A 115,343-nucleotide genomic window follows, 5' to 3' on the forward strand; every position below is an offset into this window, starting at 1 on the left:
TATTCGTAACATAGTGGCGCTGCGAGGCGATCTGCCGGAAGGCAGCCCCAAGCCGACACGTTTTGCCTCTGATCTGGTGCGTTTGCTGCGCTCGGTCGCCGACTTTGATATTTCGGTGGCCGCCTATCCAGAGGTGCATCCGGATGCGGCCAATGCCCAGGCCGACCTTATCAACCTGAAGCGCAAGATTGAGGCCGGTGCCAGCCGTGCCATCACCCAGTTTTTCTTCGATGTGGAGTCTTATCTCAGGTTCCGCGACCGTTGTGTGGCCGCCGGCATTGATGTGGAAATTGTTCCCGGAATATTGCCTGTGGGCAACTTCAACCAGCTTAAGCGTTTCGCCGCCATGACCAATGTGTCTTTACCGGGATGGTTGCATAGCCAGTTTGAAGGCTTGGATAACGACCCCGCAACCCGGGCGCTGGTGGGGGCCAACGTGGCCATCGACATGGTCAAGGTACTTTCCCGTGAAGGGGTGAAAGACTTCCACTTCTATACCCTGAACCGTGCCGAGCTCACCTATGCCATCTGTCATACGCTGGGAGTACGCCCCGGCAAGTGAAGGCCTTTGATAACGGCTAAGCGGATAAAAGCGAAGCCCACCATTTTGGTGGGCTTGTCTTTAGTGTGTTTTTAGTGAAAGGGTTAGACCTTGAATTGGCCAATCAGCTGTTTGAGGCGTACCGACAGCTGCGCCAGCTCTTCACCGGCAACGGCTATCTGGGCTGCACTTTCACTGCCCTGAGCCACACCATCATTGATATTGGTAAGGTTACGATTTATCTCGGCCGAGACGGCGCACTGCTCATTGGCGGCGCTGGCTATCTGGATATTCATCTGGGTAATGGCAGAAACGGCATCTCTGATCTGATCCAATGCCGTTCCGGCGCCCCGGACCTCGGTCATGCAATCCGCAGTGGTATTGTTGCTTTGTTGCATGACGACAACGGCGGATTTGGCTCCCTGTTGCAAGGTTTCGATCATCTGCTGAATCTCGGTTGTCGATGTCTGTGTGCGGCTGGCTAGAGTGCGCACTTCATCGGCGACAACGGCAAAACCTCGTCCCTGCTCTCCGGCTCTAGCCGCTTCAATGGCGGCATTGAGAGCCAGTAAGTTGGTCTGATCGGCTATGTTGCGGATGACCTCCAATACAGAATCGATGGACTGAGTATCCCGCTCTAATTGATCTATCGCTTCGGTTGCTCTCTGCGTTTCTGCAACCAAGCCTTCCATCATATTGATCACTCTTTCTACCAAGCGATTGCCTGCATCTGTGGCTTCATCTGCAGATTCTGCAGAGTCGGCGGCAACGGTAGCATTTTGGGCGACTTCCTGAACCGTGGCAGCCATTTCATTCATGGCAGTGGCCACTTGTTCGGTTTCTCTTTGTTGTTGCTCGGCGCTGTGACGGCTGTTATTGGTAATACCAGACATCTCTTCGGCCGAGGTCGCCAATGAGTCTGTAGCGTCAGCGACTTGCTGCATTGTTTGATGAATTTTACCGACAAACAGGTTGAATGCCCGTGCCAGATCGGCGATCTCATCTTTGCTGTTGATCTCAATGCGCTTGGTGAGGTCACCTTCTCCTTGAGCAATATCCTCCATGGCGCGGGCAGTTTGCGCTATGGGGCGGGTGATGCTGCGGGCGATAAAGAAGGCGATGATCACTCCTACGAATAGCGCTATGCCCCCCAGAGTCATCAGGGTGACTTTGATTTGCCATAGCTTGGCTTCTGAGTGAGTCCGGTCCATGGCGAGAGCCAAGACACCAATCGCTTGGCCTGAGAAATCTTTTACGGAATGGAGATAGAGTACGTTACTGACTCCACCCAGTTCGATATTGGATTTATTTGTGGTCCCCTGCAGGACTTGATTCATTAAGTTGGCGTTGTTGAAGACTTCTGTATTGAAGGTTCCACCAAATTGTTTGTAGCCGCTTCCATCCGGAATTAACAAGGCGATGTCGGCTTGATAGTTCTTTTTGAAAGTGTCGAAGAAGGGTTGACCAAAGGACATACCGAATTCAACTGAGCCTATATGCTGCCCCTGAAAACTCATGGGGGACAGGCCGCGGATCCCCAATCCGGCCACACCTTTTTCTAGACCCTTCATGGCTTGTTTGCGCTGATTGGTTGCTACTACGGTTTGGCGGAAGCTTGAGAGGTCATCGCCAAACTTTTCCGGTTTGTGAACCCTTAAAAATGAGGTCGCACTAGGCTTGTGGAACTGAAATTGTTGTACGGAATAGTTTTCTTTGAGTGGCTTAAAGACTTGTTGGCTGCGGTTATTCAGCGCCTCACGATCACCATAAGCAAAATCTTGCTGCATCTCAGGTGTATGAGCGACCTGGGTTGCCAGCGCTTCGGCCAGTTTCCCAGAGGAATCTATCTCTGCATTGGCTATTTGGTAGAGATCATGTAGCTCTTTTTGTTCGGAATCGTTTATCAGTTGACTGAATTCCGATTGTACCAAGGGCATGATGAAGCTCATCATGGCGATCAAGAGTAACGAGATCCCCAGTATGATTCGAGTTCCTATTTTCAGTTGTGAAAACACTTCGGCCTCCAGGCTAAGTCACAGGGTTCGAGAAGAAATTATATGGCCGCCATTATTAAGCAGTTGCGACACATAACAAACTTTTGTCGTTAACTAACTATTTTTCCCCGGCTTTCTCTGAACGAATTTATCCGACTCTCACTCAGGTGTTTACTTGATTTTTTGAACTGCTAAAATACTTAGCCTGCTAACCAATAAGCCAATCAAGATGAACAGATATATAGAACAGCTGACCGAGACTTCTCTGGGAGAGCGCTTGGGGCGTTTACACCGCCTATGGCGCATGGTCGCCGACAATGAATTGGCGCCTTTGGGGCTGACCCATCCTCGCTGGACCGCGCTGTGGAAGCTGAGACGAATGGGCGATCACATCAGTCAAAAACAGTTGGCCGAGTCGCTGGAAATTGAATTGCCTTCGTTGATGCGGACCCTGGGTCAACTGGAGCAGCAAGGGCTAATCTCCCGTCACAGCTGCGAGCATGACAAAAGGGCGCGCATCGTGTCCATGACCGCTGAAGGTGAAGAAGTCATTCGCTCCATGGAAGCCAGGATCATCCAGGTACGGGCCAAGTTGTTGGCAGGCATAGATCCGGATGAACTGGCTCATTTTGAAGCCGTGATCACCAGGATTTGCGATAACGCCCAACATCAGCTGCAGCAAGAGCAAGCGAAATAAGAGAGACTTTATGACGCCAGATCAACAATTTGCCAGACTCGTTAAAATTTCCATGGCAGGCTTTGTGCTGGTCTTCGCCTATTTTATGTTGGCGGATTTGGAGATGCCGCTGACGCCGCAAGCGATGGCGACCCGCACTGTAGTCAAGGTAGCGCCCCAAGTGAGCGGCCCGGTGCAATTTGTCGCCGTGGCCAATAATCAACATGTAGAGGCCGGGCAGTTACTCTTCGCCATCGACCCGGCTCCTTTTGAGCTCGCACTGGAGCAAGCCAAACTGGCGCTGGAGCAGGCGGTGCAGGATAACGCCGAGCTGGATGCCGCCATTGAGGCCGCCGCCGCAGATGTCAGCGCCAATGAGGCCATGTTGCAACAGAAACTACGTGAGGCCAAGCGCCTGGATGCCCTCTATGCCAGCAATGGAGTGTCACGCCAGCTCAAGGATCAGGCTGATACCGATGCCAGCTCGGCGCTAGCCAAGTTGGCCGCTTCTAAGGCGCAGTTGGCTAAACTCAAGGTTTCCCGCGGAACAGCCGGGACAGAGAACCTCAAGTTGCGCCAGGCCCGCAGCCGTTTGGCTCAAGCAGAATTGGATCTGAGTTACACCAAGGTGCTGGCAGAGAACGAAGGCATAGTGACCAATCTGCAACTGGCCGGTGGCAGCATGGCCAACAAGGGCCAACCCGTATTGGCCTTGGTGTCCGAACCATTGGATATCATCGCCGATTTTCGTGAGAAAACTCTCAGGGGCGTGGAGCAGGGCACTGAGGCCTGGGTAGCGTTCGATGCCGAGCCAGGCAGACTCTACCCTGCCAGGGTAAGCAGCCGTGATGCCGGGGTTAGCGCCGGACAATTCGATGCCAACGGCATGTTGGCGACGCCGACCGAGTCGGATCGTTGGGTGCGGGATGCCCAGCGTCTGCGGCTGCATCTTGAACTCCTGGGAGAAGAGCACCCCATGCTGGCAGCCGGTTCCCGAGCCACAGTTCAGTTGCTGCCAGACAATAGTTTCTATCGTTTCATGGCTAAGCTGCAGATCAAGGCCGTTAGTTTGCTGCACTACATCTATTGAGGTGGCCGATGATCCTGCGTCACCACCCCTTGACTCAGAATGAGTTGCGCCAGTGCCTGCGCATAGCCACCGGCGCCAGCATCGGCTTTCTGATCTGTAAGCTGATGAATTGGAACTATGGGGTGTTTTATACCGTCACCCCCATGCTGTTGCTGGGATTGGTACCAGTGATGAACGGCCATGCGGCGCGGCAGTTATTGGCCGCGGCAGTTGTCTGTGGGGTTGAGGTGGGCATCATAGGCGGTTTGTTTGGCAGCCATCCGGCACTGATGACCTTGATTGTCTTCGTGCTGTTTCTATATCGCTTTGCCTGCATGTCCCGCGGCGCCCTGTTTCTGTTTGGTGCCAACGGGGTGATCAGCCTCAGCATCATGCTGCATTTTGCCAGTTATCCGGATACCGATCTTAACGATCTCATCTTCGGTAATTTTTGGGCCAGTGTACTGTCAGTGCTGATTGCTTATCTGATGACAGTGCTGATCCCGGATGTTGAACTTCGCGGCGCCTATGTGCCCGGACCCAAACAGCCCCACAGAATGCGCCATGAAGCGCTGATGGGGGCCAGCGTTGCCACTCTTTCCTTCTTGATATTCCAGGCCTTCGATCTGCGCGATTCCATGTCGGCGCAGGCTACCACTCTGCTGTTGCTGTTTCCCATGCATTGGAACGGTGCCCTCGACTATGCCCGTAAACGGGCGATGGGCACAGTGCTCGGGGTGGCATATGGTATGGCGGTGCAGCTGTTGCTGTATGACTGGTCCGGTGTGCTCTTGTTGGTCGTGCCTATGCTCTGGCTCGGGACTCTGCTGTTTGCCCAGGCCCATGTCAAAGAGGCCAGTGGCTCGGCGGTGGGCTTTGGTGCCATGACCACCCTAGGGATACTGTTCGGTCAGTATTTGGCACCGGGTAATGATTTGATCTTCAGCGCTCTCTACCGCGTGAGCAGTATTCTGGTGGCCATAGTTGGCACCTTGTTGGCCTGTTATCTGTTGCACCATTTACTCAACAGTTTTAAGGCGACGCATTTTGGTGAATAGCGATTTGTAAACGATAATCGTTATCCAATATATTGTTAGCAAAGGGTTTTTTATAAAATCAAAATCGTAAGCAAATATTTCAAAGTTGGACTCATGTCGATGCTGTAAACCTTATGGCATAGGGATTGTGCCAAGGCGCCATGATTTTTTGATATTTATCGCAAACTTCTCATATATGTGATTTGGATCTATGCTGTTCGCCATTACTCATAATGGGGGATAACAGATGAAATCAATCACGCTCGCCGCTGGTGGCCTGCTGCTGTTGGCTCAGTCCATAGGGACAGCCATGGCAACAGAACCGACTATGCCACCACAGGCCGCGCTTTGTGGCAGTTGCCACGGCCCTCAGGGACAGGGCATTGAGCCACTGGGCCCGAGACTCGCCGGACTCTCAAGCCAGTATATTCAACAACAGATCAAGCTGTTCCAGGCCGGAACCCGCCAAAACGCCACCATGATGCCTATGGCCATGACCCTGCAGGGAGATGAGGTTATCGGTCAGGTAGCGGATTACTTCGCGGCCCAGAGCGTCGCTGAAGTTAAACCTCAGCTCAGAGGTGAGCAGGTGGTATTTGCCGATCCGACTGAAAAACTGGTGTACCAGGGTGACTGGACCCGGAACCTACCCGCTTGTGTAACATGTCATGGCCCGTCAGGCCTGGGGGGCGGCACTTTCCCAAGGCTTGCCGGTCAGCAAGCCAGTTACATCAAGACTCAACTGCACGCCTGGCAGGATGGCAGCCGTAAAGGCGATGTCGATGGCATGATGGAGCATGTTGCCAAACAGCTCAACAGCGCCGAAATCGACGCCATCGCCAGTTATTTTGCCAATCTCAAGTAAGGACGCAGCATGAAAAAATCTACTCTGTTTATCATGGGTGCTGTGGCCGCAATGACAGCTCAGGCCCAGGCCGAGAATCTGCCCGATCGCCAGGCGCAACTGCCATCATCACCCAAGGTGCAAGGGCAGGAATATCTGATCCCCAGACCACTGGATGCGATTCCGGCCGGCGCCTTTGGTGATAAGGTGCGTCAGGGCTATCAGTTGTTCGTCAATACTCAGCAACTGCGCGATAAATACGTCGGCAATGAGCTGAACTGTGTCAACTGCCATATGGATGCCGGCCGTAAGCCCAACGCTTCTCCTATCTGGGGCGCTTATTTTGCTTATCCTGCCTATCGGAAGAAGAACGACAAGGTCAACAGCTTCGAAGAGCGTATTCAGGGCTGTTTCACCTACTCAATGAACGGCAAGGCGCCAGAGAGCGGCAGCCCTGAGTTGGTGGCCTTGTCTGCCTATGCCTATTGGCTTGGGGTTGGTGGCTTGATGGATCAATACGGTGTCAAAGGCGAAGTGCCTGAACTGGCCGATGCCGAGCTTATCAAGGGCGGCAAACGGGAAGACTTCCCCATCCCTGAAGCCATTAAGCAGCAGTTGACGGTAGAGCAACGCGCCAATCTGCCGGGCCGGGGTTACCCTTCAATACCCAAACCTGAATTGGCTTATGATCCGGCCCGCGGTGAGCAGGTTTATCAGGCTCATTGCCAGGCATGTCATGGCGCCGATGGCCAAGGTCAGGCGATAGCCGGTGTGTATGCCTTGCCACCGCTTTGGGGGCCGCAGAGTTTTAACTGGGGCGCCGGAATGCACAGGGTCAACACGGCGGCCTTCTTTATCCACGAGAATATGCCACTGGGCAAGAGTATGCAGCTGACCACTCAACAAGCCTGGGATGTAGCCGCCTATATCAACTCCCATGAACGTCCTCAGGATCCCCGCTTCAAAGGAAAGCTCGAGGAAACCCAAGGCAAGTATCACAAGCATGCCGGTTACTACGGTAAAGAGGTAAAGGGTACCTTGCTGGGCAAAGAGGCTTATCCCATCTTCCCCAAGAAGTCGTAAGGCAAGAGCCTTAATCTATTCGGCGCGCCACTAGGCGCGCTTTTTTTGTTTGGCAGTACAGGGTTGGGAACTTGACTCTGTGGCTTTAGCCCGAGGGCTGGTAATTGACTGACTGAAGCCATGAAAAAGTAAAAGGCCGGTCTCAGGGGGAGGACCGGCCTTGGATACTGATGAGCTCAAACGGAGATGAGCCTAAGCATCACGCTCTGCTCAGATGATCAGAGGTTGTTTTCCAGGTATTGACGGATAGCCGTGTCGTTAAAGACACAGGCGTGGTTGCCGCCGAAACCGACTTCGAGAGCGAAAACGCCATCACCGATACGCATGTTCTTGGCTTCTTCGGCATTGTCGTTGATGTTCTTGATATGCAGAGTCTTGATCTGCGCAACAATCTCTTCCTTGGCGTCCTGGTCGTTGGCGAGTTCTTTGAACGCGGATTTGACACGATCCAGTGCATAGGTGGGCACGTACATGATCTCTTTGGCGCTGTCGAAGCTGTCCCAGTCAAAGGTTACGTCCAGGTCGGCATCCAGAATGCTCTTTATGTCCTGTTTGAACTCAACCACATACTGCTCTTCGATAGAGCGCTTCCATTGCTTTTCTTGTAAACCCATTATTTCCTTCTCTATAAGTTGAGGAGAGCGCGTACTGGCCACTCAAGCAACCGATTTACGCCCCCAAATCATATCCCTTGGTTTGTTTCCAAGGAGGTAAACCGGGGCCAGTCTACCTACTTTGTGGCATGGGATCCATAGGGTTATAACCGAAAAATGCTTCCTTAAAATTAAGTTAAAAACTCAGCTAATCAATGAGATTGGTTATTTCTGTCCGGGGAACGGCTATTTGTTCGCGATCGAAAACACTCGTTAGCAACTCTCTAGCGCTGATGGCAAATCCTCGCTGCGCTAGGGACGGAAAGGCGTTTGGCCATTATGTTTAGCGTCAGACTGAGGCGGTGGTCGCCCGCGCCTTATCACCGACTCTTGGGGTTGAAATTTGGCATTGGCTTGAGCAGGGGCGCAGCAGATGTGACCGCAGTTTGCTCCATTATGATGGGGAGTCTTGGCTATTGGCTGCAGCAATATCGGGAGAAATGCTTACTCTTTGTTGGGAAGATTACTTTCTTTAGCTTGGCAGTTCAGCTGCTGTCTATTGGCAAGCTGTGTACCCTGGGGCAAGATGAAACAGGCCGTATGTCGTTTTGCTCGAACTTTCAGTATAAGCTTGCCCATTCAATCAGGATCACAGGGATTGTCATGACTCAGACTCACTATATTGCCCGTTGCCATTGTGGCGGGATTCAGTTGGCGCTCACGTTTCCCGAAGGAGTGAACAATGTTCGTCGGTGTGATTGCTCCATGTGTCGCCGCCGCGGTGCGCCGGTAGCCTCTGTGTCCTTGACCAATCTCAAGCTGGTGAGCGGTGCAGAGCTGCTCAGCTGTTATCAGTTCAATACCCATACCGCTAAACATTATTTCTGTAGTCGCTGCGGTATCTATACTCACCATCAACGGCGCTCGAATCCACAGGAGTATGGCGTTAATCTGGGGTGCATCGACGAGTTGGATCCTTTTGTCTTCAAGGATGCTCCCGTGATGGATGGCATCAATCATCCCGCTGACAGGGAGGTCTTATGACCGATAAGTCCGTCGCTCGCTGCCCTGTATGTCAACAAGCCAACCAATGCGCCATGGCGGCCGGGACAGATCCTGCGCTTTGCTGGTGCATGAAGGCTGACTTCAGTTACCTGGAGTTGGCGCTGCGAGAGATTCCCAAACACAGTTGTATCTGCCGACACTGTTTAATCAATATAAAGAAAAATGCCGCTCACCATGAGTGAGCGGCATTTTTACCGAGTCAATTTAATCCGCTGGCTCAGCCGCGGTCGTCACGACGACGGGGCTTACGATCCGGACGGCGCTCTCCAGAGTGCTTGCGAGGGCGACGAGCAGGGCGCTGTTCACCTTCGAAGCTCTGGCTACCGGCTTCACGGATATTGATAGGCTTGCCACATACCCGAACTTTCTTCAGGTGCGCCAGTACGTCTTTAGGCATACCTGCGGGCAGATCGACTGTAGTCAGAGAGTCAAACAGTTGGATCTGGCCAATGTAACGACTGTCTATGCTGGCTTCGTTGGCGATGGCACCCACGATATTGCCCACACCCACACCGTGCTCACGACCCACATCCAGTACATAACGGCACATCTGCAGATCCGGGTTATCCTTCAGGGATTCGGCCTTGCCGAGATCGCCGGGAACCGGACGAGAGTCACGACGACGCGAACCGCGATCTTCCCGTGAGCCACGATCGTCGCGTGAGCTGCGATCATCACGGCTGTCACGCTGACGTTCCTGGATCGGAGGCAACTGCAGCGGACGCTCCTGCTGTACCTGTTGCAGCAGTGCGGCCGCCAGAATATCTGTGTCCACTTCCAACTGCTGACACAGCTGAGCCACGGCGCCCTTCATAAAGTCCAGCTCTTCGTTGGCTATGATGGCAGCAACCTGCTCGCCCAGGCGTGACAGACGGCGCTCGGCCACAGTTTCAGGGCTTGGGATCTTCATCGGTGAAATACGGCTGTTGGTGGCACGCTCAATGGTGCGCAGCATGCGCATCTCTCTGTGAGTCACAAACAGAATCGCCATTCCGGTACGACCGGCGCGGCCGGTACGACCGATACGGTGTACATAGGCTTCGGTATCGTAAGGGATGTCATAGTTGACCACGTGACCGATACGTTCAACGTCCAGACCACGGGCGGCAACATCGGTGGCAATCAAAATGTCCAGCTTACCGGACTTGAGTTGATCCACGGCGCGCTCACGGGCCTGTTGGTTCATATCACCGTGCAGTGGCGATGAGGCGTAACCGCGGGCCTCCAGCTTCTCGGCCAGTTCCACACAAGAGTTACGGGTACGCACAAAGATGATGATACCTTCGGTGTTTTCCACTTCGAGTACACGCACCAGGGCTTCCAGCTTGTTGTGCTGAGATACCTGCACAAAGCGCTGCTCGATGGAGTCAACCGTGGTGTGGCTGGCGGCAATGCTGATGGTGGCAGGGTTGTTCAGGTGCTTGTTGGCAACCCGCTTGATCTGCTCAGGCATGGTGGCAGAGAACAGTGCCAGCTGACGCTCGGCCGGAGTATGATCCAAGATCCACTCGATATCGTCGATAAAGCCCATTTTCAGCATTTCATCGGCTTCATCCAGCACCAGAGCCTTGAGGCTGTCGAGCTTGAGGGTGCCACGGCGCATATGGTCCATGACCCGGCCTGGTGTACCAACTACGACCTGAGGACCACGACGCAGCGCCTGCAGTTGTTGGTGCATGCTTTGACCGCCATAGATAGGCAGTACATGGAAACCTTTCATGAATTTGGCATAGCTGGAGAAAGCTTCTGCTACCTGTACCGCCAGTTCGCGGGTCGGTGCCAGCACCAGGATTTGCGGTGCGTTGAGGTTATGATCTGTTGCATTAAGCAGAGGCAGAGCAAAGGCGCCGGTCTTACCCGTACCTGTCTGTGCCTGGCCGAGAATATCCTGGCCCGCCATCAGGGGGGCGATACTCGCGGCTTGAATTGGGGTCGGATTCTCATAGCCGAGCTCATCTAGAGCACGCAGCAATGCCTCGGAGAGGCCGAGTTCCCGGAAAGTTTTTTCATTGGATGACATGGGTTGTAGCCTTGTGGACGCGTCTGGATGACGCAGAAAGTTTCACAGACAGAAAATCAACCCCGTGTCGATTTCCCGCACCGAAAACGCCAGATTATAACAGCGAAATCTGCTATTTTCCACGGCTAAAGGTGTTTTTATGGCAAATTTAAAGCAAATAGTAGGCCAACTATCGGTTTTGTAACTGTTTCGATGGCAGTCGCAGCAGCAGATCGGCCGCTTCGGCCACGGCGCCGATGAATGGATAATCCAGTCTGTCGGGCGTGTCGTCACGGGTGTGGTACTGGGCGTGGGCGGGTACGCCGAAATAGAGCCAGGGGATCTCGGCTCGGTGGAAGGGGTAATGATCCGAGGCCCTGAGCCAGTCGCTGCGCTGCACGCTGCGGCCAATGGGGCGCGGATGACTGGGGCGAATGCACAGGCCTGTGCCCGCCATCAGATAGGCGCTGAAGTCATCATAGTGGTGGAAATAGCGGCTGCCTTCGAGGTAGATGGCATAGGGAAGCCCGGGCCTGCCTATCATGTCCAGATTGACCGCCAGCGAGATGTGCTCGGCAAAACCGCTTTGCTGCAAAGCGCTCACCAAGGCTTTGCTGCCATAGAGTCCGGGTTCTTCGGCGTCACTGGTAATAAACAGCAGGTTGTAGCGACTGGGCTCTTGCTTGACTCTCTGGGCGATGGCCAGCAATGCCGCCACGCCAGAGGCGTTGTCATCGGCCCCCGGATAAAAGCCCGGACCGCGATCGCCTAGGTGATCATAGTGGGCAATTAGCAGGCGCCACTCAGTGGTCGGTCTAGCTGCCGGTAGCCAGCCCAAAAGGTTGATGCCCTGAACTTGAGTAAAGCCATCGACATAGTTGAATGAGTGTTGAAAGCCGCTCAAGGCCTGGGTCAGGGGCGGAAATACCGAAGTGAGCGGCTGCAGGCCGATTAGTTCAAAGCGCTCTGTGAGGTACTCACGGCTGAGCGCAGCGCCTTGGGTGCCGCTGCGCCGACCTTGCAATCTGGGCGAGGCCAACACTTCGACATCCTGTTGCAGCTGCGTCGTCTCGGCCCAGCTCAGTTGAATCTCAGCGCCGCAGCGTTCGGGCGAGCTGCTGCAGCCGGCAGCAAGCATCGGCAATATCAATAGGAGTGCCCACAGCGGCAGGCGGATAGAGAGTGCCCACAGCGGGGGAGGGATAGATAGTCCCCACAGCGGCGGGCGGATAAAGAGTGTCATCGGCATCCTGCCTCCGGCAACGGCAATCAACTCAAGCTATGTTGCAGTTTATACCATTCCCCGAGACGGGGTTGCCCGCTTATTTAACGAGTTGTGCCGCGCCGCCCTGCGGAGCGTTGTGGTTACGGCTGGCCGAAGGTGTTTCGGTTTCCGCTCGACCCTTGAGCCTGAACGCTTCAATACCCGACACCAAATGACGCTTGGCGCCTATGGTGACCAGCGTCGCCGGCGGCAGGGCACTGGGTTCAACCAGCGCCCTACGGCCATCGGGCAGGGCGACGGTAGTCCCGTCCGGGCCGGAATGCACCACTTCACCCAAATAGCGTTTGCAGTTGCCCACCAAGGGGTCAAAAGCCGCCAGCAATAAACCCGCCATACAGGGAGCCAGGGCCAATAACAGTAGTCTGTTGCCTGTCACCGTCACCTCACAGCATAGGCTTCAGGAAGCGGGCGGTATGGGACTCTGGATGCTCGGCTACCTGCTCCGGGGTACCGGCCACCAAAATCGTACCGCCACCCGAGCCGCCTTCCGGCCCCAGATCCACTATCCAGTCGGCTGTCTTGATCACATCCAGATTGTGTTCAATCACCACTATGGTGTTGCCCTGGGACTTGAGTCTGTGCAGTACATCCAGCAGCAGCTGGATATCGGCAAAGTGCAGCCCTGTAGTGGGTTCATCCAGAATATAGAGGGTCTTACCGGTATCCCGCTTTGACAGCTCTTTAGCCAGTTTGACCCGCTGAGCCTCGCCGCCGGAAAGAGTCGTGGCGCTCTGGCCCAAACGTATATAAGACAGACCGACATCCATCAGGGTTTGTAGTTTACGGGCAATGGCCGGCACCGCATCGAAGAACACTCGGGCTTCCTCGACCGTCATCTGCAGCACTTCGTGAATGTTTTTGCCCTTGTACTTCACTTCCAGCGTTTCACGGTTGTAACGCTTGCCCTTACAGACATCGCAAGGTACGTACACATCCGGCAGGAAGTGCATCTCTACTTTGATAAGGCCGTCACCCTGACAGGCCTCACAGCGGCCGCCCTTGACGTTGAAGGAGAAACGCCCCGGCTGATAGCCGCGGGTACGGGATTCCTGAGTCGCCGAAAACAGTTCGCGGATCGGGGTAAATATGCCGGTATAGGTGGCCGGGTTGGAGCGCGGCGTACGGCCTATGGGGCTCTGATCTATATCCACCACCTTGTCGCACAGCTCCATGCCCTCGATACGTTCATAGGGCGCCGGCTCTTCGGCGGTGGCGCCGTTGAGCATGCGATGGGCAATCTTGAAGAAGGTGTCGTTGATCAGGGTGGACTTACCCGAGCCCGACACCCCGGTGACACAGGTCAGCAGCCCGACCGGGATCTCCAGATCTACCTGTTTGAGGTTGTTGCCGCTGGCACCGAATAGCTTGATCATCTTGTCGGGATCGCAGGGCACCCGACCTCCGGCCACGGTGATCTTTTTCTTGCCGGACATATATTGGCCGGTGACAGAGGCTTCACAGGCCATGATGGCGTTGATGTCACCGTCACAGATCACTTCACCGCCATGCACCCCGGCGCCGGGGCCGATATCGATAATATGATCCGCCATGCGGATGGCATCTTCATCGTGTTCGACCACTATCACTGTGTTGCCCAAGTCCCGCAGGTGAGTGAGGGTGTTGAGCAGGCGCTCGTTGTCGCGCTGATGCAAACCAATCGAAGGCTCATCGAGTACATACATCACCCCGACCAGACCGGCGCCGATTTGGCTGGCCAGGCGGATCCGCTGCGCCTCGCCACCAGAGAGGGTTTCTGCCGAACGAGATAAACTCAGGTAGTTGAGGCCGACATTGACTAAGAAACCCAGGCGATCGCCCACTTCTTTGAGGATCTTCTCGGCTATCTGCGCCTTTTGCCCCTCAAAGCTCAGGGTGGCGAAGTAGTCGCTGGCCTCACCAATGGACCAGGTGGTCAATTCCGGCAGGTTGATATTGCCGATAAACACGTTGCGGGCCTCTTCGCGCAGGCGCGAGCCGCCGCAGCTGGAACAGGCCTGATTGCTAATGTACTTGGCCAGCTCTTCACGCACCGAGTTGGACTCTGTCTCCCGGTAGCGTCTGTCCATGTTGTTGAGGATCCCCTCGAACGGATGGTTGCGAACCACCACATCGCCGCGATCATTGATATAACGGAAGGCGACATTCTCTTTGCCTGAGCCGTAGAGCACTATTTGCTTCACTTTGGCGGGGAGATCGCCAAAGGGGGTTTCCACATCGAAGCCGTAGTGCTCGGCCAGCGAGGTGAGCATCTGGAAATAGTAGAAGTTGCGTCTGTCCCAGCCGCGAATGGCACCGCCTGCCAGCGACAGCTCGTCGTTGGTGATCACCCGATCGGGATCGAAAAACTGCTGTACCCCGAGGCCGTCACAGGTCGGGCAGGCTCCGGCGGGGTTGTTGAAGGAAAACAGCCTGGGTTCCAACTCGGCCATGGAGTAACCACAGTGAGGGCAGGCGAAGTTGGCGGAGAACAGCAACTCTTCATTGCTGCCTTCCTCCATGCTGGCCACAGTGGCCACGCCGCCGGACAGCTCCAGTGCGGTTTCGAAAGATTCCGCCAGCCGCTGCTGCAGATCCTCGCGCACCTTGAAGCGGTCAACCACCACATCGATATTGTGTTTTACATGCAGATCCAGCGCCGGTGGATCGGAAAGATCGCACACCTCGCCATCGATCCGGGCGCGAAGATAGCCCTGGGCCGCCAGGTTCTCCAGTAATTTGACATGCTCACCCTTGCGGCCCTGCACTACGGGGGCCAACAGCATCAGGCGCTCGCCTTCGGGGCGCTCCAGCACCTTGTCTACCATCTGGCTAACGGTTTGTGCCGCCAGCGGCTGGCCGTGAACCGGGCAGCGGGGCTCGCCCACGCGGGCAAACAGCAATCTGAGATAGTCGTAGATTTCGGTAATGGTTCCCACGGTAGAGCGAGGGTTGTGGGAAGTGGACTTCTGTTCAATCGAGATCGCCGGGCTCAGACCTTCGATATGATCTACATCCGGTTTTTCCATCAGACTCAAAAATTGACGGGCATAGGCCGACAGGGATTCCACATAGCGCCGCTGACCTTCGGCGTAGAGGGTATCGAAGGCGAGAGAAGATTTGCCCGAGCCAGATAAGCCTGTAATAACAATGAGTTTGTCTCGGGGAATGGTCAGATTGATGTTCTTGAGATTGTGGGTTCTGGCACCGCGAATGTCTATCTTGTCCATCACTCTCTACTTTGGCTAATCACTGGAGAAAAAGAGCACAAGTATCACATATTTTGCGCTGTGCCGATAGCGGCTGTGCATCCGTCCTACTGACACCAGCTGTCAGTAGTCCCCCCCGGATTGCAGGCGGAGGAGGACTTGGTTTTTCTCTTTGAGCTGTTTAAAACCTTCGTGGTAACATGCGCTCCCTTAAAAAATTCTTAATCCAGGGCAAAACTATGGCCAACGGTGGACTTTCCGGCACAGAAAGAAAAGTCGCGTTCTCATTAGCCAGTGTATTTGGGCTGCGCATGATGGGCTTATTCATGATCATGCCTGTCTTTGCGCTCTATGGACAAGATCTCAAAGGCTTCTCACCTCTGTGGGTGGGGATTGCCATCGGCGCCTATGGTCTGACTCAAGCGATACTGCAGATCCCCATGGGGATACTGTCAGACAGAATTGGCCGCAAGCCGGTGATCCTCGGTGGTTTGTTGGTGTTTGCCCTCGGCAGCGTGTTGGCCGCCATGTCCGACAGCATCTACGGCGTTGTTGCCGGCCGTGCCTTGCAGGGAATGGGCGCCATAGCCGCCGCGGTACTGGCGTTGGCGGCGGATCTCACCCGGGATGAGCAACGCACCAAGGTGATGGCCATTATGGGGATGTGTATCGGCTTTTCCTTTGCCTTATCGCTGCTGGTGGGGCCTGTGGTGGCGCAGCATCTGGGGCTATCCGGCCTGTTTGCCCTGACGGCGGGTCTGGCGCTGCTGGGCATGTTGATAGTGCAGCTGTTGGTGCCTAACCCTGTTTCCCATGCGCCCAAGGGCGATACGCTGGCGGAGCCGGGCAAGCTGACAAATATGCTTAAAGATCCGCAGCTGTTTCGCCTCGATGCCGGTATTTTTATTTTGCATTTGGTGCTGACGGCGGTATTTGTGGCGCTGCCACTGGATTTGGTCGATGCGGGGCTTGCCAAAGAAAAGCACTGGATGCTGTACTTTCCGGCCTTTGTTGGCGCCTTCTTTCTGATGGTGCCGCTGATCATCATCGGGGTGAAGCGTAACAATACCAAGGGGATGTTTCAGTTTGCTTTGTTGATCATGCTGGCATCCTTGCTGGCGATGGCGCTGTTTTCCCATAGCCTTTGGGTATTGGCGTTGGCCATAGTGGCCTTCTTTACCGGCTTTAACTATTTGGAAGCCTCGCTGCCTAGCCTGATCGCCAAGTTTTGTCCCGTGGGAGCAAAAGGTTCTGCCATGGGGGTGTATTCGACCAGTCAGTTTCTCGGTGCCTTCTGTGGCGGTTTACTCGGTGGTGGCGCTTATCAAATCATGGGCGCCGCCGGGGTGTTTAGCGTGGCAGTGGTGCTGCTGATTATCTGGCTGGTATTGACCCTGGGAATGAAAAATCCTGTGCTGCTCAAGAGTTACACTCTGGAGGCCCAGGTGGACGGCCGAGAGCAGGCGCAGAAGATGGCCGCCGAGCTTTCTCAATTGCCGGGGGTTGCCGAAGCCATAGTGGTTTTGGAAGAAAGAGTCGCTTACCTCAAGGTGAACGATCAATTCGATTTAAGACAAGCCAGAGCTGTGTTAGGCTCTGTCAATTAAGCTAAGTTTAAGTGAAAATCGCAGGAGATTTCGATGGCCAGTCGTGGTGTTAATAAGGTAATTCTGGTGGGCAATCTGGGGCAGGACCCAGAGGTGCGCTACATGCCAAACGGCAACGCCGTAGCGAATATCACAGTGGCCACCAGTGAGTCATGGAAAGACCAGCAGGGCCAACAGCAAGAGCGTACCGAATGGCATCGGGTTGTCATGTTCGGCAAGCTGGCTGAAATTGCCGGTGAGTACCTGCGCAAAGGCTCGCAAGTGTATTTGGAAGGCAAGCTGCAGACGCGCAAGTGGAAAGATCAGAGCGGTCAGGACAAGTACACCACTGAAGTGGTTGTCGATATGGGCGGCACCATGCAGATGCTGGGTGGCCGTAACCAAAACCAAGGCGGTATGAGCCAAGGCGGCAATCAGGGCGGTATGAACCAAGGTGGTATGAACCAAAACCAAGGTGGTTACGGCGGTGGTCAGGCACAGTCTCAGTACAATGCGCCGCAGCAGTCTGGTGGCTATCAGCCCAAGCCTGCTCAACAACCGCAGCAGCAGTACAACGCGCCGCAGCAGCAAAGCTATGGTCAGCCGCAGAATTCAGGTTATGCGCCTAAGCCACAGCAGCCAGCGCCACAACAGGCTGCTCCACAGCAGCGTCCGGCACCACAGCCTCAACCACAACCACAACAGCAGAACTACACGCCGGATCTGGATGACGGCTGGGATGATGATATCCCGTTCTGAGGTATGCTGGAGATAGGCACTCGTGCTTGATACCCACAAAAGCCACTGCAATTGCAGTGGCTTTTTAGTTGGCGCCTATCGGGCGATAGGCGTTGCCATTTCTGCAAAAATTGTTTGAGGCTCGAAAGCGAGTTATCGCTTGTTTGGCAGGGTCTCTTCGGGGAGGCCTGGCGAGGAGGGGCTTGCGATAAAATATTTCTTTGGGAGTGTTTACCTTACCCAACAATGCTCATCCGATAGAGTCCTTAGAGCGTTTCCTTAGCAGAGGCCAGAGTCGTATATGTTAAAAGTGCTCATAAGACTGAGTGATTTTTAGATAAAACTGACAATCTTTACGTTTGTAAGCTCTTTGTGCCGGGAGACCAGGCATAGGGTAATAACGGCAGGTGGGTCAATTTGACTTGTTGGTGTTCATTCTGTATCTGGGGGGCTTTGTCGTGGCCAAGGTAAAAGTGTGATTAAATTAATGCATTGTTTTATATGACATATTTCCTGAGCCCACGTTGTATTCTGCTATTTTTGACTCACTTTTTTACCGGATTCTTCTCTTACTATCTCCCGATCTTGTCTTTGTTGACAGTAATTGCACTGCAATTTTTGCGGTTGGGACAAAATTTACCTATGCGTTTGGACAAAATGTCTTTGTGGGTAAATATTGTTCTATTTGGTGTTTTTATCTGTTTTTGGTGTTTTTGTTGGATTTTTATTCCTGATAACGTGTGTTTTATTGCGTTGAAAATCTATAGCCATTCCTTTGTGATCTCTATCTCGTGTCATTATTTGTTATCCTTTGTCTCTTTAGGGATAATCTTACTCGGAGTGTGGTCTTTGATTTTACTGCACTCGGTAGGTCGTAACTTAGGGTTGCGACCCCCATCAAAACTCATAACGACAAGAGTGTGAGGACGCTATGAACAGACGTCAGTTTTTCAAACTGTGCGCTGCCGGGGCGGCAACTTCAGCCATATCTGCGCTGGGGTTGTTGTCCGAGAAGGCTTATGCCGCAGTTCGGGAATTTAAACTACTCAGAGCCAAAGAGACCCGCAACAACTGCCCGTATTGCTCGGTGGGTTGTGGCCTGCTGATGTACAGCCAAGGCAGCGGTGGCAAAAACTCTGAGCATGCCATTTTTCATATTGAAGGTGATGCCGACCATCCGGTAAACCGCGGGGCACTCTGTCCTAAAGGCGCAGGCTTGGTGGACTATGTTAACAGTCCGCACCGTCTGCAGTACCCTGAGTATCGTGCTCCGGGCAGCAATGAATGGAAGCGCATCAGCTGGGGTGAAGCTTACAAGCGTATCGCCCGTTTGATGAAAGATGACCGTGATGCCAACCTGATTGAGAAAAACGCCGATGGCGTTACCGTCAACCGCTGGTTGACTACTGGGATGATGACCTCATCTGGTATGGCGAACGAGAGTGGTTTTGCTACTCAAAAGTTTGCTCGTTCTCTCGGCTTAGTTGCCATCGATACCATTGCACGTAACTGACACTCCCCAACGGTAGCAAGTCTTGCTCCAACATTTGGGCGCGGTGCCATGACCAACCATTGGATCGACATCAAGAACTCTAATGTAGTGATCATTATGGGCGGTAATGCTGCAGAAGCGCACCCTGTCGGTTTCGGCTGGGTCACGGAAGCTATGCAACATAACAATGCCAAATTGATCGTGGTTGACCCTCGTTTCAACCGCAGTGCAGCTTTGGCCGATCACTATGCTCCTATCCGCTCAGGCACAGACATTGCGTTCTTGCTGGGTGTGATCCGCTATCTGATCTCCACCAACCAGGTTAACTTCGACTATGTGAAGGCCTATACCAACGCCAGCTATCTGGTGCGGGAAGACTTCGAATTCCACGAAGGGCTGTTCTCAGGTTTCGATGAAGAGAAGGGCGACTACGATAAAGAATCCTGGTTCTATCAACTCGACGAAAATGGCTATGCCAAGGTAGATGAATCCCTTGAGCACCCACGTTGCGTATGGAACTTGCTGAAACAGCACGTCGAGCGTTACGACTTTGCCACCGTCAGCAATATTACAGGGACGCCGGTAGACGACTATCAGGTGGTTTGTGATGCCATTGGCAGCACTTACACCAAAGACAGGGCCGCAACCTTTATGTATGCCCTGGGCTGGACTCACCACAGTAAGGGTGCGCAGAACATTCGCACCATGGCCATGGTGCAGTTACTGCTGGGTAACATAGGCCAGTTGGGTGGTGGGGTTAACGCCTTGCGTGGTCACGCCAACGTTCAGGGGTCAACCGATATGGGTCTGCTGTGTCAGAGCCTGCCGGGTTACCTTAAGCTGCCCAATGATAAAGACGTCAATCTGCAGGCTTATTTGGAGCACTATACGCCTAAGCCGTTGCGTCCGGGTCAGACCAACTATTGGCAAAACTATCCCAAGTTCTTTATCTCGCAAATGAAGAGTTTCTGGGGCGAGCATGCTACCCCTGAAAACGACTTTGGTTATGACTGGTTGCCTAAGTGGGATCAGATGTACGACTTTGGCCGCTGTCTCGACATGATGTATCACGGTCAGATCAACGGTTGTATCGTACAAGGGGTTAACGCGATTAACTCCATGCCGAACCGCAACAAGAACCTCAAGGCACTGAGCAAGCTCAAGTACCTGGTCGTACTGGATAACTTGGCATCTGAAACCGCGACCTTCTGGCAAAATGAGCCGGATTACAACGAAGTCGATACCGCCAGTATCCAAACGGAAGTGTTCCGTCTGCCGACAACCTGTTTTGCCGAGGAAGAAGGTTCCATCGTCAACTCGGGTCGCTGGATGCAGTGGCACTACAAGGGCGCTAATGCCCCCGGTGAAGCCATGGCCGACTCTGAGATTGTGGCCGGTATTCTGCTGGAGCTGAAAAAGCTGTATCGCGAAGAGGGCGGTAAACTGCCTGAACCTGTGGAAGCCATCAAGTGGGACTATGCCGATCCGCATAACCCAAGTTCGGTGGAGATGACCAAAGAGTTGAACGGATACGATGTTCACACCGGCCGTCAACTGAGCAGCTTTACTGAACTCAAGGACGATGGCAGCACCGCCTGTGCCTGTTGGGTATATTCAGGTTCCTGGACCGAACAAGGCAACCAGATGGCGCGTCGTGACAACCACGATCCATCCGGCAAGGGGATTACCCCGGGATGGGCATTTGCTTGGCCTGCCAACCGCCGAGTGCTCTACAACCGCGCCTCTTGTGATGTCAACGGTAAGCCTTGGGATCCAAACCGCACCATAGTCGAGTGGAAAGATGGCAAGTGGGAAGGCATAGACGTGCCTGACTTTAACGCCAAGCTCAATCCACAGGACAGCGCGCACCCATTCATCATGCAGGCAGAAGGTGTGGGCCGTTTGTTCGCCCTGAAGCTGCTGAAAGAAGGGCCGTTCCCTGAGCACTATGAGCCGGTGGAATCACCAATCGGGACCAACCCATTGCATCCTAAAGTGGTGCACAGCCCAGTGCTGCGTTGGTTTGAAGGTGTGAAAGAAACCATAGGCACCAAAGAGGAGTTCCCTTACGCCTGTACCACATACTCGCTCACTGAACACTTTAACTTCTGGACGACTCACTGCCGTTTGGCGGCGATCTCCATGCCAGAGACCTTTGTGGAAATGAACGAGCAGTTGGCAGCAGAAAAAGGCATCAAGAATGGTGATTTGGTGAAGGTGAGCTCCAAGCGTGGCCACATCTTTACCAAGGCTCTGGTGACCAAGCGTTTGCAGCCACTGCAAGTCAATGGTCAAACGGTACACACCCTGGGTATTCCACGTCACGGTAGTCATAACGCCCTCACTAAGAAGGCATATACCTGTAACGTGCTGACCACCGAGATGGGTGATGCCAACACGGGTGTTCCTGAGTACAAAGCGTTCCTGGTGAACGTTGAGAAGGCGGAGGTCTGATAATGGCAACACAAGATATTATTCGACGCTCAGGCACCTCAGCGGCAACGCCGGCATCGCAAACTCGGATTGGTGATATCAAGCAGGTAGCAAAACTGTTTGATGCGACCAAGTGTAACGGCTGTAAGGCCTGTCAGGTGGCGTGTTCCGAATGGAACGATCTGCGTGAAGAAGTGGGCAGTTTCGAGGGCAGTTATCAAAACCCGATGAAACTCTCCGGCCAGGTCTGGACTTTGATGGAGTACAACGAGGTGATGGACGAGCGCAACAAGTTGCGCTGGCAGTTCACTCACTCGGCTTGTATGCACTGCGCCGATCCCGCCTGTCTCAAGGCGTGTTCGACCGCAGGCGCCATTATACAGCACGCCAACGGGGTAGTAGATTTCGATTCAGACAAGTGTGTTGGTTGCGGTTACTGCGCCAGTGCCTGTCCGTTCGATATCCCCAAAATCGACCCTAAGGACAACAAGGCCTACAAGTGCACCATGTGTTCCGACCGTTTGGCGGTCGGGCTGGAGCCTTCCTGCGTCAAGACCTGTACCACAGGCGCACTGCGCTTCGGTACTCGTGAAGACATGTTGTTCTATGCCGACAAGCGGGTGGCCGAGCTCAAAGAGCGTGGCTTTGCCAAGGCCGGGTTGTACAACCCGGAAGGTGTGGGTGGCACAGCGATGATGATGATATTGCACGATGTCACTCAGCCTGAAAGCTACAACATGCCGGAAGATCCACAGATCCCACTGTCTGTCACTCTGTGGCAGGACTGGGTCAAGCCTTTGGGTACTGTGGGGATCCTGGCAACCGCCGCCGTGGCTTGTCTGCACAAGATCACCGTTGGCCGCAACATAGTCGAAGAGGATCAACCCGGTTATCAGCCGCCTGAGGAAGATCAGCAAGCGGCTCAGAAAGAGGAGGACGGCAAATGAGCAAGCATCACAAGCAAGAGATGATAGTGCGTCATAAGCTGTTCGACCGCATCTGTCACTGGTTCATTGTGGCGGCAGGTTTGGTCACCTTTCTGACCGGGTTTTCGTTCTTTTATCCTTCCTTCCAGTGGATGGGGGCTATTGCGGGCACGCCTCAATTGGCGCGCTTCGTTCACCCCATTGCCGGGTTGTTTATGTGTCTGCCGCTGATGTTGATGCTGGTGCGTTACTACCATCACAACAAGTGGGAGAAGAACGACCTGAAATGGATGCTGTCCATCAAGGATGTGATGTTTGAGAACGAGGACAAGATCCCGCCTATCGGCCATTACAACCCTGGGCAAAAGGTGCTGTTCCGTGCTTTCGTGGTGACCTCCATCGGACTGACGGTGACCGGCTTCATCATGTGGCAGCCCTATTTTGCACCTTACTTTTCAGCCACTACCATTGGCTGGGCGATTCTGGTGCACGCCATCTGTGCTCTCATCATGCTGATTTTCGTGATGGTGCACTTCTGGATGGCGACTTGGGTAGAAGGTTCAGTTGCGGGCATGCTCTACGGCAAGGTCTCCAAGGCCTGGTGCCGTAAGCACCACCCCAGAATGCTGGAAGAAGATTCGGAAACGGAGAAACACTAAATGAGTCAAACAGCCGAGATACCCCTGGCCCCCGGTAGCGAATCGCCGCTGGAGCTCAAACCACTGAAAGCCGCCGATCCTGTCAGCGTTTATCTGCGCAGAGCCAAGCGTCTGGAGGTGTTGGCCAAGGACTCGCCGCTGGCTGATTACCTAGAGCTGTGTCGCCGTTTGGTCGCTGTTCAGGCCAAACTGGCGGCGGAGGAAGACTTCGGTCTTCCCCCCGCTTGGGACAAGTCCGAGGGCGAGCCCCTCGCAGACTTGGGACCCAGTGCCGACAGTTACTGGCAGGGCTTGCTGCAGCAATTGCTCAGTGAACTCCTGCCGCAGGTGGATGAGTCGGTCGCCCGGGTGCTGCGTCTCTTGATGCAACAGGCACCCGAGCAACTGAGTGCCTGGGGGCAGGCGCTGCGTCAGGGCAATCTGAGTGCAGTGCCCGCCAGGTTCAGTCTGTTTTTGTGGGCCGCCATGGGGCTTTATTGGTCTCATTGGGCGCCGGCAGTTATTCAGCGCATGGATCAGCGCCGGGTCAAACAACAGAGCCTGTGTCCGGTCTGTGGCAGTCATCCGGTTGCCAGCGTGATAGTCGATGAACCCAGAGCCGGTTTGCGTTATCTGCATTGCAGCCTGTGTGAGAGCGAGTGGCACTACATACGTGCCCACTGCACTTGCTGCGGGCATGACAAGGAGATGACCCTCTGGTCTCTGGACGACTATCAGGCCGATGTTCGCATCGAAAGCTGCGAGGCTTGTCATGGTTATACCAAGATGATGTTCCTCGAAAAGGCGCCGCTGATGGATGTGGCCGCCGATGATTTGGCGACCCTGATGCTCGACAGTCAGCTCAATGAGAAAGGCTATGGTGCCACCACAGTCAATCCCTTGTTGCTGGCTCACGAGACGGAAGACAGCGAGTAACTAGCTCATTAGTAACGAAAGCCGGGAGGGCTTAGGCCCTCCCTTTATTCAGTCAATGATGAAACAGATGATGACCCAAACTGCCGATACCCTCAAAGACCTCTATCGGGCTTTGCCTTCCATGGATAGCCTGTTGGCCGAGCCAGCACTGGCCCCGCTGCTGAGCCGCTTTGGCAAGGCCGCCGTCAAACAGGCGCTGGATGGACAACTTCGGCTGGCAAGAGCCGGGATAGGCCGTGAGCAACGCCTGCCCGACTGGTGTCACTCACACCAAGCCTTGTATGGCATTTTGGTTGATCAGCTGTCCAGCGATTATCGCCATAGTTTACGGCCGGTATGGAACCTCACCGGCACCCTGCTGCACACCAACCTGGGACGGGCGCAGCAGTCCGAGGCGGCCATAGAGGCCGTCACCTCTGTGATGCGTTACCCAACCCCACTGGAATTTGAGTTGCAGGCCGGCAAGCGCGGCCATAGAGACAATGCCGTCAGCTCGCTCATTCACCGCCTCACCGGCGCCGATGCCTGCTGTGTGGTTAATAACAATGCCGCCGCTGTGCTGTTGATGCTGTCGGCGGTGGCGGCCGGTAAAGAGGTGATAGTTTCCCGCGGTGAGTTGGTGGAGATAGGCGGCGCCTTCCGGATCCCCGACATCATGCGTCAGGCCGGAGTGACGTTAGTGGAAGTGGGCAGCACCAACCGAACCCATCTCAGGGATTACGAACAGGCGATAACCGAAAACACCGCCGCCATTATGAAGGTGCACACCAGTAACTACCATATTCAGGGCTTTACCGCCTCGGTGGAAGAGTCGCGGCTGGCGACCCTGTGCCGCGAGCACGATATTTCGCTGATCTCGGATCTCGGCAGTGGCTCGCTCACCGACTTGCGCCGCTTCGGGCTCAAGCAGGAACCCACTCCCCAGGCGATGCTGGCCGATGGCGTCGATTTGGTAAGCTTCTCCGGCGACAAGTTGCTCGGTGGCCCTCAGTCCGGGCTGATTGTCGGCAAACAGTCGCTTATCAACAAGTTGCAAAGCCATCCGCTCAAGCGGGCGCTGCGCTGCGACAAGCTGATTCTGGCGGCGCTGGAAGCCACATTGATCCATTATCTCAACCCGGAAACCCTGGATAGCGAACTGCCTATGATGGCCAAGTTCGGCCGCAGCCAGCAGCAACTCAAACTGCTAGGCAGCCGTTTGCACCAGGCGTTGCAGCCCCTGTTTGCCCCCGGCTATCAACTGGAGCTGGTGGAGTGCCGCACCCAGGTGGGCAGTGGCTCACAGCCGGATACCTTCCTGCCTTCGGTGGCGCTGGCGTTCAGCGCCAATCCGGGGGCTAGCCTGATTGAGCTTGAGCAACACTTCAAGCAGGCCGAGCGGCCGGTGATCGGCCGGATCAGCAATGAGCAACTGCTGCTGGATCTGCGCGGGGTCGACGATGAAGCCGAGCTGCTGGCTGAGCTGAGCACCCTGGGGGTGTCGCTGTGATCCTGGTAACCGCCGGCCATGTAGACCATGGCAAGACCAGTCTGATCCGCGCCCTGACCGGGCAAAATACCGACAGATTGCCGGAAGAGAAACGCCGCGGTATGACCATAGATCTGGGTTATGCCTTTATGCCGTTTGCCGACGGCCAGCGACTGGCCTTTATCGATGTGCCGGGTCATGAAAAGTTTATCAACAACATGTTGGTGGGCGTCAGTCATGCCAGACACGCGCTCTTGGTGCTGGCCTGTGATGACGGCGTGATGCCGCAGACCCGTGAACACCTGCAGATTTTAGCTATGTTGCCGCTTAAGAGCCTGACACTGGTGCTCACCAAGAGTGACCTGGTGGAGCGGGCCCGCATCGATGAAGTGGCTGCAGAGAGTGAGGCGCTGCTTCGTGAGTTTGCCCTCAAGGCCTCCGGTGTGTTTAGCGTTTCGGCCAGTAATGGCCAGGGGATCGACTCGCTCAGAGAGCATATTCTGGCGCTTGCATCGAGCGAGCTGCAGCTTGAGAAGGCTTGTATTGTAGCAGACGCGCAGCAGGCCTTTCGCATGACCATGGATCGCGCCTTCAGCGTCAAGGGCGCCGGTTGGGTGGTCACGGGCACAGTGATCAGTGGCAGTGTCAAGGTCGGTGACAGCCTTTTCAGCTCGGGTCAGAAAGACAAGCTGAGGATCCGCGGCATTCACTGCCAGGGGCAGGAGTCGCAGACGGCGCTACCGGGCACCCGGGTCGCCCTCAATCTCAGTGGTGTCGATAACCACAGGGCGCCGCAGCGCGGCGATTGGCTCAGCAGCTTGCCACAGCCGGATGCCTGTGGCCGCCCAGTAGTGCAGATCCGTGCCTTTGAACCTGTGACTCACTGGCAGAGCGTACATTGCCACCACGGCGCCGAGCATACCCTGGGACGCATATCCCAGTTGACCGAGGCCGATGAGCGCGGCTACTGCCTGGCTGAACTGGTGCTGGATAAGCCGCTGATATTGTGTCAAGACGATCCCATAGTGCTGCGTCATGCCAGTGGTAAGCATACCCTGGGTGCCGGCAGAGTACTCGCACTCACAGTGCCCAATCGCAAGAAACGCACCGACGAGCGGCTCGCTTTTCTTGGCCGTCTCGCCGATGCCAAAACACCGGCTGCCGCATTGGCCCACCTCGGTCGGCAACAGGCCTTGGCCGTGGCTGATTTGGCCTGGCGCTGGCAGTTGACCGAGGCCGGTTTGAGTCGGGTCATCGAAGAATCCGGACTCAGCCGTCACGGCGGTTTCCTGTTGGCTCCCGAACTGCTCGAGGCCGAGCAGCAGCACTATTTGTCGTTATTGGAGCAATACCATCAGCAACACCCGGATCAATTGGGGCTAGGGCGCAACCGCCTGCTGCGTATGAGCCACAGCAAGTTACCCTTGCCACTGGCCGTTTTGATCCTGGAGCGCCTCTGTCGCGATCGCCGCATGGTGCTGCGCGGCGCCTTGTTGCAGTTGCCGCAGCACAGAATGACTTTGGATCCCCAAGCCGAAGCCTGTTGGCAGCGTTTATCCCCCTGGCTGGAGCAGCAGGATACCCCTGTGTGGGTGACTGAGATGGCCGAATACCTTGAGCTGGAACCGGGTGAGCTGCGGCCGTTGTGTTTCCAGTTGGTGCAGCAGGGGTTTATCACCGCCGTGGTGAAAGACAGATATCTGCTCAGCAGTAAGCTGTGCCATTACGCCGATCTTATTCGTGGTCATTTAGACCAAAAGGGACAGCTGGAAACTGCCGAGTTCAAGACGATGATAGGTCTTGGCCGCAAGGTGAGTATTCAACTATTGGAATTCTTCGATCGCAGCGGTTTTACCCGCAGGAAGTATCGCAGTAACAGTCGGGAGATCCGGGACGCTGAACTTTTCTGGTCCCATGAAGGTTGGCGGAAGAACATAGGAGTCGAACCTACCCGGGACTGCTGGCAGCCCCACCCGGATTTGAAGTCCGGACGCCTCACCGGAGACGACGTTCTTCCATCGAAAGACAGGGAGATAATAGAAAATGAATTCAGTTGAATCAACCCTGTTTTTATTTACTTTATGAGTTTGTGATATAGCTCTTGTTTTATTTTAAAGACTGTACTTTTTTATTATTTAGATAGGTTCAGAGGGTACTTATGTATTATTATTCGCATGACGTTGTCACCGAGAAACAAGTCACCCTTATGGAGCAAGGGCAGACTTCAGAATTAACTGATTACTTAGCGAACGAAGTAAGAATCGCCTTGGTCTATAATGGCATTGCCCATACGGTAATGTTGGCCAGTCCACAAGATCTAGAAGCCTTTGCCATCGGCTTTACTTTGTCGGAACGTATAGTCAGAAACATAAATGAAATCAAGGGTGTTGAACTGGAATATACCGAGGAAGGTGTGCTGGTTCAGATTGAGATAACCCAAAGATGTTTTATGGAATTAAAGCAACAAAGACGCAATATGGCCGGTAGAACCGGTTGTGGGCTTTGCGGTGTTGCCCAACTTGAAGAAGCGGTTAAACCTGTTATTCGAGTTGATGATGGTGCCGAGTTTAATATCAATAATTTAAAGGTTGCCTTGAATTTTGTTAAGGACAATCAACAGCATTTTAAATTAACCGGTGCCACCCATGCTGCCATGGGTTTAAATAATGATGGGCATATTATTGATGCCTATGAAGATATTGGAAGACATATAGCACTGGATAAGTTAATCGGTGCCTTTTCTCAGAAACATGCCGAGCGGCCAATCGCGGTTTTATTGACCAGTAGAGCCAGTTTCGAGATGGTACAAAAGGCTGCCAGTGCCAATATTCAGATTCTTTTTGCCATGTCCGCCGTGACCTCACTGGCGTTGGAGCTGGCAGAGAAGAGCAACATCACGCTGGTGGGCTTTTGCCGCAACGGTCGTGCGACGCTCTACACCCATGGTCACAGACTGACGGGACTGAGCCGCGCGGGTCTGGCTAAAGCCATTTAGGGAAGTTAATAAAGGGTCTTTCGCTGACTCGCACTCCCCTTGGCGCAGCGTCTACTGTCTGCTCATCATCGTTGCTAAACACTATTCCTGACCGGTCGGAACTCAGTTTCGGCCGGTCTTTAGTGCTTTGATGATGGCAGACCGGCGGTCGTTTGCAGCATTTCAGCGGTTTTATCGCCGTAAAGGCATACATAAGATGCGACAGGTCAGTTGCTGTGGGCTGCCTGTTCGCACTTGCAATGGTTGACGGACACGCCCGTGTCCGTTTTGACAAGGTCTCGTTCATTAGGGTAATGACATGACATGGCAACAATTTAAACAACAATATCTGGTCCGTTTCTGGGCCCCCATGCCGGCAGTGATCGCCGCCGGTATTCTCTCCACTTACTATTTTGGTCTGACCGGCACCTTCTGGGCCGTGACCGGCGAGTTCACCCGCTGGGGTGGCCATTTACTGCAAATGCTCGGTGCCGAGCCGGAAACCTGGGGTTACTTCAAGGTGATAGGTCTGGCCGGTACGCCGCTGGATCGCATCGATGGCATGATGATTATCGGCATGTTCGGTGGCTGTATTGCCGCGGCGCTATGGGCCAATAACGTCAAGCTCAGAATGCCGCAGAGCCGGGTGCGTATCATGCAGGCCCTGGTTGGCGGTATCATAGCCGGCTTCGGTGCCCGCTTGGCCATGGGTTGTAACCTGGCTGCCTTCTTTACCGGGATCCCGCAGTTCTCGCTGCATGCCTGGTTCTTCGCGCTGGCCACGGCAGCGGGCTCCTACTTTGGTGCCAGGTTCACCCTGCTGCCGATGTTCCGCATCCCGGTGGCGCTGAAGAAGGTCACCAAGGCCAGTTCGGTCAAGCAGGACGAAAACCAGGCCAGACGACGCTTTCGGATCGGCATGCTGGTGTTTATCGGCATAGTCGGTTGGGGACTCCTGACCCTGTTCAATGCGCCCAAGCTAGGTATTGCCATGCTCTTCGGGGTCGGTTTCGGGCTGTTGATTGAGCGGGCACAGATCTGTTTTACCTCGGCATTTCGCGACATGTGGATCACCGGCCGTACCCATATGGCCAAGGCGATCATCATAGGTATGGCGGTCAGCGCCATCGGGATTTACAGCTATGTACAATTAGGGGTTTCACCCAAGATCATGTGGGCCGGTCCCAATGCGGTTATCGGTGGCTTGCTGTTTGGTTTCGGCATAGTGCTGGCCGGTGGCTGTGAAACCGGTTGGATGTACCGCGCCGTGGAAGGGCAGGTACACTTCTGGTGGGTAGGCCTGGGCAACGTTATCGGCTCCACTATTCTGGCCTACTACTGGGACGACTTGGCCGAGCCACTGGCCACCAGTTGGGACAAGGTCAACCTGCTTGCCAGCTTGGGGGACAAGGGTGGCTTGTTGGCCACCTATCTGATGTTGGGGCTGGCGTTTGTCGCCATGCTCGCCTGGGAAAAACAATTCTTTGCCCGTAAAGCCAAACGGGATACTCAACTGACTGCGGAGGCCGCGTAATGAGCCAATATACTCCTGATTATCAATTAGATATGGTTGGTGAACCCTGTCCATATCCCGCCGTTGCCACTCTGGAGGCCATGCCCCAGCTCAAGCCCGGCGAAATTCTGGAAGTGATCAGCGACTGCCCACAGTCGATCAACAATATTCCACTGGATGCCAAGAACCACGGCTACAAGGTGCTGGAGATAGAGCAGAACGGCCCGACGATCCGTTATCTGATCCAGCGCTGAATTAACATTAATTCCCGCTGGTTCAATCGTTTAAAGACGCTGCTTTTGCAGCGTTTTTTTATGCGAGTTTCACGGATGGTTGCTGTGAGAGTTTGTCATTAGGGCATCAGAGAGGTATGACTATTGCGACAGCGAAAAGCGGTGAGCCAATGGCCGCCATGATTCGATGCCAGATTTGCACTGTACCGAATTAAAGGCAAATATAAGCTGTGGTTTGGCTCTTCCCTACATCAAGGAGCGGTAATGAAACAGGTTATTTTTGATAATCCCGGACAACCGGAAGTGCTCTATTTGGCTGATGCCAAGATCCCCACTCCCGGCCCGGGTCAGGTGTTGATCAAGGTGGCGGCGGCTGGGGTCAATGGTCCGGATCTAGCACAGCGTAAGGGCAACTATCCGCCTCCGGCAGATGCTTCTCCGGTGCTGGGATTGGAAGTAGCCGGTGAGATAGTCGCGCTGGGGCAGGGGGTCGACCAATGGCAAAATGGGCAAGATGTCTGTGCCCTGGTGCCTGGTGGCGGTTACAGTGAGTATGTACTTACCTGGGCGAGCCATTGTTTGCCTGTGCCCAAGGACTGGAGCCTGGAAGAGGCCGCGGCCATTCCCGAGACCTTCTTTACCGTATGGAGCAATCTATTTATGCGAGCCGGGTTGCGCTTTGGCGAGACAGTGCTCATTCATGGCGGCTCCGGCGGCATTGGCAGTAGCGCTATCGCACTGGCCAAGGCGTTTGGTGCCAGAGTGCTGGTGACTTCCAGCAGTCCGGAAAAGTGTGCCTGGTGTCGGCAACTGGGAGCCGAGTTGGCGGTCGATTATCGGCAACAAGACTTTGTTGAAGCGGTGATGGATTGGACCCAAGGCAAGGGCGTCGAGGTGGTGCTGGATATGGCCGGTGGCGACTTCGTCAACAAGAACCTCAAGCTGCTTGCCTGCGACGGCCGCATGGTATCGATTGCCATGCAGCGTGGTGCCAAGGCCGAAGTCGACCTTTTCCGCTTGATAGCCAAGCGTATTGTTTGGACCGGTTCAACCCTGAGGCCTCAAAGTGTCGCGGCCAAGGCGGCGATTGCTGCCGAACTCAAGGCCAAGGTCTGGCCCTTACTGGATAAAGGCATGTTGAAGCCCCATCTCTTTGCCCAGTTTCCGCTAGAAGAGTGCATTGCGGCACATCATTTATTGGAGTCGGGAAGCCATTCTGGCAAGGTGGTGCTGACACTGAAGTAAGTAGCTACTGACATGCTACTCCCTGCCACTGCTGACGATGGCGTCAGCTGCTTTTTTCTACCGTCACGATAAGGCTGCAACATGCGGCCTTAAGGTGTTTGCGCCTAAAATTCAACTTGCCCTGCTGGAAATTTGGACTAAAGTCCTCTGTGAACATTGAGAACTGTGCAGTCTCGATAAATTAATCGTTATTTCGTTGGAAAAATCACGGTTTGTAGCATTGATTATCGGGAAGATTCTGTAAGAATACGCACTTGAAATCCCGCCTGTATGGGGTGGAAACCAAGATGGCAAAGTGAGCAGTAGTGCGCTTCTTTGGCCAAAGAAACTTTAGTGTATGTGTTGATTTAAGGGTATTGGCATATATGTATAACACTGCAAAGAAACAAGTTTGGTATGGCGAACTCAGAACCGCACGAGGCAATGCAATCGTCGTCCATGACAATCAGTTACCCGAGGCTTCTCCTGGACGTATCTACCTGTTCAATACTCAACGTAAGGCGATTATTGAATATGTGGAAGATATCGTTAAACCCAACCTGCATGATCTGGGTGAGGCAGAAGCCAAGGCTGCCGAGCGTGAGTTCGGTAGTGCATTCAAAGCGGCTCGCAGCGAATTTATGCAAAAGCAACAGGCCCGAATCAATCTGAGTAACGTCAAAGACAGCGCTCCGGCGCGTAAGCCCAAGCCGGAACCTGAAGTTGAGGTGGAAGGTGACAACATGGGTGACAATTTCGACGACGATTGGGATGACGGCTTCGACGACTGATATCCCTATGCCCGGCCGGCCGTCTTCAGTTCTCTGAAGCGGTTGCCGGGTGACCGGACAGTCGACCGCTGAAATTTTAAGACGATGATTTATAAGCTGGAGAATAATGACAGCAGATATTAACTAAGAATATTATGTACTGATATGTGGCTCTGGAAAGCTGCCTTCCCTTTATCTTTCCAGCAGTAAAAGTTATTGTCTAATTTTTAGATAACCGACTTATCTAAAAATGCCAGGTTCAGGTTGAATCTGGGACAGATAATAATGAGATTATTCCGCTGAGCGAAGCAATGACAGCATTAAGCGAACCATTATTGTCAAACAGAATAAGTAAAGTACTGGAATACTTTGATCTTTATTAGGTACAGCTGTTCCCTGCTTTATATACCCACAATGATGAAAGTGTACATTCATATTCAATTTTAGTCGTAGAAAATGAGATTGATGCTTATGGCTTTGATAATGGAAAATACATTGGGATTTTAGAAGATGGTGAAGTGGGAACCTAAGGAATTGCCGACAGGACTCTAATAAGTTATCTAAAATACCTCTTGAAAAGAGATGTGTTTTCCAAATTCCAGGGATGATGGATTATTTGGTGCATAAGTCAATCGCAGAGCCATTAATCGCCTTGAACGCCAGTGGTTTGTATTGGGTTCCAGTATTGGAATGGGATCTTAGCTTTGGTATGACAATTTAATAGCTGGGTTAAAGACGAATAATTATCAGATTTTTCATTACAGCAAATACTGGTAGAAATTACACTAAATAATCCAAGCTAATATGGAGCGAATGATATAGATTCAACCCGTTCTGCCTTTATTGATAATGAAGTTTTAAATTAAATTTGATGTCAATGAAATACGACAATCAATATCCGGTGACAGTCGATTATTCTTTATCGAAGCTATCGACTATGATGGCGCCCATAGAGGCCGGCATGGCGATCAGCAGGGTGCGCTTCAGCGCCAGTAAGGGATCGCTCAATAATGGCCATTTATCCAGGGCCAGCAAGACGACACTCACCACCAGCAGGGTCAGGGCATAAGCCAGCAGGATCCGCAGCCAAAACACCCACACCCTGGCCTTGATATTGGCCTGAAACACACTCTGATAAGCAAACAGGGCGATAAAGCTCAGGCTCAATACCACCACCAGCACCAGATTCACCATCGGCAGATTGGCCGCCAGCATCCAGGCCTCCTCGGAAAAGGAGATGGGCACGGACAAGGCAAAGGCGCCTATGCTGATCTGGCCGAGATCCTCGGCGTTGAAATAGAGTTTGCTCATCCCTGGGTATCGAACTCGTAGCGGCTTAAATGATGATAAATTTGTCCGGGTGTTATCCAGGGATCGCCGTGCAGCAGTGGCTGATTGGCGCCGTTCGGCAGCATTTGTGGCTCGAGACAGACTCCCTGCCAGGCCTTCATTGCCTGGCCCTTACGCCCCTTGATCCCTTCGAGTCCGGCGCCGGTGTAAAGTTGAACTCCGGGTTGGTTGGTGTACAGCGTCAGGCCGCGACCCGATAGCGGCGCGCTCAAACGGCCCACACGCCATAGCTCATCTTTCTGTTGCCGGCTGATAAAGCAGTGATCCAGCCCTTGGCCAGCGGCCAGTTCCGGCTGTCCCAGCAGCGTCTTGAGTGTCTTGCCCTGACTGAGATCCAAAAGGCTGCCTTGGGTATCGACTATGCCGCTGGGAATGCCTTCGGAATCGGTTGCCAGGGCTTTGTTACTATCGAGTTGCAGATGATGCTCAGCGATATCCGCTCGGCCATCGAGGTTGAAATAGCTGTGCTGGGTCAGGCTCACCGGGCAGTCTTGGCTACTTGAAGCCATAAACTCCACAAACAGGTTGTTGCCCGCCAGACGATAGTCCAGCTGCACCCGGCATTCACCGGGAAAACCCATATCGCCGTCCGGGCTGATCAGGCTAAGGCGTACCCCGTCAGGCAATGTACCCAGTTGCCACTGGCGCCGATGAAAGCCTTCGTGGCCGCCGTGCAGGCAGTGGCCGTTGAAGTTTTTATCCAAGGAAAAAGTCTTGCCCTGGCCGTGGATTTGCCCTTGCTTGATACGATTGGCGTAACGCCCGACAGCCGCGCCCAAACAGGCGTCCTGATCCAGATAATCGGCTGCAGAGTCACAGCCAAGCACGATATTGGCTCGCTCACCATGGCGATCCGGCGCCCACAGTGAGCGAATAATGCCACCGAGACTGAGCACTTCCAGTGCCAGAATGCCATTGTCGATTCTGACCCTTTCTATTTGGCCGCCGCGGGGATCTTCCCAACTGTCGAGTGCGCTGAAACGTATCATCTGCTAGTTCCTTTTGGCTTTAGGGCTACAACTCAGTCCAGGCGGCAGGCTCCGTCGCTGGGGCTGCACAGGTAAACACTGACCTCCAGCTCGGTTTTGGCCGGGTATTGCTGCTCGACGGCGGCAATCACCTTGTCGGTCAACTCATGTTCCACCAGGGCGATGACGCAGCCGCCAAAGCCCTTGCCTGTCATCCGTACTCCGCCGCGTTCGCCGACGACGTCGGTTATCAATTCCACCAGGGTATCTATCGCTGGATGGCTGATTTCGAAGTCATCGCGCATCGAGCGGTGTGATTCGGCCATCAGTTTACTGAGCCTGGCGATATCGCCCTGCTCCAGAGCGCGGCAGGCGCTCTGGGTGCGTTGATTTTCACTGATCACATGGCGGGCACGGCGAAAGGCAACCGGATCCAGTTCATCCTCGGCGCTTTGCAGCGCCCTGAGCGACAAGTGGCGCAGGGTATCCAAACCGAAATGTCCTGCCACCTGCTCGCAATGCAAGCGGCGCTCGCCAAACTTTTTGTTGTGAGCGATGGAGGGTAGGCCGGAATTGATGATCAGCAGACTGAGATCGTCGGGGAAGGGCACGCTTTCGCAGTCCAGATCCAGGCAATCTATAAGCAGCGCCGACCCGGCTTCGGCCATGGCACAGGTGATCTGATCCATGATGCCGCAGCTATGGCCGACATAGTGGTTTTCACCCCGCTGCGCCAATTGCGCAATCGCCAGCGGTGACAGATGCAGTTGACTGGTGTCATTGATGGCGGTGCCAAAGGCGATTTCCAGCGAGGCCGACGAGGCTAATCCGGCGTTCGCCGGCACATTGCCGATCACCGCCAGATCCAAGCCGCGGGCAGGTAGGCCGCTCTGGGCCATGGCCGAGGTAAAGCCCTTGAGGTAGCTGACCCAGCCCTCATCCTCGTTCATGCTGCCTTCATTGCCATAGTGCCATTCAAAAATGCCGGGAAAGGCACCTGATACGGCGCGGAACTTGTCGTCGTCACGGCGCTTGACCGCGATGACTGTGTGAAAGTTGATTGCCGCCGGTAGCACCAGACCTTCGTTATAGTCTGTGTGTTCTCCGATAAGGTTGACCCGACCGGGGGCCTGATATAAAGCATCGGGCTTGGTGCCGAAGGTTTTGACAAAGAGTTTGGTAACGCTGGGGGCAGGATTCGACATGCTCTTATGGATTCCGCAAAAAAACGCTCGAACAGCAACATAAATGACTGCTTTTCTGTTGTTATATCATTTCTGTCTCTGAGGTGTAAGTGAGATTTTTATTCCGGTTGTGACCCGGGGCCGATTGAGGTGATATCCGCAGGCTCTAAATAAAAAGCCTCACTCATCCTGAACGGAGCGAGTGAGGCTTGCAAGGAAAGAGCCGCCTTCGAGGCGACTCATTGACAATCTCAGGATACCGCCTCCTTGGCGGGGGGCTCGTTGACGGTTTCTGCCGCCAATAGTTCGCTGACGACATGCTCAACAAAACCGGCACCGGCGGCCTCATAGAGGTTATAAACGCTGTGGACGCCGGATTCGCGCAGCGCCACGCCATCATCACTGTACTGCACTATGGCGCTGATCTTACCGCTGTAGTTCAACTTCTTCAGTTGCTCAACGGCAAACATGTTCCCTATGTGATATGGCATGGCCAGCAACACCATTTCCAGTCCGGGGGCTCGATCGAGCTTTTCCCAGAAGTCGGTATCCGAGGCATCGCCCTGTACCACGTTGCGTCCTTGTTCGCGGTGGAAATCCACCAACTCCTGTTTGTGTTCTATGCCGAGGATCTCGCCATCAAACCTAGCCTTGAGCTCATCGTAGGCGCCGGAGCCAATGCGCCCCATCCCCAGAATAAGGAAGCGCGGATTGCCCACGGGGATCTGCCTGTCTTCCGGATGCAGCGGGTGTTTCTCGAGCTTGACCAGCTTCTGCTGATACTTCTGGTAGATGTTGCCCACCATGGCGTTGAGTGGCGCCGCCAGCACGAAGCTCAGGCTCAGGGCTACGGCAATGATCACCAGCCATTGGGCGGGGAGCCAGCCCTTGCTGGTAGCCACGGCAGCCACAATCAGACCGAACTCACTGAAGTTGCCCAGGTTGAATGAGCCCAGCATAGAGGTGCGTGAGCGCAGTTTGAAGCGGGTAAGAATATAGACAAATAGCAGAATTTTCAGCGGGATCAGAGTCACCAGCAGTACCGCCAGCATGATATCGCTCATACTGGGCAGGCCGTTGAGACCTATGGTGAGGAAGAAGGCCACCAAAAACAGTTCTTTAAAGTAGAACAGCGACTTGGCCAACTCGGATGCCTTCTTGTGCCCGGCCAGCAGTATGCCGACGATCAGCGCGCCGAGATCTGGTTTCAGCCCCACAGACTCAAACAGCCAGGCGCCGACCACCAGAGCCATCACCAGACCGAAGAGTACCAGGAGTTCGCCATGGCCAACCTTGTCAAAGGCCCTGTATATCAGCGGCTTGGCCAGCGGCAATAACAACAGCGCCAAGGCCCATATCGACGGGAACTCGCCCTTGGAAATGGTCAGGAACAATACCGCAAAGATATCCTGCATGATCAGAATACCTATGGCGACTCGGCCGTAGAGAGATTGCATATCGCCCTTGTCTTCCAGCACCTTGACCGCAAACACTGTACTGGAAAAGCTCAGGGCAAAGGCCAGCAGGGTCAACTGTTCAACGCTGAGATTGGTCAATTGCACTAGGCCAACCAGCCCCAGCAGCTTGAGTATGGGGACAAAGATCACCATAGACAGCATCAGGTGTAGGCTGGAGCCAGCCCAGACTTCGGCCTTGAACAGGCTGCGGATATCCAACTTGAGGCCGATGGCAAACAGCAGCAGGGTCACCCCCAGGCTGGCCAGTTCATTGAGTAGCGGCAGGCTTTCATTTTCTATGCCCATGGTATAGAGCACAAAGCCTGCGGCCAGATAGCCGATAAGCGGTGGTAAATTGATGCGGTTGACCAGCATACCGCAGGCCAGGGTAATAACGAGAATTGCAGGTTCCATTTTGCTCTTTCAGGAAGGAGGCTGGCTGTTTAAAGAGTATTCTATAAGAAGAGCATTAAATTTAAATAAAAAAGCGAACTTATCTGCTGATAAATTCGCTTTTTCAGAAATGTTGGCGCAAAAAGTGTTAATTTTTGAGCAGAATGTCCAGGTGAGCGGCAAACTCTTTCGGAGCCATGAAACCTGTCACTCTCAGCTCATTTTTCAGCTGGCCCTGTTCATCGATAAACAACAGAGTCGGCAGCCCCAGCACATCGTATCCTTCCAACAGGGCAACATCGGCTTCATCCATGGCGGTCACATCGGCCTGCAGTAGCACCATCTGCTCCATCCGCTGTTTAACCTCGGCATTCTTGAAGGTGATCTGCTCAAACTCCTTACAGGCCACACACCAATCGGCATAGAGATCCAACATCACCGGCTTACCGGCGGCCTTGGCAGCCGCCAGTTCGGCCTGGAAGTCCTCAAGTGATTTGATCCGCTTGAAGGTATGATGCTCGGCTTGCTGTTGCCCCATGAAGTGGTAACCCAAGGCGCTCATAACCGCCTGGAAGCCATAGGAGAAGCTCGACAGCAGCAGCAGGGTCAGGATCACGCTGCGCACCGTCTGTTTCCAGTTGAACTGGCTCAGCTTGTTCTGGTGTATCAGATAGCCGACAAAGACGATGGCCCACACTGACCACATGAGATCCGACACCAATCCTGGCCAGATACGACCCAGCATTATGATGGATACGGCCACCAGCAGGAAACCGAACACATGCTTGATGATGTTCATCCAGGCTCCTGCCCGCGGCAGCAGTTTACCGCCAGAGGTTCCTATCAGCAGCAGCGGCAGACCCATGCCCATGCTGAGAATATAGAGGGTCAAAAAGCCCTGTAGCAGATCGCCGGTTTGCGCCACGTACACGAGTACCGCCGACAAGGGCGCCGTGGTGCAGGGCGATGCCACCAGGCCCGAAAGCACCCCCATGACAAATACGCCCAGTAGATTGCCGCCCTTTTGCTTGCTGGAGAGACTGTTCATCTTCTGCTGCCAACTGGCGGGCAGGCGCAGCTCATAGAGACCAAACATAGACAGACTGAGTACCACAAACAGTACGGCTATGGTGATCAGTACCGCCGGGTGTTGCAGTGCCGCTTGGTACTTGAGCCCGGCCGAAGCCACCACCAGTCCCAGCAGCGAATAGGTGATTGCCATCCCCTGCACATAAGCCATCGACAGGGTAAAGGCCTTACCGGTGGAGACTTTCTGCCCCTGGCCGACAATGATCCCCGACAGTATGGGGTACATGGGGAACACACAAGGTGTCAGCGCCAGTCCTATTCCCAACACGAAGAAGGTCAGATAGTTGAGCAGGGTGCTGTCGCCGGCGAGCAGTTTATCCAGCAGGTTGTCCTGTTGGGTCAGTGGCTGACTCTTGGGCGTGGTTGCACTCGCCTCTGTCGCACTCTTATCGGCATCGTTTAGGATGCCATCATTGGCCGCCACGGGTTTAAGCTCAGCGTCACGAGTGGTGGGCGGAAAACAGAGTTTGCCCTCGGCGCAGCCCATAAAGGTGACAGATAGCTTGGCTCCTGCCGCCGCTTCCTTGATGGCAACTGGAATTTCGATATAGGAGTAGTACACCTGCTGCTCACCGAAATAGTCATCCATGTGGCTTTTGCCCTGAGGCAGGGCTATCTCACCCAGTTCACCGCCATCTATGCTGAACTTGAGTTTGTCACGGTACATGTAATAGCCGTCGGCTATTACCCAACTGAGCTTGACCTTATTGTCTTGCTGACTGAAGTCGAAGGCGAAGGCCTGATCCACAGGCATCAGCTCGGGTTCACTCTGGAGAAAATCGAATTGCTTGTTGCCAAAGAGCCCATCGGCCTGAACCAGCGGGCTGAGGAGCAACAGGCTGCCTAGCAGCAGGGTAAGTACTTTTTTCATAGTTTAGTGTTGTCTTTTATCCAATCCAGATAGGCGGGTAGCCCATGACTGATGGGCACAGCAATAATTTCAGGTACTTCGTAGGGATGCAGTTCGAGTATTCTCTGCTCCAGCTTAGGGTAAGCGCTGGCCAGACACTTGATCTGCAGGCTGACTTCGGCCTCTTGGCAAAGCTCGCCCTGCCAGACATAAAAGGAATCCACAGTCTGGCTCACCTGAGCACAGGCCACCAGTGACTCACGCACCAAGGTTGCGGCCAGGCTTTTGGCACTGTCGGTATCCGGGCAGCTGCAAAAAACCAGCAGCACTTGTTGAGATTTTATGTCCATAATGAGCGGGTTAAATTAAACCTGACTTAAGCCAAGGGGATTAAAATCGAGCGTCTACTTTACGTGTTTTGCCGCAAGCTTGCATTAAGGCTTTGCTGAAACAGTGAGCTTAAGCGTCAAACCTGAAACCGGCTGCGGACTTGAAATCAGACCGGGTTATCCCCATTTAGTTTTCAACTACTGCAAAAAATGAGGCCTACATGCCATTTCTGATAATGTTGATCATCTTTGTGCTGATCCCTGTCGTCGAACTCTCGGTACTTATCCGGGTCGGCGAAGTCCTAGGCAGCTGGAACACAGTGGCATTGGTGATCCTCACCGCGGTGGTCGGTGTTTCTCTGGTTCGCAGCCAGGGCTTGAGTACCCTGATGTCGGTACAGAAAAAGTTGGCCATCGGTGAAGCGCCGGGGCAAGAGATAGTCGAGGGCATGATGCTGGCCATGGCCGGTATTCTGTTGCTTATTCCGGGGTTTGTGACCGACCTTATCGGCCTTATTCTGCTGACCCCTATCACCCGGGCACCGCTGGCACGTTATTTCTATCAGCGGATGCAACTCAAGGTGGTTACCGGCGCCCAGTTCAGAACCGGTGCCAACCCCTTTGAACCGCCACATCAAAGAGGTCAGGGTGGGGATGTGTTCGAGGGCGAGTTTGAGCGCAAGGCCGACCCTTCCGATAAGCGTCCCGAGAGCCATCAGCTGGAAGAAGAGAGCCATCAGCTGGAAGAAGAGAGCCCTCAGCGAGGTGAAAACAGTCCTCAGCGAGGTGAAAACGGCCCTCAGTCGCAGGATACGAAAAACCAAGACGATGAGCGGCCCGGTAGCCGATGAGCAGCACAAACACTGATAAAAAGACCTTCCGCTCGTAAGGTCTTTTTTCATTCTCACCTCATAACTTGCAGCTCTGACTGGAAAACATTTATCACTAGTGTCATTTGCTATCGCGGTACTTTGATGAGGCGTCGTAGCAGTGACCGCTGCGTCAGTTTAAGGATGCTGTAGCGGCAACCACAGCCGTGCATACTCTCAGCACTCTAGCGTCGCCAAGCGCTTATCCCTCGTTGGAGCAGGGGGAGTGCAGCTTATGCGGCTCACTGATATTGCTGGCCAGATAATAGCTGGCTATGCCCATCAGTATGTTGGTCAGCGGCAGTGCCAGCATCAGGCCTTTTACCCCACCGAGGAAGGCGCCCAGCGCCGCCAGTGGCAGCATCAGCAGGAACAGGCGGCACAGATTCAGTACCAGCGAGGCCATGGGTCTGTGGTAGGCGTTGAGCGAGGTGGCCACTATGATCACCACGCCCAGCGGGCCGTAAGCGGCGGGCAACACCAGAATATAGAAGCTGAGCCATTCCAGTACCTGGGGGTCGGTACTGAACAGGGCGGCAATCTGCGGCGCCAGCAGCGCCAGCGGAATATACAGCAGGGTCTGGAACAGGAGCACAAACTTCAGCGACCGCAGCAGTGCCTCTCGGGCGCGCTCCTTCTGCCCGGCGCCCAGATTCTGGGCGATAAAGGGCACTAGGCTTGAAGACAGCCCCATCACCACAATCAACAGCAGAGACTCCAGTCGGGTACCGGCACCGAAGGCGGCTACGGCGGCGTGATCTATCCTGGCCAGCATCGCCATCATCACAGCGTTGGCCAGAGGGTTGATCAGATTCATCAACGCCGCCGGTTGGGCGATATGAGCCAGCTGTTTCCAGTTATCGGCAAAACGGCTGAAACACCAACCCGCGGCCACCAACATATGGCGTTTGACCACCAACAGATAGCTGGACAGCGACAGCGCCACCAACCAGGAAAGTAGGGTGGCGGCTGCCGCCCCTTGGATCTCCAGCCTCGGAAAGGGGCCGATCCCAAAGATCAGCAGCGGGTCGAGGATCAGGTTAATCAGCGCCGCCAGTGACAAAATTGCCGCCGGTGAGCGGGTGTCGCCGGTGGCTCTCAAGCCCTGATTGCCCACCATCAATAGCACCAACAGCGGTGCCCCCAGATACCAGAGGTTCATATAGTCATGCACCAAGGGCAGTATGTCGTCTTTGGCGCCGAGCAGGGAAAACAGCGGGTCGATACATAAACTGCCCAGCAAGGATAGCCCGGCGGTCAGCATAAAAGTCAGCAGCAGGGCATCGTGCAGAAACACCTTGGCCTTGGGAGCGTGGCCGCCCCCGATGAGGCGCCCCAGATTGGTGGACACCCCGGCACCTATGCCGATGGCAATACTGGATACCACCAGGGTCACTGGGAAGGTAAAGCTGATCGCCGCCAGCGCCTCTGTGCCCAGCTTGCTGATGAAATAGGTGTCTACCAGGTTGAAGCCCAGCACGGTGAGTATTCCTAACATGTTGGGAACACTCATATTAAGCAGTACACGACCTATCGGCTGACTGAGCAGCCCGTGTCTGTCTTTCATGGCCCGTATCTGCCTCTCGTGAAATGGATGACGAAAAATCGTGCGGAAGCGCGATTCTAACAGGATTGCCCCGGCATTAAAAAACGAGGGTCAAATATTTTCAAAAAATTTTGACCTGCCCCCTTGGAAGTGTGGAAACCGACCCCATATAAGCCAACATCATGCGGCTAAAGCCCGTTGGCATGGCCGCCTTTTACATCAACCATGAACCGCCTCATATTGGGCAAAAATCATTAGGAGAATCCATAGATGAATATTCGTCCATTACATGACCGCGTGATCGTCAAACGCCTGGAAGTTGAAAGCACTTCGGCCGGTGGCATCGTACTGACCGGCAGCGCAGCCGAAAAGTCTACCCGTGGTGAAGTACTGGCTGTTGGCAATGGCCGCATCCTCGAAAACGGTGACATTAAGCCATTGGACGTGAAGGTAGGTGACGTAGTGATCTTCAACGAAGGTTACGGTGTCAAGAAAGAGAAGATTGACGGTGAAGAAGTCCTGATCCTGTCAGAAGCTGACCTGATGGCCGTAGTGGAATAAACCACTCACAACCATTAAAGACCTTCCAAAGTAATCGAAAAATTTAAGGATAATCAACATGGCAGCTAAAGAAGTAAAATTTGGCAATGACGCTCGCGTAAAAATGCTGGCGGGCGTGAATGTTCTGGCTAACGCAGTTAAAGTCACTCTGGGCCCTAAAGGCCGTAACGTCGTTCTGGACAAGAGCTTCGGCGCACCACTGATCACCAAAGACGGTGTTTCCGTTGCCAAAGAGATTGAACTGGAAGACAAGTTTGAAAACATGGGCGCGCAAATGGTTAAGGAAGTTGCTTCCAAGGCCAACGACGCTGCCGGTGACGGTACCACTACCGCCACAGTACTGGCCCAGGCTATCGTGACCGAAGGTCTGAAAGCCGTTGCCGCCGGTATGAACCCAATGGATCTGAAGCGCGGTATCGACAAGGCTGTAATCGCCGCTGTTGCCGAGCTGAAAGCCCTGTCTCAGGACTGCTCCGACTCCAAGTCTATCGCTCAGGTAGGTACCATCTCTGCCAACTCTGACGAGTCTATTGGTCAGATCATCGCCACCGCGATGGAAAAAGTGGGCAAAGAAGGCGTGATCACAGTTGAAGAAGGTCAGGCGCTGGAAAACGAACTGGACGTAGTTGAAGGTATGCAGTTCGACCGCGGTTACCTGTCTCCTTACTTCATCAACAAGGCTGAAACCGGCTCTGTTGAACTGGACAACCCATTCATCCTGCTGGTTGACAAGAAGATCTCCAACATCCGTGAGCTGCTGCCTATCCTCGAAGGCCTGGCCAAGACAGGCAAGCCTCTGCTGATCGTTGCCGAAGACGTTGAAGGCGAAGCCCTGGCGACTCTGGTTGTCAACAACATGCGCGGTATCGTTAAAGTGGCTGCCGTTAAGGCGCCTGGTTTCGGTGATCGTCGCAAGGCCATGCTGCAGGATATCGCTATCCTGACCGGTGGTACTGTTATCGCCGAAGAGATTGGCCTGGAGCTGGAAAAAGCCACTCTGGAAGATCTGGGTACCGCCAAGCGCGTGGTTATCACCAAAGACAACACCACCATCATCGATGGCAGCGGTGAAGAGTCGCAAATTCAAGCCCGTGTTGCCCAGATCAAGCAGCAGGTTGAAGAATCGACTTCCGACTACGACAAAGAGAAACTGCAAGAGCGTATGGCCAAGCTGGCCGGCGGTGTTGCGGTAATCAAAGTCGGTGCCGCTACCGAAGTGGAAATGAAAGAGAAGAAAGCCCGCGTTGAAGATGCGCTGCACGCTACCCGCGCCGCCGTTGAAGAAGGTGTGGTTCCTGGGGGCGGTGTTGCCCTGGTTCGCGTTGCCTCCAAGATTGGTGAGCTGGACGTGAGCAACGAAGATCAGAAGCACGGTGTGGTTATCGCCCTGCGCGCCATGGAAGCCCCACTGCGCCAGATCGCTACCAACGCAGGTGAAGAAGCCTCTGTTGTCGCCAACAACGTTAAGAACGGCAGCGGTAACTATGGTTACAACGCCGGTAACGACACTTACGGCGACATGCTGGAAATGGGTATCCTGGATCCAACCAAAGTTACTCGTTCTGCGCTGCAGTTCGCGGCCTCTGTAGCCGGTTTGATGATCACCACCGAAGCCATGGTAGCCGAGCTGCCAAAGGAAGAGGCTGCGCCTGATATGGGCGGTATGGGTGGTATGGGCGGAATGGGCGGCATGATGTAAATTTTACGGGCCTAAATCTGTGATAGCTGTGTTGCTTCACCACTCGTTTAGTTCACTAAACGTCGCGGTAAAGCGCCTTGCTCTAACAAGATTTATCCCACGTAAAATACTCTGCTGGTCTTAAGCCTAACAGCCTGAACCAAAAGAATAAAAGCCCCGATACTTAACCGTATCGGGGCTTTTGTTTATTCCGAGAAAGGAAAAGGCCCGCGCATCGAACACGGGCCTTTTCCATTTCAGCGGTTTCTGCCGAGGGCGGGGGAGTAGTTTGGGGGTGGAATGGCTTCCGGCTGATTGTGCAACTCATTGCCAGCCGCAGGCCTTATGCATATGCACCTCAGTGACACGCTGTGAATACATCCCTGTAAGCTCGGCGCCAACATCCATGTTGGCGACGGTCACTGATGCGCATATGCCGGGTGATTTGGTGCAATCTGCGGGTGAAGTGTTTTGGCTGTCCTGACTCTTTTACTATAGATAGGTCCCTGTAGGCTCCACACAGCAAAAGTGTTGTGGGTGTCCTGATTTTTTCCATTGGTTCACTTGGTGTACCATGTACTTGTTGTGCTAGTTAGAGAAATATGAGACATCTTTCAGCAAATGTCATCGACTTTCCCCACTTATGCTGCCTGATTGCCTTGATGATTGTTCCTTCTAGATCACATCTTTTCATCCTGTATCCCTATTGTCCCCAGTGTATCGGAAATCTCATCAATGTTATGGCGTTAAACGTGGAGAAAGGTTAGACTGAAAGCAACTTTAGGCCAGTTTATGATTGTGCGCTGCAACAATGTATCACAAAGGACAAACAGCCACTTACACAAAAGACCCCTACAGTCTCATGTCTACACGGATAGGTTGTTTCACCCTAGTAAATTTGACTGTTCTTTGAGATATTTTGCGAAGATTTTTGTTGCTATAGGGCGATTTTTACTGCTATTCTTGCCTTAAATTCAAAGCTTTTTGATTGCAGCCCCAGCGTTTCGTTGGAGCTCAAAGTGCGTAAAAGGGGTAAAATTATGGATAAAACATTTGCAGTAGGTTTTGGCGAAGGTTAACCACTAAGTCGTACACAGCAATGGCCTCCTTGAACGGGGGCCTTTTAGTATAAAAATTACTTGAAATAAAGGGAGTTATGAAGAATTTCATAGGGGCTTGCATAACTGCATTCTTACTCGTTTCTGCATTGAGACTTCTTTTTACATTTATTTATCCCAATACCCTTCCTTTTAGCCTAGAGATTATTGATTGGTTAATCGTGCTATCGCTAGATGCAACAATAGTATTTATTTTATTCAATATAATCAAAGAGAAGTATCCCGATACTGCTGAGTTTTTACCTGTTTTTAGTACAGTGAGCTTCATCATAACGTTATTAGCCTATGGAATCCTTAGATATTTCCCAACTTTTCAGACTTCACTTTCTGTAATGGTTACGGGAGTTATGATTGGGATGGGCTGGTGGATTCAATGTATAACGTCAGCAGCTAACATAAGAAGAACGCACACACTCAATATGATCATTAATACTCGAACAAGTCCAGAGTACCAAGCCCAGTTGCGCGCAAGTACTAGAATGTATAGAGGTATGAGGTTTGTACCTGCGGAGTTGTCTGAGTGGAGATGTAACCCTGATAAAGAAGAGTACAAAAATGCATGTGTGCCTGATGATTATCGGGATGCTATCAATGGCTTGCTTTACGTATTGAATTATTTCGAATTTCTTGCTCAAGGGATAAAATTTAAGGACTTAGATGACTGTTTACTTAAAGAATGCTTTTCAAGCTTCTTGAAGGGGATTGAAAGAAGAGGATTCCATATTATTCTTGAATCACAGAAGCAGGATCCAGCTGCTTTTGAAGGTATAGTATATCTTTCAAAGCGTTGGAATGGAGAGTCTTTTGTCGAGAAGCATAGATCAAATCCGAATACCGCTGAAGCAGGGATACAATATCCATCTAGCGACATTGTTTTGAAGATTATGAATGGTAAGCCATTAGTTGAAGATACTAAAGGGGAGTCAGTGAAACCTATTGCCGATGATGATGTAAACGCTGCTTAATTGACAAAAAGTAGTGTAAAGACGTTTGCCTATTTCGACCCGTTTTTTCAAAGATCCGGCCAAGGGGCGCCAGTATATAGAAGAACTGGCTAAGCAGTGTGGCTGTAATGCAGTGCTCGGGCTGGAGTTTGAAAGGAAGACCTTCTCCGAAGGCAACTATCGCTTTACCGGGCATGCTTTCAAGGGGGAGTTGGCCCTTGCTGCCGAGCGGCAGTTGCAACAAAGAATTCAGGCGGCTGAGCAGGACTTTGGGCCGATACAAAAAGTGTTGTGGGTGTCCTGACTTTTTAGCAAAACATCTGTTGGTCAGAAGCTTAACAGACTAAAACCAAATAAAGAAAGCCCCGATGCCAAAGGTATCGGGGCTTTTTCATAGCGTGGACTTGTAATATTAATAGGTGATTGCTGAGTCGTTCATTATTTATATTTTGCCGTTATAGTTGATCATGGTACTTCGTGTTAGCGTTATTTGCTCTAAAGCTCAAATAGACAATCAAATTTGTAGAGGGCAAAACATAATGAAAACGATACTTGTGGTATCGCTTTTTTACTAGAGTAAACTATTAAGAAATAGAAATATCATTTAGCTATTCGAATGAGAAAACTAAAGTTTTAGCGTTAACTAACAAGTGCAATCTTTATAATTATAGATTTCTATCGAAAGTAATAAGCAGCGAAATTTTCGAAATCAAGCTATAATTAAACCAGTCGATTATTTGCAGTATACAATGAAATGTCTAATCCATTAAAATCACAATCGTCAGTTACAATGTTTGATACTCCATAGTCAGACATTGACTCAATGTAGAAAGCATCATAAGCGTCTAAGCAGTACTGATTTAAGGTTGATAGGGTTTTACTCGACAAAGTTTCATTTAGTGTAATGTCGAGTGGAGATGACATCTGGACTATTTGCTTCCATGCGTCAGATATTTGTTCCATGACTTTTTTTCGACATTCTTTTTTTCTTCTAAAGTCTTTTCGAGATATTTTCTCTGTGTTTTTTAATTGATATATATCATACTCCGTTCTTTCTATTATATTGGCTAATTCAGATAGAGCTAACGGGCTGTGATAAATGTTTGCACCTTCATCTAGTATTTTTTCTATAAACTCTGGATATCTTTCTAACTGATATCTAACTGGCGCATTCTGAGTTTGAATCTCATTTGAAGCTGCATAGGTTAACCAGAACCAAACGTTTGTGTCAATAAAAAACTTATCTGAATGGTGTAGATTTACTCTATTTTTAATGTCAACAATTCTAGTCATTCCATTTACTCATCATGTTTGTTTAAAGTATCAGTTACTTTGCTTTCCCCACTATAAAAATGGATTGCGTTTTGTATAACAGTATTTAATAAGCTAAGACCTATTTCATTACAGTTAACAACTTTCATCTTATCCGTTAATTGTTCGATATTTATATCTTTCAATAGAACACCAATTGATGCATTGAAAAATGGGGAGGCAAATAAAGATACACCTGAAAAATCAATTTCTACAGTCTGGCCTTCTAAGAGTGCAGTAGCAATGGCATTGTTTAGCTTTGTTCCGCTCTGCATGGATATTGCATTTTTACCAACTAAATCAAAGACTTTTACTTTTAACATTGTCTACTCCTAAAAATATTTAACCTGAGCTACATCTTCAGATTTAAAGCGATAATGTCTATCATCACAGTTGATCTTGATGCTTACCAACGTTCCTGGAAAGTTATACTTTGAGGTACCCACTTCAAAATTGTTGCCGTCTGAAATTTTAGCATAAACTTTATTGCTGTAAATGCGCATTTCTCCCTTATTAAGCCTAACAAATTCACCTAACAAGTCGAAACCTAGACCTCGCGGCATACCTTTTTCTACACTATCGGTACCAGTTGAGTTCCCTTTAACCAAAGCCCATTGCATTGCCTCAATATCACTTTTTATTTCACTTTTGTAATGCTTTACATTTTTTACAATACCTGGTCCGAAATCCAAAACACTCAAGCAAAGAGTTTTTTCTTTCCTATCATATTGACCGCAGCTATAAACTCCTAGTTGTCTTAAGTCTTGAATAGCTGCTCCATGCCCATAAGCATTCATAAATATTTCAAGAATCCTGCTAACAACTTCATCTTTTAGTGCATTACTTAGGTTGACTTTATCATCAGATAGCCACTGTTCGCTAAGGTGTTCTGCGATACTATCTTCGTCTAAGTGAGTGGTGTGTTCTCTATAGCCTATATAGTCGCCTTTAGCATAGCCTTGGAAATTGTTTTGCGAAAAGTGGCTAAGGAAATTATTTTCAATCAGTCTCTCTCTGATTAAGTCACTCATTGAATTTACATTAAACATGACGCCAGCTGTTGCAAGAGATTGACTCTCAAATATAACAATTAATGATCTCGTTAGTTTTGTGTTTTGAAAATTGACGTATCTAGCCAAACCTCCCAACAGAACAATACCGTGATGGTCTATTCTTGCGCACTTCCCAAAATCAAAGTCGAAATTATTCTTTGGGTCGGAAGTTATTGTCTCCATGATTTTTAGAATCTGGTTGAATCCGTTATCGTCATACTTAATGGTTGGGACTGGAATTAAAACCTTTGCCATGAGTTTCTTTTTAATTTCCTTGATTTTACTCTATATTTTATAAAGTGGTTTCAGTTTTGCATTGCTGGCTTAAAGGATAAAAAATTACCAATAATTAATGTGTAAGTGCTAAACAAAACTCATTAAATATTTTTATAGTTGGTATCAAAATATAATATCAAAAGGAAGGTGGGACTTTATCATTGCTTTACTAGATGTTTTGCAGTAAGCACGATAAATGCTAACGTTAAACTCAACAGTAGTTAGGTAATGACATTTACCTAATTTGGTCTATTACATTCTACAAATGGAAAAACTGGTAAGGGGAGTTAATAAGTCATATGCTTTTTTATTTCTATCTTCAAAATCACCTAAACGAACACCTATTTCGTTTGATTACATATAACCAATTTGTCCATAGTGCATTTTAGAGCACTATTATGACACCGCCAAGTATAGCTACCGCAGGGAATTCTAGCTATTCCAGAGCGAGGAAGTCCAATAAAAATATAATAAAAACAATGTTAAAGCTATCTAATCATTGTTGAAATAACCTTAGCTAACATCACGCAGTATAAAGAGAGTAAACGCCAGAGGAGAGCATGTTAGAACGATGCATTGAAAACTATAGCCAATTCTTTTAGGAAGATGGCTATCCCTGACATTCATCTGCGTGTTATAGAGAACGCTTACGCATTGTTTGTCAAAACTTTACTTTATCCTACAGTATTGCCGTCGAGCAGGGCAACCCTTGCCTAGGGAATTATCTTCCCTTGCGCTTCGGTCAGTAAAGCCGCATTCATTGTTCAAAAAATTCCATCCAATTGCAGAGAGTGAGGACATTCACAATTTTTTCGTACCCCGATCCTATAAGTCTTTGATGTCAGGTGTAACTGCAACGCTGGCAAATACAAAACCCCGGTCAAACCGAGGGAAAAAAGTGAGGACACCCATAACTATTTCACTAAACACTATGGCCAAAGTGCTCGGCTTCGTCGGGTGAAGCCTGGAAGGTTTAGATTCTGGGTCGCTTGTAAAGCAACAAATCCCAAAAGGTTTGGCCAAGCGCAGCTTGGCGCATGGTTGCAATTGGATGGGGATGGCTACCGCAGTGAATTCTAGCTATCCCAGAGCGTACTAAACCGAGTTAAATTTCAATAAAAACAACACTAAAGCTATCAATTTGTTGCCGGTGAAACCTTAGTCTGGGTCACAAGTTGTACAACCGTTAAAGTGGTTTTTGTCAGGGAGGTATATGAGGTGAGGTATTGAAAGCTTGTCCTTGCCTTTTGCCTACTCGGGTGAGAGAGAGGCTGCCATCCCTGATTGTTGTTCGTACTTTAGCTGACGCTTAAGTGTTGATTTTCGTTGGTTTTTTGTTAAAAGCCTAGCCAATCCTACAATATTGCTGCGGTGAAAAACAAGCTTTACCGCATGGGGGGTTTTGTTGTGCGGTTTGGCTTAAATGACTTGTTTGAGTTGCCTGCTTTAGTTGCCCGCTTGAGTTGCCTGTTTAAGTTGGCCGCTTGAGTTAGCGGCTTCAGTGAATCGCTTTGCTGGCCTGTCCACTGGCAAAAAGTGGCTGGCGGGGAACGGCAATGATTTTTAGGGAAAAGTGAACGGTTTTAACCGGTTTTTGAGGATGTTGCAGCAGTTGCTGCCGGGTTGAGATGTTAGTATCGGTGGCTTGAATCTGTTCTGTTGCTGCAGCGGTTTTTTGTGGCTGTTGCTGTATAGGGCTTTGGAAGTCGTAGAGAAAGTTATCGGGATTGTGTAGTGAAAGGAAAAGTCGTTTCGTATGTCTCATCTAAAAAATTTGGCTTTATCAATGGGGATGATGGCGAAAGCTATTTTCTGCATGTTTCGGCCCTGGTGAACAGGAGTGATGAGGCTAAGCTGGTCAAGAATGTGCTGGTCGAGTTTGACCCTACGCCAACCCCCAAGGGATTGTCTGCCAAGCAGATCCGTATTCCTGAGGTCTATATAAGAGAGCGACTGCTGAATTTCTTCACCTCCAAGGGTAGCAATCCCAAGCATGGTGATGCCGTGTTGCGTTTGCCTATTTCGACCCGTTTTTTCAAAGATCCGGCCAAGGGGCGCCAATATATAGAGCAGCTGGCTAAGCAGTGTGGCTGTAATGCCGTGCTCGGGCTTGAGTTTGAAAAGAAGACCTTCTCTGAAGGCAACTATCGCTTTACCGGCCATGCTTTCAAGGGGGTGTTGGCCTTGGTCACTGAAAAGCAGCCCTGTGATACCAAAGAGATGGCCCTTGTTGCCGAGCGGCAGTTTCAGCAAAGAATTCAGGCGGCTGAGCAGGCCTTTGGGCCGATACAAGAGACTGAGCTTAAGGCCAGACAGAGCCAGCTTTCCGGCTGCCTCGGCAGCGCCGTCGCCGTGCTGGCTGTGGTGGCAATCCTGCCAGCGGCGATTATCGCCGGTCTGTTCCCACAGTAGCTAACAAGGTGATATCAGCGCCTTGAAAGTGTAACAAACTACACTTTTAAGGCGTTTTCGGCTTGAATGGATGAAAAAGTGTATTTAACTACACTTTTTCATTGGACTCGCTAAATCAGCTTTTCAGTGAACTGGCACTCTTGGCAATTGAGAGTGTAAGTCTCGGCCCGCTTTTGTACCCGGGTGTTTTTACTTTGGCACTGAGGGCAGCTTTGTTTCATCGGAGTATTCTTGCTGCACTGGTGACATTTGATGTAGTAGCCAAACTTGCCGTACATAGGGATGTAGTTGCTCGATTCACCACAATGTTTGCAATTTAACCTTGCTGTTAATGCTGCCACATGGGGCTGGGTTTGGTAGTCTGCAGCGCGGCTTTCCTGTATCTGTGTATGCCTTTCTTCTACTTCTGCTTGGACTTGCGTCGTAACTGTACTGGTTGATGTTTCATCGCTGGCTAGGGGAGTGCCGGTTTCCTGCTGAGAGGGGCTACTGATATCCTGTGCTATCAAGAAGTCGCAAATTGATTTGAGTTCATCTTGGCTGAAATCTGGCCGGGTATCGCTGAAGTTTACCAAGCGCATAAAACTGCTTTTGAGGTTCATCACCTCATTGAGTTTGTCGACCAAAAACTCCGTTTTGACCAGCTTTTGTGAGATCTCGCTGGGCATAGTGTCACGGTTGATAATGGCGTCGCTCGAGACGGCGCAGAGATGATCCCAGACGCGTAGCTTAAAGCCCTGCTGTTTGATACCCAGTAATTTCCCGAGAATTTCTCGTTTGTGATGGGTCAGGAGTTGCAGCAACAGCGCCTGTTGCAATTCCACCTGCTTCAGTGGCGAGGCTATGCCAAACCACTGGTTTTGGTGGCTACGGGTCCATTCGCCCTGTTGGTTGACGTTGACGCGGCCCTTAATACTCTTGGATTCAATTAACACGAAGCCATAGGTATAGATGATTAGGTGATCTATCTGGGCGGTTTCGCCGTTAAAGTTGAACTTAAAGTCGTTGATGACCATGACCTGGGGATGGTCTTTGAAGGCACGACGCAAAAAGAAGGCGACGTCCTGTTCCTGCTTTTGCCCGGCATAGGCTTGGGGAGATTGCGTAACTTGGAGTGATTTACTTTTTAGAATCATTTATCAACTGCATCCATTCACTGCTCAATAATGAGCAACTTGATAATGGCCCAGTGTATCTTATTTGGCCTGAGTGCCAAAGTGTCTGTAATTGAAGTTGAGTGCGGCACTGGTGATTGAGCGTGCTTGGTTTTTTTATCGGCTTCAATCAATAATGCGGCCTTTCGCTTCCCCGCAAAGGCACGGTTATTTGGCCGGCGTTTGAGTTGTCGGGATAAAACTATTTGTAGGGATACAAAACATGGATCAAGAGCTTGGCCCGATTTTGTGTATTGTGGTGCTGCTGGCGCTGACCCTAGGGGTTATGTGGCTGGTTGAGACGCGGCGTAAGCCGACCCTGATGCAGGGTTGGTTGGATAAGCAGGGCAGCGAGCGCTTGTTTACCTACTGGGATGCGCCCAGTGCGGCAATTTATGCAGAAGGCGAACCACGGCACTATCGGCGTTTGCTTGAGGCTTGGCAAGGGTTGACGCCGCTTGAGGCCTGGTTTCAACATAACCTCAGCCGTATCGGGGTAACGCCTGTGGGAGCGACGTTGGGCAGTGCCAAGCGTTGGTGTCTTAGGACCTGGCAGAAACAGCAGGACCCGGCGGCGGCCTATTATCTGGGGATGATGCAGCTGATGGGATTGGGAGGCAAACCCGAATACCGCTCGGCGCTTGAGTTGTTTACCGCGGCGGAGCAGGGCGGCATTGCCAACGCCATTACCGCCCGCGGGCTGATGTTGCTGCGAGAACCCGCCAATGGCGAAGATTGGCCGATTGATCTTCCCGAGCAGCAGCGCTTTGCCGAGGCCGTCGCCTGCTTTCGGCAGGGGCTTGAACATGGGGATAAGCTGGCGGCCTTGAATCTGGGCTACTGCTTGGAGCATGGCATAGGCATAGCCGCCGATACCGAGGCTGCCATCGACAGTTATCTGATGGCGGCAAGACAAGGTGAGCCCGCTGCCCAGTATCGTTTGTCCATGCTGTTTGCAGCCAGGGGCGATTTGGCCGAGGCCTATGTCTGGGCCCGTGTTGCCAGCCAGTGCTCCGAGTCTGATATTGCCGTGGCGCGCAGCCGCAATATTGAGGCCATGCTGAAGCAGAGCCAGCGCCATCAGGCCCGTCAGAAGGCGGCGCTGTTTACCCTTGAAATCGTGGCGCCGCGAATGCAGGCATTGGCCAAGAATATGAATTTGCTCAAGGGACTGGGCTGATCTTATCTAAGCGAAAAGTCAGCATTAGGCAGCGCAGCTTAAATCGTGCAAGCTGGGCTTAATCTTCAAGATCTTGCTTATTGTATTCCTTGAGCTTTCGATAGAGGGTGGCCAGGCTCATCCCCAGTTTCTTGGCGGCCAGCGCCTTATTGTTATTCAGCGCCTCCAGCACCGAAATAATATAGTCCTTTTCAATGGTGTTGAGGGGCTTTATGCCGTTGTTGACTGTGGGTTTGGACAGGTTATGGTGAAACTCTTCCGGTAGGTCTTCCGGCATTATCTGGGGGCCAGAGCTGAGTACCACGGCGCGCTCTATGGTATTGGCCAGCTGCCTGATATTGCCGGGCCAGTCGTAATTAAGCAGCAGATCGGCGGTTTTGTAATTAAAACTGGTGACTCCCCGGGCAAATTTTTGATTAAAGTCCGCCAGGAAATGGCGGGCCAGAGGCAAGATATCTTCCCCTCGTTGTCTCAGTGGCGGAATTTTCAACTGGATTACATTGAGTCGATAATAAAGATCCTGACGAAACTCCCCTTTTTCTACCGCTTCTTCCAGGTCCTTATTGGTGGCTGAAATAATCCTCACATCGACGTTTTTAATACTATTATCACCCACACGGCGGATCTGCCGTTCCTGAATGACCCGCAGCAGTTTGGTCTGCATCATGGGGGAAAGTTCTGCGACTTCGTCCAGGAATAATGTGCCACTATCGGCGCTTTCAATTAAGCCAATCTTTTGCGATTCGGCCCCGGTAAAGGCGCCCTTAACATGACCGAAGAGTTCACTGTCGAGTAAGCTTTCAGCCAAGGCGCCACAGTTTATCGCCAATAAAGGTTTATCACTGCGGTTGGAATGTTTATGGATAAACTCGACCAACTTCTCTTTGCCGACGCCGCTTTCTCCAGTAACAAGAATCGAGGTCGGCACATCGGCCACATTGAGTGCCATGTTGATGAGTTTTTGCATCGGGTAACTGTTGGTCGGATAGCTGTTGCTAAAGAAGGGGGTATCGGCGGGAAAATTATTTTCTTGCTTGAGATATCGAGGCCGATGATTTTCATCCTTGAGGATTTCATCGACTTCGGCCTGAATATTTTCCGCGGTTATGCCGTTGAAAAACGGCAGGAAGGGCGTGAGCTCATCTCCCCACTCTTCAAGATAGTTCCCGATAAGGTGACAGTGACAGTCGCCTTTGCCCTGACATTCAGACTCGATGAAATAAACTGTGCTCTGTTGGACATGAGACACATAACCACTGGCAAAGCCCACCTGTTCCCAACAAACAACCTGATCGGCCTGACCGTTGATTTTTAACTGTTGCTCCGCCTCGTAGGAACCGATGAAATAGGTTTCTACCAAGGGGTCGCCATGGCGTCCATCGGTGCGATGGCTGCTCAAGACTTCACCGAATCCGAACATTGAGCAGACCATGGGGCCCAATACCCCCTGTTTGGCCTCGGCCCAGACATCGGGCAGTTGGCGTTTTAATTGTTCGGCCAGTAACCAGCCACGGATAAATCCCGAGCGGGTGATTATGGTGCGGCTGAGATCATTGCCAACGGTTTCGATAATTTCATTTCGGAGTAATCCATGAGACGACATATCCATCAGATACATTCTTCTCCCCAGAAAACTCATGGTGCCTCCATGGGGTTTAAATGCCAGAAGTTCTCTTAGGTCAAGCTGGGATGTTTTCATCTAAAACAACACCTTAACATATTATGCTATCGACGAGCTTAGCATTACAGGTGTTAGCTTTCAGTGACCGCCTTCCTGATTATTCGTGTTTAAAATGTAGGCGATGAGTTGATGTTTTTAAGAAAGGCCAGCCCATTTTCGTGAGCTGGCAAGATTGGTTTTTACTTATATAAAGGCATTATTCGAACGTTTAAGGCACATTAAATTCGAATTCATGGCAGCTATTGCAAAAGTTTTCCGATTCTCCATGTTCGATATGACAATTTTCACACTCCAGACTCGTCCCATAATGAGGGGAATCATGGGCATCCGGCGCTCCGTGATAGTCCTCTTTTTGCTTGGGTTGTTCGTGACAGGTAAGGCATTGATCCATTTCAACTGCGGCAAAAGGTTTGCTGAGATGGCAGCTCTTACAGGTTAAACCCGCATCTTTATGGTGAGATTTTATTTCATTCATTGCAAAGGATTGGGAAGAGCATATTAAGGTAGCAGTTAATAAAATTGCTAGATTGTTTATGTTCATCATTTTCACCCGGTTATTATTGGTGTCATCATGCTGACGATGATATTTCCCGTTGAACTAGAAGGTGTATTTGAGATAGGTTTGAAAACGGGTCATATCCCCCTCTCTGTCTCCCATGTTTTCAACCTCTCCAGATCTCACTCCTATGGCATATTCAATATCAGGAGTGATATTCCAAAATAGATTGGTATGCCAGGAGAAGGCGGTCTTATTGGCATGTTCGGTTAAAATGCCTTTGTCGAACCCCTCATCGTCCTGCTCTGAATAACCGGCCCCAAGAGTCCAACGTAGATTGTTTCCCAGTGAGAATATGACACCGCCATTGATACTGCTGAACTTGAGCGTATCTGTGTTGCCTTGAGCATCGATACCGGCACCGGCATTGAATCCCAGACCCGCATAACGGCCGATGCCGTCACCGTACATCAATCCCAGTATCGCCTTATGCCCGTCACCAAACTTGAGGCTGGTATTGAGTGCCAGGCCATAGCCGAAGGCATCGTCGCCATCCAGCTCAAATCTACGCACCACGGCGCGGGGAGAGACAGTTAAATACTCATTGGCATAGAAATACTTGGCCACTATGTCCGGCATGATATCTTCGCTGGAGGAGCCGCTGTTGACATGGGTAAATGGCCCCGCCTTGGTTAAGCCCAGAGTCGGGTTTTCCAGGCTGATGGCCGCATAATGCCCCTTGCCCATGGTGTATTGGTAACGTACCTGAGCCTGACGCACAAAGCTTGATCCCGGATCTGTGGCAAAGTCGAGTGAAGGCATGGTGCCGGCAAAGTCCATGAAGGCCGTCCAGGTTTGCCCCGCCAACAGCGAATGGGCGCCATTGTCCATCTTGAAATAGGCATGGCGAATACGGAATCCATTGCTGTTGGACCAAGTGGGACCATCGTTGTCGATATCGGCGAAGAAGTCCCCCTCGAAGTGGGAGGTTAATTTGCCATAGTCGGTGTCTGTGCTCGATTTGAGATAGATTCGGCTTTCTCTCGCCGTCATTCTAAAGTCAGACAGTTCGGCATTGGGTGAACCATCCAGTGGTGTCGAGTACACGCTGTAGAGATCACCGTTGCTGGGGGCGGTTACCGTGCCGTCGGTGTCATAAATACCTGTCAGTTTGATAAATCCGCCCAAGTTAAGCTTGGTATCTTTGATTTCGAAGTCATAGCCAAGTGCAGGAGTCGTGGATGCAAGTAACGCGGCACCGATGGCAATTCCTAAATAGTCACGTTTTAACATGTGGTTATCCTCAATCTATGTCGGTTAACGGCCAGCAGACCTGGCCGTTGCTAGCCGCTATGCTTTGGCAGCGTTTTGTCCCGCGATACGGCCGAAGACAATGCAATCTGGAATGGCGACCGTACCCAGTCGACAGGCACCATGGGTGCCACCTGTGGCTTCCCCGCAGGCGAATAGGCCGGGAATCGCTTCTCTGGTGGCGATATTGAGCACTTGCGCTTGGGTATCTATTTCTATGCCACCCATGGTGTGGTGGACTTTCGGCCATAGGCGTACGGCGTAGAAGGGGGCGTTGACAATTGGCTTTTGGTTCATAGAGAAAGGTTTGCCAAACTCAGGGTCGCTTTTTTGCTTCACATAATCGTTGTAGCGCTCTATTTGGGCTTTCAGGGTTGGCGCCGACATTTTGTAATACGAGGCCAGCGACTCTAAGCTATCGAAAGTGCGTACTACCTGGCGTTCGAGCAGTTTGGGCATCACGTGCATCGATGCCTGGGCACCATCGGCATCACAAATGGCAACCGCAATATTGCCGGTTTTTATGATGGCATCGGCCCGTACTTTTCTGTCTGCCAGTTCATCTACGAAGCGTTCGCTGGTTTCGGGGTTAATCATCACCCCGTGGGTAAACGCCGAATAGGCGGCGAAAATTGGCGCAAGACCAAAACCCTTTTCATCCGGAGACGCCCAGGGGCCGAGCTGGATCCAGGAGAGTTGCACTGGGTTAGCACCGACGCGGATCATCTCTTTCAGGCATTCAGCGGTAGCGCCACTGTGGTTGGTCGTGCGCAATTCATCCGTGAGTCTGGGATCTTGTGTGGCACGATAAAGGGCATCTGCCGCAAAGCCGCCCGATGCCATCACCACACCTTTATTGGCTTTAATAAAGTGAGTTGCCGCTGTGTCTTCCTTACCTGGCTTATACTTTTTGATCACTTCCAGGCCGATGACACGACCTTCAGGATCTGTGATGAGACGTTTAACGTAGACCTTTTTGTGCAGGGGGATATTCAGCTCATCACACTTTTTCAGCATGGGTTGAATGATGCCTGAGCCGGATTGGTTATAGGTGGTGTGAGTTCTGGGGATGGAATGGCCGCCGAACTGAGCCAGTTTATCTTTCCATTTAACTCCGAGAAAATCTCTGCACCATTCGAAGGCGTCATTGGAGCGCTCTGCCACCATGCGAGCCTGATCCGGGTAGTTGAGATTGAGGCCGGCCTTATACATGTCTGCGAGCAGGGCATCGACTGAATCTTTAACACCGTTGGCCTTTTGAATATCGCTGCCAACAACCGCCATGCCACCGCCATTGATGGTCGAGTTTCCACCCGGTACCGGCATTTTTTCCAAAATAACCACAGAGGCATTGGCATTTTTAGCTTCGATTGCCGCAGAAAGACCGGCAAATCCACTGCCGACTACGACAACATCGTACGCTTCATCCCAATCAATCGGTTGGGTTTTAGGCGTTGTTTGAGCGACTGCCAATCCGGATAATGCCAGCCCTGCCGTTGCGGTTGTGATACTGGTAACTTTTAAAAAATTACGTCTGGATAAGTCTGCATTATTATTTTTTGTCATCATCGATTTCCTTTATTCGAATTTAGTCATTTGTATTGATAAATTGCTAATTAAGTTGAGCTTTAATATAGATATTTAACTGTGCTCAATTTATTATTGGCATATTGTGTGCCAGTTAATCATTTGTTTTAAGTTATTGTTTTTGATGGTTTTTATTTTTGTTTTTAGTGGGGTGTGATCTGAGTCGCTATACTTTTGAGAAATATATTCTCATTCATTTATTGTTTTTATTTTTATGAGTGTGACATAGGTCTTGTTGGCTGGTTTTAAAACGTTTATTAGTTAGAATATTGGCCGAAAATGTTTTAGTAAGTGATGAAATTAAACTGACGGTTTAGTGTGTTTTATATTCTATTTTTGAGTTTATTTGCCGGAATTTGGTTTCCGCCTGCGAGCAGGACATGTTTTTCTGTTTGGCTGGTATAGAGAGCGGGATAAAGCTTGTGTGTATGCATGCTCGATGCCTTTATTATTTGTGGCGATCTCTGTGGATTTTTACTGGCTTGAGAGATATTGAGTCGTGCCGGCGCGATATTTTCAAGAGGGCTGAGCACAGATATTAGCGGCTCTAGTATCCTTCTTGAATACCGATAAAGGGCGTGTGAGCCAATAAAATACTGGCAAACAAACCTTTGGCAATGGGAGGCGGAATATGGTGGCCGGAGTTAACCGGCCAGGGGAACGGGATAAGGGCTTAATCGAATGCCCCAGCAGCTTTGGATTAGTCTCTATGGCCGTGTGCTAGCTCAAGCACCTGCTCAAAGTCCATACCATCAATCTTTTGCCCTATTAGACCGAAGTCCATCTGACCATATTGATCTGAGTGATGCATCGCCGCCAGGGGATCATTAAATTGAGCCCGTTGAATGCTTCGCAGGGCCATAACCAATTCTTGTTTATCATGGGAGTTAAGCCTTGCCATCAACCTGATAATATCCTGTTGGGTGGACTTTGCGCTGCTGCCATCGAAGACAATGGCGTTGGGGGCGGTACTGCAGGCCGTCAGGCCGGTCAAAACGATAGCGATTATTATATTCTTCATTAGCTAACTTCCGTTTATCTGTGTATGACTTCCATGTTAATTTGTTGTTGTCTGTGCTGCTGTGAGAGCACTGCCAAGGCGTAGCTAAGAGAAGCTGTCAAATTACAAGTGCATGGAAGTGTCAAAGCACTTTAGGGGCTCCAATATTTCGAGATGAGTGAGTTGGGTTGTTCGAGAGATTGAGGTTCCGGAAGTGAGGATTGCCGGTATTTAAACTACCATAGCCTCCTCGAGCGGTTTCTTCCTTGAGCCAATTCTGACAAACGCGTTACAGGATACCCTACCCTAAAATTGCCAGCAAGTTATGCGGCTTATTTATCCAGCTTTCCTAGATTGCACTGTTCACAAAGTATTTGCATGTTATTAATATCCAGCGCTTTGAGCGGATACTTGCTGCGGGGCAGAATATGGTCAACATGCAGCACGATATTATGTTCGGCTTTAGTACGGTTGCACTTCGCACATTTGTGTTCGTGAGTTTGCAGCACCTGATATCTGAGTGCCAGCCAGGCCCTGGATTGATAAAAGTTATCTATGGTTTTGGGCTCGAACTCGCTGAGCTGCTCCGGATGCTCAAAGGCGCGGTGGCCGAACTCGGGAGAAAAGAAGCTGGCCTGAATATCGGCCTTGTCCTGATGCTTGTTGAGCCATTTCCAAATGCCGCGCAGGGCACTCTGCTCACTCTTGTAACGCCGGGTTCTTATGCTGTCTCCAGTGCGAAAAGTCACTTGAATTTCCAGTTCCACGGTATTTCCTTCTCTTTTATCTGGTGGGGTTTTCTCGGCCTATTGGCATCAGGTTTCCTTGAGTTCATCCAGCTGTTTGAGGATCTGCGTTTGTTTCTTGGTGAGCTTGATGACCTTCAACGCCTCCCAGAAGGCGATGGCCGAGCCTATGGCGATCAGTGCATAACAGTTGATGGGGTTATTGAGCGCTGGGACGAAGGCATCACCATCGGCGATAATCAGGCCATAGAGTGCCAGTCCTATGAGCAACATGCCGGGGGCCCCCAGCAGTTGAGTGATGACCAAAGAGCGTTTGACCTGGGCCAGCTCGGCGTGCAGTTGAGTCTTCATAATGCCTCCTTTGAAGCGAAGGTATAACATCGGCTACTACAGCAGAGGAAATGGTATTCCGGCGGTTATGCGTTGTCATAGCTGAATCTGCCCTGTTGCAAGCGGGAACTCAAGCGATATTTATCGGTTGCTGTCTGAACCCACCTTTGCATTAATCCGGCAGCACTATGACTCCCAAGGGTTCCAGCAGTTGCTCCTGTTGCCAGGCACAGATCTTGACCCCTTCGAGGTTGACCCGCCTGGGATCGAGTCCATCCAGATCGGCAAAGGTCAGGTCGCAGCCCCGCAGATTGACCTGTTGCCAACAGTCGCGGGAGAAGGTGCCGCGGCTGAGATCTGAGCCCATCAAGGAAGCACCGCTGAGATTGGCATTGCTCCAGTTGTTTTCAAACAGCTCGCATTTTTCCAGGCATTGGCCGCTCAAATTGGCATAGGCTAGGTTACAACCCGAGATATAAGCCGAGCAGAAGTACATCTTATGGCTGACTTGATTGTAAAAGCGGGCCCGGGAAAAGTTGGCGCCCTTGAGATCGCACTCCCTGAACTCTATGCCAAAGCAGTTGGCACCGTTGAAATTGGCCAAAGACAGACGGCAGGCCTTGAAACTGGCATCGCGCAGATCGGCATAGCTGAAGTGGCACCCTTCGACGGCGCCGCTTTCAATGAAACTGCAATCCTCGAAACTGGCATCCCTTAGCTGACAGTGGCTGAAGTCACACTGATAGAAGCGGCAGCGGCGAAAACGGCTGTCACTCAAATCCTGGCGTGAGAAATCCTCTTGTTGAAAAACTTTATCGATAATGTCCATACGGCTTCCTTTAATCAGGGAAGAGGCTACCTCTTTCGATGAGCTCTGCCTAGGCAGGCAAACATGGAGTTGGTTCGCGCCTTCCCAACAATCTTTGCAGGCTAGCATCGGCGCTCTGGAATATCACTAAAAATAAAGCCTTTAAAATCATAGCTTTGACAAGTGCTTAAATCGCGATTTTAAGGGGGTAAACCGACATTTTGAGAGCCTTTAAGTGGGTTCCATGCTCGAGGCGTCGTGAAAAATAATTCAAGCTCGCGGAGAACTGCTGACGAGGCTTGTAGAGTGTCAGAAGTTTTCTCTTGATAGCTTGTTTGAAAAATCATTTAAAGACGATGGCTTAAATGAACCCCGGGTTTGTATATTGTGCCGCCTTTGACAACACTTAAGCAGGGCGCGAGTAAGCCTTCGTGATCTTCTCTTTTGTCGAGAGTGGCTTGCACAACCGTTGGCGTTCAAGGCATAGGACTGAAGACCTGCAGAGGTCTTTCCTATAGATACAGTTGTCCGGGGGGATAGTTATGCGCTTACTTTTTCCGCTATTGCTCTATTGTTGCAGTGTGCAGGCGGCTGCGGATCTGAGCCAGCTCAGGTATCTCACCGAAGAATACCCTCCTTACAATTTCAGTGCGGAACAGGGGCAGGTTTCTGGATTCACAACCGACATTTTGCATCTTGTTTGGCGGGAGATGGGGGTTGAGCCGCAACCCATAGAGATATTGCCATGGGCCAGAGGCTACTACCTGTTGGCAAGCCGCGATAACGTGGTGTTGTTTTCCACGACCCGGACCGATGCCAGGGCTCCCCTGTTTCAATGGGCCTGCAGTCTGGGCACTCTGGAGTTAAATCTGTATGCATTCAAACAGACGGCGCCGAGATTAACCCGTCTGGATGATGCCAAGCGGCTAGTGGTGGTGGCAGTCAGAGAAGATGTAGGTGAGCAGTTGCTGTTGAGTCATGGCTTCAATCCCGCCTTGTTGGTGCGTACCAGCAGCCTGGAGCAGGCGATTAGGGTGCTCAGTAGTGGCCGAGCTAATTTATTGTCCAGCAACCGATTAACCTTGGTGAGCACCCTTAAACGGCAAGGCTATGAACCGAACATGATGGCGCCTTTGCTTGAGGTCAGTCATAAGCCTTTGTGTTTTGCATTCAGTGCCGGTATCCCTGCACAATTGGTGAGTGACTTTCAGGCTGTGCTCAACCGTGTTTTGAGCTCGGAAGAGGGGCGGCGTCTGAGGCATAAGTACTTTGATGAAGAAACCTTACTCAGCGTACCCTGAAGCGGGAATGTGAGTTGTCTTGAGGATCCCCCCTGAGCCTTGAGGTAGACTGCAGCTCCGTATTTACAACGGAGTTATTATGCAAGTTGTCAGCTTTACCACCATAGGCCACGCCGAAACCCAGTACACAGAACTGGCCAACATGCCGATCCAGGGCAGTAAGGTCGCCGATAACCAAGGGGTGTTGGTGATCCATCCCGACTATGCCGAAGGGTTGGCCGACCTCGATGGTTTTTCCCATGTTTATGTGCTGTTTCACCTGCACCAATGTAAGCAGGGGGCGCTCAAGGTTAAACCGTTTCTCGATAACCAATTGCGCGGTGTGTTTGCGACCCGTTCACCCAAGCGCCCCAATCCCATAGGTCTGTCGATACTGGAAATTGATCGTTTAGAGGGCAACCGCATTCATGTTAAGGGGATCGATATGCTCAATGGCACCCCCATCATAGATATCAAACCTTATATTCAGGCATTTGATTGCGTGCAAAATACCCGTGATGGTTGGTATGAACAGGGCAAAGATCCGTTGCAAACTCTTTCCGACGACAGATTTGCCTGACACAAAAACCGTTCCTATTTCATCACCGGAGCAGCATATCCCGGTTGCTCTGGTTTCCTCGCGCCTGGCCACGCCGACATTCTCGCCGCTGTGAGCTGAGCTTTTTATCCGTTTAGTCGGTTTTGACTATGGTGTAAATTTTTTCCCTCTTATTGATTCATATCACTTTGTTGGCGTTTTAACTTGTTTCCAATGGCTGGAATCGTCAAAATCCATCCTCCCGCCAAGGGATCTTAAGGATGCTCTGGCGGCCGCCTCGACTGTGTTGACTGTGCTTATCATCGCGGTCGAATTGAATTTAAGCGAGCCCTGGATGGGCCCAGGCCTTAAGGCCATCGAAAAGGATTGTTTTGAAAACTGCTATTGTCGTTCAGTTTCCCATTAGGCTGCTGGTTAATCTAGGCCAAACGCTTTCTTCCCCTTTATTTGCTCTGCATACGCACCTAGCAAGCCCCCTTAGCCATGCCAAGTTGTTTTTATGTTTGATGGGTGCTTTGGGGCTATTTCATCATGCCACTTCGATTTGCGGACGCGGCTATCTCTTTACTGTTAACAACAGGAGTCTCAGATGACAGCTGCCAAATGGATTTTACATTCCCCGAAGCAGGCCGGTGCCCCGCAGTTGCAGCTGTTGACGCCGCTGGCTGATGGCCGTCAGCAATTGCTTTGGCAGTATGAGTTACCTCAGGCCGAGGATGAAGTGGTGCTGAGCGCCTTCTACAGCGACAGCGAATTTGTGGTCGCCACCTGCTCCGGGCAGATCTATGCCGGTGATATCGAAACCGGGCCTCGGCTGATGGTCAATCTGCCAAATGTCGGCATCTATGGTCATGGTTGGCTGGATAAAGACAGAGGCGAGTTCTGGTATGTGGCCGAGCAGCCAAGAGGGGATGATGAATATCCCTGTCTTCTGGGCTGGTCGCTGGCCGACTGGCGGCTGATTAACGATATCTGCTTGCCTGAATATCTGGATAATCGTCGCCTTGGCAGCACCATGGTACGGCGCCGTGACGGTTGTTTTTTATTCTATGAGCGTAAATGCGGCTCTCTGGCGCAGCGGGAGCATGGCTTCTGGTGCACCAATGTGGTCGATGGCCAGAGCCAATTTCACCGGATTGAGGGCAAACCGCTGCTTAAAGGCGTCCGTTACCCGAGTATACACCTTTGCCCTGAGCGGCAGTTGGCCTTATTGCCGGTGTCTGAGTGTCTGTTGGATGAGAGCGGTGACAGTCCACGCATTGGGTTGCAGTTGCAACTGGTAGCTCTCGAATCCCTTGATGTGCTTTGGCAACAGCCGGTGCTTTGGTTCGACAGCCATGATGGCTTGTTGGATCCGGATGAGTTTTCCACTTTGCTTGAGTCGCTCAGGAGCGGCGAAGATACCTGTGATGAAGATGAGCTGACTGATGCACTCGAAAGCCTGTTTGACGGGCTGAGCGGTATCCGCCTTTGCCGGGATGAAGCCGCTTTTTGGCTGAGTTGGCGCAGTGGCGAGCTGATGAAGGGCTATCTGGCGCCAGAGGAACACTTCCGCCTCAAGGCGGTGTCGCCTCGCTATCGCGCCAACGAATGCCCACTCCCCGGCGACGAAGCCAATCCCTTTGCCCTGGTAGCCTTTGATCACTATGACTATCAATTGACCTCTCCCACGGCCAATCGTTTGCTGCTGGTGGGGTTCAAGATATATGCGCTGGATACCAGCACTGTCAGGCCCATGCTGCCTGGGGAAGCCGAGTGCCAGAGTTTCCCCTGTTATTTCTGGCCTAAACCTGAGTTGGTGATGAGTGAGCAGCAGAGCCTGGCCCATGGTGAGGCGGGACTCAATCTCATTGAGGCCGATTATCTGGAGCTGGGGGAGTGTTTGCTGGCCAGCGCCAAAGAGATGGTCAGTCGCCTGGCCGACTTACCAAACAGCGCCAAGGGTGAGCGCCTGGAGTGGCGTTTTAGCGACAGACATGGCCGTGAATGGACCGAGGCGCAGTTTGTGGCCGCGCTGATAGCTGTGCCGGGCGGCGCCGAGCTGTTGGCAGAAGCCGTTGAGAAGCTGCTGGCCTATCCGGATGCGGCAAGTCTGCGCAGCGGCGCCGACAAGTCGGCCTTGTCGGACACAGTGCTGGCGCTGGCCGGTGATGACATAGCTTATCTGCCTTTGTTGGCTCGTTATTTCAATATGCTGGCTGATGTTCCAGGCGCCGCTTTTCATCAACAGCACTCAGTGCCGCTTATTCAACGGCGCCACGGCCAGGGGCTGCTCAAGCGCCGCCAATATCGCCGTTTTGTCCAGGATTTGTCCTGGCCGATTTCCCCGCCTGATTGCAAATCACAGGAATAACTCAATGAATGCCAATGTAAGAACCAATATCCGCCTGCAACAGGCCAAGCTGTTTTTTATCGGCCCTGAACTTATTCAGGTTATCCAGAGTTCTGCCGAGGCCGACACCCTGTTGTGGCAATGTGAGTTGCCGGGAACCGAGGATGGCGAGCTGGCCTTGTTGCAGTGGCTGGATGACACTCGCTTTCTGGCCTTGGGCCAAAATGGACTGCTTTTTGTCTGCGATTATCAGGCGCGCAGTTGTGAACAGGTGCTGGATTTACAAATCTCCGGAAGCCCCGGGGCCTGGCTCGATAGCCATAACCAGACCCTGTGGGTGGTCGGGCGGGTGGGCATCGCTGCGCGCCGCGGCCACAGCTTGCTCAAGGTCGATCTCGCGGCCATGGAGCCGGTACAGCATTGGCCTGTGAGCGCCGAAATCGAGCCTGAGTCACTGATTCTGACCCGGGATGGACGCGTGGCCTTCTATGGTCGCAATGATCATGAGGGTTACCGCTTCCGCTTTCAGCAACTGGTGTATTTTGACCCGTCAAACGAAACCTGGTCCGAACAGCCTCTGCCGGGGAAACCGGCTCCAGTGCAGGTTTCACCGCGAGATTATTGGTTCCAGAACCGTGCCAACGGCCTTATCACTACCCTGGCCGCCGATGGGGTGAGCCGTCATCAGGCCGAGGGCGAGCCTGTGCGTTACGAAGCCAGGTTGCAGCTGATAGATATGAATCTTGGCCGTCAAGTTGATGCCGGGGTGCGCTTGCTGGCCATGGCCGATATCTGTGATGAATATGATGCCGAAATGGTTCAGGAAGCGCTGGAGCGGATTGCCGCCGGTGAGATATCCCACCAGGATAACGACGAGTGGCAGCAACTGCTCAACAGCCTGACTTGCAGCTATTTTTGCGAGCAGGAGCAAGTCTTCTGGCTGGGCTGGAAAGGGGGGGTAGTGCAAAAGGTGTCGCCGGAGGGCGAGAGGCTTTCCCCTCTGTACCAACTGGGCAGTCAAGACTCTGCGGGGCAGTGGCGCCCCTTGAGCCACTATGGTGATGATCTGGTCATGATCAAGGGGGTTAACCAAGGGCGGCTCTGGTTGGCGTTCGGTGATCTCGATGAGCCCAGTCACTACTCGGTCGACATCGGCTCCCAAGCTGCTGTGCCCCAGAGCCTGCTGGCTGGTGAACAGCAAAAGTGCCCGCTCAATTGCTGCAGCTATCAACCCAAGCCGCTGCAAATTCCCAGCCAACTGCAGGCCGAGCCTTGCCCCAGTGGTAGGGTGACTCTCTATTGTGACGATCTGACATCGGATCAAGGCAGGCTGCAACTCTTGCAGCAACTACTGGCGGTGCTCCCCAAATTGGAGCAGAGCCTGGGGGAGGCGTGCGGAGCGCCCTTAGCCTCAGTAACAGCCAGAGCCACAGTTGAAACCAGAACCGGCTGGCTTGGCCGCTTGAAACAGAAAATAACCCATAGTGCGGTTACTGAGCCTGGCAGGCTCTGGTTTGCCTTTGTCGATGGTTTGGGGAATCGGCACAGCGAGTACGACTTCTTCCACTATGCCGTGCGTCTGGAGCAGGGGCCTGAGTTGATTGCGGCCATCCTGGCGGCATACTGCCGTCTGCCCCAGGCCAGATGCTTGCTGGGAGCCAAGGGACAGCCTGTGCTGGCCGAGGCTGCCTTGGCGCTCAGCCAGCACAGGCAGGCTTTGCCGCAACTCGCGGACTATTTCAATGTTCTCAGCGCCTTACCCGTGCATCCATTTCATATCAATCGCACCTTGAAAGTGATCTTTGCCGAACATCAGGACTCGCAAGAGTTGGCGGCTTTCCTGGCGGCGGTCCCAAGCCCCTATAACGACCCGGAGTTTAAGCTGGCCGAGAAAGGCGACTATGACGACGAATAATTCGATAACGACGATAACTGGCAGTCGCTGGTATTTTTGAGCAAAGGATAAAGAAATATGTCATTCACAAGTTCGCCGGTTGGCGACGGTAAACTCATCTATATCGATGCGGACAATGGCTGCCCTTGCCTGTATCTCTATGAAGCGGCAGATACGGGCTCGGGTTATCGGCTCATCTGGAGCACAGACTTTCCCATGGCCGAGGGCACTATGCAGGTCAGTGGCTGTTTTCATGGGGTGCCGGGGCGTGAGCAGAGCTGCGTTATCTGGGATCAGCAGGGCTGTCTCTACTTGGTGGATCTGGCGCATCGGCAACAGGAGTTTTTGGCTCATACCGGGATGGAATATCTCAAAGTCGCGGTATTGAGTGATGGCCGAACCCTGGCATCACTGGGCGAAAATGACCGGCGCTGCTGTTACGATTTAATGCTCTGGCACTGGCTGGAGGACAGGGAACTCTCGCCCTCGGCTGCCATGCAGCTGAATGATGAGGTGGATAATCAGGGCAGCCCTTGGGCCGAGGTCGATGCGACCGGACTGCCGGACAGCATGGGGCTGAGTTTTACCGATCGCCTCTATGCCGGGCCGGATAACAGCTTGATCCTGCATTGTCACCGCAGTCGGCGTCGTCGGTCCCAGGCCTGGCAGTTTTTGCTGCGGTTGGACCCTATGGCTGTCGTGGGCAGTGACCCCGTAGGTAGTAGCATTAACCAAGTTCAATGGCAGGGCCGTTATTCCGAGCTCTTGCAGGTGGCGGCCATGCCATTGCCCAATCCGCCGGGGAATGAAGCGCTCTGGGAGTGTGCCCTGGCGCTGGACAGTGAGCGCGGTGAGCTTACCCTGCCGACCATGGAGTTGAGCCGGGTAGCCGATGCTGAAACCGAGGCGCTGGCGTATCAGTTGCAGCGCATTGACTTGCGCCTAGGTCGCGAGATAGGCCGTTTTTGCGTGCGTCAATATACCCGCGAGCAACTGGCTGATGACGCCGACATGCTGTTGGCCCCGGCCGATGTCGACAATCTCGACTGGCAAGAGGCCCAGGGGCGTTTCTGGCTACAGCTGGATGATATTGCCTACTGCGATGACGAAGCGGCGCTTTGGCTTGGCTGGCATGGAGGCGCGACTCGCAAGGTTTCTCTGGACGGGCAGTGGCGCTCACCCCTGTATCTCCCGGATGGCGAAGATGACTTATACGACGAGGAGGGCATGAAACTCCTCGGCAAGGGAGCCTTGCTGACCGACTGGCATTATCTGTGGCGCGTCAATTCCAACGTCAATCCCAACCCCACTTTGGATCTGGCCAGCCAGATGAACCAAGCGCCCGCCGCCATGGACGCGAGCTTTGCTGTGCAATTACAGCAGACAGAATGGAGCAGCTTCCATGCCCAGGCGCAGGTGCAGGATACAGTTCCCCCTTTGCTCGGTTTTTCGCGAATCGAAGTCAGGGATCTGCAGTCAGCGAGTGCGAGGCTTGAGGCCTTGGACAAGCTAGTGCTGCGGGCATTGACAGATTTTGAATCGCTCAAGTCGGGTAAAGACTTGCGCCTCGGTTTTTATGATGCCGACGAAAGCTGGGATGAGGCGCGCTTCTTTGAGGCTGTGGCCCTCCAATTGGAAGGCCGGAACTATATGGCACGTCTGCTGGGGCTATTCATTGCCAATGAGCGACTCCATTACTGTTACAGCGATCCACATATCAGCAAGCCGGCACTGGCCGACTGTGCATTGCAATTGGGATTGGCCGGCAGCCAATATCTGCCGCTGGTGGCCCAATACCTCAACTGTATCGATGTCGATCATGAGCTGTTTTTCCAACAGGATGGCAATCTGGATACCTTGCTCGGCAAGTATGCCGATACCCCTGACGGCGAGGCCTTTAACCGCCTCCTGCCATATGAAATGAGCCATCAGGATGAAGATGATTATCAATGAAATGATGCTTAATTCAGGGGTAATTATCATAAATAACAAAGGGTTGTTTTGTGATTGAGATTTTGGATTTTGCCCCGTATCCAGAGAGATACGCCCAGGGGGGCGAATTGGGCCCCAGGTTGCTGAAAGTAAAGTCTGATATAGGTGGCCCGGTTCTCCATCTATTGCAGATGCGTCCGTTCGATGAAGGTGGCACCGAACTGCTTTGGGCTGCCGAGTTGAGTTCATCCAAGGGACTGGTGACCCTGAAAGGGCAAACCCGGGATGGCGCCTGTGTTTTTGGCAACCAATTTGGTGCTTTCTATCTGTACGATCCCGCGCAGCAGCAATGCCGTTTACTGCATGATTATCAAAGTAAATTTGGTAGTGTCCAGGGTGTTGTCAACAGTGGTGGTGATGCCTTGCTGGTGCTGTTTTATGAGATGGGCAAGGATACGGACTTAACCTTGCAACGCCTGCCTCTTATTCCTGAAGTTGGCGCTGTCAGCGAGATTTCAGCCCAGCTGTATGATGAAGATTGTTTTGGCGGTGGTTATGACTATCTGGATGAGGATGGGCCTTACTTTTGTTTGAATAACACCAATCTCAATCAACGTCTTTATGCCGGGCCGGACAACAGCTTGCTTATGCATGTCATAGATGAAGACGAAGAACTGCACTACATGGTTCGCATTGATATCCAGGGCGAAGGAGTGAAGTTCAAGGTATTTCCCCTGGACGATTCAGTGCTTGAATGGGACCCTGAACCTGGGGCGATTGCGGTTTGTCCGCAACGAGCCCTGGCGGCCATCCCAGTGATTCGAGAGACAGATGCGGGTGTTGTCATTGGGGTTGAATGGCTCAATCTCGACAATGGTGAGCGCTCGGAGGCCGGAGTTGTGCGGCTTTGTGAAGACGAAGAGGATGCGCTTTTCCATCTCGAACAGTTGGATACTTCTATCTGGCAGGCCGATGGGCTGTGGCTGAGTTGGTCTGATGGTTTGGTGGTCAGGTTGGCATTGGATCCGCAAACGCCGCCTTTGACCCTCTTGGCAAAGGGGCAACTGCTGCATGTAGGTACAGAGTTGATCTTCTCGGATCGCGAAGAACTGCTGCGCTGCCCTTTCCCTGAGCCTGCACAGTGGCAAGGCAGCCCTATCTCGTTACCCCTGGAGTCCTGTCACTGGCAGCACAACTGGAGGCTGAGTGAGGCGCAGCGCCAGGCGCTGCAATGTTTTGGACATACGCTGATAAAGGTTGCCGATCTCGAAAGTACCGAAGGCCAACTCGACGCGCTGCGCCAACTGCAGTCACTGACTCAGGATTGCAGCAAGCTGTTGCACGGCAAGACCTTGGCCTTTAGGTTTACCGATGGCAAACAGCAATGGGATGAGGCCAGTTTTTTCCAACGTTCAGCCTGTCACGCCGAAGCCTTGCCGCTGATGGCGCAAATTCTGCAGCAGTTTTGCCGCAGTTTTGACGGCAGTGATCAATGTGATGGCGCCAACTGGGGGACGCCGCTGGCCAGTTGTGCCTTGCAGTTGGGATTACAGGATGTGCAGTACCTGCCTCTTATTACCGAATACGGCAATGCACTGGATGTTGATCATGAAAACTTCTTTGGTGGTGAAGGCGATGCCTTGTATCAATTGGGTCTGCGCCATGGCAACAGCCCTGAATGGCAAGCATTTTTGAGCTTGCACTCTGATACCGAGGAGGATGAGCAATGGGATTGAGACAATCGGCCAACAGCATGGCGAGGGTGATTAGCGATCTCTTTATTCAGCCAGAGTTTGGCGGGGCAGAAAAAGCCCGCGACCGGAGTCGCTATTTTATTGCGCTGCTGCCCATACTGGCTATCCATTATCAGTGGCAACTGGTGTACATGTTCTCACCTTCACTGCTGCTGGCAATCCAAGAGGTCGACTTCTTTATTTCACTGTTGGCTATCTTGGCAACTGGGCTACAACTCAGCATAGGTGCGGGGTTGCTGGCAGCGCATATTGCTATTGGTCGACGGGCGTTCGGGTATTTGGGCGGTGTGCCTCTGGCATTGGTGAACATCCTGTTCGGCTTCTCCTACCCAACGCTACTGAGCATGCTTCAGTTTGACAAGATGATACCTTGGCTTGGCTTGATGTTTGCCTTGGGCTGCGCTGTTGTTTGGCTGGTGGTGCAGTTACTGATCTACCTGTTTCGGCCTCCCTTGGTAAAAGTTGAACCTGAACACCCTTTGCTGGCTCATCGTAAGGGGTGTGCCCCCGATCGTCAGACGCCGGCGTTGGCTTTCTTTCGCAGCAGCATGATACTGGGGCTTTGCAACGGATTGTTTCTCGGATGGCTAATCTTTATGGTGCAAACTTCCGGTTCCCCTTCTTTTGCGTTGCGCTCTCTGCTGCGGCTTGAAGGGCAGGGGACAGGAACGCTCATCATGTTTTGGTTACTGCCCAGCCTCTATTTCGGCTACAGGATTATCAGTCGCAGGGCTCGTAATCTGGGGTGGTCAGTCGCCAAGACGGTATGTTTGATGTTGTTTATTACTCTACTGTTATTACCCGGGAGCGGTGTGGTTTTCGGTCTGGCCCTGTCCTCAATAGACTCCTACGTCAGTTATATCCTTATCAGCATCTCACTGATGCTGCTTTGGGGAGCCACGCTCTCGACGTCACTGCTGAATATGATGCTGCTTTGGCTGGTGCCCAAGGACCCCAGAAGCAGCCGTGATACCCAGGCCGCCTGGGTGAAGCTGAAGCAGTAACGAAGCGACAGACTGCCGGATTCTGCCGTTTGTTGGTATTTTGTCTGTATGGGGCCCCTGTGACTGTGGGCTCCTTTGTTCTTTTGATTCTCTTGGCCTTATCACTCTCCTTGCTTTTGTGAATGGTCCCTCCCTGACCGGGCAAACTTGCAATCAAGCTCATAAATCCTTATGGTCTAAAACGCTTTACGCTTGGTTACCTAAATACCTCGTAACTCACACGAATAAGATACAAACATCTCACAACGTAACATCGCTTTGATTTGCGTCACTTTTTGTACATTTTCCGGATCAATATTATCGACCGGGTGTCTGTCCGCGCCTATTTTATTTAATACGGCGTTCAACTCGTGGCCTTATACCCGAGTGGGAACGAACAGAAGAGCCAAAAATATGAAAAAACACTTCGAACTCATAGATAAAGCCACTTTCTTTGGTGCCCTGGGCTTGCTGCTGGCGGTGGTGGTCCCACTGGCGCTGTTTCCGGTTGAAGGGGCCGAATGGATAGCCGTTGCCAAGGCGTTTATGACGGATAAGTTGGGTTTTGCTTACCTGTCGCTTGGGCTAGCCGCCTTCTTCTTTATGATTTATATCATCTTCTCGGATATCGGCCAGATCAAGCTCGGCGATGCCGATGAAAAGCCGGAGTTTGCCACCGCTTCCTGGGCGGCAATGCTGTTTTGCGGCGGTATAGGCGCCAGTATTCTCTATTGGGGCACGATTGAGTGGGCCTATTACTATCAACACCCGCCGTTCCAACTTCAAGCCGGCAGTGAAGAAGCGGTGCGCTGGGCCGCGACTTACGGCCTCTTCCACTGGGGACCTATCGCCTGGAGCATCTATTTGATCCCGGCCATCCCCATCGCTTACTTCTTTTATGTTCGCAGGCAACCCGTGCTCAAGGTGTCGGCAGCCTTGATGCCCGTGATAGGTGAAGGCCGCAGTCATGGCAAGCTCGGTAAGTTTATCGATATATTGTTTATTTTCGGCTTGCTGGGTGGGGCGGCGACAACGCTTGGGTTGGCGGCGCCGCTGATCAACGAAGGCCTGAGTTACCTGTTTGATCTGCCATCGACCACGGGTAGCCAGATAGGGGTTTTGCTTCTGTGTACTGCACTGTTTGCCTATTCCTCCTACAAGGGAATGGATGAAGGTATTAAGGTGCTGAGTAATATCAACTTCTGGGGCGCACTGGCGCTGCTGGCATTTATTCTGTTTGCCGGCCCTACCATTTTTATGTTGGAAACCGGCCTGGACTCCCTGGGGCGGATGCTGAGCAACTTCTTTATGATGGCCACCTGGGCCGAGCCTTTCGGTGGTTTGGGCACCTTTGAAAATACCCACTTCCCTCAGGACTGGACCATCTTCTATTGGGCCTGGTGGTTGGTGTTTGCCCCCAGCATGGGATTGTTTGTGGCGCGGATCTCCCGCGGCCGCACCATCAAACAGATGGTGGCCGGTTCAATTTTCTTCGGCTCCCTGGGCTGTGCCATGTACTTTATGATCTTGGGTAACTTCGGCTTGTCGTTGCAATTATCCGGTGAGCTGGATGTGGTGGCGATCCTCAATGATCAAGGGGCGACCAGAGCGATTTTTGCGATATTGGAGCAGCTGCCGTTCAGTTACCTGGTCATCGCCGTCTTTACGATCTTGTGTATCATCTTTACCGCCACCACCTTTGATTCCATCTCTTATATTCTGGCATCCGTGGTGCAAAACAATGTCACCGAGGAACCACTGCGCTGGAACCGCCTATTCTGGGCCTTTACCCTGTCTTTTATGCCTTCGGTACTGATGTTTATGGGGGGGCTCGCCACCTTGCAGACGGCGGCTATCGTCGGTGGTCTACCGCTCTTGGTGATCGCCGTGATGTTGATGATGTCCGGGGTCAAGGCGGCCATGTTGGACTTGAGTCATCAGGATGGTTACGAGGATCCCGTGATAAATATTTCGGATCTGCCTGAGGTCGACCCCTGGAGCCGTGAGGGCCAGGCGCTGGCCAAGTTTGAGCAGCTGCGAGACAGCGCCATCGAGGCCGCCGACGCCGAGCGTGAAGCCCTGGATGCCATCTGGGAGCTGAAAAAACAGCTGCGCCGAGAAGCCTTGAGCCGCAGTGAATCGCATCTGGAGTTGGGGGATGCGCCCGATGAGACTCTTGCCGAGCTGCAGCGCCTCACTGATGAAGCCATGGCGGCAAAGGAGCGTAAGCTGCAAGCCTCGGAGCAAGCCCAGGCTGCCCGTATTACTTTCAATGATTTGATGCGGCAGAAACAGGAGGAGGAAGCGCGGCAGGCGCAGGAAGAAGCCAAGGCACAGATCATTGAACGCCTCAACGGCCGCGACTCGTAACGCTATGGCCCGGTTTGCCGCCCGGGCCTAAAACAGCTAAAATTTTTACCTCATAAATCAATTGAATATAGGACGTTATACATGAATGGAGCGGGAGGGAGTTCCGGCGGCATTGGTCAGTTTTTTATTGGCCTTATCATGATGTGTGGTGGTGGTTACATGCTGCTCAATGCCATTAGGGTATCCAGCAGTTTTGGTCTTGGCACCCGCTTGTATGGTGTTCCCGCATTTGGCAGCCAGTGGGGGATCACCGGCGGTATGATCCTGGTGCCCTTTATTCTAGGGGTTGGGATGATTTTCTATAACGGCAAGAATATTCTTGGCTGGTTATTGGCGATTGGCTCAATCACAGCGATGATTTTCGGGGTTATTTCTACCATTCACTTCAGCCTGCGCAGCATGAGTAGTTTTGATCTCTTGGTGATCCTAGTATTGCTGACAGGTGGCATAGGTTTGTTCCTGCGTTCACTCAAAGGCAGCTGAGACAGTTAAAGGAGGCTGTGCCTGGGTCGGCAACGCCTCTTTATCTTTGTTAAACCACAGCCATGTGGCATGCGCTTTACGATGCTCGACTCGTCTTGCTCTAGGGTTGTCTGATTCCTCCCGAGAAGACAATCGAGCCCTTTTGCATTCGTTAGCGCTCATCGGCAGTCAACGGCTGTGAGGTATCCGGCGGCTTTGGCGGCGGGTCAAGTGTCTGATGACAGACTCGGGCTATCCTCCTTCGAACAGACAACATACACAGCGAGCCATGGGGCGGTTGCGACTCTATCCAACCTGCGCCGCCCGGTTTTTGACAACTTTCAAGCAATCCTCCCGGCCGTTCCCCTGACGGCATTACACAGACAGTTAATTTGTTTTTTAGCTTTAATCTTTAATTTCTAATCGGTTTGATGGCGGTTGGTTGTTTTGCCGAGTTTATTAACTTGGTATTTCCAAAAGTAAAAATTACTGCACATGTCACGGAATGATAATGGATCTCATTTGTGTCTGGATTTTTATTTGTAAGATGTTGCACAATATGGCCACTGTCTGTCCACTCCCTCGATAAGGATTCTAATGAACCGGAAACATGCCCCCGCTAAGCTGTCTATGTGCATATTGTTGAGCCTCTATGGCGGTCAGGCGCTGGCAGCTGAGATAGCGACTTTGCCAGAAACTCAAGCCGAAACCGAAAAGGTGCAGGCCGGGATTAATATTGAACGGCAACAGATCGCCAATACTCCTGTTGGCAATACAGACCTTTCCAGTTTATTACAGCGTCAATCCGGTATCGGTGTGGATAACGGAATTTCCGGTATGCGAGGGGGGGATCTTGCGCCGGAAGCTATCTCCATTGCGGGAGCCCGGCCTCATGAGACTCAATATATGATTGGTGGGGTATCGACCAATAATATTACTACCGCAGGCACACATGAAAATTCGGGAGCATTGGGCTCAGGCCATACTTCCGGATACTTTGTCGATACCGCATTGATGGAGAGTGTCGAGGTTCTGGAGCGCAACATTAGCCCTGAATACGGCGGTTTTACTGGCGGGATCGTCAATGTCGAATTGCGTAAACCGACGAACGAATTCCAACTGGAATATAACTATCGCATGACCGACAGCGACTGGAATGCCAAGCCAGAGACCTCGGCCAAGGATAAAGGATTTGATGATGGGGCCTATGGTGATGGTCGCTATCAACCTAATTATCAAAAACGATTTCATAGTTTGCACCTCAGTGGCGCCATCAGTGAACATCAGAAACTTGCCGTTAATCTGAGTCGCAAAGACTCGGAAATTCCACTTAATAATGGCGGTGAAGTCAAAGATTACGGTCAGAGCATCGACAACCTGTTTCTGACCCATTTCCTGGAATGGGGCCGTTGGCAGCTGCAGTCAGATCTGCGTTATTCCAGTTTCAGTAGCAAGGCATTTCGTAATGATGCTTTGAATAATGACGCCGCTCAGGCCGAAAGCGACTCCACCAGTGAACATCAAGGCTTGGGAGCAACATTCAAACTCGAAGGTGTCTTCGATTGGGGGACCTGGAATACCTCTTTGGCATTTGACCAACTCGAAGATAGCCGCACATCTGAGGTCGATTATCTCAGGATCAATATCATTTCCGGTGAGAACTTTAAACGGGAAAACATCGGAGGGCTCGGCAACCTCAGCCAGACTCAAGACACTTGGCAGCTCAAGTCAACGCTTGAGCTGGCTCCCTTGTATCTCGGACAAACCCGCCATGACCTTATGCTGGGGGCTGAGTTTGTCAGCCAGCAGGCGATGCAGCAGAGAAATAAGGACTTTAGTGCCTTTCAATACTCAGAAAAAAGCTCAGATAACAAGAGTATAGTTAATTGGAACCTGTATGAGGCCGGTAGGGTTGAGGTCGATAGCCGCCGTATCGCCCTGTTTGCTTCGGATACAGTGGCATGGGATAAATTGACGCTCAATCTGGGCGGACGTTTGGAGCATCTGGAGGCGTTTGACGATACAGTATTTTCTCCTCGGCTGAGTGCCAGTTGGGATTTTGACACTGAATTTACCAATAGAGTGACACTGGGTACCAGTCGTTATTATGCCAGCGAGCAGTTGAGTTGGGCGCTGCGCAATGAAGCTAGAATCCTGCATACACAGTATAAAAAATGCACCTCAGCAACCGGTGACTACTCAAGTAACCAGTTGGCTGATTATCAATGCCTTTCGTCTAACCCTAGTCAGGTTCTTGATCTCAATACTGCAGAAGTACCTTACGCCAATGAATACAGCGTGAATTGGGACTTGGAGCTGGGGAATTGGGGGATCAATAGCGGATACCTCATGCGGCAGCAACGCAAGGGCTTATCTATGGTTATGGTCAAGGATCGCATTGCCAATGAGATTAAAAGTGACAGTCATATCCTGAGTCTGGATATCCACAACCTGGAACGATTTAATTTTGTTGGCGGGAAGTTGTCGACTTATTTAAATCTGTCCTATGAGGACCGCAAAGCCAGCGGTAACTTTAGCCCTAAATATGATGCGGTCAATGATCTGTCCAACGCCTATGAGGAGGAGTGGGTCATTTATAACGGCCAATTGATCAAAAGTTCAGAAATGGATACTTCCGGCTTGAGCTCTCCATGGGAAGCCAGATTGGGGGCTGATATTGAATGGGACAGCCTGGGGCTGACCTGGAGTAATCTGCTCAATTATGAAGATGGCCGTAATCTCAGCCAGTTGGTCGGGTATCAAAGGGTTGAGATAGACGGCCAAACAACCCTAGCCAAAGCCATCAACTCGGCCAAAATGGATAGCCTAATCACCTGGGATACCAGTCTGCGCTGGAGCCCGGAAGCCTTGGTGAAACATCACGCCAGTATTGAGCTCAGTGTTACCAACTTACTGGACTCCCATGCTCAGATCAGCACCCATGGCAGCAACATCAATGGTCGCGACATGAGCTTCAACTACTTCAACAAGGGCCGTGAGGTTTGGCTGAGCCTGACTATCCGCAATTGATCTTCTTCATTTGATTTAAAACGGGCCAATGCCGTTGGCCCGTTGCTATAACCTTGGAATAATTATGAAAAAACTCTACCTGGCTGTCATCGTTGGTACGCTTTTGATGACAGGTTGTAGCCAGCCTGTTGTACCGCAGTCGGCTTCCCCCGAGGTGATGAACACCTTGTCTCTTCGCAGTGGCATTGAACAAGGGCAGCTGGCCAATGGTATGCGCTATGTGTTTGCTCACAATGAACATTCCGGTGAGCGTGTCTCTCTGCAATTGATTGTGCATTCCGGCTCCCTAGATGAGGCCGATGATCAACAGGGGATTGCCCATTTGGTTGAACACATGGCATTCAATGGCACCAAGGCCTTTCCGGGCAACGCCATTATTGAACACCAAGAAGCGCTGGGTATGGCGTTTGGCCGCGATGTGAATGCCATGACCGAGTACCACACGACCTCCTATTTCTTGCATCTACCCAATAATTCGCTGCCTATGTTGACAGAAGGCTTCAACATGTTGTCCCAACAGGCGTTTGAGCTGGAATTTGATGCCGCAGAATTGGAAAAAGAGCGTCCTGTCGTTGAGGAAGAGTGGCGCGGCGGACGTAATATGATGGCCAGAATGGGGACAGAAAACCGAGCCATTCTGCTCCAAGGCAGCCGTTATGCCGAGCGTAATCCCATAGGTGATATGGAGTTGGTTCGCCATGTCGATGCGGGGCGGATAAAGGACTTTTGGGAAACCTGGTACCACCCCAATAATATGACCCTAGTGATCGTCGGTAATACAGATAAAGCCACTATTTTACCCCTGCTCAATCAGTTTTTTGCGGCCAAGCCAGCGGCTGAATTACCGCAGCGGGCCGAGATCACCCTGCCTCTGAATAACACACTGCAACTTGCCAGTATTGAAGATGATGAAATCACGACTGAAGTGGTATCCATCAGCTTGCGTGGGGTTCAGGCCGAGGTGATGGATACGGCGAGCCTGCGCGGTGAGCTGATCAATGAGTTGGCGATGGCCATGTTGAGCAAGCGTTTGAATGAAACCTATCAGACCGATGGTGAATATATTACCCGTATGGTGGCCGCCAGCCAGCCGTTGATCCCTGGATACAATAACAACCGCATTATTGCCATTCTTAAAGACAAACAGTATGCGCAAGGATTCTCAGAGCTGTTTACCCAGTTGAGCCGCTATAAGCACCATGGTTTTGAAGCCACAGATCTTGAGGTCGCCAAGGCTAACACCCTGCAGCGCTACAGGCAGATTGCCGAAGGGCAGGCCAATGCCACCAACAATCGGCTCCTGATGGCGATATTCAACCAAATTCGCAGTCAATCTCCTCTATTTGATCCAAGCGGAAAATTCCAACGGGCCGAGCAGCTGCTGGGCAAGATTACTTTGGATGAAATCAATCGCTATTTCGCTGACATGTTGGATGAGCGGGCACCAACGGCAATAGTGCAGCTCAATCCCAAGAATCATGATGCCTTACCCGGTGAAGGTGATGTGCGCCAGCTATGGCTTGAGACCATGGCTAATCCACCTTCGGTCGCAACAAAGAGCGCTCAGATCAAGCCTTTGTTTGAAGCTCGCCCCGATAAGGTAGAGCCGGTATCCCATCAGGAGATCAATAACACCCATATCTGGCGTTTCGCCAATGGCGCCAGCGTTTGGTTTCTGCCAAGCCAGGAAACAGAGAATCAACTGATGATCCGTTGGCAAGGTCTGGGTGGCAGCACGCATCTGCCACAAGCGCAACAGCGAGCCGCGCAATTGTCGGCGCAGAACCTGGGGCTGTTTGGTTATGGCGGGCACAGTGCCTCTGAACTGGCGGTCGCCAATGCCGGAAAACAGATACGCCAGATGGCCACTGTCTCTGCGACCGAACATATGCTGTTTGGCAACACGGACAGGCATAGCCTGGAAGCCTGGTTGCAAAATTTGAACCTGCGGCTGACAAAACCGCAAACCGATGATGCCGTATGGCAATCACGCAAAAATTTGATTGAGCGGGGATTAAAGAACCGCACCGCAACCGCCGCCGGTCAGTTCAATCACGCCATCGATGCTATTCGTTATCAGGCATTACCCATTATGTTGCCAATGCAGGAGCAGGAGTTGGCACAGATCACCGCCGAGCAGCTGTTGCAAGCCTGGCAAGCCATTTTTGGTCATGCGGCAGATCATCAGTTGGTCATTGTCGGTGACGCCGAGCCTGAAGAGGTGCTCGATCTTGCCAGCCGCTATATTGGTCATCTACCTAAAGGCATAGCTCGTACCGATAAAGTGCTCCCGGCCTTTGGTGAAGGTAAGCATGACATTCGTATTCAAGCCGGCAAGGAGCCTGTCGGTCTGACGACTGTGCTGTTTAATGTTGCTTACCCTTACAGTGTTGACGCCGAGCAGCAGGCACAGCTTCTCAGCCGGATTATCGGTACTCGCTTGAGAGAGGCCTTGAGGGAATCTGCCGGTGGAGTATACAGCCCAAGGTTTGGTATACGCCTGGATCGTGAGCGGCAACAGGCCTACGGCATGATCAGTTACAGCCATCAACCGCAACGCGGAGATGAACTGCGTAAGCTTGCCTCTGATGTGATCAGCAAAGTACTGAGTGAGGGGATTACCGATAGAGAGCTGGCTCAGGTGAAACAACAGTTTCAATCATCATTGGCGCCTGAAGTACTGACCGATAGACACAGGTTCAGTACCTTGGTGGATAACGCCAGATTCAATCGCTTTGAACGTTTGCCGGAAGATTATCTGAACTGGCTGGAACAGGTGACCAAAGAGGAATTGGATGCCCTGGCCCAAGTGGTGCTGACCAGTCCCAATCAGATTGATGCACGTTTGACCCCAGAATTGAATTGAGCAAGCGGGCCCGGCGTTTCTCGCCGGGCCGGAGAGTGTATATGTTGATAGTGAAACAATTCTGGCTTTTGGCTAAACCTTACTGGGCCGACAGGCGCAACTGGTTTACCTGGGTGCTGTTATGCGTGTGTATTGCCGCCCACCTGGCCGAAGTGGAAGTGGCTGTATGGCTCAATGATTGGAACGGTGAGTTTTTTGATGCTATCGCCGCGGTCGATGTGGATAAAATCTATCCGTTACTGATTGAGTTTACTGGTATTTTGGCCTTGCTGGTTTTACTGGCGGTTTATAGCAACTGGTTGATCCAACTGATAGTCATACGTTGGCGTACGGCGTTGACCGCAGAGTTTGTCGGCAAGTGGCTGACAGACAAGCGTTATTATCGCCTGGGACTGGGCAGTGAGCCGGATAACCCGGATCAACGCATAGCCGAAGACACGCGGCTATTGGCCGACAGCACAGTGAAACTGTTTGTCGGCGGTATTCAGTCGCTGGCCACCTTGCTGACCTTTTCCGCCATTCTGTGGCAGTTGTCCGGTAATCTCAGCTTTGAATGGCAGGGAGAGCCGACACAAATTGCCGGTTATCTGTTTTGGGTGGCATTAATCTACTCCATCTTCGGCACCATGTTGACCCACTTCTTTGGCCATCAATTACATGGTTTGAATTTCCAGCAACAGCGTAAAGAAGCCAACTTTCGTGCCCTGTTATTACGTAAATTGGATGCCGCCGAGCAGATCGCCTTGCTGGGGGGCGAACGTCGAGAACAGCAGCAATTGAAGCAGAGTTTCGACGATATTGCGGGTAACTGGATCTCTTTGATGAATCGCGAGAAAAAGCTCGGTTTCATCATCAATACCTATCACAGGATTGCCACTATGTTGCCCTTGTTTGCCGGGATCCCGGCATTATTGGCCAAGAGCATCACCATAGGTGGTCTGTTCCAAGTGCGGATGGCTTTTATGCGGGTCTACAGTGCGCTCAGTTGGTTTGTGCACCAGTACGACGAGCTGACTCGCTGGAGTGCCACCGTCGTACGTTTATCCCAGTTTATACAGGCACTTGAACAACTTCCCTTGGGGGATGAAGTCCCCAAGGCGCAAGGGCTCGCTTGTGACAAGCTGTCAGTGGCCAAACCCAATGGCGACTGGTTAATTGAAGAGTTGGATTTTCGACTGAATCCGGCGGCTTGTCTGATGATCAGCGGCGCCAGTGGGTTGGGCAAATCAACGCTTCTACGAACGCTGGCCGGAATATGGCCCTTCTATAAAGGCCGCTATCGCCACGGCCAGGGGCAAACTCTGCTGTTGCCTCAAAAGCCTTATTTGCCCAGTGGCTCGCTGCGGGACTGCCTGTGTTATCCGGGGGAGGGGTTATGGACGGATTCTGAGCTGCAACAAGCCTTGAGCTTGGTGGGGCTGGCAGCGCTCGTCAATCAGTTGGATGTTGAAGCGCCGTGGCAGCAAAAACTCTCAGGAGGGGAGCAGCAGAGATTGAGCCTCGCCCGAGCGCTCTTACACAAACCCCAAACTCTGATTTTGGATGAAGCGACCAGCAGCTTGGATGAATCCTCTGCCAAAGCCATGGTGACTGTGCTGAAACAGCAATTGCCAGAAACCAGCATCATGATGGTCTCTCATCAACGCCATCTAGATGCCTTATTTGAACAAACACTGGATCTGAACGCTTACGCCAATGTGGCAAACCTAAGGGGGGCACAATGAAACGGCTACACGGGTGGCGCCTGGGTATTGGCATGCTGGGCCTAGGTTTGATTTCAGGCGCTTATGCCGATGCCCTGCAAACAACCGACGCTATGATGGAAGAGAAGTTGGGATATGACAAAGCCGGTACAGAGTTGAAAGCTCACTGGCAACAGGAACAACAAAACCTGAGTCGTTTACTCAACAACTATCGAGTGGAACGCCAGTTGCTGCAACAGAGGCTGCAATCGGCTAATGCCGAGGAGGGTGAGGCCGGAGCTCGCCGGGAAGCATTGGCATCGGAGCAATTATTGCTGGAGCAAGAGGCCGGGCAGTACAGCAAATTGGTGGATACAGCCGCCCAGCGGTTGTCTGCCATTTGGTCAAGATTGCCGGCTCCCGTGGTGCGTGAGCAGCAAGACGAGTTGAACTTGCTGCTTAATTCCCAGGAAAAATTGGCCAGTCGATTTACGGCCTTGGTAAATTTAATCGAGGCCTTGGTGAGTTTTGATCACAGCATAAGTTTGGATCACACCCTGCTTGTACTGGAAGAACAACAGTGGCAAGCCCAAGTGCTCTATTTGGGCCTGGGGCGAGCACTTTATCGCTTGCCGGACGGTTCCCGCACCGGAGTGGGGTTCCCGGATGACTCAGGCTGGAAGTGGCAGACCGTTGCGGCAGAGGACCATGATGCCATCAATAACGCCTTTGCCATTTACTTACAGCAGCAGTCTGCGGCTTTGGTGTCACTGCCTTTGCTTACCGGCGATCAGGGAGGTGATGGCCAATGAAAAAACGCCTGTTTGGGATCTTTGCTGTGGTGACGATCACCGCCGTCACTGCCTTACCTTTGGGCATGGCTCACAGCGCCAATGCCCAAGATCCTATGCTCGAATATCAAGCTCAGTTGAAGCGAGAATTGGCTCACTCCAAAGACAGATTCACGCAAGCGCAAAAGCGGGTTGAATCGGAGCGGGGCGCCCTGCTCAAACAGCTTACTGCTCTGGAAACTGAACTCATTGGCTTACGCCAGCAACTGGCGGGGCAAACCCGAGCGCAGGATGAAGCCTTTGTCAGTATTGCCGCCATGGAAAAGCGTTTGAATCAATGGCAGGAGCAAAATCGCTATATTCATAATCTGTTGGTTCGTCATGCTGGTCATAATGGCGGCGATCCCTTGAGTGTGTTACAGCAAGAGTTAGCCGAGTTACCGAGCAAACTGGCCCCGCAATGGGCGCCAGGGCAAGCGATTGCCGCCAATGGCGCAATTGTCAGTGGCAAGCGCTTGGATATCGGCCCCCTCAGCTATTTACTGACGCAGCAAGAGCTGAGTCTACTGCAATGGCAGGACACCCTTGGCCATGAGCTGCCAGTGATAATGCTGTCCTTGAGCCAGACATCGGCCAGCCATCTCCCCGTCGATGTGAGCGGAAGCCGCGCCCTGCGCATTGCCGCCGAGGAAAAAAACTGGTGGCAGCGCTTGGAGCTTGGCGGCATATGGGTATTCCCTATTATTGGCATGGGAATCTTGGCGCTGGTGATGGCCTTGAAAAAAGCCTGGCAGCTTCGCGGCCAACCCAAGCCCAATTGTGCATTGGTGGCCAGATTTATGTCTGATGGCCAATTACCGGAAGGCGCCGGATGGCAGCGGGAATTGATCCGTGAGGCTTGGCAGCGCCGGGGTTGTGGTATGGAGTCCATGGCCGATCAGTTGCATCAAATTTTGCTGCAGTTCAAGTCCCGTCAAGATGCCGGTATGGCAATGATCGCCGCAACGGCGGCCGTGGCTCCTCTGATGGGGTTGCTGGGGACTGTCAGTGGCATGATCCATACCTTCGAAATGATGAATCTGTTTGGCAATCAGGATTCCAGCTTATTGGCGGGTGGCATTTCTGAAGCCCTGATAACTACTGAGCTGGGCTTGGTGGTGGCGATCCCGGCATTGCTCATTCATGCCTGGCTCAGCCGACGTCATCAAGGCTTATTGAATCAGCTGGAAGCCGACGCCATGTTGCTGAGCCAGTTGGGAGATAGACGAGATGAGTGACGCTTTGCACCAGTATCTGCCTGATTGGGTGCTCGGGGGCGGCCCCATTTTGGTGTTTATTCTGTTTTTTGCCGTAGTGCTCTATTGGCAGCTGGCAGATTTACTACTGCAACTTAAGTGTGTCGGTGGCAAAAGTTGCTGGCAATGCTGTAACCACAAGTGTGTACAGCTGCTTGCCTGGGTGAGTGCCGCACCGTTACTCGGCTTATTGGGGACTGTGGATGGTTTGCTCGGCAGTTTCGAGGCCATGACTCAGGGGCATGGTGAGGCGATAACTCGGGGAATGGCGCAAGCCTTGTTGACCACAGAGGTGGGGTTGGCCGTCGCGATCCCTGCCTGGTTATTGTTGCTGCTTGGACAGCAGCATTGTCAATCTCAATTGGAACAGCAGATATGAAGTATCGCCGCCCCCTGCTCAGCCAACAGCAAGAGAAGAATCTGACCGTAGATATCTCTCCTCTACTGGATGTTGTATTTATTCTGCTGATTTTTTTCATCGTCTCTGCGGTATTTGTGCGCGAGACCGGCGTGGAAATTCATCGCCCTCAGGCTGCCAGTAGCGAGAGTGTCGCCGAACGGAGCGTGTTGTTGGCCATTACGGCCAATGGTGAAGTTTGGCATGGCGGGGCTCATATTGGTCTTGCTGGCGTTGCCCCTTTGCTGAGGCAGATGAGTGACCGCCCTGTAGTCATTCAGGCCGATAAAGACATAGATGCCGGACGCCTTATCGCGCTGATAGATGCCTGCAAATTGGCGACATCGGCCAGCGTCAGTGTGGCAACGACTTTGGAGTAGAGGATGGCTTATTTTTCTCAGCGGATATCGTTTCCCCGGCCCTTACTTAAACTCATGTTGGTATTGCTGATGCTGCTGTTGCTGGGCACCATAATGCAAGTCAGAAAGCACGCGTCCTCGGCGCCGGAACAACTCTTGGTGAGAGAGGTGGTGGTGGCCAAGTTGACACCACCACCCGCACCGCCGCAAGCGCAGCATCAAGATGCCTCCAACCAACATCCCAAGTTGCTGTTGAGTGACTCGGCCGCCGAAGTCAGTTTAATGGTCACCCCTATGGAGGTGGCATTGCCAACACTCAGTGGCCCGGTAGCACCTGAGCCCAGTGCGCTGGCGCTGCCAAGTTTCAGTCTGTCTCAGCAGGAGACAGTTGCCGAAAGCATAGAAACCTTTGCCTTGGAACAGTTGGATCAGGTGCCAAGATTACTCAGCCGAATTTCCGCCAAAGTCCCACAGTCACTGGCGGCAAAAGGGGTGCATGAATTGCAACTGACCTTGCATGTGGTCATTCACGAAAACGGGAGTGCTGAGTTCAAGGGACTGGAGTCTCAGCCTTTGGCAGAGTTGCTTCAAGTCGCGCAACAAATTGCTCATCAAGCCAGATTCACGGCTCCAATGCGCGGCGGCGTAAAAGTTAAGGCCGAGTTCTATTGGCCGGTAAGGATTAAAGCATGAGATATTTTGCCTTGAGGGGAGCCAATGGTGGGCGCTGGTTAGTGTTGCCTGTGTTGCTGGTGTTGTCCCTTTATCGTTTTGCTTCAGCAAATGAGTTAGTAGATTTACCCTCAGTGCCGCAGTTTATGATGAGTCCCATAGGGCAATATGAACCCGGGATCGATCTGGAAGAGCGGCAGGTGCTGCGTCAAGTCAGTAAATTGGTTGAAGCCGACAAGTTTACCGAGGCCAGGGTTGAACTCAAGTTGGCCTTGAGCCGTTCCGGAGACGCCGCCCTTTGGTACACCTTGGCCGGGATTGAGCAGCAGCTGGGGGATTTGAAGGCTGCCGCCCAGGCGTTGGAGAGCGCCCTGCAACTCTTGCCCGATTTCACCCGTGCCCAGGTTCAGTTAGCCGGGATCTTAACCTTGCAGAAGCGTTATGTTGAGGCTCGCCCCTGGTTGCAAAAAGCCCTGGCCCGGCAGGCCAGTGCGCCCTTGTATGGCATGTTGGGATACGGCTATTTGCTGGAGGCTGAATATCTCCCCGCCAGGGCGGCTTATCAGCAAGCCCTGTTGTTGGATGCCGACAATCGGGAGTATCAAAAAGCGCTGTTGCAACTGTCATTGGCCATGGATGACTTGGCAGGGGCAGAGCAAGCTTTGAATTTATTGATTAAGTCAGACCCCTCCCAGAGCAAAAAAGAGGCGGAACTCTATCTGCTCAGGGCTAATCTGGCACTAAGGCAGGGGCATGATATTAAGGCCATCAATAGTTTGACCTTGGCGAAGTCCTTATCTGATAACCATAAGCAACGCCGAGCCATTGATTGGCAATTGTCGCAGCTTTATCTGAAAAATGGCTTGCATGAAAACGCCTTACCGGCGCTTTATGCCGTGGTTAATGCCGGGACCTTGCCCCCTTGGTCCGAGTTGATAGTGACCCTGAATTATCTGTTACAACAGCAACAACACCAGGCGGTGAGTGAGCTGGCCGCCAAACTGATGCAACAGAAAAATCTGCCTCAGGTGCAACAGAGTCAGCTGTATGTCTTGATGGGCAAGGGGATGGTATCGGAAGGAAAAAGTGCATCTGCGGTTAAAAAGTTTACTCAGGCGTTGTCTTTGGATGCCCTGAATGGGGACGCCTTGATTGAATTGGCGCTGCTCAAGCAAGAGGCGCAGCCGCAAACTGCGGAGCAACTGCTGCAGCGGGCGGCCGATATCCCCGAAACTCAGATCAGGGCGTTGACTCTACTCGCTCAGCTGTTGGTTGAACAACAGCGTTACGACAGAGCCTTGCTGGCATTGAAACAGGTGTCGCATCTGGCGCCGGATACCCCAGGGCTTAAGCAAAATCTGCAAGTCGTGACCAATTTAACGCGTTTGAGCCGCTAAGCGGTTTCGAGAGGGGCCGAGCTATCTCTTCGGGGGCTGCCCTGCTCGGTATCTTGGGTTAGACAGCATTATTGATAACCGCTGACTTGAAGGCTGGTGTTTAGCCTTTAATCTCACTGTCAGTGGACGAGCCCCTGACATAGAACGTAATATAGCGCCCGTATTAGGTTTTAACTCAATCGGTTCCCGTTAATATGCTGCTGATGATCGACAACTATGATTCCTTTACCTTCAATCTGGTGCAGTATTTTCAGCAGTTGGGGCAGCAGCCTGTTATCAAGCGTAACGATGAGATTGGCCTCGATGAGATCCGTGAGTTGGCGCCGGATTATCTGGTGATCTCTCCCGGGCCCTGTAGCCCGGATCAGGCGGGGATCTCGCTGGCCGCCATCGAACATTTTGCCGGTGAGTTGCCTATTCTGGGTGTCTGTCTTGGACACCAATCGCTGGCTCAGGTGTTCGGTGCCAAGGTGGTTCGGGCCAAGCGGGTGATGCACGGTAAGACATCGGCAATCAGTCACCATGGCCACGGGCTGTTTCAAGGCCTGGCCAACCCCTTGACTGTGACTCGTTATCACTCGCTGTTGATTGACAGCGTGCCCCAAGGTTTTACTCTGGATGCCTGGTATGACGACCCGCTACACGGGCGGGAAATTATGGCCATCAGCCATGCCGAGAAACGCCTCTACGGCGTGCAGTTTCATCCCGAATCCATTCTGACCCAGCAAGGGCTGGAATTGCTGAATAATTTTCTGCGTCTGGCGTAGCAGAGCCTCGAGTTTAAAGGGGGGATCCGCCCGAAGGATGCTCTGTGACTTACCCCCCTCTCCTTAACAAGCCTTTACAAGTTTTCAGCTTTTGCCGAACAACATCCCCTGACAAATATGGTATAACAGGCCGCAATCGCTTGTTTTCTATCATATGCCGCTTCCCGGCGGCCAAGATAACTATAAATAAAGGAAGGATGATGAAAAGCCTGATGCGTCATGTCGGTCTGAGTGTTTTGACTCTGGCCGTTCTCAGCGGCTGCGCCGCCACCGAGCCGCAACTCACCACCCAAGAGATCACCAACCCCAGCCAAACAGTACCCTTGGCAGCGCCTCCTGTGGCCGATAAGCCGTTAACTCTGAATCAAATTATGGCGGATCCCGATTGGATGGGACTCGCCCCCAAAGGTGCCTACTGGAGCGATGACAGCAGCGCTGTGCTGTTTGCCCGCCAGCAGAGTGCATCTGTGCTGCGCAGTTACTATCGTCAGGGAGTGACAGACAAACAGGCGCAGGAACTGGCGTTGTCTGAACTGCATACCGTCTCACAACGAGACGGCGTTCTGAGCCCAGATAAACGCCGCAAGGCTTATATCTATCAGGGCAACCTGTTTGTAAAGGACTTGGGCAGCGGTGAGATTACTCAGTTGACCCGGCAAAATACCAAGATTGAAGGACTGCGCTTTTTAGCGAATGGTGATCTTGCCTATTGGCAGGCGGGGCAGGTATTCAGATTGCATGTAGGCTCGGGCCTTGTGGAACAGCTCGCGGATATCAAGATGGCCAAAGAGCCGGTGCAGACCCAAGAGCCGGAAACTTATCTCGCCAAAGAGCAACATAAACTGATCCGCTATGTGGCCAAGCAGCAGGAAAACGCCAAGTCTCGGGAGACATATCAGCAGCAGTTACAGAGTGAAGATCCGACCCTGACGGCCAAGCCTTGGTATCTGGGTGAGAGTGAGCAACTGGTGGAACTGAGCCTGTCGCCGGACGGTCGCTATCTGTTGTTGGCTTTGCAGGATAAGAGTTATAACTGGCGTGGCGAGCATGACATCATGCCTAACTATCTTGGCAAAGATGGCTATGTCGATCCCGTGCCGGTGCGAGCCAGAGTGGCTGAAGACAAGGCTCCGGGGCAGCGTTTGGTGTTGCTGGATTTGCAGCAGCGGAGTCAGAAAGAGATAACCATCGAAGGCTTGCTCGGCTACGACCAGGATGTGTTGGCCGAGGTTAAGGCCGAAAACGCCAAGGCGAAAGGCGAGCGCTATGAAAGCAAAAAAGCCCCGCGCAAGATCCAACTGATGCAGGATTGGGGCTGGCGCCAGAGCGCTATTCAATGGCAAGAGTCGGGCGAGCGAGTGGCCGTAATGCTGGAAGCCGTGGACAACAAAGACCGTTGGCTGGCCCGGGTCGATCTGGCCAAGGGCAAGCTAATCACTGAGCACAGGCTGCATGATGATGCCTGGGTAAACTATGACTACAATCAGTACGGTTGGCTACCCGGCAGCGACACCCTGTACTATCTGTCGGAAGAGAGCGGTTATTCGCAGCTGTATCTCAAGCCACTCGGCGGTAAGGCGCGGGCTTTGACCTCGGGCAAGTTCGTGGTCAGTGACTTAACCCTGAGCCCGGATAACCGTTATATCTACTACAAGGCCAATAAGGATCACCCCGGCAAGTACAATGTCTATCGGGTTGAGATCAGTAGCGGCAAAGATGAACAGTTGACTCAGTGGAATGGCGTGCTCGACTACAGCCTGAGCCCGGATGGTCGTTCGCTGCTGTTGACCGCCTCCAGCCTGACCCGGCCGGATGAACTCTATATTCAAGCCATAGGCGGTGAGTTGACTCAACTGACCCATTACACCAGTGATAGCTTCAAGAGTTATCCTTGGCAGGCGCCTGAGGTGGTTGCCGTGCCCTCCAGCCATGGCGCCGGTGAAGTCTATGCCAGGGTGTATCTGCCGACCGGTTTCGACAAGGATCGCGCCGAGTCATATCCGGCAGTGATCTTCAATCATGGTGCCGGTTATCTGCAGAATGCCCATTATGGGTTTTCCGGTTATTTCCGTGAGTTCATGTTCCATAACCTGCTGGCACAGCAGGGATATGTGGTGATGGACATGGATTATCGCGGCTCCAAAGGCTATGGCCGCGACTGGCGCACCGCTATCTACCGCAACATGGGGCATCCGGAAGTGGAAGACTTGGCCGATGGCGTCAAGTGGATGAGCCAACATGCCAATGTTGATGCCAAGCGGGTGGGCACCTATGGCGGTTCTTACGGCGGCTTTTTGACCTTTATGGCACTGTTTACTCAACCCGAGTTGTTCCAGGCCGGTGCCGCGCTGCGGCCGGTGACCGACTGGGCTCACTATAATGCGCCTTATACCTCGAACATACTCAACACCCCGGATGTGGACCACATCGCCTATGAACGCAGCTCGCCCATCTACCATGCCGAGGGTTTGCAAAAGCCGCTGCTGATCATGAGCGGAGTCATGGACGACAACGTCTTCTTCCAGGACAGTGTCCGCCTAGTGCAGCGACTGATAGAGCTGGAAAAGCCGATGTTTGAGACGGCTATCTATCCGGTGGAACCCCATGGCTTCAGACAGCCATCGAGCTGGCTGGACGAGTATCGCCGCATCTATAAGTTGTTTGAACAAGAGCTGAAATAATCACTTTACAGGCCTCATTCGAGGCCTGTTTCTTTTTGCTATCAAGATATTGCTGATAAAGCCGCTACATATATAACAATAAAGGGGCTAACATAAAAACACAGGGCCCGGACACGGGCGTGGCAGGAAGGGACTGATTTGGCCTTGTCGGTAGCGGGTGGCGTTAAACCCGGTAGTGTAATAGAGATAGAGCAGCGCCTGTATCAACAACTGATACTGGGTAAGCAGCGCATTGACAGCGGTGGCGATGAGCTTGAACCTGAGCTGGAGGCGGTGGCCTTCAAGCTTGAGGTTGAACGTGAGGCGACTCTGGAGCGGCTCGCCAGGCAGCAACAAGCCAAGGCGCTCTATCAGAAGGTATCGGCTCAGTTAATCGAGACCCTGGCGGCAGAGCTCGGCAACCGTCTTGCCTCCATCGAAGAGGTGACACGCTTATCAGGCATCACAGACAAACAGATCTTGCTGCTGGAGCTATTGCAGCATCCAAGGCTGGATCTAGCACGTCTTCGCCCGGTCGTTGCCGAGCAGAGTTGGCTGGTGAGAGACTTGAGCTCTCTGGTCAACAGTCCCTCATTCAGGGCTCGCAGGCCGCAGAATCTGGATGTACAGCTGACAGATCTCAAGTTGGTACTCAGCTATATCGGGGTTGAAAATCTGCGCATTTTAGTCCCTTACTACACTTGTCGTCATTGGCTGCCCACAGGTCATGCCAGTCTGCTTTGGACGGTACGTAAGCTATGGCGCTTCTCGCAGGTGCAGGGCATTGCTGCCAGAACCCTGGCCAAGTTACATGACTTGGATGCCCCTATGCTGTATGCGGTTTCCCTGATGCAACAACTGGGGATCTCTGTGCTGCTCTCCATGAGCGCCAAGCTGTTTGAGCAGTTGCGTGGCTCCTGGCTCAGAGAGGCGAGTCGAGACAGGGATAAGGCACTCTATGATGCCATTGCCCTGTGTGATTTCCCCGCGGCCCTGGTCTATTCCTTGATCAAACAACATGCTGGAACGCTCAATTGGCAACTGCCGACCCAGCTTGGGTTTGCGGATGCCGCCATGGTGACCCTCCTTAAAGAGCGGGATACGGCACTGAGTTTTAATCAACTCTCACCCCATGCGGCTGTGCTAGCCAAAGCCGATTGTTTTGCTAAGTGTTTTTTACTGGAAGAGATGCGGCAACTGGAATTCAGGGACAGGCGGATCATGATGGCGTATCATGAGCTCACTGAACAGGAACTCATTCGTCTCAAAGGCCAGAATTACCGCAAACCCGAACTGCTTTAAGCGCTTGTGGCGCCTGTAGGCCTTTCATGGAGGAGCTATGCCCAGTTGGCAAGCCTCGGTATTGAACCGGTTGTTAACTTATGTGGCGCGGCCATCGGTCAGTCGCGGCAGTGCCAAAGTCCCACTCAGTGCTATTCGTCAGCGTTTGCTGGAGATGGATCGTCGCTTGCTGGGCTGGCCGCCGGAACTCAAGGTCGAACACTGGCCGTTGAGCCACTCGCCGCTCATCCATTACCAGCTGCCGCAACCCAGAGAAGTCAGCCTCTTTTATATCCGCGGCGGCGGCTTCTGTTTCAAGACCCCCCATGCCCATGCCCGTTTCCTGGCCGATATCATGCAGCGCAGTCTGGCAGATTGTTACGTGCCCGATTATCGTCTGGCACCTGAGCACCCATTTCCGGCGGCCTGTGATGATGTGCTGGAAGCTTATCGGATGACGCTTGAGCATTGTGACCCGGACAAACTGGTGCTGATGGGCGACTCGGCCGGAGGCAATCTTGCTTTGAGCCTGTTGTTACAGCTGAAACAGCTTGAGTTACCGTTGCCGAGAGCCTGCGTGTTGCTGTCTCCGGCCTTGGATCTCGGTATTACAGGCGATACCGAGCGCATTTTGGCAGCTGACGACCCCTTGTTTACCGTTGAATCCCTGCTCAGACTCAGGGGGGCCTATCTCGCCGGTAGCAACCCCATGTCTGAGCGAGTCTCGCCGCTTTATGGCTGTTTTAAGGACTTGCCGCCCATCTTGCTGCTGGCCGGTACCCGTGAGTTGTTGCTGCAGGATGCCGAGCGCCTGCAACAGGCGGTATTGCGCGACGGCGGTCACATAGAAGCCGGTTTTTACCTCCATATGCCCCATGTGTTTCCACTATTTGAACTGCTGCCCGAGGCCACTGAGGCCAGGGGGCAAATCGCTGCTTTTATACGCAATAATCTGCTGTTATGATGAGTTGCTAACTATGCATTTTTTATGAATAGTTAGTGGTTCAGGCGTCAGTTAAGACTTTTTGTGACTATTTATGCCGTTAAATGGCAGTTATTTGCCTGCTTAATTCTCAAACTCAGATCTTTATGCATTTACAGGTTAATAACTTGGCCATGATTATTGATAAAACTGGTGTTTTGATCACAATTTCGCTAATAATGACACCTAAGCAACACAAGTGGGTGCAGTTTTGCTCACAAAAAATAAAGATTAACTGCTTAAATCGGTGGCCGTCAGAGCCGCCGATAACACAAAGGATGAGAAGGAATGAGTGTAAACATGAATTTGACACGTGCCCAGTTTGATGAAGTCATGGTGCCTAATTATGCACCGTCACCCGTTATTCCGGTTCGTGGCGATGGCAGTCGTGTTTGGGATCAGGAAGGCAAAGAGTATGTCGACTTTGCCGGTGGTATTGCAGTTAACTGTTTGGGCCACTGTCATCCAGCCGCCGTTGAGGCGCTTAAGGCGCAGGGCGAAAAACTCTGGCACTTGTCCAATGTGATGACCAATGAGCCGGCACTGGCATTGGCGACCAAACTGGTTAACGCCACTTTTGCCGACAAGGTCTATTTCGCCAACTCAGGTGCCGAAGCCAATGAAGCGGCCCTGAAACTGGCCCGCCGCTATGCTCTGGACAATTTCGGCGCCGAAAAAGATCAGATTATCGCCTTCGACAAGGCTTTCCACGGTAGAACCTTCTTTACCGTCAGTGTCGGTGGCCAGGCCGCCTACTCAGATGGTTTTGGCCCCAAGCCGCAGGGGATCACACACCTGCCATTCAACGATGTTGCCGCATTGGAAGCCGCGGTGTCGGACAAGACCTGTGCCATCATGCTGGAACCGCTGCAGGGTGAGGGCGGTATCATAAACGCCACTCCAGAATTTTTGGCCAAGGTGCGTGAACTGGCCGACAAGTACAATGCGTTGGTGGTGTTCGATGAGGTGCAAACCGGTGTTGGCCGTACCGGCGAACTGTATGCCTACATGGGCACAGATATAGTGCCGGACATTCTCACCACGGCCAAGGCCCTGGGCGGCGGTTTCCCCATCGCGGCCATGCTGACCACTGACAAGATTGCCGCTCATCTTAAAGTGGGCACTCATGGTTCCACCTATGGCGGTAACCCTCTGGCCTGCGCCGTCAGCAACGCGGTATTTGATGTAGTCAATACCCCTGAAGTGTTGCAGGGCGTTAAGCGTCGTGAGCAACTGCTGCGTGATGGCCTGGAAAAAATCAATGCCAAGTACCAGGTGTTTTCCGAGGTGCGCGGCAAGGGACTGTTGCTCGGCGCCGTGTTGAATGAGCAGTATCAGGGACGCAGCCGTGAGTTTCTGTTGGCCTCGGTCGACAATGGCCTGATGACACTGATGGCCGGTGCCAACGTGGTTCGTTTTACTCCTTCTTTGATCATCCCTGAAAGTGATATTGCCGAGGGTCTGGCACGCTTTGAAAAAGCGGTCGCCAAGGTGGTTGCCGCCTGATCCCCGTGGGCCCTGGCCCACTTAGCGCAATAGACTCACAGCTGCTGTTCTGACGGGCCATTCCTGACGGAGCAGCAACTGTGGATGAGTGGAGATTTAACCATGTTAATCATACGGCCTATCCGAGCCTCAGATTTTCCGGCGCTGCGCTGTATCGCCGAAGAATCGGGTCATGGATTCACCTCGCTGCCGGTCAATGATGAGCTGCTGACCCGCAAGATCGCCCGTTCGGAAACCTCTTTCGCCAAGGCGGTGGAAACGCCTTTTGATGAAGGCTACCTCATGGTGCTTGAAGACACAGAGACACAAGAGGTCGTGGGTACCTGTGGTCTGGAAGCCGCGGTGGGAATGGAAGATGCCTTCTACCATTACCGTCTGGGCACAGAGGTTTATCATTCGTCGCAGATAGAAGTACGTAACGAGGTTGAAACCCTCAGCCTGTGCCATGACTACACAGGTGCCGCCGAGCTCTGTACTCTGTTTCTGAGAGACTCCTACCGCAAGGGCAACAATGGCCGCATGCTGTCACGCAGTCGCTTTCTGTTTTTGGCCCAGCACGCCAATCGGTTCGGTGAAACTGTTATTGCCGAGATGCGCGGGGTCAGCGATGAAAACGGTAATTCCCCTTTCTATGGCTGGCTGCAGCAAAACTTCCTCGGCATAGACTTTGTTCAGGCCGATTATCTCTCTGGTCTGGGGCAGAAGGCCTTTATGGCCGAGATGATGCCCCGTAGCCCTGTCTATGTTTGCCTGTTGCCCGAAGCGGCGCAGAAGGTTATCGGTGAAGTGCACACCAATACACGCCCGGCCTTGAGCCTGTTACAGGCGGAAGGTTTCCGCTGGCGCAACTATGTGGATATTTTTGATGGTGGCCCCACGGTTGAATGCAACCTGGCGGACATTCGCTCCGTGCGCGAGAGTCGCCTACTGACGGTGCGTATCGGCGATATGCCTCAATCAAAGGACAGCTTTATTCTCTCCAACACCCATTTGGCAGACTACCGTGCCGGTTCGGCCAAGCTGGCGCTGACAGACGACAGTGAAGAAGTGATCCTGTCGAGCGAGTTGGCCGCCGCACTCTTGGTGGCAGACGGGCAATCGGTCAGGGTATTGGCAATATAGGAACAGCATAATGACACAATTTATCAAGGGCCAATGGCTCGCTGGCGAAGGCCAGGCAATGAGTTCAAGCAACCCGGCCAACGGCGAAACCCTGTGGCAGGGTAATGCCGCTACCCCGGCTCAAGTAGAAGCTGCCGTTGCAGCTGCCAGAGAGGCACAGTTTGACTGGTTTATGCTCGGCTTTGACGGCCGCCTGCAGGTGATAGAGGCCTATCGCGATCAGCTGGAAGCGCATAAGGGAGAAATTGCCGACACCATAGCGCAGGAAACCGGTAAGCCACTGTGGGAAACGGCCACTGAGGCGGGTGCCATGATAGGCAAAATTGGTCTGTCGGTCGCGGCTTATCACAAGCGTACCGGCGAAACTGAAAATGAACTGCCTGCCGGACGAGCCGTGCTGAGACACAAGCCCCACGGCGTAGTGGCGGTCTTTGGGCCTTATAATTTCCCAGGGCATCTTCCCAACGGCCATATAGTACCGGCTTTGCTGGCGGGCAATACCGTGGTATTCAAGCCATCGGAACTGACACCCAAAGTGGCAGAGCTGATGCTCAAGCTGTGGGAGAAAGCCGGCCTGCCCGCCGGGGTCATCAATCTGGTGCAGGGCGAAGTGGAAACCGGCAAGGCGCTGGCTTCACATCCTCAGCTCGATGGTCTGTTCTTTACCGGCAGCTCCCGCACCGGCCACTTGCTGCATCAGCAGTACGCCGGTCATCCGGGCAAGATCCTTGCCCTGGAAATGGGTGGTAACAATCCGCTCATCGTTAAAGGGATCTGTGATATCAAGGCGGCCGTGCACGAAATTATTCAATCTGCCTATATCTCCAGTGGCCAGCGTTGTACTTGTGCCCGTCGTCTCTACATAGAGAAAGGTGAGCAGGGCGATGCTTTGATTGCCGCCCTGGTTGCAGCGGTCAAAACGATAGCTGTCGGCCCCTGGAATGCTGAACCACAGCCCTTTATGGGCTCGATGATCTCTGAAGCAGCAGCCAAGGGCATGGTCGCGGCGCAGCGTAATCTGCAGAATCTCGGCGGGGTTTCGCTGGTGGAACTGACCCATATTGAGAGCGGTACCGGCCTGGTGTCTCCTGGGTTGATTGATGTTACCGAGGTGATTGAACTGCCCGATGAAGAGTATTTTGGGCCCTTGCTACAACTGGTGCGCTACAGCAGCTTTGATCAGGCGATTTCGCTGGCCAATGATACCCGTTATGGCCTTTCTGCCGGGTTGCTGGCCGATAGCCGTGAAGACTATGACTATTTCCTGGCACGGATTCGTGCCGGCATAGTGAACTGGAACAAGCAGATCACCGGAGCCTCTGGTGCGGCGCCATTCGGCGGCGTCGGGGCATCGGGTAACCACAGAGCCAGCGCCTTCTATGCGGCCGACTATTGTGCCTATCCCGTGGCTTCCATGGAGGCCGATGGTCTGAGTTTGCCACAGGCATTGAGTCCGGGACTTAGCCTCTGACAGTGAAGGGAAGCGCAGTGGCGCTTCCCTTTTTTGAACATACCATTTGCCTTTGGGCAAACTGCATTACACAGGGAATAACCATGCATACAGATATCAATGCGCTGTTCAATGCCATGTGGCAGGACTATATCAAGATGACGCCTTCGGCGGCCAAAGTGCATCAGCTGTTGGGTCAAGGCAAGGCGATTATTAACGACCATATCGCCTTGCGTACATTTAATCTGCCCAAGGTGGGCTTGGATGTGCTGGCAGCCCATTTCGAAGCGCTGGGCTATGTGGCTTGCGGCGATTATCGCTTTGAGCAGAAAAAGCTGGTGGCAAAGCACTTTGAGCATCCGGACCCGACTCAGCCCAAGGTCTTTATTTCTGAGCTGCTGGTGGAAGAGTTCAGCCCAGAGCTGCAACAGCGGGTTGCCGACTTGGTTGAGCAGATCCCAACCCAGGCTTTGACCGCAGATAACTTTACTTATTCAGGCAGACACTGGCAGCTTGACTATGACACCTACCAAGCCCTGCTCGCCGAGAGTGAGTATGCTGCCTGGGTTGCCGCCTTTGGTTATCGTGCCAACCACTTTACCGTGTCTGTGAACCATCTGGCCGAGTTCAGCACCCTGGCCGCCGTGAATACTGCGCTCAAGGAGGCTGGGTTTACCCTCAACAGTGTGGGCGGTGAGATCAAAGGTTCGGCCGAAGTCTTGCTGGAACAGTCTTCCACCATGGCCGACAGAATCCCCGTCGCCTTCGATGACAAGACGGTAGAGATCCCCAGTTGTTTCTATGAATTTGCCCTGCGTTATCCCAAAGCCGATGGTGAACTCTATACCGGCTTCGTTGCGGCCTCGGCAGATAAGATTTTTGAGAGCACTAATGCCATAGCTTAGTCGCAGGGAATTCAACGCTAACAATGTTTTGTTATTGATAAATATGGTTGTAGTTAAGCCCTCTCGATAAAGAGGGCTTTTTTGTATTTAAATAAATCATTCTGATTAACTGTGTGTTTTATGTTGTTTTATTAATGTTTTTGCCATGTTTGGTTTGAGTATTCTTTCCTTCGAGTTAATTTATATTTTTGATGTTTTTTATGACCTATATCCTGTTTTTAATCTATTTAGAATAGTGATTGGGTATTGGTGTTGATCACTGTGTTTTTCGCGCTTATGCTTATTTACATAAGTAACAATATGTATTGAGAGCATTCGAGCTAATATCGAGACGCTATTCCGTTTGGGGCGGCGGAAAATCACATGAATAATAGAAATAAGTCATATAGGAAAATTCAGTGTCTGGTCAGGTTGGCCATGCCTTTTCTATTATTTTTGGCTTTTTCTAATACAGCGATGTCGAATAAGTTTGAGGAAGTTAATACTCTCATTTCAATCGCCAATCATGAGGGTTCATCGGTACATAAATTGGCGATGTACACTCTGTCTCTCCCCTGTATTTTGGCTGTTAAGTTGGCAGACAATGCTGTTTTAGTTGAGCTTTTTAAGTCGATAGCCGTAAGTTGGTTTTTTGTTTTTTTCTGCGGACCACGAATCCCTAATCAGGGAGTCTCTCAACCTTCTTCCGATTGGATTCCCTATTGGACGCAACTGCTTCTTGAATGGGTTAAACCAATTCAAGGAAGCACCTCTTAGACTGGAAGTTTTCCAGGTTAATTCGTTTTAAATAAATTAAGGCTTTTTAAATATGAGATCCGGTAAATATCACCGCGATCTGGCCTTGTCACGCATAATAAAAAGTAAAAAAGCAAAGACAACATTACCTTTGCTGGGCTTTCTATTGTTTGCTGGACAAGCTCAGGCGGTTAACGAGTTTGAAATCAAACAGGAAGAATTTGGCGAATGGACTGCCTATTTCAACGCATCTTATACCCGCAATGTCTACAGTGAATCGGCCTTCGATGCCTACCGGGCTTATAGTCTGGATGCCAGGGTCGATTACAACAGCGATTGGGGCAGTGTGCTACTGACCTTTGGCGGTGAAAAAGAGACGCTGCACGGTAAGGAGTCAAGCTTTTTTGATCCCTTACTCGAGTATCGGACGCCGCTGTATTCCCTGACCGACACCCTGTCGCTCAAGGGCAGTGTCGGGGTTTATCTACCTGCGGGGCATTACACCAAGCTGGATAGATTGGAGTATGCCCCCAGGATTGCTGCCTATCTCTTCTATCGCCCTGAAGGTGATTTCAGCTTTTATCTATCTCCCAGATATAGATACAACGCCTACAAGTATAAGACTGCGGGTGAGCGGGTGCTGATTGAACATCAGGTCGATCTGGTGGCCGATGCCTACTGGCAGTTTGCCAGCCAATGGTATCTGGATATCAGTGGTCGCTATCGGATGTCGAAAAATTATCGTGGTCGTCGTATGGATGACCAATTCACGTTTGCCCAGGAACTGGGATGGATGCCTGCCGAGAGTTGGACATTGGCTATAGGTCATAACAACAGCGGCAGTTTTTATCACCCGGAATTGGGGCCTTCGGAAGGGTTTGAAGTGTATGACAAACGCAGTTCAACCTTCTATTTCTCAGTAACAAAATACCTATAAACTCAATTTATTCAGAGGATTAAATGAAGAAGTCAAGTCTGAGTCTGGCCATAGCTGCCAGTCTGTCACTCGCAGGATGTGGGGCAGGAGAAGAACCATATAAGGAATTGCCCAAAGATGAGAAGCAGATCAGCAGCGACTCGATAGAGAAGGCGGGTGAGCGCCAGTACCTCTATATTCGTAGCGTTGGTAAAGCGCCACGTTATGCCGGATCAATAAGAGGCTTCAGTCAGGGAGACCCTAAGCTGGTGACCCTGCATAAGACAGAGAATGGTATTCAGGTTCGTCAATTAGACCGTGACGCCATTGGCCTAGGTCATGATAGCCGTTATCAGGAAGGCATCAACCAAGCGCCAGTGCTGACCATTCCCGGTGAATACATCGACTTCAGATGTACCGAAGACAAGTGGCGTGAATGTATCAACGTCGAGCAGGTTAACACGGATGCCAACCTGACCTGGCAGGACAAGCGTTACTTTGTCCCCGACTTTGCCGACACCAAGATTGCCGAATTGGGGATCAACGATATCTTTATGTTTGGTGAGTGTGTCACTGAAACTGAAGATCCCAAATTGGTCAATACAGGTGCTTACAAAGGCTATGAAATGGATCTGGATAAAGGGGTGATCAACTTCGAGATTGAACACACCTATCAGGTTTCTGGCCAGTGTTTTAATAAGTTCCACGGCGGTAATCTGGACAATCTGTCATTCACCACCACTGAGTTTATCTCTATCGTGGCGCTGGATCAGTTGGCCAGCAAAGATTATCAACCCATCCCTTACAGTGAGCAGGAAAAAGGTACCTTTGGGTTCTTTAACTCCAGCCACAGCTATCGGGATAGGACCGACTCCGAAGGGGTGGATGGCTATGTTCGTACTTACTTGAACCGCTTCAACCCGGCCAAGGGAGAGTTGGTATATTACCTGTCCAACAACTTCTATGAGCCCAAGAACAAGCCGTTCCTGGATGCGGCTATCGAGTCTGTGACCGCGATGAATATCGCCAACAGCCGTTATCACACCGGCTTGCCACAGATTAAGCTGGAAAAAGCGGGCGATAAGCGCCATGGCGATCTGCGTTATAACCATATCACTCTGTTTGATGAACCATTGGACAATGGTCTGGCCGGTTACGGCCCTTCAGCCGCCAACCCACTGACAGGGGAGATTGTCAGCGCCAGGGTTAACCAGTACAGTTCCAACCTCAAGCAAGGTGCGGTACGTTACTATCGGCAACTGATGTTGGACTATAACCGTGGCAAGCTGGATGCGGCTTCGGTTGAAACCCTGACCGGCGTGCCTTATCAGCAAGCCGTAGTTAAGCCAGCGGCTTCCACCACATTGCAAGCTGTGCCTGCCGCGCTGGACAAGCCCGCCGATGTGATGATGGCCGCCGCTCCTACTGCACTGCCATTAATGCCTGATGAACAGCAGTTTAACGCCTTGGCCGATTTTGATGAGGCCAATCGCGACTATTGGTCCGAGCATACTTTGATGCATGTCGACACTGTGTTTGCCACAGGTGGTCAACAAAGAATGCTGCCCTCCGGCGTCAAGGGCCACAAGATTGATTGGCAGAATCCCGAGCTGTGGGTTAATGGTGATGTTGGCGGTAAGCTGCAGGCATTCGAGAAGCTGAGTCTGGATCTGCAGGATAGTCTGAGCACGGCGCTGGCCGCCCAGGCCTTTGCCGGTACCTTGACCCACGAAATGGGTCATAACTTTGGTTTGAGACACAACTTTGCCGGTAGTCGTGATGATGCCAATACCTTTAAACAGACAGAGTTGGAAGGATTGAACCAGGCCTTTGCCAGTGCCGGTTATCCGGAATTGAAGGTGAACGCCGAGTTTTCCAGTCAGATGGACTACAACGTCAACCGTTTTGCCACGACATTTGAACCCTATGACCTGGCGGCACTACGTTTTGGTTATGCTCGTGAAGTCGAGGCTAAAGACGGTGATTTTGTCTCCCTCAAAGAGGAAGATGCCAAGCGTCGTGAGGAGCTGAAAAAAGGCATACTTCAAGGGGAGACCCGCTACGGTGCGCTCTATAATATCGAGCAGAACCATGAGTTGCGTAGTTATGCTTTCTGTACCGATGAACATGTGTCGCTCAACAGTAACTGTAACCGTAGTGATGCCGGTAAGAACCTGGATGATATCGCTCAGTTCTATATCGACAGATACCATGACAGCTATGAAACCAGTAACCTGAGACATAACCGTCAGTCACTGTATGAAGACAGCAGTCTGAGTTACACCATTGCCCGTAAGCGTCAGTTTGACGAGATCCGCCAATTTATTGAAGATGTCAGTTTCCTCGAGGACATTTTCAATTTACCGGAAAACTTCTTTGCCAACGATTGTCAGGCCAAAGCTGCAGCCGGTCAGGATGCCTGGTATTGTGCCAATCAGCGGGCGATGAATAAGGCCGCTGACCTGTTCCTGCATCTTGCCGGTGAAAACGACGCCGTACTGGATGTTACCTTCCGTACTGCAGATGGTAAGGCTGTGTCCAAGCAGCAATTTAACTTCGCGAACTTGTTACAGCAGTATCGCTTCAAGAGTGCGGACATGACTGCTAAGTTTGCTCCGGGCGAAGTGATCAGCCAGTTTGCCGACTCTCCAGAGACGCTGAAGGAACTGCTGATTAATGCCAGTATCAAAGCGGAATACCGCGATCTGGTGACTGCCGATGTTACCTTCGCCGGCCGTTTGCTGAACGGGATCAAGGCTCCGGAAGGCTCGCCTAACCATCCTTATGTCAACGAGCGGGATGTGCTCGGAGTATGGCCTGACAAGCTGTTGGCAGTGCGTGCCTTGGTGAGCCGAACTACCCCGAGATCGACTTCCAGCCGTGGTCATAAGGCGCTGGTGGATCTGCCACAAACCGGCAAGTTGTTCAAAGAGATGCTGTGTCGTATGGCGCTGGGTAATGGCCCGGATCTGGTCAGCAATGGCAAGCCTTTGTTTGCCGATGCCTGTAACAGCAGCCCGGAACTGGCCAAGTATCTGCCTTATTACAGCGACTTTGCCAGCCAGAGCATAGAGCCTCTGCCTAACTATGACCGCACTGTATCACGCTTCTTCGGCTTTGATACCGTCAATGGTCAACCCAAGGGTAAGAGCAACTTGTTGCAGATGGTGCTGAGACAAGTGGTGTTGGCTTCGGTTGATAGCGACTATCAGGGCGAGCAAAAGGCCAGGGTATGGCGTGAATACGTTGGTATCCATCAGGCTGCTCCCGGACTGGATATTCAGGCCCAAATTCCTCTGAACGGTAAAATCTATGCTGCCACTGCCGAGAACAAGTTGGCGCTGGCATTGATTGCCCGTATCAAGGAAGTGGAGCAGTTTGTCGCAGCCGCGGCTGCCGATGTGCTGGATCAGACTGTCAATGGTGAAACTGTTCGTGAGAGATTGAACCAGCAGTTAACCCGTGACCGCCTGGCATTAAGCTATCTGCCAGTGCTGGATTAAGTGACAGCATAAAACCAAAGAACCCAGCCTTGGCTGGGTTCTTTTTTGTGGGGAGATGACCGCCGAGCCCGGGCGTATAAATGCCCCTTGGTGGTTTCCTACGCTTTCAGGCCTTAAAGGTCAGTGAAACCTTGAGCCCCCCGAGTGCCGGGCTCTTGCAGAAGTCGATATCCAACTGATACTGCTCGGCAATATCCTTGACTATTGACAGCCCCAGTCCATGACCATTGATCTCTTCATCGAGGCGATTGCCGCGGCGGGTGAGGGTTTGCATGTTTTCCTCTGCCACCCCAGGGCCATCATCTTCGACGCTGACATATACCTGCCCCTGATGTTGCCACACTCTCACCAATACCTGGCTTGAGGCCCACTTATAGGCGTTATCCAGCAGGTTACCGAGCAGTTCCATGCCGTCTTCCCTATGGATTGGCAGCCTGGGAATGCCTTCGCTGATATCGAAGCGCCAGCTGATCTGTTTGTGTCTATGCACCTTGTCCAGGGTTTGGCACAGGCTTTCTAGGTCTCTTGGCAGCACCAATTGTGCCGCCGGTAGCATATCGCCGGTGATCCGCGCTGCCGCCAGCTTACGCTCTATCATCTTGTGGATCTGATCCAGCTGTTGTTCCAGAGCCCTGGCGGTATCGGGATCTTTCAGCCCCAGCGCTTCGACCTGTTGGCGCATTACTGCCAGCGGCGTCTTCAGGCCATGGCTGAGGTTGCCCAGATTATTGCGGCTGCGCTGAATTTGGTTACTGGTGTATTCAAGCAGCTCGTTGTAGGTCTCGGCCAGGGGTTTGACTTCGGGAGGTATGGTCTCCAGCGACAGCGAGTTGATCTCCCCCTCCCTGAGTTTGGCCAGTGCCTGTTTTATCTGCTTCACCGGCTTGAAGGATTGCCGCAATACCAAGAAAATCCCCAGGATCATCGCCAGCAACATGGCCAGGTTAACACTCAGCTTGGTGCCATAGACCTCGGTAAATACCTTGCGGCCTATGCTGAGATCCTGCGCTACCGTCAGGGTGGCATTGATCTTCTTGCTACTTGAGGTCAGCCCCAATGACAACAGTTGAATATCGTGGTTTTGTGGGCCCTTGGTTTGCCAGGCGCGGGTTTGCCCTGGCTCTAACGGCACTATCTCCAGGCGTTGATCCCACAAGGAGCGGGAGCGGATCTCCCGATCCGGCAGATTGAGCTGATAATAGCGCCCGGAATAGGCGGGTTTGTAGAAGCCGGAGAGCAGGCTCTGATCGATGAGGATCTCGCCGTCATTGAGATGAGTAGCCAGCGCCACCTGTTCCAGATCTTCCTGTAAGCGGTTGATGATAGAGTCGTGGAATGCCTGACGCAGCATGGATTCCATAAACGCCAGGCCTATCAAGGTACTCAGTAGCACCAGTGCTGTCAGCCACAGGCTCAGCTTGGTGCGAATGGACATCATCAGGATTGGCTGCCGTGAAAGATATAACCTTGGCCGCGGCGGGTTTCTATCGCCGCCTTGCCCAGTTTCTTGCGCAGGTGGGTGACATAGACCTCGACCACATTGCTCTCTTTCTCATCGTCAAACTGGTACAGCTTGTCGGTGATCTGTGCCTTAGAAAGCAGCTTCTTGGGCGACATTAGAAAGATCCGCAGCAAGCGGAATTCCATGGCCGTGAGGTCAAAATGTTGGCCATTGACCGTCACTGTCTGTTCGGCTTCATCCAAACTGACGCCGCCGAAGTTTAACTGTTTGCCCGGTACATTGGCGCGGCCATGGGTGCGGTGGATAATGGCCTGCAGTCTGGCCAGCAGCTCTTGGGTATGGAAGGGTTTGCCCAGATAGTCATCGGCGCCGGCATTGAAGCCTTCGACTTTCTCGTGCCACTGACTGCGGGCGGTCAACATAATCACGGGAGTGGACAATCCCTGTTGACGCCATTTCTCCAGCAACTGCAAGCCGTTGCCATCGGGCAAGCCAATATCGAGAATGATACAGTCATACTGGGTTTCTTTGACCAGGTAGTCGGCTTCTACCGCTTTGTCTGTGACATCTGTGACATAGCCAGCCTGTTTCAATTGTTTTGCCAGCTCTTCAACCAGCAGGGCGTTATCTTCAACGAGTAGCAGTTTCATTGGGACGACATTCGCTCGGTAATGGGGTTTGGTTATCGGGTAAGCCTGTGCCTGCATCCAGACTCAGACTGACGATACGACCATGTTCGACTTTTATCTGCAAATCATAACGCCATTCACCCTCTTTCTGATAGAGATGAGCGTCGATCAATTTGCCATGGCACACCCATTGTAGCTGAGACAGTGTGGCATCCAGGGAGAGGATCGTCCCGGACTTCACTAATTCTTTGGCGATATCGTGATCGGGTTCCAGGTGGGGACTGGCTACTTCAGCCTTTGCGGTACTCAAGGTCAGGCTAATAAAACAAATGAAAAATAGCCCTCTCAATTGATGCTCCTGAAAAACAAAAGTGGCCAAGGTTATTACCTTGGCCACTCTATAGAATCAGGCTTAAATCAAGCTGAAGCTGACTTAGCGGGTGCCGTAAACCACAATGGTTTTACCATGAGCCTGGATCAGATTTTGCTCTTCCAGCATCTTGAGGATGCGGCCCACGGTTTCGCGGGAGCAGCCAACGATCTGACCGATTTCCTGACGGGTGATCTTGATCTGCATGCCGTCTGGATGGGTCATGGCATCGGGCTGTTTGGCCAGATGCAACAGGGTCTGAGCGATGCGACCGGCCACATCAAGGAAGGCTAGGTTGCCCACTTTCTGGCTGGTGCTTTGCAGACGATGTGCCATCTGGGCGGCCAGCTTCATCAGAATTTCTGGGTTAACCTGGATCAGCTGCTTGAACTTCTTATAAGAGATTTCAGCAATTTCACAGGCTTGTTTAGCGCGAACCCAGGCCGTACGCTCGGCTTGCTCTTCAAACAAGCCCAGTTCGCCGATAAAGTCGCCTTGATTCAGGTAAGAGAGGATCATTTCCTTACCTTCTTCATCTTTAATCAATACGGCAACAGACCCTTTTACTATGTAATACAGAGTGTCTGAATCTTCACCAGCATGGATCAGGGTGCTTTTGGCTGGATACTTATGAATGTGACAGTGTGATAAAAACCATTCCAAAGTCGGATCTGGTTTTGGCTTACCAATCAGAGCCATGCCTATGTTCCTCGATTGATTAAAACGAAAGTAAGGATATTCTAAATAAGGATTTTGCGTCAATGCCAAAGGTTCAACTTTGCACTTGGTCTTACTTTAGATTGAGTGAATCAACGCAATTAAATCGCTAATCTTGGTTATCATTTTGATACTTTAGTGATACATGTCAACCAATACAGATTAAAAGCCCCTGGAATCGCTCCAGTCTGTAGGTTAAATCACATCTTCTTCGCCTTGCTCACAATCCGCCAAGCCGTTAGAGGGCTATTATTAGGATTTTATTGTTGGATTCGCCTCGACTTTCACGCCGGGTTCGAGCTAATTTATGAGTCAGTATGCATAGAATATTAAAGGGTATCAGAGTGAAATCTCCCCTAATTGCAGCGGTTGCCATGTTGGCCTTGAGTCTGTTCAGTGAACAGACTCAAGCCTTTGCCATTCCCCAGCCAAGCAAGGAAATTGCCGCCAGCAAACTGGCCTATATTCAGCTCAATGCCGCCAATGGTGAAGTCGAGGCTCAGTACCTGCTCGGTTTGATGTATCTCTCCGGCCGTTTTGTCGCCGAAGACAAGGTTGCAGGCCTTGCCTGGTTGACCAAGGCTGCCGAAGGCGGCGAAACCAAGGCACAACAAACCTTGGCTGACCTGGCATTTGAAGGCAAGTTGATGCAGCGGGATCTGGTGCTGGCGGAGCGTTGGTATCTGCCGTTGGCTGAACAGGGCAACCATTGGGCCAGGTTCAGACTGGGTTTCCTCTATGCTTCCGGCGGCGAGGGCGTTGACCGTCACTGCGGCAAGGCTGTGGCGTTTTTCAGTTCGGCCGGAGATGACATCTCTCTAGGTAATGCCGCCTGGATCCTCGCCACTTGCCCCGAAGCCAAGTACCGAGATGGTGGTCGAGCTTTGGCGCTGGCCAAGCAACTACTGGAAGACAACAATCAGGATCCGACCAATCTCGATAACTTGGCGGCCGCTTATGCCGAGTTGGGAGATTTTAGCGCCGCGGTGGCGACTCAACAGCAGGCGATCACGGCCTTGGAGTTGTCACAGGATCTCGGTAAAGTGCTGGAATTCCGGCAGCGGCTGGAGAGTTACCGCAGCCACAAACCTTACCGGGAAGTAGTTCCCTTGATGGAATAATGGCTTTGCTGCAGTTATCACGCCGAACCAAATCTGTGTGGAATAGCCGATAATTTTAAATGCAAATTGAGGCCAAATAGTCTGCTATCCATTGAAATAAAAGATAAAAGTAAAGGCTGATAGCAGACCTGCTCTCAGCCTTTGCTTTAATGTCGTTTATTCAAAAATTCTAACGCAGTTACGGCCGGAAATCTTTGCTTGATACAGTGCTCTGTCTGTGTTGGCCAGCCATTGATCGCTGTTTTCGACTTTATCATTCAGATCGCAGATCCCCAGGCTGATGGTAAAGGGCACCGGCTGGCCATTGAAGCTGAAACGGCTGTTTTCCACCTGAGTCCGCAGTCGTTCGGCGAAGGCGAGTGCATCCTCGGCACTGGTATGAGACAAGACCACGGCAAACTCTTCGCCGCCATAGCGTCCGGCGCAATCGGTTTCCCTGAGGTTTTGGCTGAGAATATGGGACAGATGCTGAATAACCCTGTCTCCGGCGATATGCCCCAGGCTGTCGTTGATCCGCTTGAAGTGATCTATATCGAACATCACCAGACTGGCTGGATCGCCATAACGGGAGTGGCGATCAAATTCCCGCTGCATGCACAATTGCCAGTGTCTGCGGTTATGCAGCTGGGTCAGACCATCGGTTTGGCTCAGATGTTCCAGGCGTTCGTTGGCACTCTTGAGTTGCAGCTTGTTGATGGCGATATCCGTCACATCATAAATGATGATGCTGATATGGGAGATCTGCCCGGTCAATGAGGCCAGTGGTAGCAGGGTAACGTTCTGGAACATGAACTCGGCGCGACCGGTAATGGGTCGGTAGTTCCTGAATTTAAAGACGTAGGGTCTTTGTTCCCAGCTGATGAAGGCGCGGTTTTTCAGCAAAAACACCGACTCCATCTTCTGCTTGAGCCAGTTGGCCGGCAGATCCGGGAAGCGCTCAAATAGGTTATCACCCTTGATATCGTTGGGAGAAACGCCGCTGTGGTTCTCCATAAAGCCGTTCCATAGCTGAATATTGTAATTTCGGTCCAGTACCACCAGGCCGACATCTATGGTTTGCACCATATCGATCAACCAGTGCAGTTCATTCATTGCATCTAAGTCAGTTGCCATGGCGAGCCTGTTTATCAGTTCATCAAATAGCCGAGCTTGAAGTTCAGCGTCGGCAGGGAGTCTTCGGTAAAGAGCAGTAGCAGATCGCACTGCACATTATGGCCTTCGATACGATAATTGATCTCCATCGCCAGCGTGCGCTGCCAACGATCTGAATTGTCGTGGATCAGCTCGTTCACAGTGCAATGCCGTCCGAGCACCACAGGGTGCGCCTGGCTGAATTGCATATCCAACTGCTCTGCGATCCCGCTGAGAAAGGCGCCGATCAACACGTTGGCGGTATCGATCATCACCTCGATTTCGGTGTTGGCATCTTCGGGGTCCGACAGGCCCATTAACTTGGCCATATCCTTGAAGCTGGAGTCGTGAAACAGCAACAGAGCCTCACCTGCAATACCGGCGCCGATAAAGCCCTGGCACAGTGCCGATATCTTGGGGCTTTCTTCTGTGGCCTTGAGTGCCATGGTCAGTTCGCTGACTTCCAGCACATTGACGTTGGGAATAGGCAAGAGCACAAACACATCCAGCAACTTCGCAAGCAGATCGGCGGCGCGGCCCATGGCGACGTTGGCAACCTCCTGGCAGGCATCGCGCATATCGACCTGGATCATCGGCTCTTCATTGCTGTCGCCGCCTTCGGCCAACTGCAAAATGCCATATTCCTGCAGTATGCTGCGAATGGCATCGGCGCTGACGGGTTTTTGAATAAAATCCAATGCGCCCAAGGCCTTGACTCTTTGATGAGCCTTAATCTGTATATCGCCCGAGACGACTATCACCATGGCTGGCAGGTCTTGCTGCTGAATGGTTTGCAGCACTTCGTAGCCGTCCATGACCGGCATATTGAGGTCCAAAAAGACTATTTCGCCCTTGCCTGCGCGAATGGCTTCCAGCCCTTCGGCGCCGTTGGCGGCAAAGCTGATCTCTACTTCCCAGTCTTTGGGAAGAGTGCGGGCCATCTGTTTACGTGCCAGCGCAGAGTCGTCACATATGAGTACCGGAATCGCCATAGAGGTTTCCTGTTTTACTGCATTACTTGAAGATAACACTTTCAACGGTATTTTTTGAGATCATCCCTTGGAGCGTACCGCTGGGTTACTTAAGGTTTGGGGTGCTGAATATATACCGGTGAGCTTAAGTTTAATGCTCGTTTCCCCATATTTTGGCATGACAAAATCTTATTATAGTGCAATGGCTTGCCTTTTGAAGGGGCGACATTGTGACCACTTGCTGTTCCTAAGTCAAAGTTAATGTCAGATTGTTGACGATCGTCAGTATTTAACGTTTCAACATTATGGAAATTGCGGAATTTTCACACTGGCCTGACCTGTATGATAATGATACCGTTAACATAACATCAACTTTCAAGGACCTGCAGATGCAATGGCAGACTCTCAGCCTGGAATGGCAACAACAGCTGGCTATCGTTAGCTTAAATCGGCCGGATAAACTCAACGCCATTAACTACACCATGTTCAGTGAACTCAAGGCGATGGCGCGTCACTTGCGCCGTCAACGACACTTGCGGGCGGTGATCCTCAGAGGCGAGGGCGGCCAATTCAGCTCCGGCTTGGATATCAAGAGTGTGGCCAACTCTCCCTGGCAAGCGCTGAAACTGCTGTTCAAGTGGTTACCGGGCAATACCAATTTGGCGCAGCAGGTGTCTGTCGCCTGGCGCGAGCTACCGGTTCCTGTGATTGCCGTCTTGGATGGCCGTTGTTATGGCGGCGGCTTGCAAATTGCGCTCGGCGCCGATTTTCGCATTGCCGCCAATGATGCCGAGTTGTCCATCATGGAGGCCAAATGGGGCCTGGTGCCCGACATGGGCGGCCTGGTGAGTTTGCGTGAAATTCTCGCCAAAGATCAGGCATTGAAACTCAGCATGACGGCGGAATTAATCCCGGCATCCAAGGCTCTGCAGTTGGGGTTGGTGACCGAGTGTAGCAGTGATCCTCTGGCCCGGGCACAAGAACTGGCAGCTGAGCTCAATGAGCGCTCTCCCGATGCGTTAGCGGCGATAAAGCTGAGTATCAACCGCAGCTGGAACGGTTCCCGCAGGCGCCTGCTGGCGCGGGAGTCCTGGAGCCAGGTGCGTCTGCTCTTGGGGCGTAACAGAGCCATTGCCGCCGTGCGTCAGGGTAAGGATCCCGAGCGAGCCTTTGAACCGCGGCGAAACTGGTGAGATACCTATCACGCCCGATGGGATATTAACTTGACCTCTACGGCAAAATTGCCTGAAAATCCGTCACTTTATTTTTAGAATGGAAATATGGGATGCGGATTTTTTTTGAACGCTTGCTCTGGGGTAGTCGCCTGTCTGTCATGGTTGGGGTCTTTTCCTGTGTGCTGGCGGCCTTGGTCACCTTCGTCATGGGCGCCAAGGACGTGCTGCATATGTTTGCCCTGCTGTGGGAATACCTGCTCAGTGGCAGCTATGATGTGCGCAACGATCTTGTGATGGTACTGGTGGAGATACTGGATACTTTTCTGCTCGGGGCCGTGCTGCTGATCTTCGCTTTCGGTCTCTATGAGCTCTTTATCCGTAACCTGGAGCCGGCTGGTGAATCGGATACCGGCGGTAAGATACTGATCATCTCCAGCATAGATGCGCTCAAGAGCAAGTTGGGCAAAGTGATATTGATGATGTTGATCATCAAGGTGTTTTCCTTCTTTGCCGATATCAAACCCAGCTCAGCACTGGACTTGCTATTCATGGGCGGCACTGTGGTGCTCATTTCCCTGGCGCTGATGTTCTCCAAGGGCGGTAAGAAAGAGTAATCGCACTGCCGACATTTGCTCTATGGGAAGCTTGGTCTGTCGGCCGGCTTCGGCAGCAACTTTTGCATTAGGCGGTCACTGATGGGGTTCAGTGGCCACTTTTTCGTTTGGCGCCTGCTGTTTCAACACCTTTCTGGCCATGCCTTCTATCATCAGCAGGGTATTTTCAAAGGCAACATCCTGACGTAGATCCAGCGCCAGCACCTGTTGCCGGTATTGATTATCCGGCTTGCTCATCGCTAGCGTTTTGCGACTTTCCATTGTAGCCTGCGAGGCTTGGTGACCATCGGGGGACTGGATATCGAGTACCGCCAGCTCTAACCCGGCCAGCTGTTTTGGCAGTGCCAGATTGGCATTGGGATCGTCGAGGTAGGGATTGATCACCACCAGTAAGTCCGGCTTAGCCAATTCCTGCGCCGCCAATAGCTCTATCACCAAGGCGGCAGATTGATCTTGGGCTATCAGCAAGCGCTGACCAGGAAAGGGCGCTCCCAAGGCGTCCAATTGCGCCAGACTCTTTTGGATAAAGCTCTGTTGTTGTTTTCTGAGCTTTTGCCACTCCTCGGCCTCTCGGCGGCTCGTTGCCTGGTTGCGTTTCCCCGGCATCTTGCCATCGCCGGCCTTGCTTATTTCCTGGGCCTCTGTGGTGAAGTTGGGCTGCTCCGGAAAGGGTGGTGGCGTGATGCTGATGCTGGCCCAGCCTGCTGGATTGATGCCGCGGCGTAAGAAGGCGTTAAGCCCGGGGGCATCGGCGTGGGTGCCGGGTGGCGGCAACAACAGCGCCGCGCCCAATTGTTTCTGGCCACTCCAGGAGCGCACCAGAACGGCTTGATCCTCACCATCTATTTGGATCTTTTGTAACTCAGAGGCGGCAACATGTTCCAACGCCCGGCTATTGTCTCTGGGTTGCATCTTGGCCGTTTCAGGCGGTTGACTCGCTGGCTCTGGTTCTGGCTGAGTCTGCTCTTGGCTGGGCGCATTTTTATTGACAGAGTCTGGGTTGGCCGGCTCATCGGCAGCCAGTGCCGCCAAGGGCAAAAAGCACCACATAGCTATCATCTTGGATATCCGTGCCAACTGAACTCCTTACGCTTATCATGGGCTGGAATCGCATGATTCTGCAGCCTTTATTGACCCAGCCCAAATTATAATCCGCAAACCTGTCCTGTAATACCGCTTGTGTAAAAAGTTTGCGCCACTTAAGCCAAACTCATACACCTGTTCCTCAAAGACGCCTGACATCGGACATGGAGTGAAGCACAAAAAACAAGACCCGCAGGTAGCGGGTCTTGGGGATGATATTTGAGTGGCTATCAGGCGTGGCTGACCAGCACCAGACGTATGGCATCGAGCTGCAGTTGGCACTGATCCAGATAACCGCGTAGTTCGACGATCTGATTTTGCAGATACTCAAGCTCGGCGTCACGGATATTGGGGTTCACCGCCTTGAGGGCTTCTAGGCGCTGCAGTTCGGCGCCCAGTTGGCGCTCCATCTGCTGCTGGGCTTCGGCCTGCAGGTTGGACATGGCCTCCATGGCGTGGGCTTCGCCCTTGGCCAGCAATGGATGCAGTATCGCCTGCGAGGCGTTGACCAGCTTGCTGCCGATATGGCGGTTAACCGCGCTGAGCTGGCGATCGAAGTGCTCGTAGCTCACCTTGTCAGACAGATTGTTGCCGTCTTTATCCAGTAGAATACGCAGCGGTGTCGGCGGCAGATAACGATACAACTGGCTGGACTTGGGCGCCGAGGCCTGTGCCAGGTAGATAAGCTCCAGGAATACGGTACCGGCTGGCAGCGCCTTGTTCTTGAGGATGGCAACACTTGTGGTGCCAGTCTCAGATCCTGTGATCAGATCCAACCCGGTTTGCACCAGTGGATGCTCTTGGGTTATCAGGGCGATATCGTCGCGGGACAGGGCGGTATCCCGGTCGAAAGTTACGGTAATACCATCTTCCGGCAGGCCGGGATAAGTGGGGAACATCATGTGCTCGCTCGGGCGCAGCACTATGGTGTTTTCACCTCTGTCGTCCTGATCCAGACCTATGATGTCCCACAGACGGATCACAGAGCCGATAAGCTGGGTGTCGTTATCCATCTGCGCCAGCCTTTCGGCCAGGGCCAGTGATTTAGTGCTGCCATGGGAGTTGAGTTCCAGCAGCTTGTCACGGCCCTGCTCCATCGCCTGCTTGAGCTCTTTATAACGGCTACGGGTATCGCGCAGCAGCTTGGCCATCTCTTCTTCGTTTTCTTCCACCAGCAGTGGCAGCAACTGAGCGCCAAACTCCTTAAACAGAATATGGCCGCCGGGGCAGGTAAGTTCGAAGGCGTTGAGGCCCTCGTGGTACCAGGCCAACAGACGCTCCTGCGCAGTGTCGGTAAGGAAGGGCAGGTGGATCTCTACATCATGGTTCTGACCTATGCGATCCAGGCGACCTATGCGCTGCTCCAGCAGATCCGGGTTCAATGGTAGATCGAACAGCACCAACTGGCTGGCAAACTGGAAGTTACGCCCTTCGGAACCGATTTCCGAGCAGATCAGCGCCTGGGCACCGCCCTCTTCCTGGGCGAAGAAGGCCCCAGCCTTGTCACGTTCTATGATGGACATGCCCTCATGGAACACAGTGGCGAGGATCCCTTCACGGGTACGCAGCGCTTCTTCCAGACTCAGGGCGGTGGCGGCCTGACTGGCGATGATCAGCACTTTCTTGCTGCGATTTTGCTTGAGGAAGTCGATGAGCCAGTCGACCCTGGGGTCGAACTTCCACCAGGCGGCGGAGTTTTCATCAAACTCCTGATACATTTTTTCCGGCGCCAGCGCATAGGCAGCCTTCATTTCCAAGGTGCGGTGACCATTCATCATGGCACTGACTCGGGCTGCGGTGAGGTACTGCTCCGGCATGGCCTGTGGATAGGCGTTGAAAATGCGTTTCGGGAAACCTTTGACCGAGGCGCGGCTATTGCGGTACAGCACCCGACCCGTGCCGTGTCTATCGAGCAGCTCCTGCAGCAGCTCGTCACGGGCGGCTTGCTGCTGCTCAGAATCGACGCCGTCAGCCTGGATAAGGCGAATGGCGGGGGCGATATCCTTCTCGGACAAGAGTTCGGTCAGGCTGTTGATGGCATTGTCGGGCAGCTTGTTGCCACTGGCCAGCGCCTCGGCGGCGAGGGCCACCTCTTTGTAGCCTTCTTCCTCTTTGATAAAGGCTTGATAGTCGTAGAAACGATCCGGATCTAGCAGTCGCAGTCGGGCAAAGTGGCTCTCATGGCCCAGTTGATCCGGGGTCGCGG

At 52.3% G+C, this 115,343-nt stretch carries 92 protein-coding genes, 1 tRNA gene and 1 pseudogene (2 of these 94 cut by a window edge); 59 read left to right on the plus strand and 35 right to left on the minus strand.

All coding sequences use genetic code 11. From position 1 onward, the window contains the following. Positions 1-562 carry the 3' portion of a methylenetetrahydrofolate reductase gene (metF, locus tag CBE72_RS15045; protein ID WP_100144644.1) on the plus strand. It extends 329 nt beyond the left edge of the window, so the window shows 562 of its 891 coding nt (coding positions 330-891); its start codon lies beyond the left edge, outside the window; the stop codon is at positions 560-562. An 83-nt stretch (positions 563-645) separates the two neighbouring features. Here metF and CBE72_RS15050 read toward each other — a convergent pair whose 3' ends face one another. Next, positions 646-2,556: a methyl-accepting chemotaxis protein gene (locus CBE72_RS15050; protein ID WP_478010303.1), complete on the minus strand. Its 1,911-nt coding sequence runs from the start codon at positions 2,554-2,556 to the stop codon at positions 646-648. A gap of 208 nt (positions 2,557-2,764) precedes the next feature. Between CBE72_RS15050 and slyA the strand changes: the two genes are divergently transcribed. The 5 genes from slyA to CBE72_RS15075 all read left to right on the plus strand — a co-directional run bounded on the left by slyA (position 2,765) and on the right by CBE72_RS15075 (position 7,244). Then, on the plus strand, positions 2,765-3,232 hold the full coding sequence (slyA, locus tag CBE72_RS15055; protein WP_100144646.1) for a transcriptional regulator SlyA: 468 nt from the start codon (positions 2,765-2,767) through the stop codon (positions 3,230-3,232). A 10-nt stretch (positions 3,233-3,242) separates the two neighbouring features. Continuing rightward, positions 3,243-4,301 carry an HlyD family secretion protein gene (locus CBE72_RS15060; RefSeq protein WP_100144648.1) on the plus strand — a complete coding sequence of 353 codons (1,059 nt, stop codon included), beginning with the start codon at positions 3,243-3,245 and terminating at the stop codon, positions 4,299-4,301. A gap of 8 nt (positions 4,302-4,309) precedes the next feature. Next, complete coding sequence (locus tag CBE72_RS15065) at positions 4,310-5,338, plus strand: DUF2955 domain-containing protein (RefSeq protein WP_100144650.1); 1,029 nt, start codon at positions 4,310-4,312, stop codon at positions 5,336-5,338. A gap of 289 nt (positions 5,339-5,627) precedes the next feature. Beyond that, a complete protein-coding gene (locus CBE72_RS15070) occupies positions 5,628-6,182 on the plus strand; it encodes a c-type cytochrome (protein ID WP_229671996.1) in 555 nt (184 codons plus the stop codon). A gap of 9 nt (positions 6,183-6,191) precedes the next feature. Next, positions 6,192-7,244, plus strand: coding sequence for a c-type cytochrome (locus CBE72_RS15075; protein WP_100144653.1), 1,053 nt, complete (start codon positions 6,192-6,194; stop codon positions 7,242-7,244). 218 nt (positions 7,245-7,462) lie between these two features. On the opposite strand, the gene CBE72_RS15080 is transcribed toward CBE72_RS15075, so the two are convergent. Further along, positions 7,463-7,858, minus strand: a complete 396-nt coding sequence (locus tag CBE72_RS15080) for a hypothetical protein (RefSeq protein ID WP_100144655.1) — start codon at positions 7,856-7,858, stop codon at positions 7,463-7,465. Between the two features lie 642 nt (positions 7,859-8,500). On the opposite strand from CBE72_RS15080, the gene CBE72_RS15085 reads away from it, so the two are divergent. Together CBE72_RS15085 and CBE72_RS15090 are read left to right on the plus strand one after the other, a co-directional pair. After that, positions 8,501-8,881: a GFA family protein gene (locus CBE72_RS15085; RefSeq protein ID WP_100144935.1), complete on the plus strand. Its 381-nt coding sequence runs from the start codon at positions 8,501-8,503 to the stop codon at positions 8,879-8,881. Then, a complete protein-coding gene (locus CBE72_RS15090; RefSeq protein ID WP_100144657.1) occupies positions 8,878-9,084 on the plus strand; it encodes a cysteine-rich CWC family protein in 207 nt (68 codons plus the stop codon). The genes CBE72_RS15085 and CBE72_RS15090 overlap by 4 nt, the downstream gene beginning before the upstream one ends. 35 nt (positions 9,085-9,119) lie before the next feature. Here the strand turns inward: CBE72_RS15090 and CBE72_RS15095 are convergent, their stop codons facing one another. The 4 genes from CBE72_RS15095 to uvrA form a co-directional block, all read right to left on the minus strand. Next, positions 9,120-10,922, minus strand: a complete 1,803-nt coding sequence (locus CBE72_RS15095; protein ID WP_100144659.1) for a DEAD/DEAH box helicase — start codon at positions 10,920-10,922, stop codon at positions 9,120-9,122. 169 nt (positions 10,923-11,091) lie between these two features. Further along, positions 11,092-12,150 carry a M28 family peptidase gene (locus tag CBE72_RS15100; protein ID WP_229671990.1) on the minus strand — a complete coding sequence of 353 codons (1,059 nt, stop codon included), beginning with the start codon at positions 12,148-12,150 and terminating at the stop codon, positions 11,092-11,094. A gap of 73 nt (positions 12,151-12,223) precedes the next feature. Further along, on the minus strand, positions 12,224-12,562 hold the full coding sequence (locus CBE72_RS15105; protein ID WP_157929097.1) for a hypothetical protein: 339 nt from the start codon (positions 12,560-12,562) through the stop codon (positions 12,224-12,226). A gap of 7 nt (positions 12,563-12,569) precedes the next feature. After that, positions 12,570-15,392 (minus strand): excinuclease ABC subunit UvrA, encoded by a 2,823-nt coding sequence (gene uvrA / locus CBE72_RS15110; protein WP_100144663.1) that lies wholly within the window; start codon positions 15,390-15,392, stop codon positions 12,570-12,572. A gap of 218 nt (positions 15,393-15,610) precedes the next feature. On the opposite strand from uvrA, the gene CBE72_RS15115 reads away from it, so the two are divergent. From CBE72_RS15115 to selB, 8 genes and pseudogenes are all read left to right on the plus strand, one after another. Beyond that, positions 15,611-16,978 (plus strand): MFS transporter, encoded by a 1,368-nt coding sequence (locus CBE72_RS15115; protein ID WP_100144665.1) that lies wholly within the window; start codon positions 15,611-15,613, stop codon positions 16,976-16,978. Positions 16,979-17,011: 33 nt separating this feature from the next. Continuing rightward, complete coding sequence (ssb, locus tag CBE72_RS15120) at positions 17,012-17,716, plus strand: single-stranded DNA-binding protein (RefSeq protein WP_100144667.1); 705 nt, start codon at positions 17,012-17,014, stop codon at positions 17,714-17,716. A gap of 910 nt (positions 17,717-18,626) precedes the next feature. Then, positions 18,627-21,641: a formate dehydrogenase-N subunit alpha gene (gene fdnG / locus CBE72_RS15130; protein WP_157929098.1), complete on the plus strand. Its 3,015-nt coding sequence runs from the start codon at positions 18,627-18,629 to the stop codon at positions 21,639-21,641. Between the two features lie 2 nt (positions 21,642-21,643). Continuing rightward, the gene (gene fdxH, locus CBE72_RS15135) at positions 21,644-22,567 is read left to right on the plus strand and encodes a formate dehydrogenase subunit beta (protein ID WP_039033520.1); all 924 of its coding nucleotides are present in this window, start codon (positions 21,644-21,646) and stop codon (positions 22,565-22,567) included. Next, positions 22,564-23,205: a formate dehydrogenase subunit gamma gene (locus CBE72_RS15140; protein WP_100144671.1), complete on the plus strand. Its 642-nt coding sequence runs from the start codon at positions 22,564-22,566 to the stop codon at positions 23,203-23,205. The genes fdxH and CBE72_RS15140 overlap by 4 nt, the downstream gene beginning before the upstream one ends. After that, complete coding sequence (gene fdhE / locus CBE72_RS15145; RefSeq protein WP_100144673.1) at positions 23,206-24,120, plus strand: formate dehydrogenase accessory protein FdhE; 915 nt, start codon at positions 23,206-23,208, stop codon at positions 24,118-24,120. 67 nt (positions 24,121-24,187) lie between these two features. Further along, on the plus strand, positions 24,188-25,609 hold the full coding sequence (gene selA, locus CBE72_RS15150; protein WP_100144939.1) for an L-seryl-tRNA(Sec) selenium transferase: 1,422 nt from the start codon (positions 24,188-24,190) through the stop codon (positions 25,607-25,609). Further along, positions 25,606-27,441, plus strand: a pseudogene (selB, locus tag CBE72_RS20625) (selenocysteine-specific translation elongation factor); the annotation flags it as partial. The gene selA and the pseudogene selB, both read left to right, overlap by 4 nt. A gap of 69 nt (positions 27,442-27,510) precedes the next feature. On the opposite strand, the gene CBE72_RS20150 reads toward selB, so the two are convergent. Continuing rightward, positions 27,511-27,605 (minus strand) — tRNA-Sec (locus CBE72_RS20150). Positions 27,606-27,746: 141 nt separating this feature from the next. Between CBE72_RS20150 and fdhD the strand changes: the two genes are divergently transcribed. From fdhD to CBE72_RS15180, 5 genes are all read left to right on the plus strand, one after another. Then, entirely contained in the window at positions 27,747-28,583 is an 837-nt protein-coding gene (gene fdhD, locus CBE72_RS15160) for a formate dehydrogenase accessory sulfurtransferase FdhD (protein ID WP_100144677.1), read from the plus strand. Between the two features lie 298 nt (positions 28,584-28,881). After that, positions 28,882-30,096 (plus strand): selenium metabolism membrane protein YedE/FdhT, encoded by a 1,215-nt coding sequence (yedE, locus tag CBE72_RS15165; RefSeq protein WP_100144679.1) that lies wholly within the window; start codon positions 28,882-28,884, stop codon positions 30,094-30,096. Continuing rightward, positions 30,096-30,329, plus strand: coding sequence for a sulfurtransferase-like selenium metabolism protein YedF (gene yedF / locus CBE72_RS15170; RefSeq protein ID WP_025010175.1), 234 nt, complete (start codon positions 30,096-30,098; stop codon positions 30,327-30,329). The genes yedE and yedF overlap by 1 nt, the downstream gene beginning before the upstream one ends. A 243-nt stretch (positions 30,330-30,572) precedes the next feature. Then, complete coding sequence (locus CBE72_RS15175; protein ID WP_100144681.1) at positions 30,573-31,553, plus strand: NAD(P)H-quinone oxidoreductase; 981 nt, start codon at positions 30,573-30,575, stop codon at positions 31,551-31,553. Between the two features lie 365 nt (positions 31,554-31,918). Next, positions 31,919-32,323, plus strand: coding sequence for a hypothetical protein (locus CBE72_RS15180; protein WP_100144683.1), 405 nt, complete (start codon positions 31,919-31,921; stop codon positions 32,321-32,323). An 891-nt stretch (positions 32,324-33,214) separates the two neighbouring features. Here CBE72_RS15180 and CBE72_RS15190 read toward each other — a convergent pair. The 6 genes from CBE72_RS15190 to cutA form a co-directional block, all read right to left on the minus strand. After that, positions 33,215-33,613 carry a DUF2391 family protein gene (locus CBE72_RS15190; protein WP_100144685.1) on the minus strand — a complete coding sequence of 133 codons (399 nt, stop codon included), beginning with the start codon at positions 33,611-33,613 and terminating at the stop codon, positions 33,215-33,217. Further along, on the minus strand, positions 33,610-34,641 hold the full coding sequence (locus CBE72_RS15195) for an aldose epimerase family protein (protein ID WP_100144687.1): 1,032 nt from the start codon (positions 34,639-34,641) through the stop codon (positions 33,610-33,612). The genes CBE72_RS15190 and CBE72_RS15195 overlap by 4 nt, the downstream gene beginning before the upstream one ends. Positions 34,642-34,673: 32 nt before the next feature. Continuing rightward, positions 34,674-35,825: a galactokinase gene (gene galK / locus CBE72_RS15200; RefSeq protein WP_039033510.1), complete on the minus strand. Its 1,152-nt coding sequence runs from the start codon at positions 35,823-35,825 to the stop codon at positions 34,674-34,676. 230 nt (positions 35,826-36,055) lie between these two features. Continuing rightward, complete coding sequence (locus tag CBE72_RS15205) at positions 36,056-37,675, minus strand: cation:proton antiporter family protein (RefSeq protein WP_100144689.1); 1,620 nt, start codon at positions 37,673-37,675, stop codon at positions 36,056-36,058. 127 nt (positions 37,676-37,802) lie between these two features. Continuing rightward, complete coding sequence (locus tag CBE72_RS15210) at positions 37,803-39,614, minus strand: protein-disulfide reductase DsbD (RefSeq protein WP_100144691.1); 1,812 nt, start codon at positions 39,612-39,614, stop codon at positions 37,803-37,805. Continuing rightward, positions 39,611-39,943 (minus strand): divalent-cation tolerance protein CutA, encoded by a 333-nt coding sequence (cutA, locus tag CBE72_RS15215; protein WP_100144693.1) that lies wholly within the window; start codon positions 39,941-39,943, stop codon positions 39,611-39,613. Before cutA ends, CBE72_RS15210 begins: the two co-directional genes overlap by 4 nt. A 200-nt stretch (positions 39,944-40,143) precedes the next feature. On the opposite strand from cutA, the gene CBE72_RS15220 reads away from it, so the two are divergent. Next, positions 40,144-40,773, plus strand: coding sequence for an FxsA family protein (locus tag CBE72_RS15220; RefSeq protein WP_100144695.1), 630 nt, complete (start codon positions 40,144-40,146; stop codon positions 40,771-40,773). A gap of 220 nt (positions 40,774-40,993) precedes the next feature. Here the strand turns inward: CBE72_RS15220 and CBE72_RS15225 are convergent, their stop codons facing one another. After that, positions 40,994-42,358, minus strand: a complete 1,365-nt coding sequence (locus CBE72_RS15225; protein ID WP_100144697.1) for an MATE family efflux transporter — start codon at positions 42,356-42,358, stop codon at positions 40,994-40,996. Between the two features lie 249 nt (positions 42,359-42,607). On the opposite strand from CBE72_RS15225, the gene CBE72_RS15230 reads away from it, so the two are divergent. The 4 genes from CBE72_RS15230 (at position 42,608) to CBE72_RS15245 (ending at position 46,942) form a co-directional block, all read left to right on the plus strand. Further along, positions 42,608-42,898 carry a co-chaperone GroES gene (locus tag CBE72_RS15230; protein ID WP_025010152.1) on the plus strand — a complete coding sequence of 97 codons (291 nt, stop codon included), beginning with the start codon at positions 42,608-42,610 and terminating at the stop codon, positions 42,896-42,898. 58 nt (positions 42,899-42,956) lie between these two features. Next, positions 42,957-44,597 carry a chaperonin GroEL gene (gene groL, locus CBE72_RS15235; RefSeq protein WP_100144699.1) on the plus strand — a complete coding sequence of 547 codons (1,641 nt, stop codon included), beginning with the start codon at positions 42,957-42,959 and terminating at the stop codon, positions 44,595-44,597. A 1,135-nt stretch (positions 44,598-45,732) separates the two neighbouring features. Beyond that, a complete protein-coding gene (locus CBE72_RS15240; protein ID WP_100144701.1) occupies positions 45,733-46,659 on the plus strand; it encodes a DUF4760 domain-containing protein in 927 nt (308 codons plus the stop codon). 25 nt (positions 46,660-46,684) lie between these two features. After that, positions 46,685-46,942, plus strand: coding sequence for a hypothetical protein (locus tag CBE72_RS15245; protein ID WP_186298667.1), 258 nt, complete (start codon positions 46,685-46,687; stop codon positions 46,940-46,942). A gap of 416 nt (positions 46,943-47,358) precedes the next feature. Here CBE72_RS15245 and CBE72_RS15250 read toward each other — a convergent pair whose 3' ends face one another. From CBE72_RS15250 to CBE72_RS20260, 4 genes are all read right to left on the minus strand, one after another. Continuing rightward, on the minus strand, positions 47,359-47,931 hold the full coding sequence (locus tag CBE72_RS15250) for a PIN domain-containing protein (protein WP_100144703.1): 573 nt from the start codon (positions 47,929-47,931) through the stop codon (positions 47,359-47,361). Positions 47,932-47,936: 5 nt separating this feature from the next. Continuing rightward, a complete protein-coding gene (locus CBE72_RS15255) occupies positions 47,937-48,272 on the minus strand; it encodes an STAS-like domain-containing protein (protein WP_100144705.1) in 336 nt (111 codons plus the stop codon). 9 nt (positions 48,273-48,281) lie between these two features. Continuing rightward, positions 48,282-49,256, minus strand: a complete 975-nt coding sequence (locus CBE72_RS15260; RefSeq protein ID WP_100144707.1) for a hypothetical protein — start codon at positions 49,254-49,256, stop codon at positions 48,282-48,284. Positions 49,257-50,775: 1,519 nt separating this feature from the next. Then, entirely contained in the window at positions 50,776-51,042 is a 267-nt protein-coding gene (locus CBE72_RS20260) for a hypothetical protein (RefSeq protein WP_167387683.1), read from the minus strand. Between CBE72_RS20260 and CBE72_RS15265 the strand changes: the two genes are divergently transcribed. Next, complete coding sequence (locus tag CBE72_RS15265; RefSeq protein ID WP_100144709.1) at positions 51,012-51,689, plus strand: cold-shock protein; 678 nt, start codon at positions 51,012-51,014, stop codon at positions 51,687-51,689. The genes CBE72_RS20260 and CBE72_RS15265 overlap by 31 nt on opposite strands. Positions 51,690-51,799: 110 nt before the next feature. On the opposite strand, the gene CBE72_RS15270 is transcribed toward CBE72_RS15265, so the two are convergent. Next, on the minus strand, positions 51,800-52,825 hold the full coding sequence (locus CBE72_RS15270; RefSeq protein ID WP_100144711.1) for a nuclease-related domain-containing protein: 1,026 nt from the start codon (positions 52,823-52,825) through the stop codon (positions 51,800-51,802). Between the two features lie 241 nt (positions 52,826-53,066). Here CBE72_RS15270 and CBE72_RS15275 point away from each other — a divergent pair, with 241 nt between their 5' ends. Continuing rightward, complete coding sequence (locus tag CBE72_RS15275; protein ID WP_100144713.1) at positions 53,067-54,023, plus strand: tetratricopeptide repeat protein; 957 nt, start codon at positions 53,067-53,069, stop codon at positions 54,021-54,023. Positions 54,024-54,081: 58 nt separating this feature from the next. Here the strand turns inward: CBE72_RS15275 and CBE72_RS15280 are convergent, their stop codons facing one another. From CBE72_RS15280 to CBE72_RS15315, 8 genes are all read right to left on the minus strand, one after another. Continuing rightward, positions 54,082-55,722, minus strand: a complete 1,641-nt coding sequence (locus tag CBE72_RS15280; RefSeq protein ID WP_100144715.1) for a sigma-54-dependent Fis family transcriptional regulator — start codon at positions 55,720-55,722, stop codon at positions 54,082-54,084. 190 nt (positions 55,723-55,912) lie between these two features. Continuing rightward, the gene (locus tag CBE72_RS20630) at positions 55,913-56,248 is read right to left on the minus strand and encodes a cytochrome c3 family protein (RefSeq protein WP_139190829.1); all 336 of its coding nucleotides are present in this window, start codon (positions 56,246-56,248) and stop codon (positions 55,913-55,915) included. A 54-nt stretch (positions 56,249-56,302) separates the two neighbouring features. Continuing rightward, on the minus strand, positions 56,303-57,493 hold the full coding sequence (locus tag CBE72_RS15290; RefSeq protein WP_100144717.1) for a DcaP family trimeric outer membrane transporter: 1,191 nt from the start codon (positions 57,491-57,493) through the stop codon (positions 56,303-56,305). 57 nt (positions 57,494-57,550) lie between these two features. After that, entirely contained in the window at positions 57,551-59,080 is a 1,530-nt protein-coding gene (locus CBE72_RS15295; protein ID WP_240613089.1) for a flavocytochrome c, read from the minus strand. A 718-nt stretch (positions 59,081-59,798) separates the two neighbouring features. Further along, complete coding sequence (locus tag CBE72_RS15300) at positions 59,799-60,119, minus strand: hypothetical protein (RefSeq protein ID WP_100144721.1); 321 nt, start codon at positions 60,117-60,119, stop codon at positions 59,799-59,801. Between the two features lie 311 nt (positions 60,120-60,430). After that, positions 60,431-60,865, minus strand: a complete 435-nt coding sequence (locus tag CBE72_RS15305) for an HNH endonuclease (protein WP_100144723.1) — start codon at positions 60,863-60,865, stop codon at positions 60,431-60,433. Between the two features lie 48 nt (positions 60,866-60,913). Further along, positions 60,914-61,195, minus strand: a complete 282-nt coding sequence (locus CBE72_RS15310) for a hypothetical protein (protein ID WP_206191798.1) — start codon at positions 61,193-61,195, stop codon at positions 60,914-60,916. 151 nt (positions 61,196-61,346) lie between these two features. Beyond that, positions 61,347-62,003: a QnrA family quinolone resistance pentapeptide repeat protein gene (locus CBE72_RS15315; protein WP_100144725.1), complete on the minus strand. Its 657-nt coding sequence runs from the start codon at positions 62,001-62,003 to the stop codon at positions 61,347-61,349. A gap of 521 nt (positions 62,004-62,524) precedes the next feature. Between CBE72_RS15315 and CBE72_RS15320 the strand changes: the two genes are divergently transcribed. The 28 genes from CBE72_RS15320 (at position 62,525) to CBE72_RS15460 (ending at position 103,864) form a co-directional block, all read left to right on the plus strand. After that, positions 62,525-63,283, plus strand: coding sequence for a substrate-binding periplasmic protein (locus tag CBE72_RS15320; protein WP_100144727.1), 759 nt, complete (start codon positions 62,525-62,527; stop codon positions 63,281-63,283). 79 nt (positions 63,284-63,362) lie between these two features. Next, positions 63,363-63,842 (plus strand): tRNA (N6-threonylcarbamoyladenosine(37)-N6)-methyltransferase TrmO, encoded by a 480-nt coding sequence (gene tsaA / locus CBE72_RS15325; protein WP_100144729.1) that lies wholly within the window; start codon positions 63,363-63,365, stop codon positions 63,840-63,842. 568 nt (positions 63,843-64,410) lie between these two features. Next, the gene (locus CBE72_RS15330) at positions 64,411-66,174 is read left to right on the plus strand and encodes a hypothetical protein (protein WP_100144731.1); all 1,764 of its coding nucleotides are present in this window, start codon (positions 64,411-64,413) and stop codon (positions 66,172-66,174) included. 4 nt (positions 66,175-66,178) lie between these two features. Further along, positions 66,179-68,068, plus strand: a complete 1,890-nt coding sequence (locus CBE72_RS15335) for an NHL repeat-containing protein (RefSeq protein ID WP_100144733.1) — start codon at positions 66,179-66,181, stop codon at positions 68,066-68,068. A 57-nt stretch (positions 68,069-68,125) separates the two neighbouring features. Continuing rightward, entirely contained in the window at positions 68,126-70,000 is a 1,875-nt protein-coding gene (locus CBE72_RS15340; protein WP_100144734.1) for a hypothetical protein, read from the plus strand. 50 nt (positions 70,001-70,050) lie between these two features. Continuing rightward, positions 70,051-71,715: a hypothetical protein gene (locus CBE72_RS15345; RefSeq protein WP_100144736.1), complete on the plus strand. Its 1,665-nt coding sequence runs from the start codon at positions 70,051-70,053 to the stop codon at positions 71,713-71,715. Further along, a complete protein-coding gene (locus CBE72_RS15350; RefSeq protein WP_100144738.1) occupies positions 71,706-72,737 on the plus strand; it encodes a hypothetical protein in 1,032 nt (343 codons plus the stop codon). Before CBE72_RS15345 ends, CBE72_RS15350 begins: the two co-directional genes overlap by 10 nt. Before the next feature lie 393 nt (positions 72,738-73,130). Continuing rightward, a complete protein-coding gene (locus tag CBE72_RS15355; RefSeq protein ID WP_100144740.1) occupies positions 73,131-75,086 on the plus strand; it encodes a BCCT family transporter in 1,956 nt (651 codons plus the stop codon). 81 nt (positions 75,087-75,167) lie between these two features. Then, complete coding sequence (locus tag CBE72_RS15360) at positions 75,168-75,569, plus strand: hypothetical protein (protein WP_100144742.1); 402 nt, start codon at positions 75,168-75,170, stop codon at positions 75,567-75,569. A gap of 576 nt (positions 75,570-76,145) precedes the next feature. Beyond that, positions 76,146-78,578, plus strand: a complete 2,433-nt coding sequence (locus CBE72_RS15365) for a TonB-dependent receptor plug domain-containing protein (RefSeq protein WP_100144744.1) — start codon at positions 76,146-76,148, stop codon at positions 78,576-78,578. 64 nt (positions 78,579-78,642) lie between these two features. Beyond that, the gene (locus tag CBE72_RS15370) at positions 78,643-81,444 is read left to right on the plus strand and encodes a M16 family metallopeptidase (RefSeq protein WP_167387685.1); all 2,802 of its coding nucleotides are present in this window, start codon (positions 78,643-78,645) and stop codon (positions 81,442-81,444) included. A 41-nt stretch (positions 81,445-81,485) separates the two neighbouring features. Then, entirely contained in the window at positions 81,486-83,168 is a 1,683-nt protein-coding gene (locus tag CBE72_RS15375; protein WP_100144748.1) for an ABC transporter ATP-binding protein/permease, read from the plus strand. Continuing rightward, on the plus strand, positions 83,165-83,938 hold the full coding sequence (locus CBE72_RS15380) for a DUF3450 family protein (protein ID WP_100144750.1): 774 nt from the start codon (positions 83,165-83,167) through the stop codon (positions 83,936-83,938). The genes CBE72_RS15375 and CBE72_RS15380 overlap by 4 nt, the downstream gene beginning before the upstream one ends. Then, positions 83,935-85,194, plus strand: a complete 1,260-nt coding sequence (locus CBE72_RS15385) for a MotA/TolQ/ExbB proton channel family protein (RefSeq protein ID WP_100144752.1) — start codon at positions 83,935-83,937, stop codon at positions 85,192-85,194. The genes CBE72_RS15380 and CBE72_RS15385 overlap by 4 nt, the downstream gene beginning before the upstream one ends. After that, positions 85,187-85,591, plus strand: a complete 405-nt coding sequence (locus CBE72_RS15390; RefSeq protein WP_100144754.1) for a MotA/TolQ/ExbB proton channel family protein — start codon at positions 85,187-85,189, stop codon at positions 85,589-85,591. The genes CBE72_RS15385 and CBE72_RS15390 overlap by 8 nt, the downstream gene beginning before the upstream one ends. After that, complete coding sequence (locus CBE72_RS15395; protein WP_100144756.1) at positions 85,588-85,989, plus strand: ExbD/TolR family protein; 402 nt, start codon at positions 85,588-85,590, stop codon at positions 85,987-85,989. The genes CBE72_RS15390 and CBE72_RS15395 overlap by 4 nt, the downstream gene beginning before the upstream one ends. A gap of 3 nt (positions 85,990-85,992) precedes the next feature. Then, a complete protein-coding gene (locus tag CBE72_RS15400) occupies positions 85,993-86,661 on the plus strand; it encodes an energy transducer TonB (protein ID WP_100144758.1) in 669 nt (222 codons plus the stop codon). Beyond that, positions 86,658-88,037, plus strand: a complete 1,380-nt coding sequence (locus tag CBE72_RS15405; RefSeq protein ID WP_100144760.1) for a tetratricopeptide repeat protein — start codon at positions 86,658-86,660, stop codon at positions 88,035-88,037. Before CBE72_RS15400 ends, CBE72_RS15405 begins: the two co-directional genes overlap by 4 nt. Positions 88,038-88,231: 194 nt before the next feature. Next, entirely contained in the window at positions 88,232-88,804 is a 573-nt protein-coding gene (locus CBE72_RS15410) for an aminodeoxychorismate/anthranilate synthase component II (RefSeq protein ID WP_100144762.1), read from the plus strand. 200 nt (positions 88,805-89,004) lie between these two features. Further along, positions 89,005-91,485: a S9 family peptidase gene (locus CBE72_RS15415; protein ID WP_100144764.1), complete on the plus strand. Its 2,481-nt coding sequence runs from the start codon at positions 89,005-89,007 to the stop codon at positions 91,483-91,485. 138 nt (positions 91,486-91,623) lie between these two features. Next, positions 91,624-92,766 carry an HDOD domain-containing protein gene (locus CBE72_RS15420; protein ID WP_100144766.1) on the plus strand — a complete coding sequence of 381 codons (1,143 nt, stop codon included), beginning with the start codon at positions 91,624-91,626 and terminating at the stop codon, positions 92,764-92,766. Positions 92,767-92,803: 37 nt separating this feature from the next. Continuing rightward, positions 92,804-93,709: an alpha/beta hydrolase gene (locus tag CBE72_RS15425; RefSeq protein ID WP_100144769.1), complete on the plus strand. Its 906-nt coding sequence runs from the start codon at positions 92,804-92,806 to the stop codon at positions 93,707-93,709. A gap of 306 nt (positions 93,710-94,015) precedes the next feature. Then, the gene (locus CBE72_RS15430) at positions 94,016-95,233 is read left to right on the plus strand and encodes an aspartate aminotransferase family protein (RefSeq protein WP_100144771.1); all 1,218 of its coding nucleotides are present in this window, start codon (positions 94,016-94,018) and stop codon (positions 95,231-95,233) included. A gap of 102 nt (positions 95,234-95,335) precedes the next feature. Further along, positions 95,336-96,355 (plus strand): arginine N-succinyltransferase, encoded by a 1,020-nt coding sequence (gene astA, locus CBE72_RS15435; RefSeq protein WP_100144943.1) that lies wholly within the window; start codon positions 95,336-95,338, stop codon positions 96,353-96,355. A 10-nt stretch (positions 96,356-96,365) separates the two neighbouring features. After that, on the plus strand, positions 96,366-97,826 hold the full coding sequence (astD, locus tag CBE72_RS15440) for a succinylglutamate-semialdehyde dehydrogenase (protein WP_100144773.1): 1,461 nt from the start codon (positions 96,366-96,368) through the stop codon (positions 97,824-97,826). An 83-nt stretch (positions 97,827-97,909) separates the two neighbouring features. Next, positions 97,910-98,710 carry a DUF1338 domain-containing protein gene (locus CBE72_RS15445; RefSeq protein ID WP_100144775.1) on the plus strand — a complete coding sequence of 267 codons (801 nt, stop codon included), beginning with the start codon at positions 97,910-97,912 and terminating at the stop codon, positions 98,708-98,710. A gap of 901 nt (positions 98,711-99,611) precedes the next feature. Further along, complete coding sequence (locus CBE72_RS15455) at positions 99,612-100,382, plus strand: hypothetical protein (RefSeq protein WP_167387686.1); 771 nt, start codon at positions 99,612-99,614, stop codon at positions 100,380-100,382. A 23-nt stretch (positions 100,383-100,405) separates the two neighbouring features. Next, positions 100,406-103,864, plus strand: coding sequence for a zinc-dependent metalloprotease (locus CBE72_RS15460; protein WP_100144781.1), 3,459 nt, complete (start codon positions 100,406-100,408; stop codon positions 103,862-103,864). A 106-nt stretch (positions 103,865-103,970) separates the two neighbouring features. Here CBE72_RS15460 and CBE72_RS15465 read toward each other — a convergent pair whose 3' ends face one another. From CBE72_RS15465 to crp, 4 genes are all read right to left on the minus strand, one after another. Beyond that, on the minus strand, positions 103,971-105,302 hold the full coding sequence (locus CBE72_RS15465) for an ATP-binding protein (protein WP_100144783.1): 1,332 nt from the start codon (positions 105,300-105,302) through the stop codon (positions 103,971-103,973). Further along, on the minus strand, positions 105,302-105,976 hold the full coding sequence (locus CBE72_RS15470; protein WP_100144785.1) for a response regulator transcription factor: 675 nt from the start codon (positions 105,974-105,976) through the stop codon (positions 105,302-105,304). The genes CBE72_RS15465 and CBE72_RS15470 overlap by 1 nt, the downstream gene beginning before the upstream one ends. After that, complete coding sequence (locus CBE72_RS15475) at positions 105,957-106,304, minus strand: PepSY domain-containing protein (protein WP_100144945.1); 348 nt, start codon at positions 106,302-106,304, stop codon at positions 105,957-105,959. Before CBE72_RS15475 ends, CBE72_RS15470 begins: the two co-directional genes overlap by 20 nt. A gap of 84 nt (positions 106,305-106,388) precedes the next feature. Further along, the gene (crp, locus tag CBE72_RS15480) at positions 106,389-107,024 is read right to left on the minus strand and encodes a cAMP-activated global transcriptional regulator CRP (protein WP_025011303.1); all 636 of its coding nucleotides are present in this window, start codon (positions 107,022-107,024) and stop codon (positions 106,389-106,391) included. A 356-nt stretch (positions 107,025-107,380) separates the two neighbouring features. Here crp and CBE72_RS15485 point away from each other — a divergent pair, with 356 nt between their 5' ends. Next, the gene (locus CBE72_RS15485) at positions 107,381-108,163 is read left to right on the plus strand and encodes a tetratricopeptide repeat protein (RefSeq protein ID WP_373289266.1); all 783 of its coding nucleotides are present in this window, start codon (positions 107,381-107,383) and stop codon (positions 108,161-108,163) included. 156 nt (positions 108,164-108,319) lie between these two features. On the opposite strand, the gene CBE72_RS15490 is transcribed toward CBE72_RS15485, so the two are convergent. Beyond that, positions 108,320-109,276, minus strand: a complete 957-nt coding sequence (locus tag CBE72_RS15490) for a sensor domain-containing diguanylate cyclase (protein WP_100144789.1) — start codon at positions 109,274-109,276, stop codon at positions 108,320-108,322. Positions 109,277-109,290: 14 nt separating this feature from the next. Next, positions 109,291-110,286, minus strand: coding sequence for a response regulator (locus CBE72_RS15495; protein ID WP_100144791.1), 996 nt, complete (start codon positions 110,284-110,286; stop codon positions 109,291-109,293). 368 nt (positions 110,287-110,654) lie between these two features. Here CBE72_RS15495 and CBE72_RS15500 point away from each other — a divergent pair, with 368 nt between their 5' ends. Together CBE72_RS15500 and CBE72_RS15505 are read left to right on the plus strand one after the other, a co-directional pair. Beyond that, positions 110,655-111,458, plus strand: a complete 804-nt coding sequence (locus tag CBE72_RS15500; protein WP_100144947.1) for a crotonase/enoyl-CoA hydratase family protein — start codon at positions 110,655-110,657, stop codon at positions 111,456-111,458. 92 nt (positions 111,459-111,550) lie between these two features. After that, positions 111,551-112,054, plus strand: a complete 504-nt coding sequence (locus tag CBE72_RS15505) for a YqhA family protein (RefSeq protein ID WP_100144793.1) — start codon at positions 111,551-111,553, stop codon at positions 112,052-112,054. Positions 112,055-112,129: 75 nt separating this feature from the next. On the opposite strand, the gene CBE72_RS15510 is transcribed toward CBE72_RS15505, so the two are convergent. Further along, a complete protein-coding gene (locus tag CBE72_RS15510; RefSeq protein WP_157929099.1) occupies positions 112,130-113,131 on the minus strand; it encodes a DUF3530 family protein in 1,002 nt (333 codons plus the stop codon). 236 nt (positions 113,132-113,367) lie between these two features. Further along, positions 113,368-115,343: the 3' portion of an RNA polymerase-associated protein RapA gene (gene rapA / locus CBE72_RS15515; protein ID WP_100144797.1), read on the minus strand. It continues 931 nt past the right edge of the window; only the last 1,976 of its 2,907 coding nucleotides appear in the window; its start codon lies beyond the right edge, outside the window; the stop codon is at positions 113,368-113,370.

Source organism: Shewanella carassii (assembly GCF_002777975.1).
Lineage (GTDB): Bacteria > Pseudomonadota > Gammaproteobacteria > Enterobacterales > Shewanellaceae > Shewanella > Shewanella carassii.

Coding starts and splice junctions, on each gene's coding strand:
- CBE72_RS15430 (WP_100144771.1), top strand. CDS start 94,016: ATGAGTGTAAACATGAATTTGACACGTGCCCAGTTTGATGAAGTCATG.
- CBE72_RS15315 (WP_100144725.1), bottom strand. CDS start 62,003: ATGGACATTATCGATAAAGTTTTTCAACAAGAGGATTTCTCACGCCAG.
- CBE72_RS15195 (WP_100144687.1), bottom strand. CDS start 34,641: ATGATACGTTTCAGCGCACTCGACAGTTGGGAAGATCCCCGCGGCGGC.
- uvrA (WP_100144663.1), bottom strand. CDS start 15,392: ATGGACAAGATAGACATTCGCGGTGCCAGAACCCACAATCTCAAGAAC.
- CBE72_RS15400 (WP_100144758.1), top strand. CDS start 85,993: ATGGCTTATTTTTCTCAGCGGATATCGTTTCCCCGGCCCTTACTTAAA.
- CBE72_RS15395 (WP_100144756.1), top strand. CDS start 85,588: ATGAAGTATCGCCGCCCCCTGCTCAGCCAACAGCAAGAGAAGAATCTG.
- CBE72_RS15295 (WP_240613089.1), bottom strand. CDS start 59,080: ATGATGACAAAAAATAATAATGCAGACTTATCCAGACGTAATTTTTTA.
- astD (WP_100144773.1), top strand. CDS start 96,366: ATGACACAATTTATCAAGGGCCAATGGCTCGCTGGCGAAGGCCAGGCA.
- CBE72_RS15370 (WP_167387685.1), top strand. CDS start 78,643: ATGAAAAAACTCTACCTGGCTGTCATCGTTGGTACGCTTTTGATGACA.
- CBE72_RS15380 (WP_100144750.1), top strand. CDS start 83,165: ATGAAACGGCTACACGGGTGGCGCCTGGGTATTGGCATGCTGGGCCTA.
- CBE72_RS15230 (WP_025010152.1), top strand. CDS start 42,608: ATGAATATTCGTCCATTACATGACCGCGTGATCGTCAAACGCCTGGAA.
- CBE72_RS15210 (WP_100144691.1), bottom strand. CDS start 39,614: ATGAAAAAAGTACTTACCCTGCTGCTAGGCAGCCTGTTGCTCCTCAGC.
- CBE72_RS15375 (WP_100144748.1), top strand. CDS start 81,486: ATGTTGATAGTGAAACAATTCTGGCTTTTGGCTAAACCTTACTGGGCC.
- CBE72_RS15465 (WP_100144783.1), bottom strand. CDS start 105,302: ATGATGTCCATTCGCACCAAGCTGAGCCTGTGGCTGACAGCACTGGTG.
- fdhD (WP_100144677.1), top strand. CDS start 27,747: ATGTATTATTATTCGCATGACGTTGTCACCGAGAAACAAGTCACCCTT.
- CBE72_RS15405 (WP_100144760.1), top strand. CDS start 86,658: ATGAGATATTTTGCCTTGAGGGGAGCCAATGGTGGGCGCTGGTTAGTG.
- CBE72_RS15175 (WP_100144681.1), top strand. CDS start 30,573: ATGAAACAGGTTATTTTTGATAATCCCGGACAACCGGAAGTGCTCTAT.
- CBE72_RS15220 (WP_100144695.1), top strand. CDS start 40,144: ATGCCATTTCTGATAATGTTGATCATCTTTGTGCTGATCCCTGTCGTC.
- CBE72_RS15505 (WP_100144793.1), top strand. CDS start 111,551: ATGCGGATTTTTTTTGAACGCTTGCTCTGGGGTAGTCGCCTGTCTGTC.
- CBE72_RS15060 (WP_100144648.1), top strand. CDS start 3,243: ATGACGCCAGATCAACAATTTGCCAGACTCGTTAAAATTTCCATGGCA.
- CBE72_RS15340 (WP_100144734.1), top strand. CDS start 68,126: ATGTCATTCACAAGTTCGCCGGTTGGCGACGGTAAACTCATCTATATC.
- CBE72_RS15250 (WP_100144703.1), bottom strand. CDS start 47,931: ATGACTAGAATTGTTGACATTAAAAATAGAGTAAATCTACACCATTCA.
- CBE72_RS15225 (WP_100144697.1), bottom strand. CDS start 42,358: ATGAAAGACAGACACGGGCTGCTCAGTCAGCCGATAGGTCGTGTACTG.
- CBE72_RS15080 (WP_100144655.1), bottom strand. CDS start 7,858: ATGGGTTTACAAGAAAAGCAATGGAAGCGCTCTATCGAAGAGCAGTAT.
- yedE (WP_100144679.1), top strand. CDS start 28,882: ATGACATGGCAACAATTTAAACAACAATATCTGGTCCGTTTCTGGGCC.
- CBE72_RS15425 (WP_100144769.1), top strand. CDS start 92,804: ATGCCCAGTTGGCAAGCCTCGGTATTGAACCGGTTGTTAACTTATGTG.
- CBE72_RS15180 (WP_100144683.1), top strand. CDS start 31,919: ATGTATAACACTGCAAAGAAACAAGTTTGGTATGGCGAACTCAGAACC.
- ssb (WP_100144667.1), top strand. CDS start 17,012: ATGGCCAGTCGTGGTGTTAATAAGGTAATTCTGGTGGGCAATCTGGGG.
- tsaA (WP_100144729.1), top strand. CDS start 63,363: ATGCAAGTTGTCAGCTTTACCACCATAGGCCACGCCGAAACCCAGTAC.
- CBE72_RS15205 (WP_100144689.1), bottom strand. CDS start 37,675: ATGGAACCTGCAATTCTCGTTATTACCCTGGCCTGCGGTATGCTGGTC.
- CBE72_RS15075 (WP_100144653.1), top strand. CDS start 6,192: ATGAAAAAATCTACTCTGTTTATCATGGGTGCTGTGGCCGCAATGACA.
- CBE72_RS15300 (WP_100144721.1), bottom strand. CDS start 60,119: ATGAAGAATATAATAATCGCTATCGTTTTGACCGGCCTGACGGCCTGC.
- CBE72_RS15350 (WP_100144738.1), top strand. CDS start 71,706: ATGGGATTGAGACAATCGGCCAACAGCATGGCGAGGGTGATTAGCGAT.
- CBE72_RS15410 (WP_100144762.1), top strand. CDS start 88,232: ATGCTGCTGATGATCGACAACTATGATTCCTTTACCTTCAATCTGGTG.
- CBE72_RS15140 (WP_100144671.1), top strand. CDS start 22,564: ATGAGCAAGCATCACAAGCAAGAGATGATAGTGCGTCATAAGCTGTTC.
- CBE72_RS15335 (WP_100144733.1), top strand. CDS start 66,179: ATGAATGCCAATGTAAGAACCAATATCCGCCTGCAACAGGCCAAGCTG.
- cutA (WP_100144693.1), bottom strand. CDS start 39,943: ATGGACATAAAATCTCAACAAGTGCTGCTGGTTTTTTGCAGCTGCCCG.
- CBE72_RS15360 (WP_100144742.1), top strand. CDS start 75,168: ATGAATGGAGCGGGAGGGAGTTCCGGCGGCATTGGTCAGTTTTTTATT.
- CBE72_RS15090 (WP_100144657.1), top strand. CDS start 8,878: ATGACCGATAAGTCCGTCGCTCGCTGCCCTGTATGTCAACAAGCCAAC.
- CBE72_RS15365 (WP_100144744.1), top strand. CDS start 76,146: ATGAACCGGAAACATGCCCCCGCTAAGCTGTCTATGTGCATATTGTTG.
- galK (WP_039033510.1), bottom strand. CDS start 35,825: ATGTCGAATCCTGCCCCCAGCGTTACCAAACTCTTTGTCAAAACCTTC.
- CBE72_RS15330 (WP_100144731.1), top strand. CDS start 64,411: ATGACAGCTGCCAAATGGATTTTACATTCCCCGAAGCAGGCCGGTGCC.
- CBE72_RS15275 (WP_100144713.1), top strand. CDS start 53,067: ATGGATCAAGAGCTTGGCCCGATTTTGTGTATTGTGGTGCTGCTGGCG.
- CBE72_RS15415 (WP_100144764.1), top strand. CDS start 89,005: ATGAAAAGCCTGATGCGTCATGTCGGTCTGAGTGTTTTGACTCTGGCC.
- CBE72_RS15490 (WP_100144789.1), bottom strand. CDS start 109,276: ATGGCAACTGACTTAGATGCAATGAATGAACTGCACTGGTTGATCGAT.
- fdxH (WP_039033520.1), top strand. CDS start 21,644: ATGGCAACACAAGATATTATTCGACGCTCAGGCACCTCAGCGGCAACG.
- selA (WP_100144939.1), top strand. CDS start 24,188: ATGATGACCCAAACTGCCGATACCCTCAAAGACCTCTATCGGGCTTTG.
- CBE72_RS15355 (WP_100144740.1), top strand. CDS start 73,131: ATGAAAAAACACTTCGAACTCATAGATAAAGCCACTTTCTTTGGTGCC.
- yedF (WP_025010175.1), top strand. CDS start 30,096: ATGAGCCAATATACTCCTGATTATCAATTAGATATGGTTGGTGAACCC.
- CBE72_RS15445 (WP_100144775.1), top strand. CDS start 97,910: ATGCATACAGATATCAATGCGCTGTTCAATGCCATGTGGCAGGACTAT.
- CBE72_RS15310 (WP_206191798.1), bottom strand. CDS start 61,195: ATGAAGACTCAACTGCACGCCGAGCTGGCCCAGGTCAAACGCTCTTTG.
- CBE72_RS15115 (WP_100144665.1), top strand. CDS start 15,611: ATGGCCAACGGTGGACTTTCCGGCACAGAAAGAAAAGTCGCGTTCTCA.
- CBE72_RS15500 (WP_100144947.1), top strand. CDS start 110,655: ATGCAATGGCAGACTCTCAGCCTGGAATGGCAACAACAGCTGGCTATC.
- crp (WP_025011303.1), bottom strand. CDS start 107,024: ATGGCTCTGATTGGTAAGCCAAAACCAGATCCGACTTTGGAATGGTTT.
- CBE72_RS15495 (WP_100144791.1), bottom strand. CDS start 110,286: ATGGCGATTCCGGTACTCATATGTGACGACTCTGCGCTGGCACGTAAA.
- CBE72_RS15190 (WP_100144685.1), bottom strand. CDS start 33,613: ATGAGCAAACTCTATTTCAACGCCGAGGATCTCGGCCAGATCAGCATA.
- CBE72_RS15100 (WP_229671990.1), bottom strand. CDS start 12,150: ATGCCGATGACACTCTTTATCCGCCCGCCGCTGTGGGGACTATCTATC.
- CBE72_RS20630 (WP_139190829.1), bottom strand. CDS start 56,248: ATGATGAACATAAACAATCTAGCAATTTTATTAACTGCTACCTTAATA.
- CBE72_RS15240 (WP_100144701.1), top strand. CDS start 45,733: ATGAAGAATTTCATAGGGGCTTGCATAACTGCATTCTTACTCGTTTCT.
- CBE72_RS15385 (WP_100144752.1), top strand. CDS start 83,935: ATGAAAAAACGCCTGTTTGGGATCTTTGCTGTGGTGACGATCACCGCC.
- CBE72_RS15260 (WP_100144707.1), bottom strand. CDS start 49,256: ATGGCAAAGGTTTTAATTCCAGTCCCAACCATTAAGTATGACGATAAC.
- CBE72_RS15280 (WP_100144715.1), bottom strand. CDS start 55,722: ATGAAAACATCCCAGCTTGACCTAAGAGAACTTCTGGCATTTAAACCC.
- CBE72_RS20260 (WP_167387683.1), bottom strand. CDS start 51,042: ATGAGACATACGAAACGACTTTTCCTTTCACTACACAATCCCGATAAC.
- astA (WP_100144943.1), top strand. CDS start 95,336: ATGTTAATCATACGGCCTATCCGAGCCTCAGATTTTCCGGCGCTGCGC.
- CBE72_RS15290 (WP_100144717.1), bottom strand. CDS start 57,493: ATGTTAAAACGTGACTATTTAGGAATTGCCATCGGTGCCGCGTTACTT.
- CBE72_RS15085 (WP_100144935.1), top strand. CDS start 8,501: ATGACTCAGACTCACTATATTGCCCGTTGCCATTGTGGCGGGATTCAG.
- CBE72_RS15390 (WP_100144754.1), top strand. CDS start 85,187: ATGAGTGACGCTTTGCACCAGTATCTGCCTGATTGGGTGCTCGGGGGC.
- CBE72_RS15320 (WP_100144727.1), top strand. CDS start 62,525: ATGCGCTTACTTTTTCCGCTATTGCTCTATTGTTGCAGTGTGCAGGCG.
- groL (WP_100144699.1), top strand. CDS start 42,957: ATGGCAGCTAAAGAAGTAAAATTTGGCAATGACGCTCGCGTAAAAATG.
- slyA (WP_100144646.1), top strand. CDS start 2,765: ATGAACAGATATATAGAACAGCTGACCGAGACTTCTCTGGGAGAGCGC.
- CBE72_RS15065 (WP_100144650.1), top strand. CDS start 4,310: ATGATCCTGCGTCACCACCCCTTGACTCAGAATGAGTTGCGCCAGTGC.
- CBE72_RS15070 (WP_229671996.1), top strand. CDS start 5,628: ATGGCAACAGAACCGACTATGCCACCACAGGCCGCGCTTTGTGGCAGT.
- fdhE (WP_100144673.1), top strand. CDS start 23,206: ATGAGTCAAACAGCCGAGATACCCCTGGCCCCCGGTAGCGAATCGCCG.
- CBE72_RS15095 (WP_100144659.1), bottom strand. CDS start 10,922: ATGTCATCCAATGAAAAAACTTTCCGGGAACTCGGCCTCTCCGAGGCA.
- CBE72_RS15255 (WP_100144705.1), bottom strand. CDS start 48,272: ATGTTAAAAGTAAAAGTCTTTGATTTAGTTGGTAAAAATGCAATATCC.
- CBE72_RS15460 (WP_100144781.1), top strand. CDS start 100,406: ATGAAGAAGTCAAGTCTGAGTCTGGCCATAGCTGCCAGTCTGTCACTC.
- CBE72_RS15470 (WP_100144785.1), bottom strand. CDS start 105,976: ATGAAACTGCTACTCGTTGAAGATAACGCCCTGCTGGTTGAAGAGCTG.
- CBE72_RS15270 (WP_100144711.1), bottom strand. CDS start 52,825: ATGATTCTAAAAAGTAAATCACTCCAAGTTACGCAATCTCCCCAAGCC.